The 98,768-nt window shown below is 69.5% G+C and carries 86 protein-coding genes and 1 riboswitch; of the genes, 38 read left to right on the top strand and 48 right to left on the bottom strand.

Annotated features, from left to right (window positions below; translation table 11 throughout):
* The 3 genes from CFP71_RS31490 to CFP71_RS31480 form a co-directional block, all read left to right on the top strand.
* Positions 1–471: sirohydrochlorin chelatase (locus CFP71_RS31490; protein ID WP_279629256.1), on the top strand; the 471-nt coding region annotated here is incomplete at its 5' end.
* Between the two features lie 194 nt (positions 472–665).
* Positions 666–1,289 carry a cyclase gene (locus tag CFP71_RS31485; protein ID WP_093937586.1) on the top strand — a complete coding sequence of 208 codons (624 nt, stop codon included), beginning with the start codon at positions 666–668 and terminating at the stop codon, positions 1,287–1,289.
* 75 nt (positions 1,290–1,364) lie between these two features.
* The gene (locus CFP71_RS31480) at positions 1,365–2,138 is read left to right on the top strand and encodes an enoyl-CoA hydratase-related protein (protein WP_093937585.1); all 774 of its coding nucleotides are present in this window, start codon (positions 1,365–1,367) and stop codon (positions 2,136–2,138) included.
* Here the strand turns inward: CFP71_RS31480 and CFP71_RS31475 are convergent.
* From CFP71_RS31475 to CFP71_RS31465, 3 genes are read right to left on the bottom strand one after another with little or no spacing between them, the layout of a single operon-like run.
* Positions 2,135–2,491 (bottom strand): barstar family protein, encoded by a 357-nt coding sequence (locus tag CFP71_RS31475; RefSeq protein ID WP_093937584.1) that lies wholly within the window; start codon positions 2,489–2,491, stop codon positions 2,135–2,137. The two genes, CFP71_RS31480 and CFP71_RS31475, sit on opposite strands and share 4 nt — an antisense overlap.
* Positions 2,488–2,958, bottom strand: coding sequence for a guanyl-specific ribonuclease (locus CFP71_RS31470; RefSeq protein WP_093937583.1), 471 nt, complete (start codon positions 2,956–2,958; stop codon positions 2,488–2,490). Before CFP71_RS31470 ends, CFP71_RS31475 begins: the two co-directional genes overlap by 4 nt.
* An 11-nt stretch (positions 2,959–2,969) precedes the next feature.
* Positions 2,970–3,173, bottom strand: coding sequence for a hypothetical protein (locus CFP71_RS31465; protein ID WP_093937582.1), 204 nt, complete (start codon positions 3,171–3,173; stop codon positions 2,970–2,972).
* Between the two features lie 61 nt (positions 3,174–3,234).
* On the opposite strand from CFP71_RS31465, the gene CFP71_RS31460 reads away from it, so the two are divergent.
* From CFP71_RS31460 to CFP71_RS31450, 3 genes are all read left to right on the top strand, one after another.
* Positions 3,235–4,200: a zinc-binding dehydrogenase gene (locus CFP71_RS31460; RefSeq protein ID WP_093937581.1), complete on the top strand. Its 966-nt coding sequence runs from the start codon at positions 3,235–3,237 to the stop codon at positions 4,198–4,200.
* 184 nt (positions 4,201–4,384) lie between these two features.
* A complete protein-coding gene (locus tag CFP71_RS31455; protein WP_093937580.1) occupies positions 4,385–5,428 on the top strand; it encodes an alpha/beta hydrolase in 1,044 nt (347 codons plus the stop codon).
* Between the two features lie 79 nt (positions 5,429–5,507).
* Positions 5,508–6,983: an amino acid permease gene (locus CFP71_RS31450; RefSeq protein ID WP_093937579.1), complete on the top strand. Its 1,476-nt coding sequence runs from the start codon at positions 5,508–5,510 to the stop codon at positions 6,981–6,983.
* Here the strand turns inward: CFP71_RS31450 and CFP71_RS31445 are convergent.
* Positions 6,958–8,007: an NAD(P)H-dependent flavin oxidoreductase gene (locus tag CFP71_RS31445; protein ID WP_093937578.1), complete on the bottom strand. Its 1,050-nt coding sequence runs from the start codon at positions 8,005–8,007 to the stop codon at positions 6,958–6,960. The genes CFP71_RS31450 and CFP71_RS31445 overlap by 26 nt on opposite strands.
* A gap of 152 nt (positions 8,008–8,159) precedes the next feature.
* Here CFP71_RS31445 and CFP71_RS31440 point away from each other — a divergent pair, with 152 nt between their 5' ends.
* A complete protein-coding gene (locus CFP71_RS31440) occupies positions 8,160–9,923 on the top strand; it encodes a family 20 glycosylhydrolase (protein WP_167406339.1) in 1,764 nt (587 codons plus the stop codon).
* 52 nt (positions 9,924–9,975) lie between these two features.
* On the top strand, positions 9,976–10,422 hold the full coding sequence (locus CFP71_RS31435) for a pyridoxamine 5'-phosphate oxidase family protein (RefSeq protein ID WP_093937577.1): 447 nt from the start codon (positions 9,976–9,978) through the stop codon (positions 10,420–10,422).
* A gap of 52 nt (positions 10,423–10,474) precedes the next feature.
* On the opposite strand, the gene lepA is transcribed toward CFP71_RS31435, so the two are convergent.
* The gene (gene lepA / locus CFP71_RS31430; RefSeq protein ID WP_093937576.1) at positions 10,475–12,316 is read right to left on the bottom strand and encodes a translation elongation factor 4; all 1,842 of its coding nucleotides are present in this window, start codon (positions 12,314–12,316) and stop codon (positions 10,475–10,477) included.
* 113 nt (positions 12,317–12,429) lie between these two features.
* On the opposite strand from lepA, the gene CFP71_RS31425 reads away from it, so the two are divergent.
* Positions 12,430–13,017, top strand: a complete 588-nt coding sequence (locus CFP71_RS31425; protein ID WP_093937575.1) for a class I SAM-dependent methyltransferase — start codon at positions 12,430–12,432, stop codon at positions 13,015–13,017.
* On the opposite strand, the gene CFP71_RS31420 is transcribed toward CFP71_RS31425, so the two are convergent.
* Together CFP71_RS31420 and CFP71_RS31415 are read right to left on the bottom strand one after the other, a co-directional pair.
* Positions 13,014–13,388 (bottom strand): VOC family protein, encoded by a 375-nt coding sequence (locus tag CFP71_RS31420; protein ID WP_093937574.1) that lies wholly within the window; start codon positions 13,386–13,388, stop codon positions 13,014–13,016. The genes CFP71_RS31425 and CFP71_RS31420 overlap by 4 nt on opposite strands.
* 22 nt (positions 13,389–13,410) lie before the next feature.
* Positions 13,411–14,316, bottom strand: a complete 906-nt coding sequence (locus CFP71_RS31415; protein ID WP_093937573.1) for an EamA family transporter — start codon at positions 14,314–14,316, stop codon at positions 13,411–13,413.
* 333 nt (positions 14,317–14,649) lie between these two features.
* On the opposite strand from CFP71_RS31415, the gene rpsT reads away from it, so the two are divergent.
* Entirely contained in the window at positions 14,650–14,910 is a 261-nt protein-coding gene (rpsT, locus tag CFP71_RS31410) for a 30S ribosomal protein S20 (RefSeq protein ID WP_007034798.1), read from the top strand.
* Positions 14,911–15,129: 219 nt separating this feature from the next.
* On the opposite strand, the gene holA is transcribed toward rpsT, so the two are convergent.
* Positions 15,130–16,113 carry a DNA polymerase III subunit delta gene (holA, locus tag CFP71_RS31405; protein ID WP_093937572.1) on the bottom strand — a complete coding sequence of 328 codons (984 nt, stop codon included), beginning with the start codon at positions 16,111–16,113 and terminating at the stop codon, positions 15,130–15,132.
* 135 nt (positions 16,114–16,248) lie between these two features.
* Positions 16,249–16,382, top strand: a riboswitch (SAM riboswitch).
* Positions 16,383–16,395: 13 nt separating this feature from the next.
* Between holA and thrC the strand changes: the two genes are divergently transcribed.
* Positions 16,396–17,661, top strand: coding sequence for a threonine synthase (thrC, locus tag CFP71_RS31400; RefSeq protein ID WP_093937571.1), 1,266 nt, complete (start codon positions 16,396–16,398; stop codon positions 17,659–17,661).
* A gap of 16 nt (positions 17,662–17,677) precedes the next feature.
* Here the strand turns inward: thrC and CFP71_RS31395 are convergent, their stop codons facing one another.
* The 7 genes from CFP71_RS31395 to nadD all read right to left on the bottom strand — a co-directional run bounded on the left by CFP71_RS31395 (position 17,678) and on the right by nadD (position 24,204).
* On the bottom strand, positions 17,678–20,083 hold the full coding sequence (locus CFP71_RS31395; protein WP_093937570.1) for a ComEC/Rec2 family competence protein: 2,406 nt from the start codon (positions 20,081–20,083) through the stop codon (positions 17,678–17,680).
* Positions 20,080–20,802, bottom strand: coding sequence for a ComEA family DNA-binding protein (locus CFP71_RS31390; protein WP_093937569.1), 723 nt, complete (start codon positions 20,800–20,802; stop codon positions 20,080–20,082). The genes CFP71_RS31395 and CFP71_RS31390 overlap by 4 nt, the downstream gene beginning before the upstream one ends.
* A 144-nt stretch (positions 20,803–20,946) precedes the next feature.
* On the bottom strand, positions 20,947–21,792 hold the full coding sequence (locus tag CFP71_RS31385; protein WP_093937568.1) for a DegV family protein: 846 nt from the start codon (positions 21,790–21,792) through the stop codon (positions 20,947–20,949).
* Between the two features lie 10 nt (positions 21,793–21,802).
* On the bottom strand, positions 21,803–22,531 hold the full coding sequence (gene octT / locus CFP71_RS31380) for a diglucosylglycerate octanoyltransferase (RefSeq protein ID WP_093937567.1): 729 nt from the start codon (positions 22,529–22,531) through the stop codon (positions 21,803–21,805).
* A gap of 3 nt (positions 22,532–22,534) precedes the next feature.
* Positions 22,535–23,149 (bottom strand): histidine phosphatase family protein, encoded by a 615-nt coding sequence (locus tag CFP71_RS31375; RefSeq protein WP_093937566.1) that lies wholly within the window; start codon positions 23,147–23,149, stop codon positions 22,535–22,537.
* Positions 23,146–23,550 (bottom strand): ribosome silencing factor, encoded by a 405-nt coding sequence (rsfS, locus tag CFP71_RS31370; protein ID WP_005158575.1) that lies wholly within the window; start codon positions 23,548–23,550, stop codon positions 23,146–23,148. Before rsfS ends, CFP71_RS31375 begins: the two co-directional genes overlap by 4 nt.
* A 54-nt stretch (positions 23,551–23,604) precedes the next feature.
* A complete protein-coding gene (nadD, locus tag CFP71_RS31365) occupies positions 23,605–24,204 on the bottom strand; it encodes a nicotinate-nucleotide adenylyltransferase (protein WP_093937565.1) in 600 nt (199 codons plus the stop codon).
* A 161-nt stretch (positions 24,205–24,365) separates the two neighbouring features.
* Here nadD and CFP71_RS31360 point away from each other — a divergent pair, with 161 nt between their 5' ends.
* The 3 genes from CFP71_RS31360 to argS all read left to right on the top strand — a co-directional run bounded on the left by CFP71_RS31360 (position 24,366) and on the right by argS (position 29,706).
* A complete protein-coding gene (locus CFP71_RS31360; protein WP_093937564.1) occupies positions 24,366–26,471 on the top strand; it encodes a RecQ family ATP-dependent DNA helicase in 2,106 nt (701 codons plus the stop codon).
* A 152-nt stretch (positions 26,472–26,623) separates the two neighbouring features.
* Positions 26,624–27,910, top strand: coding sequence for an MFS transporter (locus CFP71_RS31355; RefSeq protein WP_093937563.1), 1,287 nt, complete (start codon positions 26,624–26,626; stop codon positions 27,908–27,910).
* Positions 27,911–27,981: 71 nt separating this feature from the next.
* Positions 27,982–29,706 (top strand): arginine--tRNA ligase, encoded by a 1,725-nt coding sequence (gene argS, locus CFP71_RS31350; RefSeq protein ID WP_093937562.1) that lies wholly within the window; start codon positions 27,982–27,984, stop codon positions 29,704–29,706.
* Here argS and CFP71_RS31345 read toward each other — a convergent pair.
* Positions 29,701–30,975, bottom strand: coding sequence for an FAD-dependent oxidoreductase (locus CFP71_RS31345; protein ID WP_093937561.1), 1,275 nt, complete (start codon positions 30,973–30,975; stop codon positions 29,701–29,703). The genes argS and CFP71_RS31345 overlap by 6 nt on opposite strands.
* 88 nt (positions 30,976–31,063) lie before the next feature.
* On the opposite strand from CFP71_RS31345, the gene CFP71_RS31340 reads away from it, so the two are divergent.
* The 3 genes from CFP71_RS31340 to CFP71_RS31330 all read left to right on the top strand — a co-directional run bounded on the left by CFP71_RS31340 (position 31,064) and on the right by CFP71_RS31330 (position 33,004).
* On the top strand, positions 31,064–31,699 hold the full coding sequence (locus tag CFP71_RS31340; protein ID WP_093937560.1) for a TetR/AcrR family transcriptional regulator: 636 nt from the start codon (positions 31,064–31,066) through the stop codon (positions 31,697–31,699).
* 79 nt (positions 31,700–31,778) lie between these two features.
* Positions 31,779–32,270, top strand: coding sequence for a SigE family RNA polymerase sigma factor (locus tag CFP71_RS31335; protein ID WP_093937559.1), 492 nt, complete (start codon positions 31,779–31,781; stop codon positions 32,268–32,270).
* A gap of 2 nt (positions 32,271–32,272) precedes the next feature.
* Positions 32,273–33,004, top strand: coding sequence for a hypothetical protein (locus CFP71_RS31330; RefSeq protein ID WP_093937558.1), 732 nt, complete (start codon positions 32,273–32,275; stop codon positions 33,002–33,004).
* Here the strand turns inward: CFP71_RS31330 and proB are convergent.
* The 5 genes from proB to CFP71_RS31305 all read right to left on the bottom strand — a co-directional run bounded on the left by proB (position 33,001) and on the right by CFP71_RS31305 (position 39,570).
* Positions 33,001–34,110, bottom strand: coding sequence for a glutamate 5-kinase (gene proB / locus CFP71_RS31325; protein WP_093937557.1), 1,110 nt, complete (start codon positions 34,108–34,110; stop codon positions 33,001–33,003). The genes CFP71_RS31330 and proB overlap by 4 nt on opposite strands.
* Positions 34,107–35,564 (bottom strand): GTPase ObgE, encoded by a 1,458-nt coding sequence (gene obgE / locus CFP71_RS31320; RefSeq protein ID WP_093937556.1) that lies wholly within the window; start codon positions 35,562–35,564, stop codon positions 34,107–34,109. Before obgE ends, proB begins: the two co-directional genes overlap by 4 nt.
* Positions 35,565–35,673: 109 nt before the next feature.
* Complete coding sequence (gene rpmA, locus CFP71_RS31315; protein ID WP_003067129.1) at positions 35,674–35,931, bottom strand: 50S ribosomal protein L27; 258 nt, start codon at positions 35,929–35,931, stop codon at positions 35,674–35,676.
* 38 nt (positions 35,932–35,969) lie between these two features.
* Positions 35,970–36,284 (bottom strand): 50S ribosomal protein L21, encoded by a 315-nt coding sequence (gene rplU, locus CFP71_RS31310; RefSeq protein WP_005158538.1) that lies wholly within the window; start codon positions 36,282–36,284, stop codon positions 35,970–35,972.
* A 169-nt stretch (positions 36,285–36,453) separates the two neighbouring features.
* Entirely contained in the window at positions 36,454–39,570 is a 3,117-nt protein-coding gene (locus CFP71_RS31305; RefSeq protein ID WP_093937555.1) for a translation initiation factor IF-2 N-terminal domain-containing protein, read from the bottom strand.
* Positions 39,571–40,104: 534 nt separating this feature from the next.
* On the opposite strand from CFP71_RS31305, the gene CFP71_RS31300 reads away from it, so the two are divergent.
* On the top strand, positions 40,105–41,550 hold the full coding sequence (locus tag CFP71_RS31300) for a S8 family peptidase (RefSeq protein WP_093937554.1): 1,446 nt from the start codon (positions 40,105–40,107) through the stop codon (positions 41,548–41,550).
* 8 nt (positions 41,551–41,558) lie between these two features.
* Here the strand turns inward: CFP71_RS31300 and CFP71_RS31295 are convergent, their stop codons facing one another.
* From CFP71_RS31295 to CFP71_RS31285, 3 genes are read right to left on the bottom strand one after another with little or no spacing between them, the layout of a single operon-like run.
* Positions 41,559–42,386, bottom strand: coding sequence for an ABC transporter permease (locus CFP71_RS31295; RefSeq protein ID WP_093937553.1), 828 nt, complete (start codon positions 42,384–42,386; stop codon positions 41,559–41,561).
* A 1-nt stretch (position 42,387) separates the two neighbouring features.
* Positions 42,388–43,203, bottom strand: a complete 816-nt coding sequence (locus CFP71_RS31290; protein WP_093937552.1) for an ABC transporter permease — start codon at positions 43,201–43,203, stop codon at positions 42,388–42,390.
* A complete protein-coding gene (locus CFP71_RS31285; protein WP_093937551.1) occupies positions 43,203–44,117 on the bottom strand; it encodes an ABC transporter ATP-binding protein in 915 nt (304 codons plus the stop codon). Before CFP71_RS31285 ends, CFP71_RS31290 begins: the two co-directional genes overlap by 1 nt.
* A gap of 118 nt (positions 44,118–44,235) precedes the next feature.
* Here CFP71_RS31285 and CFP71_RS31280 point away from each other — a divergent pair, with 118 nt between their 5' ends.
* Positions 44,236–45,252, top strand: a complete 1,017-nt coding sequence (locus CFP71_RS31280) for a M14 family zinc carboxypeptidase (RefSeq protein ID WP_093937550.1) — start codon at positions 44,236–44,238, stop codon at positions 45,250–45,252.
* A 361-nt stretch (positions 45,253–45,613) separates the two neighbouring features.
* Here CFP71_RS31280 and CFP71_RS31275 read toward each other — a convergent pair whose 3' ends face one another.
* The 4 genes from CFP71_RS31275 to CFP71_RS31260 form a co-directional block, all read right to left on the bottom strand.
* The gene (locus CFP71_RS31275; RefSeq protein ID WP_093937549.1) at positions 45,614–48,958 is read right to left on the bottom strand and encodes a phosphodiester glycosidase family protein; all 3,345 of its coding nucleotides are present in this window, start codon (positions 48,956–48,958) and stop codon (positions 45,614–45,616) included.
* Between the two features lie 128 nt (positions 48,959–49,086).
* Positions 49,087–49,830, bottom strand: coding sequence for a maleylpyruvate isomerase family mycothiol-dependent enzyme (locus CFP71_RS31270; protein WP_093937548.1), 744 nt, complete (start codon positions 49,828–49,830; stop codon positions 49,087–49,089).
* A 56-nt stretch (positions 49,831–49,886) separates the two neighbouring features.
* A complete protein-coding gene (gene ndk, locus CFP71_RS31265; protein WP_005158515.1) occupies positions 49,887–50,297 on the bottom strand; it encodes a nucleoside-diphosphate kinase in 411 nt (136 codons plus the stop codon).
* A 64-nt stretch (positions 50,298–50,361) separates the two neighbouring features.
* Positions 50,362–50,709: a winged helix-turn-helix transcriptional regulator gene (locus CFP71_RS31260; protein WP_093937547.1), complete on the bottom strand. Its 348-nt coding sequence runs from the start codon at positions 50,707–50,709 to the stop codon at positions 50,362–50,364.
* A gap of 112 nt (positions 50,710–50,821) precedes the next feature.
* Between CFP71_RS31260 and CFP71_RS31255 the strand changes: the two genes are divergently transcribed.
* Positions 50,822–51,715 (top strand): NAD(P)-dependent oxidoreductase, encoded by an 894-nt coding sequence (locus CFP71_RS31255; RefSeq protein ID WP_093937546.1) that lies wholly within the window; start codon positions 50,822–50,824, stop codon positions 51,713–51,715.
* On the opposite strand, the gene CFP71_RS31250 is transcribed toward CFP71_RS31255, so the two are convergent.
* From CFP71_RS31250 to folC, 3 genes are all read right to left on the bottom strand, one after another.
* A complete protein-coding gene (locus CFP71_RS31250) occupies positions 51,669–53,249 on the bottom strand; it encodes an alkaline phosphatase D family protein (RefSeq protein WP_093937545.1) in 1,581 nt (526 codons plus the stop codon). The genes CFP71_RS31255 and CFP71_RS31250 overlap by 47 nt on opposite strands.
* A gap of 385 nt (positions 53,250–53,634) precedes the next feature.
* Positions 53,635–54,033: a DUF4233 domain-containing protein gene (locus tag CFP71_RS31245; protein ID WP_005158506.1), complete on the bottom strand. Its 399-nt coding sequence runs from the start codon at positions 54,031–54,033 to the stop codon at positions 53,635–53,637.
* The gene (gene folC, locus CFP71_RS31240; RefSeq protein WP_093937544.1) at positions 54,030–55,706 is read right to left on the bottom strand and encodes a bifunctional tetrahydrofolate synthase/dihydrofolate synthase; all 1,677 of its coding nucleotides are present in this window, start codon (positions 55,704–55,706) and stop codon (positions 54,030–54,032) included. Before folC ends, CFP71_RS31245 begins: the two co-directional genes overlap by 4 nt.
* Positions 55,707–55,776: 70 nt before the next feature.
* On the opposite strand from folC, the gene CFP71_RS31235 reads away from it, so the two are divergent.
* Entirely contained in the window at positions 55,777–56,406 is a 630-nt protein-coding gene (locus CFP71_RS31235) for a class I SAM-dependent methyltransferase (protein WP_093937543.1), read from the top strand.
* Between the two features lie 107 nt (positions 56,407–56,513).
* Positions 56,514–57,389: an SGNH/GDSL hydrolase family protein gene (locus tag CFP71_RS31230; protein WP_093937542.1), complete on the top strand. Its 876-nt coding sequence runs from the start codon at positions 56,514–56,516 to the stop codon at positions 57,387–57,389.
* A 72-nt stretch (positions 57,390–57,461) separates the two neighbouring features.
* Here CFP71_RS31230 and CFP71_RS31225 read toward each other — a convergent pair whose 3' ends face one another.
* Positions 57,462–60,095 carry a valine--tRNA ligase gene (locus tag CFP71_RS31225; RefSeq protein WP_093937541.1) on the bottom strand — a complete coding sequence of 878 codons (2,634 nt, stop codon included), beginning with the start codon at positions 60,093–60,095 and terminating at the stop codon, positions 57,462–57,464.
* A gap of 106 nt (positions 60,096–60,201) precedes the next feature.
* Between CFP71_RS31225 and CFP71_RS31220 the strand changes: the two genes are divergently transcribed.
* From CFP71_RS31220 to CFP71_RS31210, 3 genes are all read left to right on the top strand, one after another.
* Positions 60,202–61,167 (top strand): hypothetical protein, encoded by a 966-nt coding sequence (locus CFP71_RS31220; RefSeq protein ID WP_244199909.1) that lies wholly within the window; start codon positions 60,202–60,204, stop codon positions 61,165–61,167.
* 20 nt (positions 61,168–61,187) lie between these two features.
* Complete coding sequence (locus CFP71_RS31215) at positions 61,188–61,514, top strand: hypothetical protein (RefSeq protein ID WP_093937540.1); 327 nt, start codon at positions 61,188–61,190, stop codon at positions 61,512–61,514.
* A gap of 641 nt (positions 61,515–62,155) precedes the next feature.
* Positions 62,156–64,462: an FdhF/YdeP family oxidoreductase gene (locus tag CFP71_RS31210; protein WP_093937591.1), complete on the top strand. Its 2,307-nt coding sequence runs from the start codon at positions 62,156–62,158 to the stop codon at positions 64,460–64,462.
* 25 nt (positions 64,463–64,487) lie between these two features.
* Here the strand turns inward: CFP71_RS31210 and CFP71_RS31205 are convergent, their stop codons facing one another.
* Positions 64,488–65,657, bottom strand: coding sequence for a hypothetical protein (locus CFP71_RS31205; protein WP_143267218.1), 1,170 nt, complete (start codon positions 65,655–65,657; stop codon positions 64,488–64,490).
* A 217-nt stretch (positions 65,658–65,874) separates the two neighbouring features.
* Here CFP71_RS31205 and CFP71_RS31200 point away from each other — a divergent pair, with 217 nt between their 5' ends.
* The gene (locus CFP71_RS31200; RefSeq protein ID WP_093937538.1) at positions 65,875–66,762 is read left to right on the top strand and encodes a hypothetical protein; all 888 of its coding nucleotides are present in this window, start codon (positions 65,875–65,877) and stop codon (positions 66,760–66,762) included.
* A 6-nt stretch (positions 66,763–66,768) separates the two neighbouring features.
* Here CFP71_RS31200 and CFP71_RS31195 read toward each other — a convergent pair whose 3' ends face one another.
* Genes CFP71_RS31195 through CFP71_RS31185 form a run of 4 tightly spaced genes read right to left on the bottom strand, consistent with a single transcriptional unit; the run spans position 66,769 to position 70,480 of the window.
* A complete protein-coding gene (locus CFP71_RS31195) occupies positions 66,769–68,172 on the bottom strand; it encodes an LCP family protein (RefSeq protein ID WP_093937537.1) in 1,404 nt (467 codons plus the stop codon).
* Positions 68,173–68,220: 48 nt separating this feature from the next.
* Positions 68,221–68,979, bottom strand: coding sequence for an SDR family NAD(P)-dependent oxidoreductase (locus CFP71_RS31190; protein ID WP_208636078.1), 759 nt, complete (start codon positions 68,977–68,979; stop codon positions 68,221–68,223).
* 14 nt (positions 68,980–68,993) lie between these two features.
* Positions 68,994–69,122 (bottom strand): MFS transporter small subunit, encoded by a 129-nt coding sequence (locus CFP71_RS45450; protein WP_279629255.1) that lies wholly within the window; start codon positions 69,120–69,122, stop codon positions 68,994–68,996.
* A complete protein-coding gene (locus CFP71_RS31185; RefSeq protein WP_093937536.1) occupies positions 69,119–70,480 on the bottom strand; it encodes an L-lactate MFS transporter in 1,362 nt (453 codons plus the stop codon). The genes CFP71_RS45450 and CFP71_RS31185 overlap by 4 nt, the downstream gene beginning before the upstream one ends.
* A 101-nt stretch (positions 70,481–70,581) precedes the next feature.
* Between CFP71_RS31185 and fdhD the strand changes: the two genes are divergently transcribed.
* Complete coding sequence (gene fdhD / locus CFP71_RS31180) at positions 70,582–71,415, top strand: formate dehydrogenase accessory sulfurtransferase FdhD (RefSeq protein WP_093937535.1); 834 nt, start codon at positions 70,582–70,584, stop codon at positions 71,413–71,415.
* Between the two features lie 69 nt (positions 71,416–71,484).
* Here fdhD and CFP71_RS31175 read toward each other — a convergent pair whose 3' ends face one another.
* Positions 71,485–72,930, bottom strand: a complete 1,446-nt coding sequence (locus tag CFP71_RS31175; protein ID WP_093937534.1) for a carotenoid oxygenase family protein — start codon at positions 72,928–72,930, stop codon at positions 71,485–71,487.
* Positions 72,931–73,015: 85 nt separating this feature from the next.
* On the opposite strand from CFP71_RS31175, the gene CFP71_RS31170 reads away from it, so the two are divergent.
* Positions 73,016–73,714, top strand: a complete 699-nt coding sequence (locus CFP71_RS31170) for a TetR/AcrR family transcriptional regulator (protein ID WP_093937533.1) — start codon at positions 73,016–73,018, stop codon at positions 73,712–73,714.
* Between the two features lie 97 nt (positions 73,715–73,811).
* Positions 73,812–74,753 (top strand): alpha/beta hydrolase-fold protein, encoded by a 942-nt coding sequence (locus CFP71_RS31165; protein ID WP_093937532.1) that lies wholly within the window; start codon positions 73,812–73,814, stop codon positions 74,751–74,753.
* A 158-nt stretch (positions 74,754–74,911) separates the two neighbouring features.
* On the opposite strand, the gene CFP71_RS31160 is transcribed toward CFP71_RS31165, so the two are convergent.
* The 6 genes from CFP71_RS31160 to tig all read right to left on the bottom strand — a co-directional run bounded on the left by CFP71_RS31160 (position 74,912) and on the right by tig (position 80,777).
* On the bottom strand, positions 74,912–75,832 hold the full coding sequence (locus tag CFP71_RS31160; RefSeq protein ID WP_279629254.1) for an anti-sigma factor RsbA family regulatory protein: 921 nt from the start codon (positions 75,830–75,832) through the stop codon (positions 74,912–74,914).
* A 77-nt stretch (positions 75,833–75,909) separates the two neighbouring features.
* Positions 75,910–76,290, bottom strand: a complete 381-nt coding sequence (locus CFP71_RS31155) for a hypothetical protein (protein ID WP_093937530.1) — start codon at positions 76,288–76,290, stop codon at positions 75,910–75,912.
* 104 nt (positions 76,291–76,394) lie between these two features.
* Positions 76,395–77,690 carry an ATP-dependent Clp protease ATP-binding subunit ClpX gene (gene clpX, locus CFP71_RS31150; RefSeq protein WP_016332355.1) on the bottom strand — a complete coding sequence of 432 codons (1,296 nt, stop codon included), beginning with the start codon at positions 77,688–77,690 and terminating at the stop codon, positions 76,395–76,397.
* 230 nt (positions 77,691–77,920) lie between these two features.
* Positions 77,921–78,592, bottom strand: coding sequence for an ATP-dependent Clp protease proteolytic subunit (locus CFP71_RS31145; protein WP_016332354.1), 672 nt, complete (start codon positions 78,590–78,592; stop codon positions 77,921–77,923).
* A 27-nt stretch (positions 78,593–78,619) separates the two neighbouring features.
* Positions 78,620–79,222, bottom strand: coding sequence for a ClpP family protease (locus tag CFP71_RS31140; RefSeq protein WP_007034748.1), 603 nt, complete (start codon positions 79,220–79,222; stop codon positions 78,620–78,622).
* 184 nt (positions 79,223–79,406) lie between these two features.
* Complete coding sequence (gene tig / locus CFP71_RS31135; protein WP_093937529.1) at positions 79,407–80,777, bottom strand: trigger factor; 1,371 nt, start codon at positions 80,775–80,777, stop codon at positions 79,407–79,409.
* 452 nt (positions 80,778–81,229) lie between these two features.
* Here tig and CFP71_RS31130 point away from each other — a divergent pair, with 452 nt between their 5' ends.
* Positions 81,230–83,242 carry a fatty acid desaturase gene (locus tag CFP71_RS31130; RefSeq protein ID WP_093937589.1) on the top strand — a complete coding sequence of 671 codons (2,013 nt, stop codon included), beginning with the start codon at positions 81,230–81,232 and terminating at the stop codon, positions 83,240–83,242.
* A gap of 88 nt (positions 83,243–83,330) precedes the next feature.
* On the opposite strand, the gene CFP71_RS31125 is transcribed toward CFP71_RS31130, so the two are convergent.
* Positions 83,331–83,873 (bottom strand): hypothetical protein, encoded by a 543-nt coding sequence (locus CFP71_RS31125; protein ID WP_093937528.1) that lies wholly within the window; start codon positions 83,871–83,873, stop codon positions 83,331–83,333.
* Positions 83,874–84,033: 160 nt separating this feature from the next.
* On the opposite strand from CFP71_RS31125, the gene CFP71_RS31120 reads away from it, so the two are divergent.
* From CFP71_RS31120 to CFP71_RS31095, 5 genes are all read left to right on the top strand, one after another.
* Complete coding sequence (locus CFP71_RS31120) at positions 84,034–85,566, top strand: sensor histidine kinase (RefSeq protein WP_093937527.1); 1,533 nt, start codon at positions 84,034–84,036, stop codon at positions 85,564–85,566.
* 4 nt (positions 85,567–85,570) lie between these two features.
* Positions 85,571–87,454, top strand: a complete 1,884-nt coding sequence (locus CFP71_RS31115) for an ArnT family glycosyltransferase (RefSeq protein ID WP_208636077.1) — start codon at positions 85,571–85,573, stop codon at positions 87,452–87,454.
* 74 nt (positions 87,455–87,528) lie between these two features.
* Positions 87,529–88,782 carry a bifunctional glycosyltransferase family 2/GtrA family protein gene (locus CFP71_RS31110; RefSeq protein WP_167406338.1) on the top strand — a complete coding sequence of 418 codons (1,254 nt, stop codon included), beginning with the start codon at positions 87,529–87,531 and terminating at the stop codon, positions 88,780–88,782.
* A 4-nt stretch (positions 88,783–88,786) separates the two neighbouring features.
* Positions 88,787–90,643, top strand: coding sequence for a glycosyltransferase family 39 protein (locus tag CFP71_RS31105; RefSeq protein ID WP_093937526.1), 1,857 nt, complete (start codon positions 88,787–88,789; stop codon positions 90,641–90,643).
* A gap of 467 nt (positions 90,644–91,110) precedes the next feature.
* A complete protein-coding gene (locus tag CFP71_RS31095; RefSeq protein WP_093937524.1) occupies positions 91,111–91,809 on the top strand; it encodes a PP2C family protein-serine/threonine phosphatase in 699 nt (232 codons plus the stop codon).
* Between the two features lie 9 nt (positions 91,810–91,818).
* Here the strand turns inward: CFP71_RS31095 and CFP71_RS31090 are convergent, their stop codons facing one another.
* The 3 genes from CFP71_RS31090 to CFP71_RS31080 all read right to left on the bottom strand — a co-directional run bounded on the left by CFP71_RS31090 (position 91,819) and on the right by CFP71_RS31080 (position 94,343).
* Positions 91,819–92,283, bottom strand: coding sequence for a DUF2127 domain-containing protein (locus tag CFP71_RS31090; RefSeq protein WP_093937523.1), 465 nt, complete (start codon positions 92,281–92,283; stop codon positions 91,819–91,821).
* 58 nt (positions 92,284–92,341) lie between these two features.
* A complete protein-coding gene (locus CFP71_RS31085; RefSeq protein ID WP_093937522.1) occupies positions 92,342–93,799 on the bottom strand; it encodes an amidohydrolase in 1,458 nt (485 codons plus the stop codon).
* A 91-nt stretch (positions 93,800–93,890) separates the two neighbouring features.
* Positions 93,891–94,343 carry a MarR family winged helix-turn-helix transcriptional regulator gene (locus CFP71_RS31080; RefSeq protein WP_093937521.1) on the bottom strand — a complete coding sequence of 151 codons (453 nt, stop codon included), beginning with the start codon at positions 94,341–94,343 and terminating at the stop codon, positions 93,891–93,893.
* 142 nt (positions 94,344–94,485) lie between these two features.
* Here CFP71_RS31080 and CFP71_RS31075 point away from each other — a divergent pair, with 142 nt between their 5' ends.
* From CFP71_RS31075 to CFP71_RS31065, 3 genes are all read left to right on the top strand, one after another.
* Positions 94,486–95,667 (top strand): MFS transporter, encoded by a 1,182-nt coding sequence (locus tag CFP71_RS31075; protein WP_093937520.1) that lies wholly within the window; start codon positions 94,486–94,488, stop codon positions 95,665–95,667.
* A gap of 30 nt (positions 95,668–95,697) precedes the next feature.
* Entirely contained in the window at positions 95,698–96,531 is an 834-nt protein-coding gene (locus tag CFP71_RS31070) for an aldo/keto reductase (protein ID WP_093937519.1), read from the top strand.
* Between the two features lie 161 nt (positions 96,532–96,692).
* Positions 96,693–98,534 carry a M48 family metallopeptidase gene (locus CFP71_RS31065; RefSeq protein WP_244199908.1) on the top strand — a complete coding sequence of 614 codons (1,842 nt, stop codon included), beginning with the start codon at positions 96,693–96,695 and terminating at the stop codon, positions 98,532–98,534.
* Positions 98,535–98,768 lie beyond the last annotated feature (234 nt).

The following is a 98,768-nucleotide window of genomic DNA, read 5'->3' as shown; positions in this document are numbered from 1 at the left end:
GCGGCAGGCCCGCGCCTAGACGGGCGGGTGTCCGCGGTGCTGGGGATCGACCCGTTCGTGGGGACGGGCGCCTTGGACCGGGTCACCGAAGCGGGCGCGGACCTGAACGATCCCGGCGTGGGTGTCCGGCTGGCGGGCGTCGGCTCGTCGAACGTCGCGGCGAACGACGCCGTCGCCGGGAGCACCACCCGCTGGCACCTGCGTCGCTGGCTGCGCGCGACACCGGCGTTCGCCGGCGCCGCGCGGCCGGACTTGCCCGCCGCCATCGCGCGGCTGCGGCTCAACGGCGCCCAACGGCTCGCGGTCGCGGGATGGTTCCTCGCGCCGGGGCTGCTGCCGGACCGGATCGCGCGCCTGGCCCGCGAAGCCGACCCGTCGGTGATCGTCGCCGGACCGCTGGGACCGGATCCGCGGATCGCCGGGCTCGTCCTGGAACGCTACGACGTCGCCGCCGCCCGGCTCGCCGCCTGATCATTCATCGGCTCAGTAGCATGACCCGTCCCGTTCGGACACTTGATGCCGATCTTCGGAGGGTCTCGTTCCCAGTTCCGTGACGCCCCGCGTATGGGAACGGAGATTTCTTGACGAGTTACTTAACTTGCCGGTAACTCTCTAAACGCTGCGCAGCATCCTTTCTCCCCATCGAACCCCCTGGTAGGTGGAACATGAAGGCTGCCATCCGTGCCCTCGTCTGCGCCTCGGCCGTACTCGTCCCGCTGGTCGGTACAGCTGTCCCGGCTTCGGCGGCGACGACCGTCGTCTTCGACTGCGAGGCGAAGCCGCCGCTCGTCGGCAACAAGTACCTCAAGCTGAACCAGGACGCCGACGTCACCGCGCCGGCCACGGTCGCGCCCGGCGCCGCGCTCGACGTCGTCATCGACCCGGCGGCCAACACCGTCCCGGCCGAAGTCAGCGGCTACAAGGTCAAGAACATCAAGGACTTCGCCCTGAAGATCCCGATCCCGGCCAACTCGACCTGGGTCGGCGCCGACCTCGCGGGCGGCTCGGGCATCGGCTCGACCCCGCCGAAGATCACCGTCTCCGGCAACGTCGCGACGCTGAGCTTCCCCGGCCCGATCGCGGGCGGCTCGACGTTCGAACTGCCGACCGTGACCGCGCATCTCACCGCGGGCGCGTCCGGCACCATCGAGACGAAACTGGGCGGCTCCAGCTACGCCGACCCGGGCCTGACGTTCACCGCCGTGGTCAGCGCGGGCTTCGACGTCTCGGCGCCGACGGCCTGTTTCCCCAACCCGAGCCCGACCTTCACCACGACGACCATCGGCTGAGCGGCGCCTGCGCCACCACCGCCATGGTGGCGCAGGCCACTGCCCGGCCCGACTTCGCCCGTGCGAAGGTGGGGCATGGCTGACGAACTGGTGCACTACGACGTGGTGGGCGGCACCGCCACGATCACCTTGGACTCCCCGCACAACCGCAACGCGCTCTCCGCCCAGCTGCGGCGTGAGCTGAGCGAGTCGCTGGACAAGGCGCAGGCCGACGACGCGGTCCGGGTCATCGTGCTCACCCACACCGGGCCGGTGTTCTGCGCGGGCATGGACCTCAAGGAAGCCCGGGGCGCCGGGGCGGGCGACCAGGGCGTCAACGAGTTCCCGAAGATCCTCGAACAGCTGTGGACCAGCCCCAAGCCTGTTGTGGCGAAGCTGGCTGGACCCGCGCGGGCGGGCGGCATCGGCATGGTGGCCGCGACCGACATCGCCGTCGCCGTGCACGAAGCGACCTTCGCCTTCTCCGAGGTGCGGATCGGCGTCGTGCCCGCCGTCATCTCGCTCACCGTGCTGCCGCGGCTCAACGCCCGCGCCGCGCACGAACTGTTCCTGACCGGCGACACCTTCGACGCGAAGCGCGCGGTCGAGATCGGCCTGCTGAACTCGTCCGTCCCCGCGGATGAGCTCGACAGCGAAGTCGCCCGCTATGTGAAGGCGCTCGCCCTCGGCGGACCGAAAGCGCTCGCGGCGACGAAGGACCTGCTCAGCAAGCCCCGCCCGGCGACACCCGGCGAAGGCTTCGAGGCCATGAACAAGCTGTCCGCCGGGTTCTTCGCGAGCGAAGAGGGCCAGGAGGGCATCACGGCTTTCGCGCAGAAGCGCAAGCCGAACTGGGTTCCCGAAAGCTAGTCAGGCAGGACGACGGTGAGGCGCCGGGAGTCCGTCCGGTCCCCGGACGGACCCAGCGCCCGCTGCGCGTCCGAAAGCACGCTTCGGACAGCCAGGTACGCCTTCGGGTCGTGCTCCTTGAGCGCCGAGGAACCGGCCCAGATCAGCACGTGCTCCCCCGGCGGGAGCCAGGACAGGTCGGTGAGGCAGTCGTAGAGCGCGTCGAGGTTCTTCCCGAAGTAGTCGGGGAAGGACAGCGCCTCCGCGATCGCGTCGAGCGCCGAGGCCTTGTCGACCGTCCGCGCGCCGTCGATCAGGTGTGGATACGCGCCGCGGGCGAACGCCTTGTCCGCCGCGTCCTTGCCCGCGCTCATCGGCTGGGGTCCACTACGACGAAGGACTTGTAGTGGTCCTCGGTGTAGTACAGCTCCTTGCCGGTGCCGGTCACCAGCCGCCTGGCCCCGCGATCGGGGCTGCCCGGCGTCTTGACCGTGTACTCCCGGTAGTAGCCGGAATTCTTGGCGGGCAGGACCTTCTCCCGGTTCTGGAAGGTGACGTCGTCATTGCGCGGATACGGGTACGGCCCGCCCGCTTCGATGAGTTTCCAGGTGTCGGACGCCTGCGACGGCAATCCCGTGAGCGGCTTGACCGGGAGACCGGAATCCTCGCCCGCGACCTTGCCCTTGGCCGCACCCGACGGTTTGGCCTGAGCCGACGAACTCGCCGGAGTCGAAGAGCTCTTCGTGTCGTCGCCGCTGATGCCGTCCTTGACGAACCAGCCTGCGAGCACCAGCACGATCAGGCCGATCAGGGCGGCGGTGATCCGCCTACGGTTGAACATGGTTCGCCAGCTTAGGAGGACCGGTCGGGGTCGTTCGCATCGCGGGCCGAGCCGAAGGCCCGGGCGACCTTCCCGAAGAGCGTGTCGAGCAGCCAGGCCGCGACCAGGCACAGCGGCACCACGACCACCATGACCAGCACGAACTGCACGGGAAACGGGGCCTGCGCGAGCCACAGCTCGACGCCGTCCCACCAGTCTGCGAGCCCGTTGAACACCCTGTAAGCCTACGCTCGTGGGCCAGTGGTCCCGCTGGAAGGGCCGGGGTAGGTTGCTGACATGTTCGCCGTTTACGCTTCCGAACCCAACGCCGAAAAGCCGCTGGACTCGCTCGTGATCGGCGAGCGACCCGAGCCCGAGGTGCCCGAAGGCTGGGTGCGGGTCAACGTCAAGGCCGCCAGCCTCAACATGCACGACCTGTGGACGCTGCGCGGTGTCGGGATCAAACCCGAGCAGTTCCCGATGATCCTGGGCTGTGACGGCGCGGGCACCCTCGACGACGGCACCGAGGTCGTCGTCCACTCGGTGATCAACGCCCCGGGCTGGCAGGGCGACGACACGCTCGACCCGAAACGCACTCTCCTCACCGAGAAGCACCAGGGCACCTTCGCCGAGCAGGTCGTGGTCCCGGCGCGCAATGTCGTGCCGAAGCCCGCGAGCCTGAGCTTCGCCGAAGCCGCGACCATGGGCACGGCCTGGCTGACCGCGTACCGGATGCTGTTCGTGAAGTCCGGACTGCGGCCGGGACAGACGATGCTCGTCCAAGGTGCCTCCGGCGGCGTCTCGACCGCCCTCGTGCAGCTCGGGCGTGCGGCCGGATTCCGGGTTTGGGTGACTGGGCGTAGCGAAGAAAAGCGTGCGCTGGCAGAGAATCTGGGCGCACATCAGACCTTTGAGTCCGGCGCGCGACTGCCGGAGCGGGTCGACGCGGTCTTCGAAACCGTCGGGAAGGCGACCTGGTCCCACTCGGTGAAGTCGCTCAAACCGGGCGGGATCATCGTGGTCTCGGGCTCGACCAGCGGCCCGGACGCTCACGCGGAGTTGCAGCGCGTGTTCTTTCTGCAACTGCGTATCGCGGGTTCGACGATGGGGACCAGGGACGAGCTGACCGATCTCCTCGCCTACCTGGAGCTCACCGGGGTCCGTCCGCAGATCGGCGCCGAATTGCCGTTCTCGGAAGCCGAAACCGGGTTTAAGAACATGCTGGACGGGGAAACTTCAGGAAAGGTCGTCTTCGCGCATTGATCGGATGGGTGCGGATCTTGCCGCCGCCGCGATCGATCGCGCACACTTGCGCACGTCCGCGCGTTCCACGCAGGTCAAGCAGTCATTTCGCAGTCTTGTCAAGTGTCAAGAACGTTATGACTCAGCAAGATTCTCACGACCAAAGTTCGACCAAAATCCGACCTCTCGCGGTTAACCTGAAACCATGACCGCATCGCAGCGGCCCGAACCGGCGGACCCGGGGGGCCGGACCACCACCGACGCCGACCCGATCCGCGTCTCTTTCCGGCGCTATGCCGGAGTGCGCACCAGAGTGCTCGAGGTCGGGCCGCAGCCACCCGCTCCCGTGGACCGCACGCCTCGGCGGGTGCTCGGCAAGCGGGCCGCCACCCGCGGGCAGGCCAAGCCGACGGCGCCGAGGCTGGTGCTGCTGCACGGCTACTGCGACAGCGCGGACACCTGGCGCCCGGTTCTGGAGCTGCTCGCGGCCGCCGGTGTCCCGGCGGTCGCGGTCGATCTGCCTGGTTTCGGTGACGCTCAGCCACTCCGGCAGGGCCCGCTGCTCCCTCAACTGGACGCCTTCACCGCGGCGGTGATCAAGGAGCAGGCCGTACTCGGCACGGTGGTGCTCGCCGGTAACTCGCTCGGCGGCACGATGAGCCTGCGTGCCGCCGAGAATCACCGGCTGCCGGTCTCGGGCGTGGTGTCGATCGCCGCACCCGGTTTCGTGGACAGCTGGCTCATCCGCACCGTGGCCCGCTATCCGCTGCCGCTGCGGATGTACTCCGCCCTGCCGCTGCCGATCCCCGGCTTCCTCGTGCGCGCCGTCGCCGAGCAGGTCGTCCCCCGGCTGCTCTACGCCGACGCCACCGCCGCGGACGCCGAACAGGTGCGCCGGTTCACGGCACTGTTCCCGGACTACCGCTCCACCACCACCCGGCTCGAACAGGCGAGGCTGCTCGTCGAGGAGCTGGCGAACGCGTACCGGCTCGAAGAGGTCCGCATCCCGCTTCTGGTGGTCGTCTGCGGCAAGGACAAGCTGGTCAGCGCCGCCTCCGGACGGCAGCTGCACGCGCTGGTCCCGCACAGCAGGCTGATGGTGCGCGAAGACTGGGGTCACTGCCCGCAGCTGGACGACCCCGTCGAGATCTCGGAACTGCTGACCTACTTCTCCGCCGGCGCGTCCAGGCCGGCGAAGATCGCCGCTCGCGTGGCCGCCGAAGTGAGCGAGGACACCGTCGCCGGATAGGTGCGAAGTCCCGACTCCCGCTACCGTGCCCTTCGGACTGTGACCCAGTCGGAAAAGCACAACCTGTTGGGAGACGACGATGTCCGCACCGCGCAGCCTGGGCTCGGGATCCGGGGTATTCCGCCGCAAACCGATCGAGCAGATCGAAGAACTCAGTGGAGGCGGCGGGCTTCAACGCACGCTGGGCCTGCGCCAGCTGACCGCGATCGGCGTCGGCGGTATCATCGGCGCGGGGATCTTCTCCCTGGCCGGCGCGGTCGCGAACAAGACGGCGGGCCCCGCCGTGCTGATCTCATTCCTCATCGCGGGTATCGCCAGCGCGGCCGCCGCGTTCTCCTACGCCGAGTTCGCCGGATTGATCCCCCGCGCCGGATCGGCCTACACCTACGGCTACACCGTGCTGGGCGAGATCGTCGGCTGGTTCATCGGCTGGGACCTGCTGCTGGAGTACACGGCGATCGTGGCGGTGGTCGCGATCGGCATCTCCGGCTACTTCAACGAGCTGCTGGGCTACCTGAACATCGACCTCCCGACCTGGATGCTGGGCGCTCCGGGCACGGAGAAGGCCGGTGTCGAACCGGGGTCCTACAAGATCAACCTGTTCGCCGTCCTGCTCTGCCTGCTGATCGCCTTCATCCTCAACCAAGGCATGAAGAACGCGGCCCGCTTCGAGACGCTGCTGGTCTACCTCAAGGTCGGCCTGGTCCTGCTGGTGATCGTCGTCGGCGTCTTCCACATCAACACCGACAACTACTCGAACTTCTTCCCGTTCGGTCTCAGCGGCGCGTTCACCGGAGCCGCGACGGTGTTCTTCGCCGTTTTCGGTTACGACGCCATGTCCACCGCGGCCGAGGAATCGACCGACTCCCAGAAGCACATGCCGAAGGCGATCATCTACTCGCTCGCCATCTCGATGGTGCTCTACGTGCTGGCCTGCCTGGTCCTGACCGGGATGGTCAACTACAAGGACATCGACAGCGAAGCCGCCTTCTCCAGCGCCTTCGCCGGTCTCGGCATGAAGTGGCTCGGCCTGATCATCGCGGTCGGCGCGATCATCGGCATCACCACTGTGCTGTTCACCTTCCTCATGGGCGCGAGCCGTGTCGGCTACTCGATGAGCCGCGACGGCCTGCTGCCCAAGTGGTTCGGCAAGACCCACCCGGTGCGCAAGGTGCCGAACCGGATGACCTGGGTGCTCGGTGGCGCGTCGGCGATCATCGCCGGGCTGCTGCCCATCGGTGAGGCCGCCGAACTGACGAACATCGGCATCCTGCTCGCGTTCGTCGTCGTCTGCGTCGCGGTGATCGTGCTGCGCTACAAGCAGCCGGACCTGCCCCGGTCGTTCAAGACGCCGGGGATGCCGATCGTGCCGATCATCGGGATCGTCTTCTCGATCTGGCTGATCACGTTCCTGAACCCGGAGACCTGGCTGCGGTTCGCGGCCTGGTTCGTCATCGGCCTGATCATCTACTTCGCCTACAGCCGCCGTCACTCCGCGTTGAACGCGAACAACGGCGACCCGAAGCAGGTCAGCGGAGACGACTCAACCGCGTAGCAGCTTCGCGGGCTTCGGCCTGGAGGCGTTCGACGATCGACGCCGCCGGGCCGGAGCCCGCGAGTTCGTAGGTCTGTCCCGCGTAGAGGGACATGACTTCAGGGTCGCCCGCCTTCCCCGCCGCCGCGCGGATCGGTTTGGTCAGGTTGTTGACCTGCGGATACGCCGACGGTGCGGTGGCCGAGAAGTCCGCGACCGCGCGGTTGACCAGGGAGCGGGCGGGACGTCCGCTGAACGCCCTGGTGAACGCCGTCGGCCTCCCGCCGTCCGCGAGCGCCTGCCGGTGCGCGGGCTGCGTCCCTGCCTCGTCCGCCCGCAGGAACGCTGTCCCCAGCTGGGCCGCGACGGCACCCGCCGCCAGCACCGCCGCGATGTCGGCGCCGTGCACGAGCCCACCGGTGGCGACCAGCGGCAAATCCGTCCGCGCCGAAACCAGGCGAAGCAGGCTGAGCGCGCCGTACTGCGCTCCCCCGCCGTCGGCTCCGGCCTCGTCGGCGAAGAGCCCCCGATGCGCCCCGGCCTCGAATCCCTGTACTACGAGAGCGTCCGCGCCGACCGCCACGGCCTGATCGGCCTCCGCCGGGCTGGTGACGGTGACGGCCACCTTGCTTCCGTTGGCGTGCAGGCGTTCTACGTCCTCGGGTGAGGGCGTGCCGAAGGTGAAGGAAACGACCGGGACCTTCCGCTCCAGCACGACCTCGAGCTTCGCGGCATAGCCGTCGTCATCCCAGTCCGGCTCGCCGGGCTCGACGCCGTAGCGCTCGGCCTCCGCGCGCCAGCGCTCGATGTGACCGCCGAGGTCCGCCTTTCCCGCGCCACCCGGGACGAAGAGGTTCACACCGAAGGGCTCGCCGGTGAGTTCGGCCGTCTTCGCGATCCGGTCCTGGAGGGCATCGGCGCTCAGATAGCCGCCCGCCAGGAAGCCGAACCCGCCTGCCGCTGTCACCGCGGCCACCAGCTCGGGAGTGGTCGGCCCGCCCGCCATCGGAGCCGCTATCACCGGGAAACGCAGGTTCTCGAACACGTTTCCGACGATAGACCTCTCCCGGCGACACGGAATGTGACCTTCGAGTCACGCCAAGGTTCCCTCTTAGTGGTCTAGACCTTTAGGTCCGGAAGTGCGACGATCTGACCAGTCGTGACGTGGGTCACGTCCCCGCCCTTTTGGAGGCCCCGGTGAAGACCTTGAGAGCGCGGCTGGGCCGCGCCTTCGTCGGGGTGGCGCTGCTCGCCGGCGCCACCACCGCAGCCGCCCCTGTCGCCGACGCGGCCACTCCACCGTTGCAGGCGATCGTCCCGGTACCGGTGTCGGTCCAAGCGGTGACCGGCTCCGACTTCGCCCTGACCGAGAACACCAAGATCTACACCCAAGCCGGCTCGGCCCAGGCCAAGGCCGTCGGCGACTATCTCACCGAGGTCTTCCGCACGTCGACCGGCTTCGCCTTGCCCGTCTCCGACGCCCCCGCGGGCACGCCCGCCGACGGCATCTCGCTCCTGCTGTCCGGCGCCGACGCGCGCGTCGGCGACCAGGGCTACCAGCTGAACTCGACGTCCGCTTCGGTCGTCCTGCGCGCGACGACAGCGCAAGGCCTCTTCGGCGGAGTCCAGACGCTGCGGCAGTTGCTGCCTGGCAAGATCGAAAGCCCCACGGTCCAGCAGGGGCCTTGGACCATCCCGGGCGCCACCATCCTGGACTACCCGCGCTTCGGCTACCGCGGCGCGATGCTCGACGTCGCCCGGCACTTCCACCCCGTCGCCACGGTGAAGCGGTACATCGACCAGCTCGCGCAGTACAAGATCAACAACCTGCACCTGCATCTGGCCGACGACCAGGGCTGGCGCATCCAGATCGACAGCTGGCCACGGCTGGCCACCTACGGCGGCAGCACCCAGGTCGGCGGCGGCGCCGGCGGCTACTACACCAAGGCGCAGTACTCGGAGATCGTGAACTACGCCGCCTCGCGGTTCATCACGGTCATCCCGGAGATCGACATGCCCGGGCACACCAACGCCGCCCAGGCCTCGTACGCCGAGCTGAACTGCAACAACACCGCTCCCCCGCTGCGCACCGACACCGCGGTCGGCTACAGCTCGCTCTGCATCTCGAAGGAGAACACCTACACCTTCGTCAACGACGTCATCCGGGAGATCGCCGCGCTGACCCCCGGGCCGTACTTCCACCTCGGCGGTGACGAGGCCCAGGCCACCAGCGACGCGGACTACCGCACCTTCATGAACCGGGTGCTGCCGATGGTGGCCGCCGCGGGCAAGCAGGTCGTCGGCTGGCACGAGATCGGCAAGGCCACCCTGCCCGCCACGGCGACCCCGCAGTTCTGGGGCACGACGACGTCCAGCACGGAGGTCACGAACGCCGTCGCCCGCGGCAGCAAGGTGATCATGTCGCCTGCGAACAAGGCGTACCTGGACATGAAGTACAACTCCAGCACGCCGATCGGGCTCTCGTGGGCGGGCTACATCGAGGTCCAGGACGCCTACAACTGGAACCCGGGCGCCTATCTCTCCGGCGTGCCCGAATCCGCCGTGCGCGGTGTCGAATCCCCGCTGTGGACCGAAACCGTGGTGACCCCGGCCAACATCGACTACCTCGCCTTCCCGCGGCTCCCGGCCCACGCCGAGCTCGGCTGGTCGCCGTGGTCGACCCACGACTGGAACACCTTCCGGGTGCGCCTCGGCGCACAGGCCCCGCGCTGGCAGGCACAGGGCCTCGGCTACTACAAGTCGAGCCAGGTGCCCTGGGAGACCGGGTCCGGCAACCCGGGCACCTGCTCACTCCCGGCGTGGGATCGCGCCTCGGCCTACACCGGTGGCACGAGCGTGTCCCACAACGGGCACAAGTGGTACGCGAAGTGGTGGACGCGCGGCGAGGAGCCCGGCACCACCGGCGAATGGGGTGTCTGGCGCGACGACGGCACCTGCTGATCCGCCCGCCCGCTCGGCCCCCTTCACCGGCCGGGCGGGCTACGGTGGATCCATGGCCGCTGACCTCGAACTCGTCCGCACTCTTTCCTTGCGCGAAAACGGACTCGCGACCGTCTCGACGGTTCGCACGGACGGCACCGTCCATTCCTCGGTGGTCAACGCCGGGGTGTTCGAAGACCCGGTCACCAAGGCACCGGGAGTCGCCTTCGTCGCGATGGGCGGGGTGAAGAAGCTCGACCTGTTCCGCCGGGCGGGCCACGCCACGATCACCTTCCGGCGCGGCTGGGAATGGGCAGCGGTCCAGGGAAGCACCCACCTCGTCGGCCCGGACGACCCGGACCAGGACTTCGACCCTGCCGGGCTCCCCCGCCTGCTGCGCGACGTCTTCATCGCCGCGACCGGGACCCACGACGACTGGGACGAGTACGACCGCGTGATGGCCGCCGAACGCCGCGTCGCCGTCTTCGTCACGGCGAACCGCGTCAGCGGTAACCGCTGATACGAAAAAGGCCGCCCGGATCGGATCCGGGCGGCCTTTTCGTGAGTACCGGCTACTTCTTCTTGCTACCGGGGTCCTCAGTGGACAGTGCGGCGACGAAGGCCTCCTGCGGCACCTCGACCCGGCCGACGGTCTTCATCCGCTTCTTGCCTTCCTTCTGCTTTTCCAGCAGCTTGCGCTTACGCGAGATGTCACCGCCGTAGCACTTCGCGAGCACGTCCTTGCGGATCGCGCGGATGGTCTCGCGGGCGATGATCCGCGACCCGACGGCCGCCTGGATCGGCACCTCGAACTGCTGGCGCGGGATCAGCTCACGCAGCCGGGTCGCCATCCGGTTGCCGTAGCCGTAGGCGGCGTCCTTGTGCACGATCGCCGAGAACGCGTCGACGGTTTCACCCTGCAAGAGGATGTCGACCTTGACCAGATCGGCGATCTGGTCGCCGCCCTCTTCGTAGTCGAGGGACGCGTAGCCGCGCGTGCGCGACTTCAGCGTGTCGAAGAAGTCGAAGATGATCTCCGCGAGCGGGATGTTGTAGCGAAGTTCGACGCGGTCCTCGGAGAGGTAGTCCATCCCCAGCAGCGTGCCGCGCTTGGCCTGGCACAGTTCCATGATCGTGCCGACGAACTCCGAAGGCGCCAGGATGCTCACCTTGGAGACCGGCTCGTGGACCTCGGAGATCTTCATCCCGGTCGGCCAGTCCGACGGGTTCGTCACCACGATCTCGCTCTTGTCCTCGAGCACGACGTTGTAGATGACGTTCGGCGCGGTGGAGATCAGGTCGAGGCCGAATTCGCGTTCGAGCCGGTCCCGCGTGATCTCCAGGTGCAGCAGGCCGAGGAAGCCGCAGCGGAACCCGAATCCGAGCGCCACGGAGGTTTCCGGCTCGTAGGCGAGCGCGGCGTCGTTGAGCTGGAGCTTGTCCAGCGCCTCGCGCAGCTCCGGGTAGTCCGAACCGTCGACGGGGTACAGGCCCGAGTAGACCATCGGCTTCGGCTCGCGGTAGCCGGCGAGCGGCTCCTCGGCGCCCTTGCGCTCGGAGGTGACGGTGTCACCGACCTTCGACTGACGGACGTCCTTCACCCCGGTGATGAGGTAACCCACCTCACCGACCCCGAGCCCCTTGCTGGCCTTGGGCTCCGGCGAGATGATCCCGACCTCGAGCAGTTCGTGGGTGGCGCCGGTGGACATCATCTTGATCCGCTCGCGCGGCGTGATCTTGCCGTCGACGACCCTGATGTAGGTCACGACGCCCCGGTAGGTGTCGTAGACCGAGTCGAAGATCATCGCGCGGGCGGGCGCGTCCGCGTCGCCGACCGGCGGCGGGACCTGCTTCACGCACTCGTCCAGCAGCTCGGTCACCCCCACACCGGTCTTCGCCGACACGCGAAGCACGTCCGAAGGCTCACAACCGATGATGTGCGCCAGCTCGGCCGCGTACTTGTCCGGGTCGGCCGACGGCAGGTCGATCTTGTTCAGCACCGGGATGATGTGCAGGTTCTTCTCGAGCGCGAGGTAGAGGTTCGCCAGCGTCTGCGCCTCGATCCCCTGCGCGGCGTCGACCAGCAGGATCGCCCCTTCGCAGGCCTCCAGGGCCCGGGAGACCTCGTAGGTGAAGTCCACGTGGCCCGGGGTGTCGATCAGGTGCAGGACGTGGTCCTGATCGTCGACCTTCCAGGGCAGGCGCACGTTCTGCGCCTTGATGGTGATCCCGCGTTCCCGTTCGATGTCCATGCGGTCGAGGTACTGAGCGCGCATGGCCCGCTCCTCGACCACGCCGGTGAGCTGCAGCATCCGGTCGGCCAGGGTCGACTTGCCGTGGTCGATGTGCGCGATGATGCAGAAGTTCCGGATGAGCTCCGGGGGCGTGAAGGTCGTGTCGGCGAACGTCGTCAACGGGTTTCCTCGCGAAGGTCGGGGTGTGCCACGTCTATGCTCCCATGCCGCTCCGGGTGCGAGTGGGGGTCATCCCCGATGCGGCCCGTGGTGAGCTGTGGTGCCCTCGAAGTATGAGTACTTCACTGTCCCAAATGCTCGATCGCACGTTCGGCCATCCCAGGGGACTGCTCGGCCGGTTCGGTGGCCTGGCGATGGCGCACGGCAACGCTGCCACCGAACTTCGCGTCGTCGAACTGGCGTCGCTCGAGTCCGGCGAAACCGTCCTGGTCGTGGGTCCCGGCCCGGGCGTCGGCCTGCGGGCCGCGGCCGAGACCGCGGGTCGCGCGATCGGCGTCGACCCGTCCCCGGAGATGCTCTCCCGCGCTCGTCGGCGGTGCGGCGACGAAGTGGACCTGAGACAAGGCACCGCGGACTCCACGGGCGAGCCGGACGAGAGCGTCGACGTGGTACTGACCGTCAACAACGTACAGCTGTGGGAGGACCGGCCGGCCGGGTTCACCGAACTGTTCCGCGTGCTGCGACCCGGCGGCAGGCTGCTGCTGTCGTCGTACGAGAAGTGGCTGCCGGTGTCCCGGCACGAGCTGGCCGACGAAGCGGCGGCCGCCGGCTTCACCGACCTTCAGACCTGGACCTGGGATCCGCCGGGCTTCGGCGCTTCCCTCGCCGCTCAGCTGCGCGCGATCAAGCCCCGGACCTAGCGCGGGTCGGTGCGCAACGGATGCTCACGCGGCACTTCGACCAGCACGATCCTGGTGCCGTCCGGGTCGGCGATCCACGCTTCGTCCAGGCCCCAGGGCTCACGGCGTGCGCCACGGACCGGGTCCAAGCCCTTCGCGGCGAGCTCTTCGAGCGCCGCGGGCAGGTCCCGGACCTGGAGCCACAACGCGACGTCGGAAGTCGGACCGGTCTTCCCGGTGCCGACGATCTCGATCGACCCGTTCCCGGCGAAGAACACCGTCCCGCCGGGGAACTCCTTGTCGATCGCGAGGCCCAGGGTGTCCCGATAGAACGCCGTCGACACGTCGAGGTCCTTCGGGTGGATCAGCACCCTGCTGCTCAGCACGTCCATGGCTCATCCCTACCGGATGGGTTCAGGCCATCGCAATCGCGGTGATCCCCGCCAGCACGACCGCCGACCCGACCAGCCGGCGGGCGGCGTTCGACTCTCCCAGGACCAGCCAGGCGGCCACGCCGCCCAGGACGATGCTCAGCTCCCGCGCGGGTGCGACGAGGCTCACCGGGGCGATCTGGAGGGCGTAGAGGACCAGCAGGTAGGCGAAGGGGGAGAACAAGCCGACGATGAGGATTTCGCGCTTGTGCTCACGCCAGAGCCACGAAACCTCTTCTCGGTCCTTCAGCGCGTACGGCGCCATGAGCAGGCTCTGCACGATCGCGCCGGTTCCGAAGTAGATGATCGGCGGGACACCGAGACCGGTGACCGAATGCGCGTCCCACAGTGTGTAGGCGGCGATCGTGAGCCCGGTCAGCAGGCCGTACAGGACTCCTTTGCGGCGAGCGATGCGAGCAGCCTCGTCGACATGGGCCTGCCCTCGCCCGCTGCCGATGACCAGCACCCCGGCGACCACCAGGAACGCGCCCACCAGGCCCAGTACCCCCGGCCGCTCGCCGAGCAGCACGACGGCCGCGAGCACCGAGATCAGTGGCCCGGTCCCGCGGGCGACGGGATACACGACGGACAGGTCACCGACGGCGTACCCCCGCTGGAGGACGACCCCATAGGTGACGTGGAACACCGCGGTGACCGCGGCGGCGAGCAGCCAGGTCCACTGTGGACGTTGCGGCTCGACGACCAGCGAGACCGCCATGACGGGGATGAGCAGGACCGCGGAGAAGCTGTAGTAGGCCCAGACGAACCGGGCCCCGCCGCGGCGGATCCGCTTGGCGGCCAGGTTCCAGCCCGCGTGGATGACGGCGGCGACGATGACGAAGGACAGGGCGGTGACGTTCACGACGGACCTTTCACGTTTTCCGCGCATGCGGAAAACACCGGTCCTCCAGGCTTTTGTCCCGTCAGATGAACGGCGGCGCTTCCGGCCCCGCCGATGGTGCCGCTTGGACCTGTCCCACCTGCCCTGATTGTGTGTTTCACGGAACGGGCAGGCGGCGGAACCCTAGGCACTACGATCTTCACCGTACCTCAACCACCCCTCCGGAGGCGGCCGCGATCCGTCCCGGGGCGGCTGTTAAGCTTGCCCTTCACCGTTGTGTGGCATTCCGTCATGGAGGAAACCCGCGCCGCTTTCACGAGCGCGCAGGGCCGGTCACAGCGCGGCGGTGAAACCACCGAGAGATACAAGAGGAGCGCCCCCGTGGCCAACATCAAGTCGCAGATCAAGCGCATCACCACCAACGAAAAGGCGCGTCAGCGCAACCAGGCGATCCGGTCCTCGGTGAAGACCGCGATCCGCAAGTTCCGCGAGGCCGCCGACGCCGGCGACAAGGCCAAGGCCCTGGAGCTGCAGAAGGACGCGGCCAAGAAGCTGGACAAGGCCGTGACCAAGGGCGTTCTCCACGCCAACCAGGCCGCGAACAAGAAGTCCGCGCTCGCGAAGCGCGCCAATTCTCTTTAATCGCGCGCTGACGTAAACGCGCCGAAGGGGCGTCGATCCGCTTCCCACTCACGGTGGGCGGGGAGGCGCCCCTTCATCGCGTTTACGTGGGCCTTCGGCCCGAAAGAGGGCGCGCGACCGGTGAAGTCTCGCCGTCGCGCTGGCGCGCTTCCGGCGAGACGAGTCCGCCGGTCCCGGTTCGTGGGCGCGTTGATCGTCGGGCTCGGTTGGGATGGCGTGTCAGCGGCTGGTGCCGTGGGCGTCGACGACCTCCAGGACGGCGCGTTCCAGCGCGTACTCCGGATTGGCCGCGACCCCCTTGACCTCGGCGTTGAGCCTCGCGACGACCCGCATCGCGGTGGCGAGGCCGTCCTGCCCCCAGCCGCGGGCCTGCCCCTGCGCCTTGCGGACCTTCCACGGCGGCATCCCCAGCTCGCCTGCCATCTGATTCGGGTTCCCGCGACCGGCACCCGACACCCGCGCGATCGTCCGGACGGCGTCGGCGAGGGCGTCCGCGACCAGCACGTGGGGAACACCCAGCTGCATCGCCCAGCGCAACGACTCCAGCGCCGCCGTCCTGTCCCCGGCGACGGCCTTCTCGGCGACGGCGAACCCGTTCACGTCCGCACGGCCCCTGTGATAGCGCCGGACCGCCTGCTCGTCGACGGTGCCACCGGCGTCCGCGACGAGCTGGGTCGCGGCCGACGACAACTCGCGCAGATCCGAGCCGACGGCGTCGATCAGCGCGAGCACGGCCGCGCCGTCGATCTTCCCGCCGACCCGGCGGACCTCGTTGCGGACAAAGGATTCCCGCTCGGCGGCCTTGGTCAGTTTCGGGCACTCGACGACCTCAGCCCCGGCCTTCTTCAAGGCAGCGGGAAGCGCCTTCGCGGCCTTGCTGCGGCCACCTCCGCTGTGCACGACGACGAGCACGATGCCGTCGGCGGGCGCCTTGACGTAGGCCATCACCCCGTCGGAAAGCTCCTGCGAGATGTCGTGCGCGGATTCGAGGACGATCACCCTGCCCTCGGCGAACAGCGAGGGGCTGACCATCTCCGCGAGGGCGGGAACTGTGAGGTCCGACACCCGGATCCGGGTGAGATCCGCCGTCGGATCGGCCGCTTTGGCCGCGTCCGAAGCGGCGCGGACCGCGCGTTCGATCAGCAGCTCTTCCTCACCGAGAACCAGGACCAGCGGCGATGGGGCGGAAGCTTGCGTCGTCACGATGACGATCCTGCCACTCGTCCTCTCGTGTGCTTTGTCCGGTGATGTGTTCCGGGCACTGTGGCCCCACCTGAGCCTCATGTCGTACGGTGTTGGCGAGGCGACGCGATCATTCGCGTGCCGACAATCGAATACCGCTCATCCAGAGGGGCAGAGGGAACGGCCCGATGAAGCCCCGGCAACCGGCGTCAGCCTGTCATCCCGCGATCGCGGGGTAGCTGACGAACACGGTGCCAATTCCGGCCCGCCACCGGCGGGGCAGATGAGGAAAGGAACCTCGCGATGACCGCAACCCTCGGCACGACCTCCACCACCAAGACCCCGGATCTCGGACCGGCCGTCGAACTGGTGTCGAAGGAAGAGGGACACCGGCAGCCGCTCGCCCCCGAATTCGTTTCCGCCGAAGACTTCTCGCCGCTCGAGGTCGCCTACGACTTCGGCCGTGTGCGCCGCGAGGACATCGAAGCCGGGCCGAAGAACATCTGGCGCTACAAGAAGCTCCTGCCCGTCCCCTCGAACGTCGAAGAAATCCCCAACACCGAACCCGGCGCCACCCGGCTCATCCAGGCCGACAGGCTCGCGAAAGCCTTGGGCGTCAAGAAGGTCTGGGTCAAGGACGACACCGGCAACCCCACTCACTCGTTCAAGGACCGCGTGGTCGCCGTCGCCCTGGCCGCCGCCCGCGAGTTCGGGTTCGACGTACTCGCCTGTCCGTCGACCGGCAACCTGGCCAACGCGGTCGCCGCCGCGGCGGCCCGCGCGGGCTGGCGGTCGGTCGTGCTGATCCCGAAGACCCTCGAGCGCGCCAAGATCCTCACCACCGCCGTGTACGACGGCGACCTGATCGCGGTCGACGGCAACTACGACGACGTGAACCGGCTCGCCACCCAGCTCGCCGCCGAGCAGGAGAGCTGGGCGTTCGTCAACGTGAACGTCCGGCCCTACTACTCCGAAGGTTCCAAGACTCTGGCCTTCGAGGTCGCCGAGCAGCTCGGCTGGCGGCTTCCCTCGCAGATCGTGGTGCCGATCGCCTCTGGTTCCCAGCTCACCAAGGTGGACAAGGGATTCCGCGAGTTCGGGCAGCTCGGCCTCGTGGACGAAACGCCGTACAAGGTGTTCGGCGCGCAGGCCACCGGCTGCTCCCCTGTCTCGACGGCCTTCCGCGCGGGCCACGACGTCGTCCAGCCGGTCAAGCCGGACACGATCGCCCGGTCGCTGGCGATCGGCAACCCGGCCGACGGTCCCTACGTCCTCGACGTGGTCAACCGCACCGGTGGCGCGATCGAAGACGTCACCGACGAAGAGGTCGTCGAGGGCATCCGGCTGCTCGCCCGTACCGAAGGCATCTTCACCGAGACCGCCGGCGGGGTCACCGTCGCGACGGCGAAGAAGCTCATCGAGACCGGCAAGCTCAACCCGGACGAGGAGATCGTGCTCCTGATCACCGGCGACGGCCTCAAGACCCTCGACGCCGTCGAGGACAAGATCGGGCCGAAGGCCACCGTCAGCGCCTCGGCCGACGCGGTCCGCGAGGCCCTCGGCATCTGAGTCCCCGCGGCCCGCCTCAAGAACGAGGCGGGCCGCGGGGCTCACCCCGGCGCACCAAGGCGAGGCCGCGCGCGTCGGTGACGACAGCGGTGTCGCCGTCCGTGTCCGTCCTGGCGACGGAGGCACCGACTGCCGTCAAATTGTCCAAAGTGGACTTGTTGGGATGCCCGTAGGTGTTTCCGGCACCGACACTCACCAACGCCACCCGTGGCGCGACGGCGTTGAGGAAATCCGGTGCCGTGTAACGGCTGCCGTGGTGCGGGACCTTCAAGATCTCGGCGCGCAGGTCGGCGCCCTCGGCCATCAGGTCGGCTTGTGCGGCCAGTTCGACGTCGCCGGTCAGCAGCAACCGGCCCGCCGGGGTCCCGGCGCGCAGGACGACGGAACCGTTGTTGATCACCGTGCCGTCCTGTTCTCGCACCGAGCGCCGGGTGACATAGCGAGGCCCCAGTACGTCCAGTGACAGCCCCGGCCAGTCCAGCCGTTGCCCGATCCCCAGTTCCAGCAAGGGAATCCCGCGGCGCGCGGTCTCGTCCGCGACCCGCTGCCAAGCCCATGCCGGGGCCCGGCCCGGACCGACGGCGACCGCGCCGACCGACCGGCCCTCGAAGACGGATTCGAGACCACCGATGTGGTCGGCGTGCAGATGGCTCAGCACGATCAGCGGAACGCGGTCCACGCCCAGCCTGCTCAGGCAGTCGTCGACCGGTCCCGGTTCCGGACCGGTGTCGACCAGGACCGCCCTCCCGGGCTCGCCCGTGGCCAGGACGGCGGCATCGCCTTGGCCGACGTCGCAAGCTACGGCACTCCAGGACGCCGGTGGCCATGCTGGGGCCAGCACGCGAACGGGCACGAAGACGAGGAGCCCGCCCGCCAACGCGACCGCCAGCAGGACCCTGGCGTGACGCAGCCGGATGGCGACGAGCAGCACGACGAGCAGCCCGGCCGCCAGAAGCCCGCCCCACCAGCCATCCGGCCAGTCCACCACCGCTCCCGGCGCGCGGGCGCCGTGGCGGGCCACGGTGATGAGCCAGCTCGCCTCGGGTTCGGTCAGCCGGACCAGCAGCCTGCCCGCCGACGGCCACCACGGTCCGACGGCGGTGGCGAGCACGCCGAACACGGTGGCCGGGGCGACGACCGGCGCGGCGAGCAGGTTGGTCACCACCGAGACGAGGCTGACCGATCCCGCCATGCCCGCGATGATCGGTGCCGTCATCACGAACGCGGCCAGCGGGATGGCCAGCCCCTCGGCGTAGCCGGCCGGAACACCGCGTCCGACCAGCCACTCGGCCCATTTCGGCGCGAGCAGGACGAGCCCGGCCGTGGCCAGCACCGAAAGGGCGAACCCGAAGTCGGCGGCCATCGCGGGATCGGCCACGACGAGCCCCGACACCGCGAAGGCCAGCGCGGGCAGCGCCGAACCCCGGCGTCCCAGGGCCAGCGCCAGCAACCCGACCGCCCCCATGACCCCGGCACGGAGCACGCTGGGCGCGGGTCCGGCGAGGACCACGAACCCGGCGAGCCCCGCGGCGGCCGCGGCGGCGGACGTCCGCGGCCCGACCCGGAGCACCCTCAGCAGGAGAAGGATCGAGCCGCAGACGATCGCCACGTTCCCACCGCTCACGGCCATCAGGTGGGACATGCCGGAGTCCGTGAACTCGCGTTCGACCCTCGGGGACAGCGTGCTCGTGTCCCCCACGACCAGTCCGGGCACGAGACCGGCCTGCTCCTCCGGGAGGACGGAGCACAGACTCCGGAGCCCGGTGCGCAGCGATTCCGCGGCTCGCTGCCACCAGGGCGCCGGCGAAAGGGCCGACGGCGGGCCTCGCACCGAGAGGACCGCGACCGTCAGTTCGGCCCCCTTCGCCGGTGCGAGCCGCCCGGAGGCGGTGACCTGCTGCCCGGGCAGCAGGTCCGCCCACCCCTCCGCGGGAGCGAGCAGCAGGATCCGGCCGGCCGAATCCACCACTCGCTCCGCCGCCACTACGGCGTCCACCGTCGCGGCGATGACCACCAGGCGGGTGCCTGCCTGGCGATCGGCGTATCCGGCACCGCGGACCGGACGTGGCCGCTCGGTGACCACCACCCTCGTGGTGGCGTCGCTCCCCCGTGCGGCGGCGGCACGGAGGTCGTCGTGCTCGGCGGCCCGGATCCGCAGCGCCACCGGACCGGCGGTGAGCGCGCCGAGGACCGCGAGCGCGCCCAAGCCCAGCACCCACCGGGACGCCGTCCGGCGGGCACGGACACCGGCGATGATCGCGAGCACCACGGCGGCCGCGCCGCAGAGCATCGTGATCCACCAGCCGCCGAGCAGCCCGAGAAGGGTGCCGAGCCAGGCCGTCGCCGCGGCCGGTATCAGCCGCAGATCTTGACCTCGCCACGACGCGGTGTCCACTTCGGACGGATCGGCGGACGGGTTCATCCGACGGACACCAATTCCCGGAGCTTGCCGTACTTACTTTCGCCGATCCCTTCTACGTCACGGAGTTGCTCGACCGTGGTGAACCCGCCGTGCCCGGACCGCCAGTCGACGATGCGTTTCGCCATCACGGCGCCGACCCCGGGCAGGGTGTCGAGTTGTTCGGCCGTGGCCGTGTTCAGGTCGAGCTTCCCCACCGGTGCCTCCGGTCCGGCCGCGGCCGGACCGGGGACACCGACGGCCACCTGCTCGCCGTCGGCGAGCCGCCTGGCCAGGTTCAACCCGGTCAGATCCGTTCCGGGCTGTGCCCCACCGGCCGCCGTGAGGGCATCGGCGACCCGTGCGCCCGGAGGGATCGTGACCAGGCCGGGTTTCAGCACCCTGCCGACGACGCTGATCACCAGAGGCGCCTTGGCCGCCGCGGCGGGGGCGTCTCCGGCGGCCTTCGCCGACGGCAGGGGCGGCGGAGTCTCCGCCCCTGGCCGGTGTCCGAACAAAGCGATCGCGCCGATCACGATCACGGCCACCGCGATCAGCGCGGTCACCACGGCGAACCACCGCCGGTTCACCGGAATCCCGTCCGCCGTGAACCGGGCGGGCACCCAGCGGCGTACGAGCCTGCCCGCGGGCGGGCTCTGGGCGGGCGGCGACAGCTGCGCGGTCAGCCATGCCAGCCTGGCGTTGACGGAGGGACCCGGTGAACGGGCGGTTTGGTCGAACACGTGAACGACGCTACGGAGCGGGGGTGGCGGGCGGGAGTGGTGAATTCCGAACCTGTGGACAAGTGGGGTGTTGTGGACAACCCGGCCCCCGCCGAGATCGGATCGCCGGTTTCCGTCGGGGTCGTGTGGGACGCTGACCGGTTTCTAACCCGCCCGCTGGATCACGACGCCGAGTACCCCGGGACCGGTGTGGGCCCCGATGACGGCGCCGATCTCCGAGACCACGCACCCCTCCGGGCAGCTGATGGACTCTTCCAGCCGGTTGGCCAGTTCGACGGCGCGCTCCGGTGAGGCCAGGTGATGGACTGCGATGTCGGCGCGGCCGCCTTCGGCCGCCTTCACCGCGAGTTCCACCAGCCTCGCCACCGCGCGATTCATCGTCCGCACCTTCTCCAGCGGCTGGATCCGGCCTTCGGACATGTGCAGTACCGGTTTCACCGCGAGCGCCGTGCCGAGCAAGGCGGCCGCCGGGCCGATCCGCCCGCCGCGGCGCAGGTATTCGAGGGTCTCGACGGCGAACAGGGTCTCCGAACGGCTCACCGCGTCGACCGCCGCGGCCTCCACCTCGGCCGGATCGGCCCCGTCCGCGGCGGCACTCGCCGCTCGCAGGGCGGCGAAGCCCAGTCCCATGGCGGTGCTTCTCGAATCGACCACGCGCACCTTGTCCGGCCCGACCTCCTGGGCCGCGAGTACCGCCGCCTCCCAGGTTCCGGACAGCTCACGGGACAAATGGACCGACACGACGGCGTCCGCGCCCTCGGCCAGCGCCGCCCGGAACTCCTTGACGAACTCCGCGGGCGTCGGCCGGGAGGTCGTCACCAGGCTGCGTTTGCCGAGCGCTTCGGCCAGGGCCGCGGGGCCCATTTCGACGCCGTCGAGGAAGACGACGCCGTCCACGAGGACGTGCAACGGGACCACCCGGATCCCGTTCCGTTCGGCGAAGCCTTCCGGCAGGTGGGCGGTGGAATCCGTGACTACGGCGACCGACACGGCAGCCAGCCTACGTTGCCGCGGGGCGCAGCACCGGGGCCATCAGTCGGGCCATTTCCACGCCGACGGAGGCGTGGCCTTCCCAACCCCAGTGCATCCCGTCCGGATTGCCCCGGCCGCTCAGCACGTGATCGCCGACGACGGCTCCGAGATCCAGCAACGGGACATCGGCGCGCCGCCCCCAGGCGGCGATCGCGGCGGCGGCACCGGCCCGGGCGGTGTGCACCCGGCCGTAGGCGTCGGAGCGGTGGACGGACGGCAGGATGCCGAAGATCGGCAGTTCCGGCCGCAGCACGCGCAGGGCCCCGACAGCGGTGTCGAGGTAGTGGACGGTCAGTTTCGACGGCAGGACCGCCGGACGGCCCCGAAGGGCGATCGCGAGCCGTGGCTGGGCGGCGAGATACGTCTTACGCACCACCCGTCGCAACGGATCCGGTCGCAGGTAGCGAAGACCGGTGCGCAAGTAGGTGGGCAACGGCGAAGGCAGCGTGTCCATGCTCCCGACGGCCAGGACGACGGCGTCGACGTGGTGGAGATCGGCCCAGACGCGCGGGTCACCGATCAAGGACCACCAGGCGTCACGGGCGGTCCAGCCGAACCCGGCGACGAGGTCCATCCCGCCACCACCGAGCGCTTCGGCCGCGATGTTGGGCCACAGGCGCGCGTCGTCGGCGGCGAGCGGACCGTCCGGGCCGTGGAAACTGAGGGAATCGCCGAACACCAGCAGGCGCGGGGCCATGGATCAGCCGGTGATTCCCGCGTTGTAGGCGGCCAGACGCCAATTCCCGTCACGCCGGGTCAGCTCGACCCAGTGGCAGTTCGCGATCCCGCCCAGCGTCGGCCAGGACGTGACCGGAAGGCCGAGCAGTTTCGCCGTCAGCGCGATGATCAGGCCGCCGTGCGTCGCCAGCAGCACGGCGTCGCCGGCGTCGGAATTGGGCTGGTCCAGGTCCTCGACGACCTCCAGGGCGCGTTCGGCGACGTCCACCCGGGACTCACCGCCGGGCGGCGCCCAGGTCGCGTCGACGCGCCAGCGCGCGCGTTCACCGGGGTAAGCCTCGTCGACCTGCTGACCGGTGAAGCCCTGCCATTCACCCAGATGGGTTTCCCGGAGACGCTTGTCGATCCGCAGCGGGACACCGATGGCCTCCGTGAGCACGGTGGCCGTGTCGGTCGCGCGGCGCAGATCCGAGGCGATCACCAGATCCGGGGAGAACCGGGCGAGCGCGGGTACGGCGAACCTGGCCTGGTTCCAGCCGACCGGCGTCAACGCGGAGTCCAGATGCCCCTGCATCCGGCCGGCCGCGTTGTAGTCGGTCTCGCCGTGGCGCCAGAGCACCAGCCGCCGCGGACTCACGAGGCGCCTTGCGCGTCGGCGGGGTCCTCCTCGGCGGGTGTCTCCAAACCTTCGACCTCGATCCGCGGGCAGTCCTTCCAGAGCCGCTCGAGACCGTAGAAGGAGCGCTCCTCCTGGTGCTGGACGTGGATGACGACGTCGACGTAGTCCAGCAGGACCCAGCGGCCCTCGCGGGCGCCTTCACGGCGGACGGGCTTGTGCCCGCCGAGCCGCAGCTGCTCCTCGACGTTGTCGACGATGGCGCCGACCTGGCGCTCGTTCGGCGCGGACGCGATGACGAAGGCGTCGGTGATGACAAGCTGGTCGGACACGTCCAGCACGACCACGTCGCTCGCCTTCTTGTCCGCCGCCGCATGGGCGGCCGCTACGGCCAGCTCTCGTGCCTCGGACGTGGCTGTCACAGTTCTCCTCAAAAAATGGCTTAACTCGCGGGTGCGCCCGACGAGGGTACCCGGTCAGGCACCCCGGTCTTTGCGATAGAGGTCCTTTTTGGCGATGTAGCGCACCACACCGTCGGGGACGAGGTACCAGACGGGTTCCCCGCCTTCGACCCGCTCACGGCAGGCGGTGGACGAGATCGCCATGGCGGTCACCTCGACCAGGCTCACCTTCCCACTGGGCAGATGCTGGGAATTGAGGCGGTAGCCCGGCCTGGTGACGCCGATGAAATGCGCCAGGTCGAACAGCTCGTCGGCGTTGCGCCAGGTGAGGATCTGTTCGAGCGCGTCCGCGCCGGTGATGAAGAACAGCTGGTCGTCCGGGTACTCGGTGCGCAGGTCGCGCAGGGTGTCGACGGTGTAGGTCTGCCCGACGCGGTCGATGTCGACGCGACTGACCGAGAACACGGGGTTGGACGCCGTCGCGATCACCGTCATCAGGTAACGGTCCTCTGCGCGGGTGACCACCCTGTCGGACTTCTGCCACGGCTGGCCGGTGGGCACGAAGATGACCTCGTCGAGCGCGAACCGGGACTGGACCTCACTGGCCGCGACGAGGTGCCCGTGGTGAATGGGGTCGAACGTGCCGCCCATGACCCCGATCCTGCGTGGTGACATGGGTCGTGAGCCTATACAGCGCAGGCGGCTTCACGCTCGGGTCGCCGGACCCACCGACAGGTGGTGATCTGGATCACATTACGCTCCGTTCCATGGATGAACGGTCCGTTCACGACATGCCGATCGCGACTTCGTCGGTGGCATGGGGTAGAGGTGGGGACGTGGACACTTCGACTCTCCGGGACCGCGCCGAGACCCTCCTCCAATCGCTGGCGGGAGAAGGCGCCCGGCTGCGCGACGACCAGTGGACGGCCATCGAGGCGCTGGTCGCGCACCGTCGTCGCGCGCTCGTCGTGCAGCGCACCGGCTGGGGGAAGTCCGCGGTGTACTTCCTGGCCACCGCACTGCTGCGGGAACGCGGCGAAGGCCCGACAGTGATCATCTCGCCGCTGCTCGCGCTGATGCGCAACCAGATCTCCGCGGCGGCGAGGGCGGGGATCCACGCGGCGACGATGAACTCCGCGAACCCGCAGGAGTGGGATCAGGTCCAGGCCGCGATCGCGGCGGGCGAGGTCGACGTCCTCCTGGTCAGCCCGGAGCGGCTGAACAACCCGGACTTCCGCGACACCGTCCTGCCGAAACTGACCGCGAGCGCCGGCCTGCTCGTGGTCGACGAGGCGCACTGCATCTCGGACTGGGGTCACGACTTCCGGCCGGACTACCGGCGGCTGCGGACCCTGCTGAAGGATCTGCCCGAGGGCGTTCCCGTGCTCGCCACCACGGCGACCGCGAACGACCGGGTGGCCACGGACGTCGCCGAACAACTCGGCATCGGCAACGGCGGCGACACCCTCGTCCTGCGCGGCACACTGGACCGCGAAAGCCTCTACCTGTCGGTGGCGAAACTGCCGACGTCGCAGGCCAGGCTCGCGTGGCTGGCCGAGCACCTGGAGGAACTCCCGGGATCCGGGATCATCTACACGCTCACCGTCGCGGCCGCGCACGACGTGGCGGGCCTGCTGACCGAGCGCGGCTATCCGGTCGCCGCCTACACCGGGAAGACCGATCCCGCCGACAGGCAGGCGGCCGAAGACGATCTGCTGAACAACAACGTCAAGGCGCTGGTGGCCACTTCGGCGCTGGGGATGGGATTCGACAAGCCGGATCTGGGCTTCGTCGTCCACCTCGGCGCCCCGTCCTCTCCGATCGCGTACTACCAGCAGGTCGGCCGTGCCGGACGTGGTGTCGATCGCGCCGAGGTGATCTTGCTTCCCGGTCACGAGGACAAGGACATCTGGGCGTACTTCGGCTCGCTGGCGTTTCCGGACGAACTGCGGGTGACCCAGGTGCTCAACGCGCTGGCGTACGCGGACCGTCCACTGTCGACACCCGCGCTGGAGCCGTTCGTCGAGCTGTCCCGGTCTCGGCTGGAGATGGTCCTCAAGGTGCTGGACGTCGACGGCGCCGTCCGCCGCGTGAAGGGCGGTTGGGAAGGCACCGGCGAGGAGTGGCAGTACGACAGGGAACGCTATGCGCGAGTGAGCGCGGCGCGGACCAACGAGCAGAACGCCATGCTCGCCTACCTCGAAACCACCGGCTGCCGGATGGAGTACCTGCGAAAGCAGCTGGACGATCCCGAGGCGACCCCCTGCGGACGGTGCGACAACTGCACCGGAAAGCACTGGGACACCACGATTTCCGATGACGTCGTCGATGCCACCCGGCAGCGGCTGCGCCGCCCGGGGGTGGAGGTCGCGCCGCGGAAGATGTGGCCGACCGGAATGGCCGGGCTGGAAGTCCCGCTGTCCGGACGGCTGCCGGCGGGCGAGCAGGCCGAAACCGGCCAGGTCGTCGGCAGGGTGACCGATGTCGGCTGGGGTACGCGGCTGCGTGAACTCGTCGGCCCGTCCGCGGCGGACACCGACCTCCCCGATCCGGTCTTCCAAGCCTGCATCGAGGTCCTCAAGGGCTGGCAGTGGACCGAGCGTCCGGTCGCGGTGGTGGAGGTGCCCTCCGCCACCCGGCCTCAGCTGGTCCATGGTCTGGCGACGAAACTGGCCTCGATCGGACGGCTGGAGTATCTGGGCGCCATCGCCTCGGCGGGGCCGCCGCCGCGTCAGGCGAACAGCGCGCAACGGCTGGCCGACCTGTGGAAACGCCTCAGCCTTCCCGAAGACCTCGCCGCCAGGGTCGCCGCTGTCGAAGGCCCGATCCTGCTGGTCGACGACCTGATCGACACCGGGTGGACGATGACACTGTCCGCGCGCCTGCTGCGCCAGGCCGGTGCCCGCGCGGTGCTGCCGTTCGCTCTCGCCAGCACTTCATGAGCCAGGAGCCGTGCACCGGGGTGCGCGAGACCAGCGTGTAGGCGGTCGAACACCCTCCGGTCACCACGGACTGATCTCGGCATCCGGCAGGTTCTTTCCCGCATCGGGACTTTCTGGCAAGGTTCCGCCCACGCGCGAGTACGGAGGTGCCGATGGCGGACTCAACGACGGAGCGGCTCGGACATCGGCTCCCGGTGAAGAAACTGTTCGCGGCCAGTGTCGGGAACGCGCTGGAGTGGTTCGACTGGACCATCTACGCCACCTTCAGCATCTACTTCGCCAGCGAGTTCTTCCCGAAGGGCAACGAAGCCCTGGCGTTGATCAACACCTTCGCCACGTACGCCCTGGCGTTCTTCTTCCGGCCGCTCGGCGGGATGTTGCTCGGCCGCTTCGCCGACATCAGGGGCCGGAAGCCCGCGATGATCCTGACCATCGTGCTGATGGCGGGCGGTTCGGTGGCCATCGGCCTCCTGCCGACGTTCGACCAGGTCGGCTGGCTGGCCCCGATCCTGTTGCTGCTGGCGAGGGTGGCACAAGGGCTGTCGCTCGGCGGCGAGGTCTCCAACGCGTCGGCGTATCTGGGTGAGATCGCGCCGCCCACCCGGCGCGGGCGGTACTCCGCCTTCTTCTACATCTCGACCGGTTCCGCCGTCCTGCTCGCCTCGATCCTCGGATTCGTGCTCGCGCGGACGATGTCCAAAGCGGACCTGACGGCCTACGGCTGGCGGATCCCGTTCCTGCTCGGCGGGGTTCTCGGCATCATCGGCCTGTGGCTCCGGCGCAGCCTCGCCGAGACCGAGATCTTCGAGGAGAAGAAGTCGACCGCGAAACGGGTCGAGCGGCCGCTGCGCACCACTCTTCGCGAGCACCCGCGCGCCGTCGTCCAGCTCGTGGGCTTCTCGATGCTGTCGACCCTTTGCTACTACACGTTCTTCAGCGCCCTGACCTCGTTCGCGGTCAAGACCCGCAAGGCCGACGACGTCGACGTGTTCCTCGCGCTGTCGATCGCGACGGCGTTGTTCGTCGCGCTGCAATACCCGATGGGTGCCCTTTCGGACCGCTTCGGCCGCAAGCCGCAGCTGCTCGTCTGGTCGGCGGCGACCGCGATCCTCATCGTCCCGCTGTCCACTTTGGTCCGGCCTGGACTCCCGGGGTTGCTGGTCGTGTTCTGCGTCGGCCTCTGCCTGTACACGGCGATGACGTCGATCGCGCCGGCGATCATGAGCGAGCTGTTCCCCACCGAACTGCGCGGCCTGGGCATCGGTGCCTGGTACAACCTGACCGTCGCGCTGTTCGGCGGCACCGCTCCCCTGGTGCTCACGGCGCTGTCCGACGCCGGGCTGTCCACGCTGTTCTTCTGGTACGTGGCCGCCGGAGCGGCGATCGCGTTCTTCGTCATCCGGACCCTGCCGGAGACGAAGGGCAGCGACCTGCGCTGAAACTCCGTCGCCGACGGCACGGCGAGGTGGCTACCCTCGCGCTCCTACGACGAGCGCGAAGGAGGGACACCGTGTTGTTCGGCGATGTGAGCGAGGAATTGGCGCGGCGCGTGATGGAAGCCCTTCGTCACGTCACCGACATCGAGCCGCCGACCGCCTTGGTGCGGGTCTCCTCCCAGAGCGGAGTCGACTACCAGTGCGATCTCGCGATGAGCTTGGGCAAACGCCTCGGCGAGCCGCCGAGGGAGATCGCCGCCGCCATCGCGTCGCACCTCGACGTCGCCGATCTCGCCGAACCACCGGTGGTCGCCGGGCCGGGCTTCCTCAACTTCACGCTGAGCTCGTCCTGGCTGGAAGACCGGACGAGCGCGCTCGGCGATGACCCTCGGCTGGGCGCCGGGGTGACACCGCGGCCGCGGCGGATCGCCATCGACTACAGCAGTCCGAACGTGGCGAAAGAAATGCATGCCGGGCACCTTCGGTCCACCGTCATCGGTGACGCGATCACGCGGCTGCTGCGGTTCGCCGGGCACGACGTCATCCCGCACAACCATCTCGGTGATTGGGGTACGCCGTTCGGCATGCTGATCGAGCATCTGCTCGACGAGCGCCCGTCGGGCCCATACACGATCGGAGATCTCAACGGCTTCTACCGCGCCGCCCGGTCGAAGTTCGACGCCGATGAAGACTTCGCGACCCGGTCACGGGAGCGTGTGGTGCTCTTGCAAAGCGGTGACGAAGAGACCTTGTCGTCGTGGCGGCATCTGGTCGACGAATCGACACGGCATTTCGCGCAGGTGTACGAACTCCTCGGGATCGGCCTGTCGAGCGAGGACGTCTACGGCGAAAGTTTCTACAACCCGTTTCTCGCCACGGTCGTGGACGAGCTGGCCGCGTCCGGGCTGACCGAGATCAGCGACGGCGCGGTCTGCGTCTTTCCTGACGGTTTCCGCAACCGGGAAGGCGAGCCGCTGCCGCTCATCGTCCGCAAGCGGGACGGCGGGTACGGCTACGCGGTCACCGATCTCGCGACCCTGCGCTACTGGACGGGGCAGCGCGGGGTCACCGATCTGCTCTACGTCGTCGGAGCGCCGCAAGCGCAGCATTTCGCGATGGTGTTCGCCGTCTGCCGGGCCGCCGGCTGGCTCCGCGAGGAGCATCGGGCCGAGCACATCGGGTTCGGCACCGTGCTCGGCGAAGACGGCCGCGCCATGAAGACCCGGGCCGGCGAGTCGGTCCGGCTTTCCGATCTGCTCACCGAGGCGATCGCCCACGCCGCCGGCGTGATCGACGGCCGGGACGACCTCTCCCCCGAGATCAGGGAAGAGGTCGCCAGGGCGATCGGGATCGGCGCGATCAAATACGCCGACCTTTCCGGCGATCGCGAACGCGACTACGTCTTCTCCTGGGAGCGGATGCTCTCCAAGAACGGGAACACGTCGGTCTACCTGCAGTACGCCAACGCGCGGATCCGTTCCGTGCTGGCGAAGGCGGATCAGGACCTCGCCGATGCGCGGGTGCTGCTCGGCCATCCCACCGAACGGGCACTGGCGCTCGCGTTGGTCCGCTTCCCCGAGGCTGTCGGCGCGGCGACCGCCGGACATCTCCCCCACAAGCTGTGCACGTACCTCTACGAAACCGCGGCCGTGTTCTCGCGGTTCTACGAACAATGCCCGGTACTGGACGCGAAGGGGCCCGGCGTCCGTGACTCCCGCCTGTTGCTGGCCGAACTCACGTCGAAGACGCTGACGCTGGGGCTGTCCCTGCTGGGCATCTCCACTCCGGCTCGGCTATGAGTCGCCGTGATCGCTGAAGACCTTGCGCTTCAACGGAGGAACGGCCTGGAAGGCGCGGAACATCCCGCGCGCCATCGTCCGGCCCACGCGGTTCTCGGACACGAACTGGCGGGCGCTGCGTTCCGAATCACGCACCGCCGCGAAGCCGTAGTCCCGCATCCGGTGCTCGTAATCGGCGACCGCGGCGCGCACCGCGCCGGTCTTCCGTGCCTCGACGAGGTTGCGGCACAGCAGTCGCGCGTCCCGGAGCGCGGTGTTCGCGCCGATGCCGCGGAACGGGGTCATGCTGTGGATCGCGTCGCCGAGCAGGGTGATGTTGCTCGTCGGCCAGGGCTCGACGGGTTTCGACGTGAAGATCGGCAGCCGGGACACCGATCCCGCGGGCGAGCAGGCGACCAGCTCCTTGAACGCGGGATCCCAGCCGTCGATCAGGTCGAGCACCAGCGCCCGCAGGGCTTCACCGTCCAATGAGGACACGTCGTCCGGGTAGCGCCGGTTGTCCGCCGCGAACGCCCACATGATGTAGCTCGACGTGTTGTCGAACAGGACAGGGTCGTGGTCGGCGGTCTCGTCGTTGACCGAGGAAGCACCGTTCAGTTCGTGCGGCGCGGTGAACAGGCCCGTGCCGGCCCGCGGCATCACCATGCTCGGGCCGTCGGTGAGCCTGGCGGGCAAGAGCTCGCGGGTCTCTTCGGTCAGCGGATGCTTGCCCGCGATCGCGATGATCCCGGTGTCGACCCTGTCGGCGTCGGGAAGGAACTGTTTGCGCACGCGGGAATTGGCGCCGTCGGCACCGATGACCAGATCGGCCTCGACGGTGCTGCCGTCGGCGAACTCGCAGACGACCACCTCCCCCTCACGGCGGTAGCCGACGAACTCCTTGTCATGGCGCAGAACTCCGTCGAGCCCGTCCGACAGCACCTGATGCAGGCTGATCCGGCTGACCGAGTGGTGGTTCGACGCGGGATCGGGGCCCGACGTGAGCTCGCTGTCGATCACCATCAGGTCCCGCAACCGCTCGGTCACGAACGTGAACGGACCGCTCGTGGTGCCGGTGGTGGCCAGGAACCGTTGCCAGAGCCCGGGCGGCAGGCACTCGTGCAGCGCGGCCGCACCGTGCGGGTTGATGTGCACGCGATAGCCCTGCAGACGTTCGGTCCGGGTGCGGCTGCGCTCGTGGACGGACACGTCGATCCCCGCCTTGCGCAGACCTTGCGCCAAGCAGAGCCCGCCCGTTCCGCCGCCGATGATCGCGATTCTCATGGTCATGAGGTCTCCTCTCTCCGTCGCCACTATCAACCAAATGGATAATAAAGTCAACCAAACGTTTGAAAGAGTCAGCGACTAAGGTGATCTCATGTCCGAAGCCGCCCCGCGCAGCCCTCGCCGCGCTCCCGTCGAACGCCAACGCGATCCCGAGCGCACCAAGGCGCAACTCCTGGAGGCGGCGAAGGCCGAGTTCGGCGCGAAGGGTTACGCGGCGGCACGCGTCAGCGAGATCGCCGCCAAGGCGGGCGTGAACAAGCAGCTGATCTCGTACTACTTCGGCGGCAAGGAAGGGCTGTACAACGCGCTGACCGCGACGATGTACGACGACTACGTCGCCGCTACCGACCACGACAAGCCGTTCGCGGAAGTGGTCAAGTACTTCGTCCGGTCGGGGATCCGGGACCACGATCTCGCCAAGCTGTTCCTTTGGGAGAACCTGACCGACGGCGCCCCCGACGCGATCGGCGTCGAAGGCCAGCGCGGTTTCCTCCAGCGGCAGGTGGACTACATCCGCGCCCGTCAGGCCGCGGGCGACTTCCCCGCCGACCTCGATCCGGCGTTCCTGCTGGTGATCTTCATGGCCGCGTCCAGCGCCGCGCTCGCGCTCCCCCGCGTCGTCCGGGCCGTCTCGGGCCAGGAGCCGAACTCGGCCGAGTTCGCGGAGGCCTACGGGGACCAGCTGGCACGCCTCGTCGGTCACCTCGCCGAACCCGGGAAGCGATAGCAAAGGTCCCCCGCTGTCGCTTGAGCCTTTCGGGCCCCCTCCGGACTAGAGAGGGCGAGACGAAGAGGGGGAGTGGCCGGTGAGACAAGCGAGAGAGACCGACTTCAACGAATATTTCGCGGCCCGCGTCCAGCGGTTCCGGCGACTGGCGTTCGGCATGTGCGGCGACTGGCACGGCGCCGAGGACCTGGTGCAGGCCACGTTCATCCAGCTGTACCGGCATTGGCGGCGGATCAGACCGGACACCGTCGACGCCTACGCGCGCCGGATCCTGCTCAACCTCTTCCTGTCCAGGAGACGGAAACACCACCGGGAGCTGGTGACCTCGGCCCCGCCCGACCGGGCCGCCCCGCCAGGTTACGACAGCGATGCCCGGATCGACCTCGAACGCGTGCTCAGTGGCCTGACACCGCGCCAGCGCGCGATGGTCGTCCTCCGCTTCCTTGAAGACCTTTCGGTCGCCGAAGTGGCCTCGTTGCTCGGGGTCGCCGAAGGGACCGTCAAAAGCCAGACCGCCCGCGGGGTCGAGGCGTTGCGCGCCGTCCTGCCCTCCCCGACGAGCAAGGAGTAGTCATGGAAGACCAGGATGTCCGCTCCGCACTGAAGGAGTACGTGACCGAAGCCGAGCCGCCGATCGGCCTCACCGGGGACGGCGTACTCGCCGCGGGCCGCCGTTCGCGGCGTCGCCGGGTGACGACGGTGATCGCGGCGGTCGCGCTGGCCGCGGCGGCATTCCCGGTGGGGGCCGCGCTCATCGCGCCACCGGACCGGAGCGAGCCTGCCGCGACCTCTCCCTGCGGCGAGAAGACGCCCGGAGAGACCTTCCAGGCTGCGACGGCCCGCTTGAACTGCCTGCTCGACAGGGCGATCCGCACCTACGCCACACCTGCGGACCCCCTCAAACTGGAGGCCTATCCGCAGCCAGGCAAGACGCTCTACCTCATGTCGGGCGAACTGGGCGACCGGACGGGTTCGGTCTTCGTGGAACTGATGACCAACGACGGCACGATGCTTTCGACGGGGGTCGCCTGCGAGAGCCAGGACCCGACTCCGACCACGTGCTCGGCGCGTCTGGTCCGCGGCGGAACCCTTGTGGAGACGACGATCAAGAAGCCCGGCAACCCGGGTTTCGTCGCCTACCAGGCCGGTTATCGGACCGCCGAGGCCATCGTCATCATCACGGCCACCAACAGCACCAGGCCGGGAACGGACGAGAAGCCGGACCCGCCGGCACAGCGCGAACTGCCTCTCCTGACCGAGGCTCAGCTCCGCGAAATCGCCCTGACCCCGGGGCTGGTGCCCTAACGGCGAAGCGGGACGAGGTCGTCCGCGTGGACGACCTCGCGACGCTGTTCCGCGGGGAGGTCGTGGCTGGAGCGGCCGATGAGGTCGGGCAGTTCGCCCGAGTCGAAGGCCACGACCCCTCGCGCCACGGTCCGCTGCCGGAGGTCGACCAGGTCGACGACGTCGCCCGCCTGGAAGTCACCGTCGACGCCGGTGATCCCGGCGGCGAGCAGGGAACGGCGGCGACGGACCACGGCCGCGACCGCGCCGTCGTCGAGATGCAGTTTCCCGGACGCGCCTGCCGCGTAGCCCAGCCAGAACCGGCGGGCCGACAGACGGGAGTCCGCCGGGGCGAACGCGGTGCCGACTTCGGCGGTGGTGAGCGCGCGTGCGGCTTCGGAAGCGGCGGCGAGGAGGACCGGGATCCCGGCGCCCGCGGCGGTGCGTGCCGCGGCGAGCTTCGAGACCATGCCGCCGGTGCCGAGCCCGGAGCTCGACATGCCGACGGTGATGCCGTCCACATCGGACTCCCCGGCGACCTCGGCGATCTTGCGGGTCGCGCCGTCACGGGGATCCCCGTCGTACAGACCGTCCACATCGGACAGCAAGACGAGCGCGTCGGCGCCGATCAGGTGGGCCACCAAGGCGGCCAGCCGGTCGTTGTCGCCGAAGCGGATCTCTTCGGTGGCCACGGTGTCGTTCTCGTTGACCACGGGAACCGCGCCGAGGGCCAGCAGCCGGGTGAACGTGTTCTGCGCGTTGCGGTAGTGCGCGCGGCGCACGACATCGTCCGACGTCAGCAGAACCTGGCCCACGGTCAGGGAAAACCGGCCGAACGACTCGGCGTACGCGTGCGCCAGCGCCAGCTGCCCGACGCTGGCCGCGGCCTGCTGGGTGGCGAGGTCACGCGGCCGCTTGCCGAGCGAGAGCGGCGCGAGTCCTGCGCCGATCGCGCCCGAGGACACCAGCACGATCTGCGTGCCGCGAGAGACCCGATCGGCGATCGCGTCCACCAGCGCGTCCAGCCTGGCCACGTCGAGACCGTCGCCGGCGGTGGTCAGTGCGGAGGAACCGACCTTGACGACCACGCGCTTCGCGTCGGCGATCGCCATCCGGGTCGAGCTCACTCGTCCTCCGTCTCGTCTTCGACACCGTCCGGGCCGTCACGGCGGATCCGGCGGGCTTCCTTGCGCTCGGCGGCACCGATCCGGCTGTTGTTCTCCAGCCGCACGTCCGTGCCCCGGCCCGACATGTGCACCGCGACCCCGGCCGGGGTCGACGGCTCCCATTCGAACTGGACGTCGCCGATGGTGACCGGGCTCCCCGGTACGGCTCCCTTGCGGGCCAGCGCTTCTTCGACGCCGAGCCGCTGCAGCCGGTCCGCGAGGTAGCCGACGGCCTCGTCGTTGCCGAAGCTCGTCTGGCGGATCCACCGCTCGGGACGGACACCTCGGACGATGAAGGCGCCTTCCTCCTCCGGGTCGATCTCGACGGTGAAGCCCGCGTCGTTGACGGCCATCGGCCGCAGCACGACCTTCTCCGGCTCCGGTTCCGGCTGCTCGGCGCGGTACTTCTCGACCACGGCCGCGAGCGCGTAGGTCAGCTCCTTCAGCCCCTTGCGGGACGCCGTGGAGATCTCGAACACACTGAGCCCGCGGGCTTCCAGTTCCGGGCGGACGAACTCGGCGAGTTCCGCGGCGTCCGGGACGTCGATCTTGTTGAGCACCACCACTCGCGGCCGGTCGGCGAGGTCGCCGCCGAGGCTCGGGGTGTAGCGGGCCAGTTCCTCTTCGAGAGCGTCCATATCGGACAGTGGGTCGCGTCCGGGCTCGAAGGTGGCGCAGTCGATGACGTGCACCAGCACCGCGCACCGTTCGATGTGGCGCAGGAAGTCGAGGCCGAGGCCCTTGCCCTCGCTGGCGCCGGGGATCAGGCCCGGCACGTCGGCCATGGTGAAGACGGTCGACCCGGCGGTGATCACACCGAGGTTCGGCACCAGGGTGGTGAACGGGTAGTCGGCGATCTTCGGCTTGGCCGCGGACAGCACGGAGATCAGCGAAGACTTGCCCGCGGATGGGAAGCCGAGGAGGCCGACGTCGGCGACCGAACGCAGCTCCAGAACGAGGTTCCGGCTCTCCCCCGGCTCACCCAGCAGCGCGAATCCGGGCGCCTTGCGCGTGTTGGAGGCCAGCGACGCGTTGCCGAGGCCACCCCGGCCGCCTTGTGCGGCGATGAAGGTGGCACCGGTGCCGACCAGGTCGGCCAGGATCTCGCCGTCCTCCGTCATCACCACGGTGCCGGACGGGACGCGCATCTCCAGCGTGTCGCCCGCCGCTCCGGCGCGGTTGCCGCCCTGGCCCATCTTGCCGTTGCCGGCGCGGGCGTGGGGGCGGAAGTGGAAGTCGAGCAGCGTGTGCACGTTGGGGTCGACGATCAGCAGGACGTCGCCGCCGTTGCCGCCGTTGCCGCCGTCCGGGCCGCCGAGCGGCTTGAACTTCTCTCGGTGCACCGAGGCGCAGCCGTTCCCACCGTCACCGGCGGTCAGGTGGATCACCGCACGGTCCACGAAACGGGACGCCATGACTTGCCTCTATTCACTCGCGAGAAGGGATACAAACAAAACAAACGAGGGGTGGGCCCGGATATTCCGGCCCCACCCCTCGTCAGAGGTTCTAACTCGAAGCCGAAATTCAGGCTTCGGACGGCACGATGTTGACCGTCTTGCGGCCACGCTTCTCGCCGAACTGGACCGCACCGGCGGCCAGCGCGAACAGCGTGTCGTCGCCGCCACGGCCGACGTTCACGCCGGGGTGGAACTTGGTGCCACGCTGGCGGATCAGGATCTCGCCCGCGTTGACTTCCTGGCCGCCGTAACGCTTGACGCCCAGTCGCTGCGCGTTCGAATCGCGACCGTTGCGGGAGCTGGACGCGCCCTTCTTGTGAGCCATGGCTCAATCCTCTTTCTGACGAAGATCCGGAGAAAGTCCTACTTGGAGATGCCGGTGACCTCGACGCGGGTCAGCTTCTGCCGGTGACCCTGGCGCTTGTGGTAGCCGGTCTTGTTCTTGAACTTGTGGATCCGGATCTTCGGACCCTTGGTCTGCTCGACGACCTTGCCGGTGACCGAGACCTTCGCCAGCGCGTCGGCGTCCGTGGTGACGTCGCCACCATCCACAAAAAGGACCGCGGGGAAGGTGTGCTCGGTACCCGGCTCGCCTTCGAGCTTCTCGACCTCGACGACGTCGCCGACGGCCACCTTGTACTGCTTGCCGCCAGTCTTGACGATCGCGTACGCCGACACGGAAGTCTCCTGCTTACTCGACAACGGGTGGGGGCTTGCGTGACCGGCCCACCGGGAAGTCTCGGTGGTCCAGGTTCTGCGCAAGGTGCCCGCCGCTAGGTGGCGGGCCGTTCTATAGGTTACGTGGGGCTCCCCGATGCGATCACACCGGGGTGCCCCACGGCGTTCACTAACTCTTTTCCGACGCCTCGACCGGCGGACCGGCCGGCCGCGAGGCCGCCCGTCGCGGACGACGGCGGGTGGTGGACCGCACGGCCGGAGCCGGGACGTCCACCTCGGGCTCGTTCTCTTCCTGAGCCGCCGGGACCTCGGGTTCGGAAACCTCTTCCGTCACAACGGCCTCAGGAGTCACCGGAACCTCGGGAGCTTCCGGCTCCGGGCCCGTTTCCCCGACGACGGCGATCTCTTCTTCGCGCGCGGCCGGAGCCTCGTCGTCCGAAGTCGTCACCGGTTCACCGGCGATCTCGGTCGCGGGCGCCTCGGCGACCTGCTCCGAAACCGGCTCAGCGGCCGCCTCGGCGGCCTGTTCGACGGTCGCCTCGGCGACGGTCTGCGGAGCGTCCTTCACCGGCTCAGCGGGCTGCTGGGCGTGCCCGTTGAGCGCGGCGCCCTCGACGTTCTCGGTGACCTCGTGCGAGTGCTCGCCCTTGGCCGCCTTCGTGGCGTTGGCCACGGCCTGGACCGCCGAAACCACCGACTCACGCTGACCGGACGCCTGCGGCACCTCGGCCTTGGCCGCCGCGGGCTCGTTCTGGCTCTGCTCCTCGCCCTTGCCACGGCCGCGGGACCGGCGGGAGCCCTGCTGCTGCTCCTTGCCGCCGTTGCCACCACCGCCGTGGTTGTGGCCGTTGCCGCCGCCACCGGTGCGCTGCGGCTCGGTCGAGACGACCACGCCGCGGCCCTTGCAGTGCTCACACGGCGTCGAGAACGCCTCGAGCAGCCCGGTGCCGATCTTCTTGCGGGTCATCTGCACCAGGCCGAGCGAGGTGACCTCGGCGACCTGGTGGCGGGTGCGGTCACGGCCGAGACATTCGGTCAGCCGCCGCAACACCAGCTCACGGTTGGATTCGAGCACCATGTCGATGAAGTCGATGACGATGATGCCGCCGATGTCCCGGAGCCGGAGCTGGCGGACGATCTCCTCCGCCGACTCCAGGTTGTTCCTGGTCACCGTCTCTTCGAGGTTGCCACCCGATCCGGTGAACTTGCCGGTGTTGACGTCGATGACCGTCATCGCTTCGGTGCGGTCGATGACCAGGTAGCCACCCGAGGGCAGCCAGACCTTGCGGTCCAGCGCCTTGGTGATCTGCTCGTCGATCCGGTGGTCGGCGAAGGCCGAACCGGTGCCCGTGTACCGCTTGACCCGGTCCGCCAGGTCCGGCGCCACGTGCTGCACGTAGTTGTAGATGGTGTCCCAGGCCTTGTCGCCCTGGATCTCCAGCTTGGCGAAGTCCTCGGTGAACAGGTCGCGCACGACCTTGACCAGCAGGTCCGGCTCTTCGTAGAGCATGACCGGGGCGCTGTTCTTCTTGCCGCCGTTGCCGGCTTCGGCCTTCTCCTTGATGACGTCCCACTGCGCCTTGAGGCGGCGGACGTCCCGGTCCAGCTCCTCTTCGCTGATGCCTTCGGACGCGGTGCGGATGATCACACCGGCGTCCTCGGGGACGATGCGCTTGAGGATGTCCTTCAGGCGGCGGCGCTCGTTCTCCGGGAGCTTCCGGGAGATACCGGTGGCGCCACCCGCGGGCACGTAGACCAGGAAGCGGCCCGGCAGCGAGATCTGCGTGGTCAGCCGGGCGCCCTTGTGCCCGACCGGGTCCTTGGTGACCTGGACCAGCACGGAGTCGCCGGTGGAGAGCGCCTGCTCGATCTTGCGGGCCTTGCCCTCGAGACCGGCGGCGTCCCAGTCGACCTCACCGGCGTAGAGCACGGCGTTGCGGCCGCGGCCGATGTCGATGAAGGCGGCCTCCATCGACGGCAGCACGTTCTGCACGCGGCCGAGGTACACGTTGCCGACGATCGAACCGGTGCCCGACGAGGTCACGAAGTGCTCGCACAGGACGCCGTCCTCGAGCACGCCGATCTGCGTCGACTCGCCCTTTTCGGCGACGACCATGGTGCGCTCGACCGACTCGCGGCGGGCGAGGAACTCGGCCTCGGACAGGATCGGCGCGCGGCGGCGGCCCGCCTCGCGGCCGTCACGGCGGCGCTGGCGCTTGGCTTCGAGCCTGGTCGAGCCGCGCACGCTGCGGACCTCGTCCCGCGCGGGACGCTCGGTCTCGGCGGCCTTGGCCTGCCGCACGTGGGTGACCGTGTTGGGCGGGTCGTCGCTGGTGGACTCGGCGCTGTCGTCGTCCCCGCCCTTGCGGCGGCGACGGCGTCGGCGGCGCTTGCTGCCGTTGTCCGAATCAGCATCATTGTCCGAATCGGACTCCGCTGAGTCAGACGCGGCGGACGCCTCTTCGGTGGACTCGGTCTCGGCCTCTTCGGCGTCCTTGTCCTTCGCGCGCTGCTGACGGCCGCGCGGGGCTCGCGGCTCTTCGGGCTGCTCGTCTTCGTTCTCGGACTCGGCCGAGTTCTCGTCGCCGCCCTTGCCCCGGCCGCGACCACGGCGTCCGCGACGACGGCGGCGACGGCCGTTGGCGTCGTCACCGTCGTCGTCGGTGCCGTGGCCCTCGCCCTGCTCGGTCTGCGTCTCGTCCTCTTCCGAGGCGGTCTCTTCGGTCGGGGTGAAGGCCGGCTCCGGCTTGCGGACCGGCTTCGCCGCGACGGGCTCCGGCGGCAGGAACACCGGCGACGGCGCGGCGAACACCGGGACGTGCACGGCGGCCTTCGCGGGCCTGGTCGTCGCCTGCGGCGGCTCCGGGGTCACCGGGGCGGCCAGCGCGGGCGGGACACGCCGCGAAGGCGCTTCCACCTGCGGAGCGGGCTCCGGCTCGGGCTGAGGTTTCGGCTCGGCCTCGACCTCGGGCTCGGCGGCCTTCGGGGTCTCGACGACAGGCGCTTCGGCCGCCGGGGCCGCTTCAGCGGTCTCGACGGCTTCGGGCTCGTCTCCGCTGGTGAGGGCTTCGGCGAGCTTGAGGGCCACATCCCGGGTGACGCTGGACTGCGCGCTGCGGACGGTCTCGCCGAGCTCACCGAGCTTGGCCATCAGTTCACGGCTGTTGGATCCCAGGAGCTTCGCCAGCGCGTGCACCCGGATCCGGGGCGGCAGTTCGGCCAGCTGGCCTGCGATGGGTGTGGCGGTATTCCCGCCGGTGACGGCGGGTGTGTCCGCGTTCGACATATATCTCCTCCGCCCCCGGGCGCGTCGGCTGGCTCACACCGGCTCGACGCGGCCGCGCAGGGGCCCCTTTCTGTTCGTTCCGCCGTGGTGGTCACCAGCAGCGGGAATCCTTGCCCGGCACCGCGACGGCGCCGGGATTGTCCGGGCGCCGCGTACGGCAAAAGGTCTGCTCGGCGGAGCGCTGGCCACGTTCGCGACATCGGGCCGCCCGCCACGTCGTCGAGCCGCATGCAGCGGCGACGCGTGTGGAGGATGTGCAGCACACCACCGGGCCACAAGACCGCGAGCGCCACCTCTCACGTGTGCCCGTCGGCCAGCGGCCACCGCGAGTATCCCACACCCCGGCCCCACTACGGTGTACTCGGTGCCACAGACCTGGCTCCCGGGCGCGCCGCGGTCACCGGCCGAGGGAACTTCGCGGGAGAGCTTGTCGACCCGGCCGAGGGTGGCTAGCGTGCCGCTCGAGGGTGCCGGAATCCAGCCCAGCCCAGGCCGCGACACCCTCGTTGCCCCTGTCGTCCGGTGGGAGGTCCGGTGTCCCTGCTGGGACGGTCCCTGCGAGCGGCCGTATGCGCCTTCATGGTGCTCTGCGGCTCGGTCGCCGCTGTCGCGACGGCCGACGCGGACCCATCGTGCCATCCCGAGGGCCGGGCGCTGCGCTACGTCGTCGCCTTCGACCGGGGTACTTCCGAGGCCGAGGCCAGGGCGGCCGTCACCGGTGGTTGCGGCAGCACGACGATCTACTACCCGCAGATCGCGGTGGCCGTCGCGACCTCGGCCGACCGGGATTTCGCCGAACTGGTCCGGCCCGCCGCCGCGTTCAGCGCGCAGGCCGAACGGCTCGCGGTGCAGCGGGCCAACGGCGCGCGATCCACCAGGACCCAGCCGACCAAGGCCGCGCCCGCGCGCGCCGGACTCGAATCGACGGATCCGGCGAAGGTGCCCTCCGCCGACCGCACCGACGAACAGTGGGACATGCGCGCGATCGGCGCCGACCGGGCGCACAAGATCGAACCGGGGAGCCCGGACGTCGTCGTCGGCGTTCTCGACTCGGGTGTCGACGCCACCCACCCCGACCTGACGTCCGCCCTCGACCCCGGCAAATCCGCGGGCTGCCTGACCGGCGCGCCCGACCGGAACTGGGCCGCGACGACGTCGGCGCACGGCACCCATGTCGCGGGGATCATCGCCGCGGCCGACGACGGCAAAGGGGTCACCGGGGTGGCGCCCGGTGTGCGGATCGCGTCGGTGAAGGTGATCGACGACCGCGGGTACGCCGACCCCGAGGCCGCCGTCTGCGGGCTGATGTGGGCCGTTTCACAACGGATGGCCGTGACGAACAGCAGCTACTACGTCGAGCCGTGGTCGCTCTCGTGCTCCCATGCCGACGAACGGGGCGTGGTGAACGAGGTCATGGCCCGTGCCGTCGAGTACGCGACCTCGGCGGGCACGCTCAACATCGCGGCGGCGACCAACGAAGCCGTCGGGCTCGTACCGTCGGCGCACTCCGGCGCCAAGACCCAGGCCGAAGGCTGCCAGGCCTTGCCCGCCGGCTTGCGGGACGTCGTCGCGGTGTCTTCCGTGAGCGCGGAGCGGGTGAAGGCCGGTTACAGCTCGTACGGGCTGGGCGTGATCGACGTGACCGCTCCCGGCGGCGAGACCGGTGAGTGCGTGCTGTCGACCGTTCCCGGCGGGTACGCGCCGCTGTGCGGGACGTCGATGGCGGCGCCGCACGTCGCCGGTGTCGTGGCGTTGCTCGCCTCGAAACACCCCGGCTACGGCGCTCGCCAGCTGAGGCGTTCGCTGGACGCCCAGGCGACCCCGATGGCGTGTCCCGCCGACTACGACCTGACCGGCGACGGCACTCAGGACGCCTACTGCGCCGGGTACGCCGGGTTCAACGGCTTCTACGGGCACGGGATGGTCGACGCGCTGGCCGCGGTGGCGCCCCGGCGGACGGGCCCGAACCCGGCCCGGTGAGCCGGGGGTCAGCGCAGCAGGAGTTTGCCGAAGCGCTTCGACGACGCGTAGATCCCGACAGCCGCCAGTGCCAGCAGGTACGCCACGTTCCCGACCATGCTCCACGACAGGACCCCGATCGAGAGCCCGCGCATCAGCTCGATGCCGTGGTACAGCGGGAAGATCTGCACGATCCACTGGATCGCCGCGGGGTAGACCGAAAGCGGGTAGAACGTCGTGGAGAACAGGAACAGCGGCATCAGCACGAGGTTGATGTAGTCGAACTGCGAGACCGACCGCAGGAAGGTCACCAGCACGATCCCGATGGCCGAGAACGCCATCGCGACCAGCAACGCCGCCGGGATCATCAGCACGGCCCACCAGGATCCGGGCAGTCCCATCGCGGTCATCACGCCTAGGAAGGTCACCGAGTAGACCCCGCCGCGCAGCACCGACCAGCCGACCTCGCCGAGCGCGATGTCCAGCGGCCCGATCGGGGTGGCGAGCATGGCGTCGTACAGCTTGGCGTACTTCAGTTTGAAGAACAGGTTGTACGTCGAGTCGAGGATCGCGCCGTTCATCGCCGACGCCGCGAGCAAGCCGGGCGCGACGAAGGCGACGTAGCTCATCACCTGGCCGCCGGGACCGACGACCTCGCCGACGAGTTTGCCGAAGCCCAGCTGGAACGCCATCAGGTAGAACAGCGGCTCGAACGCTCCGGATACGAACAGCATCCAGACGTGCGAGTACGTCAGGAAAGTGCGTTCCAGCACCGCCTTCGACCGGCCGCTGTACAGCGCGGACGGCAGGACGCGCAGCAGCACCCCACGCCGCGGGACTTCGGTGAGGACCGCCATTTCAGACCACCAGCCGTCGGTAGAAGTACTTGTGCGCCAGCGCCCAGCCCGCCCCGGCCAGTACGACCAGGAAGGCGAGGTGCCCCAGCGTGGCGAGTGGCCCGACGGTGCCGAGGCTGACCGCCCTCGCGGCCTCGTTTCCGTGCCACAGCGGGGAAAGCCAGGCGATCCACATCAGCGGCGCCGGCAGTTCGGTGATCGGGAAGAACGTGCCGGAGAACAACGTCATCGGGATCAGGACGAAGCGGAACACCAGGCCGAACCGGGAGCCTTCGTCGTAGGTGGTCGCGGCGAGCGCCATCACCGGGGTGCCGCAGGCGATGCCGGTGAGCGTGCCGATCAGGATGACCACGAGCACGCCGAAACTCGTCCAGGATCCGAAGAGCGCCGCGATGACGGCGTAGATCGTGCCGGCGAGGGTCAGCCGGAGGCTCACCCACATGATCTGGCTGCCGAGCACCTGCCCCGGTGTGATCGGGGTGGCGGTGACGGCGAGATAGTCCTGCTGCCATTTGAAACCCGACAGCACCGGATAGCTCGATTCGCCCACCGCCAGCTGCGCCGCGCCGGCGACGAGCAGCGCGGGGGCGACGTACTCCAGATACGAGAACCCGCCTGTCGCCGCGCCCGCCTGGACCTGCGAACCGAATCCGAGCCCCATCGCGGCCAGGAACAGCACCGGCTGGAGGCCCGTCGAGTACAGGGTGGACACCCAGTACCGGCGGTACCACATCCAATGGCCTTCGACCCGCAGCCAGGCTCCCGCCCAGCGCGAGACCACGCGGCCCGTCGACGGCTTCGTCTGCGCTGTGGTCATCAGTCGACCAGCGTCCGGCCGGTGAGGCGGAGGAAGACGTCCTCCAGCGAGCTTCGGCGGACCAGGCTCGACAGCGGACGCAGCCCGCGCGCGTGGGCCTGTTCGAGGGTGGCCTCGCCGGTCATCGTGTAGAGCAGGACACGGTCCGGCAGCACCTCGACGCGTTCGGCGAGGCCCTCGATCTGCTTCGCGGCCGACTCCTGCTCGCCGTTCGGGAAGCGCAGCTCGACGACCTCGCGGGTGGAATACCGGCTGATCAGGTCGGCGGGCGAGCCTTCGGCGGCGATGCGGCCGTTGTCCATCACGACCAGCCTGTCGCAGAGCTGCTCGGCTTCGTCCATGTAGTGCGTGGTGATGATCAGCGTCGTCCCGCCTGCCTTGAGCCGGAACAGCCTGTCCCACAGCAGGTGGCGGGCCTGCGGGTCCAGCCCCGTGGTCGGCTCGTCGAGCAGGAGCAGTTCCGGGTCGTTGACCAGGGACCGCGCGATGGTCAGCCGCCGTTTCATGCCGCCGGAGAGCGAATCGACCTCGGCGTTCGCGCGATCGGTGAGCTGGGCGAACTCCATCAGCTCCTCGGCCTTGCTCCGCACGTGAGCGCGGGAGAGCCCGAAGTAGCGACCGTAGATCTGGAGGTTCTGCCGGACGGTCAGCTCGGTGTCCAGGTTGTCCTGCTGCGGCACCACGCCGAGCCGGGCGCGGATCCTCGGCCCCTCGACGTCCGGATCCATCCCGAGGACCCGCAGGTCGCCGTCGGTGCGCGGGGACACGCTCGCGATCATCCGCATGGTGGAGGATTTGCCCGCGCCGTTGGGCCCGAGGAAGCCGAACGCCTCCCCCGGGCGGACCTCGACGTCGATCCCTCGCACGGCCTCGAAGTCGCCGAAACGCTTGACCAACGCCTTCGCCTGGACCATCGCCGATTCGTGCTCTGAGTCACCCACGGTAGGCACCCTAGAACCTGCCACCGACAAAATTCGACCGGTTTATCCGGCCCCTTGTCGGTCGCTCCCCGCTCGTCGATACTCACCGTCCATGAGTCACAAGTCCAGAATCGCCCTGTTGTCCGTTTTTGTCAGCGCCGGGCTGCTGGTGGCCCCGGCCGCGCAGGCGGCCGAGACCACTGTGGACGGTCGGACCGTCGACCCGCGGCCCTCCACCGCCAAGCTGGCCTTCGAACTGCACAAGCTGGCCGTGCTCAGCCACGGCAAGATCCAGGTGGACAAGATCGGCCGCAGCAACGAAGGCCGCCCGGTGTGGGCGGCCAGGGTCGGCCACGGCAAGACCCGGATCCAGTACGTCACCCAGCAGCACGGCGACGAGCCGCTCGGCACCCCCGCCGCGCTCGAGTTCCTGCGCGAGGTCGGCGTGGAGCACAGCGCGTGGGCCCGGAAACTGCTGTCGAAGGTGACCGTCGACATCGTCGTGCGCGCCAACCCCGACGGCCACGAACGCGACTGGCGCTACAACTACGACCCGGCCGCCACTCCCGAGTACGGCGAGAAGGGCAAGGGTTACGACATCAACCGCTACCACGATCCGGCCGTGGCGCCGAAGGACAACCCGGCGACCGAGGCGGGCCTGATCCAGCGGCGGAACGCGTCGTTCAAGCCGGACATCATGGTCGACTACCACATGCAGGGCCGGTATCGGGACGCGGAAGGCAAGGAGATCACCGCTTCCACGCTGTGGCCGACGAACGCGGGCGTCGAACCGTCCGATGTGGACTTCGCGAAGCAGATCGCGGTCGTGGTGCAACGGTCGATCGACGGCAACGGCGGCTACGTCTCGCAGTACCCCGGCGGTGACTACCAGGGCATCGCGCGCAACGGGTACGGGCTGCTCGGCAACGGCAGCGTTCTGATCGAACTCAGCCTCATCCCGGAGCGGGAGCAGCAGCAGATCCAGGACGCACTGGCCTCGATGCTCGCGATCGCGCGGAGCGCGGCCGACGGTTCGGTGCGGAAGGTCGACCCGGCCGCCGCGGACGCGATCCCGCCGCGGGGTCCGGCGCTGCCCGGGTCGGTGGAAGAGGCGCACGAGGCCGCCTGACGCTCGTGGGCTGGGGCCCTTCGGTACAGGGGGCGGCGAAGTCCGTGAAGGCCTCCTTCCCTACTTTCAGGGTAGGGAAGGAGGCCTTCACGGCCTGGGGTAGGTCATTACCTTCCGCAGGGTGTGGCCCCGGCTGGAGTGCGTTGCGAAAGCCTCTTTCGCAACCTTCACCGTTGTGAAAGTGGCTTTCGCAACGCTGGGCGCCGGACAGTACTGGGGCGCACGGAGGCCGTTCGCGAGCCGCCGGTCGACTTCCCCGTTCCCAATGTCGCATTCGAGACGCTGAGCGTCTCGGATGCGACATTGGGAACACCGCCGCCGAGACCACGCCACCTTCGCCGTTCCCCAATAGCGCGTGGGTTCAGCGGACGGTGACGGACAAGCTCTTCGTCACGCCGTTGACGGTGACCGAAAGATTCGCCACCCCCGGCCGCAGCGCGGTCAGCACCCCGGTCGCCGGGTCGAAGGACGCGACGTCCCACGGCATAGCGGGCAGGAAACCGTCGGTGACGTGCGTGCCCCAGCCACCCTTCCAGTCCGCGCTGACCGGGTACGAGACCGGCACCTGACGTGCGCCCTGCGTCGCCACGGCCCGGATGTCCGCCTTCTTCCCGCGCGCCAGCGACGAGGGACCGGACAGCGTCAGCGAGTCGACGTTCGGCCGCGTCTCGAACCGCACCGGCTGGGCCCGGTCCCCCGGCTCGAACCGGACCATCGTCCAGCCGACGAACCCGCCGTCACCGGGCGCCGCCGCGGGCGACTTCCCGGAGTTGCCGTTCACCAGGTACGGCACGCCATCGACGCGCGACAGGTCGAACACGCCCGCGTGCGAGGCGAGCGCGGCCGCCTGCTTGCCGGATTCGCGTTCGAAGGCGGTCAGCCAGCCGGTCAGCATGGCGGCCTCCTTGCGGTCGGCCAGCTGCGAATTCCCGGTCGGGCTGGGGTCCTTGACCGGATGGTGCATCGCGACGACCACCCCGCGGATCCGCCTGTCCGCCTTCGCTCCGTCCAGCGCGTCGCGCAGCATCCGGATCTGGTCGAATCCGCCCGCGCGCAGCGAACCGCGCGAGGAATCCATCAGCACCAGCCTGATCCCGGCGACGTCGACGACGCGGTGGGTCTGCCCGAACGCCGCCTGGAACTCCGAGATCCCGTGTCCGCCGTCGGCCTCGTGATTGCCCGGAACGTAGTACCAGGGCACCTTGCCGACCAGTTCCTGATCGATGACCGCACGAGCCAGCGCGAAATCGGCGGCCGTACCGCGATCGACGAAGTCGCCGTTGATCAGCACGAGATCCGGTTTCGCCGCGACAGCCTCGCGCAGCGCGCGACGGGCCTGGGCGACCAGCGGGCCGTCCGGCTGATCGGCGGTGAACTGCGCGTCGCTGACCACGGCGATCCGCAGGCCGCCGGTCGCGACGCCGTCGGTGATCAGCGCGGGATCACGCGGCGCCGGATCGGCCGGGACGGCGGCCGCGGGCGCGACCTCGAAGGTGAGGTCGTCGAAGACCAGCCGTCCTTCGTACTGCTGGTCCGGGACGTTCTCGACGGCGTAGAACTTCGTCAGCCGCTGCCCGTCGGGGAGCCCGGCCGGGATCGCCGCGCGGACGTAGCGCCAGCCCGTCCAGTCGACGCTCAGCGACAAGTCCACAATGGACGGAACGTTGGCGGCGTCGCGGAGTTCCGCCCTCAACCAGGCGCCCTTCGCGTCGCCGTTGACCCACAGGCCGACGCGCTGGGTGCCGGGCGGCAGCGCGATCGGCGCCGCCGAGTTGACGTAGGCCGCGCGCGTGGCGTTGGTCCCGTTCAGCCGGTAGTCCAGCGCGAGCCCGCGTCCGCCGTCACGGCCGGTCGCCTCGGAAAGCGCGGCGCCGACGACGGCCGGGAAGACGCTGGCGGACCAGCCCGCCGGGCCGTCCAACGACGCCGCCACGCGGGATTCCGTGCCGACGGACGCCGCCAGATGCGTCACCTTCCCGCCGGCGGTGGCGGTGATCGCCGAAGCGCCCGAGGCCTTCAGCGCGGTGACCGCGAACCCGTCGCCGGACGGCTCGATCCGCACCACGGCGGGGTCGTAGTCGAGTTTGACGTCGTCCGGCTCGATCCACGTGCCGTAACCGTCGGCGTCGTAGCCGAACACCTTGAAGGTGCTCTTCGCGCCTTCGCCGGACAGCGCGACCTGTTCGGTGCTGGTGCCCAGCCGGACCGGCGAGCCGAGGACGTTCAGCGTCGTCTTGCCCAGGACACCACCGCGCCTCGCCAGGACCTCGACGTCCGCGGGCGCGTCCGGCCGGAACCGGTCGGCGTGCGCGGTGAAGACACCGTTCGTCACGGTGCCGCGGAAGGGATTCGTGCTGATCCATTGGGCCTTGCCGTCGACGGCGGCGCCGGTCTCGTCGTGGCCCCCGGCGACGAGTTTCCGCGTCAGCCCGGACAGCACGCGCGTCGCGTCGGTGGTGTCCTGCGCGGGGCGGGGCGAGAACCCGGTCAAGCGGCCACTGCCGGGCACGGTGGCGACGCCGAGTCCGTTGGGCACCAGGCGTTCCCCGCCGTCCGACGGCGAGTTGCGCACCAGCGGCGACTTCTCGCCCTCCTCACGGGCGAGCATGGTCGAGGAGCCGCCGCCGTCGAGGTTGATGGCGTCGTCCGCGCCGAGCGACTTCATGTGCCGGGCGAGTTCGAGTTCGGTCATGCCGCGGCTGTCCGCCTGGCGGCCGTCGACCGTGGCCAGCCACATCTTCGTGCCGTCGGCGGAGAACCCGACCGCGGTCCGCGGGTGCATGGCGACGTTGTCGACCGGCTGGATCGCGCCGTCGCGCAGCAGGACGATGTTCCCGCCGACGGAGACGGACAGCTTCCCGGCGTCGCTCTTCGGCGCGTACGCGACACCCACCCGATCGCCGGTCTTCAAGGCGGACAACGCGTCCACGCCGCCGTCACGGGCGAGCAGGACCGTGCTTCCGGCGGCGATCGGGCCGTCCACGGGCTGCGGCCGCACCTGTGTGACGACCCCGTCCCGGAGTTCGATCTCGACGACGCGCTGCGCGCCCGCGACCGAGGTCCGCCGCGAAGCCGCGCCCCACAGCGGGGTGTAGACGCCGATCGCGCCTCCGCTCAGCACGGGGCTGTTGAAGTTCGACGCGGGCACGACCTTGCCGTCGGGCAACGTGATCGACGCGTCGAGGAAGACCTCCGCGAGGCGCGCCTTGCCTTCTTCGGTGATCGACGCGGTCAGGTTGTGGCCGCGGGCGGGCGCCGTCTGGAGTTTCCCGGCGTCGACGCCGACGCCGATCGGCGCGCCGCTGGCGTTGATGTCGAAGAAGTCCCCGTTGACCCCGGCGACCGCGCCCGCCCTGGCGACCTGCTGCGAAAGCGGTGTCCGCGCGGAAACCGTGCCGGGACTGAGGTACGTCGGCTTCAGCGTCTTGCTGGTCAGGTCGACGGCGAGGGTGTCGCCGCGGATCCAGCCCGCCGGGTCGTACCGGTCGAACTCGGTCAGGCTCAGGCCCGGTGCCACGCGCGAAGTCGCGCTGGTGGTGACGAGACCGTCGTCGGGCGCGGCCACGGCGTACGCGGACGGGCCTTCCTTCGCCGAAGATGCCGCGGGGGCGGCTTCGACGGGCGCCGGACCGAGCGGAGCGGTCAGCGGGTCGGCGTGCACCGGTGCGGCGACGAGCGATCCGGGCAGCAGGGCAGCGAGCAACAACAGGCGTGATCTTCTCACGAAAAACCCCACGATCGAGTGACAGACGGCTCAGCTCAGCACAGCGGACGCGAACCGCCAGGAGAAGACCCCGAGGTGAACGTGAACCGAACGGCGTAGGGCGCCGAAGCTCAAGGAGTGAAGGGTCCAGCGAGGAAGGTTTCCGCGGCGGCGACGTCACCGGTGATCTTCAAACCCGACTCGTCGAGGCCGACCCGTTGCCACAGCAGCAAGTCCAGCCCCTCCGCCGAGCCTTCGACGACGGCGCCGGCCGCTTCGGCGGGGTCTGCCTGCCTTGAGCCGGGAATGCCGTTTTCGCCCGGCGGTGTGATCAACCAGGCGTGTCCGGTGTCGGATGTCTTCAGCAGCAACGGAACGGTGACCACGGGCGGGGTGTGCCAGCGCTTCACCTTCGGCAGCATGCCGATGAGGACCTCGTCCGCGCCGTCGGCGGCGACGAACGGGTCGAGGGTGTATTCGGTGCCCGCCGCGCGATGCGCGTCGAGCAGGTGCACCGCGGTCTCGTGGACCTGGCGGCGGAACCAGAAAGCCTTGGTCTTGGGGGCGGCGGTGAAGTTCCAGGCGCCGTCCTCCGGGGAGGCCGCGCGCATCGTCTCGACGAGGCCGTCCGCGCATTCGGCGTACCAGGCGGCGAGATCCGCGCCCGGTTCGACGGCGAAATCCTGCGGGGCGGGCTCGCCGGTGCGGACGATCTCCGTCGCCCAGCGGTGGACGTTGCCGAGGTGGACGACCAGGTCACGCAGGAGCCAGTCCCCGCAGCACGGGACGGGCGCGGCGTGATCACCGGTGCGCGCCACCTGCGCGAAACCGGTGGTGAGTTCCCGCAGTCGTTCCAGGTGCTCGTCCGGTGTCATCGACAACCCCCCAGGTCCGTGGATGGCGCGGTTTTCCCGCGCCACCCACGAGTGTGTCAGACCTCGGGGAACCAGAGCTTGAGCTCGCGCTCGGCCGACTCCGGGGAGTCCGAACCGTGCACCAGGTTGTACTGGGTCTCCAGCGCGAAGTCGCCGCGCAGGGTGCCCGGGGTGGCCTTCTCGACCGGGTCGGTGCCGCCGGCGAGCTGACGGAAGGCGGCGATGGCGCGCGGGCCCTCGACGGCGATCGCGACCAGCGGGCCCGAGGTGATGAACTCGAGGAGGTCGCCGAAGAACGGGCGCTCCTTGTGCTCGGCGTAGTGCTCCTCGGCGACCGAGCGTTCGACGGTGCGCAGTTCGAGGGCGGCGAGCTTCAGGCCCTTGCGCTCGATGCGAGCGATGACCTCGCCGACGAGGCCGCGCGCGACGCCATCGGGCTTGACGAGGACCAGCGTGCGTTCAGTCACGGCGGTATTTCTCCTTGGGTGGGTTTCGTGCTATTCGCCCGGAGCCTACTGGGTGCTTCGGCGCTCACTTCACGTCGGACCAGGGAATGGCCTCGATCCGCTCCATGTGCTCCTCGCCCCACGCCCCGAGCGCGGCCATCGCGGTGTTCAGCGAATCCCCGAACCCGGTCAGCGAGTACTCCACTTTCGGCGGGACCTGGTGATACACCTCGCGATGCAGCAGTCCGGTGGCTTCCATCTCGCGCAATTGCAGGATCAGCACCCGTTCGCTGATGCCGGGCACCGCGCGCCGCAGCTCCCCGAAACGCACCGGCCCGTCCTGGAGCGCGAACAGGATGAGCCCTTTCCATTTGCCGCCCATGACGGCGATCGCGGCGTCGAGTCCGCAGGTGAACGTCCGGTTCTTGGTCATCGCCACACTTACCTCTTTGTCAGTACCCGGCAAAATAGTAGGTACTTGATCAAAGGTACGCGACGTCCCAGCATGGAGTCATCCCGAAGATTTCCTTTGACTGGAGCGAAAAATGCCGAAAACACCGGTGACCGTCCTCGGCCTCGGTTCGATGGGTTCGGCCTTGGCGGGCGCTTTCCTCGCGGCCGGGCATCCGGCCACGGTGTGGAACAGGACGGCTTCGAAGGCCGATCCCCTTGTCGCCCGCGGAGCACACCGAGCCGGGACGATCGAGGACGCCGTGCGCGAGAGCCCGTTGATCGTCGCCTGCCTGACCACCTATGAGGACACCCGCGCGGTACTGGAACCGGCTTCACTCGCGGGCCGTGCCCTGGTCGCCTTGAACAGCGGTTCCCCGGCGGGAGCGCGCCGGATGGCCGATTGGGCGGCGGAGCGCGGCGCGCGGTTCCTCGACGGCGCGGTCAAGAACATCCCGTCGGCGGTCGGCGCGCCGGACACCCTGCTGTACTACGGCGGCGACAAGGCGGTCTTCGACGAACACGTGGACACACTGCGGGTACTGGGCGGCGACACCGTCCACCTCGGCGAGGAGGCCGATCTCGCCGCGCTGTACGAAACGGCCGTCGGCGGCACCCTGTTGCCCGCGCTGGTCGGGTTCTTCCAGGGTGCCGCCGCGCTGCGGTCGCGCGGACTCGAAGCCGAAACGCTCCTGCCGTACGCGACCAAGTGGTTCGAGATGATCATCTCGGTGCTTCCGATGTACGCCAAGGAAATCGACACCGGCGACTACTCGGATCCGGCGGCCTCGGTGGGGATCTTCCACGCCGGCGCCGCCGCCGACCTCGAACTGGCCGAGGAAGGCGTCGACGTCGACTGGCAACGTCCGCTGCACGATCTCGTACGGCGGGCGGCCGAGGCGGGGCACGGCGACCGCAGCATCGCGGTCCTGACCGAGTTGCTCAGCGTTGGGGCTGAAGGGTCTTCGACCACAGCGAAGCGCCGGTAGCGTCCCTCAGGTCGACCGTGAGCGCGCCGCTCCGGCCGTCGATGTTCACCTCGCCGAAGTGCTGGAAGCCGTCGGCGGGCGAAGTGTTCGCGGCGGGCGGGGCGTGCACGAACACCGCTTCCGGCCCGAAGGTCGGGTCGAGGATGTTCGGGCCGAACGCGCCGGCGTTGAGCGGACCGGAGACGAACTCCCAGAACGGGTCGAAGTCGGTGAAGGAAGCGCGATCCGGCGAGTAGTGGTGCGCCGCGGTGTAGTGCACGTCGGCGGTCAGCCAGACGACGTTGCGCACCCGGCGCCGCGCGATCTCCCGCAGCACCCAGGCGAGTTCGGTCTCACGACCGCCGGGCGCGCCGGGCAGGCCGTTGGCGACACCCTCGATGCCCTTGCCGTCCGGGACGGTGAGACCGATCGGGAGGTCGGCCTGGACGATCTTCCACGTGGCGGTGCTGCGGTCGAGGGCGTCGACGAGCCAGCGTGCCTGACGGTCGCCGAGGATGCGGCCCGGCTTGGTCTGGTCCGCGGTGTTGGCGTCCTTGTAGGTCCGCATGTCCAGCACGAAGACCTCGGCGCGGGAACCGTGCCGGAAGTTGCGGTACACGCGGCCGTCGACGGCCTGGCGGCGGTCGATCGGGTGCCATTCGTGGAAAGCCTGGAACGCGCGGGCGGCGAGCACGTCGACGCGCTTCTCGGTGTATTCGGGACGGTCGTTGAGGATCTCACCCGGGTACCAGTTATTGACGACTTCGTGATCGTCCCACTGGACGTAGGCGGGCACGTTCGCGGTGAAGCGCTTGAGGTTGTCGTCGAGCAGGTTGTAGGCGAACTGGCCGCGGTACTCGTCGAGCGTCTCGGCGACCTTCGACTTCTCCGGGGTGACGATGTTGCGCCACACGCGGCCGCCGGGCAGCGCGACGGTCTCGGTGAGCGGCGCGTCGGCGTACACCGTGTCTCCACAATGGAGGAACAGGTCCGGACGGCGGTCGGCCATCGCGCGGTAGATCGTCATGCCGCCGCGTTCGGGGTTGATGCCCCAGTTCTGCCCGGCGACGTCACCGGACCACAGCAGCCGGACGTCCGAGCGGCCGATCGGCGCGGTGGCGAACCGGCCGGTGACGGCCTCGCTGCACGTGCGGCCGTCGAGGGACTCGGCGGTCACGCGGTAGTGGACCTCGGTCCCGGGCAGCAGGCCGGCGACGCGGACCTTGCCGGTGCCGCCGGTCTCCGGGCTCATCACCGGCCCGCGCACGCGGCGAGCGCGCCGGAACGAGGGATCCCGCGAGACCTCCACGATCAGCCGGGAGGGCCGGTCGGCGCGCGACCAGACGATGCCGGAACCGGTGGTGACGTCGCCGGACTGGACACCGTGGGTGAGCACGGGGCGGTCGCGGCGGAGCAGCGGGACGGGGTCCGCGGTCGCGGTTCCGGTCGTGGTCGCGGTCGCGGTTCCGGGGAGGAGCAGGCCGCCCGCGACGGCTCCGGCGCCGGTGAGACCGGCCTTGAGCAGCGTGCGGCGATTGTGGTGGGAAGCGGTCATGGCGCGGTTCTATCCCGCGGCCACGGCCGGTGGGCCAACGGCGGTTGACCTGGTGATGAACGAACACGGCGTCCGCTCACCACCACTCAGTGTGGGGTGCCGAGTCCGTGAAGGGATCCTTTCCCACGGTGCATGCGGGGAAAGACCCCTTCCCCTCGCGGCTGCTGGTTTACGGGCGCCGCGGGTGAGGTGTCGGTCGGGTGGTCGTGAGTGGTAAGTGGGGTTAGAACGCGACTTGCCACTCACGACCACCCCGACCCAGCGCGGCCTGGCGGGTCGGAGTGTTGCGAAAGTGGCTTTCACGACATCCGAAGCCGGAACGCCGGTGAGCGAGCAGGGCACCTCTGCCTTGCCCTCGGCCAACCGTCCCAGCCACTCACGAGGCCTACTGAGGTTGCTGCTGCTGGCTCGGCAGGGTCCCGGCCGCCATCCGCCGCGCCACATCGCGCCGCAACCACAGCAGCCACAGCCAGATCCCGAGGAAGATCACCCCGAGGATCGCCACGGCGGGCAGCGCGACGAAGAACGCGATCAGCGCGACCTGCAAGGCGAGCACCGCGGGCACCGCCCACGGCTTCTTCAGGAAACCGCACAGCACGATCAGCGCGACCGCGATCACGATCACCGACCAGCCGGTGAGCGAGCCGACCCCGCCGCCGAGTTTCGCCACCACCGGCAGCGCGAGCGCGACGGTGATGCCCTCCATGATCAGGGAACCGGCCATCACGCCGCGGAAGGACTTCATCGGGTCCTTGGCGGGCGGCTTCGGGGTCTCGTCGGTCACGCAGGCTCCTTACCGAACAGGGTCCTGGCCTCGCCCGCGGTGACGACCGAGCCGGTGACCAGCACGCCTCCGCCCGCGAGGGGCTCCTCGGGGTCGTCGCTCTGCTCGACGAGGCCGATGGCGGTCTCGATCGCGGCGTCCAGGCTGGGCTCGGCCACGACGCGGTCTTCGCCGAAGATCGAGATGGCGATGTCGTTGAGTTCGTCGAGCGGCATCGCGCGCGGGGACGAGTTCTTGGTGACGACGATCTCGGTGACGACGGGTTCGAGGGCGTCCAGGATGCCCCGCGCGTCCTTCTCGGCCATCACGCCGACCACGGCGGCGAGGCGCCGGAAGGCGAACTCCTCGGCGACGGTGGTGGCGAGCGCCTTCGCGCCGTGCGGGTTGTGGGCCGCGTCGAGCAGCACTGTCGGTGCGGCGCGGACGCGCTCCAGCCTGCCCGGGGTCTCCACCTCGGCGAAGGCCTCGCGGACGGCTTCGACGACCAGCTGCTTGTCCTTGCCCGCGCCGAAGAAGGCTTCGACGGCGGCCAGCGCGAGCGCGGCGTTGGCCGCCTGGTGCGCGCCGTGCAGGGGCAGGAAGATCTCGTCGTAGACCCCGCCGAGGCCTTGCAGCTTCAGCATCTGCCCGCCGACGGCGACCTCGCGTTCCAGGACGCCGAACTCGCTGCCCGCGCGGGCGACGCTCGCGTCGACCTCGACGGCGCGTTCCAGCAGGATCTTCTGCACCTCGGGGCTCTGCTCGGCGATGACCGCGACGCTGCCGGGCTTGATGATCCCGGCCTTCTCCACCGCGGCCTTGGCCGGATCGCCGCCGAAGTACTCGACGTGGTCGACGCCGATCGGCGTGATGACGGCGACGTCACCGTCCACGACGTTGGTGGCGTCCCAGGAGCCTCCGAGACCGGTTTCGACGACGGCGGCCTCGACGGGCGCGTCGGCGAAGGCGGCGAAAGCCATCCCGGTGAGCACCTCGAACTTGCTCATCGGCACCGCGTCGGGCCCGCCCGCGTTGTCGACCATGGTCACGTACGGCGCGACGTCGCGGTACAGGTCGACGTACGCGGCGGCGGAGACGGGGACGCCGTCCAACGCGATCCGCTCGGTGACCAGCTGGAGGTGGGGGCTCGTGTACCGGCCGACGCGCAGGCCCATGCGGGTCAGCAGCGCGTCGATCATCCGGGTGGTCGAGCCCTTGCCGTTGGTCCCGGCGACGTGCAGCACCGGGTAGCCGCGGTGCGGTTCACCCATGAGGTTGACCAGGGCCGCGATCCGGGCGAGGGACGGCTCGATCTTGGTCTCGGGCCAGCGCTGGTTCAGCTCGGCCTCGACGGCGAGCAGTTCGCGGCGTGCCTGCTGCCCGTTCGGGTCACTCGGGGCGAGCTCGTCGCCCTGATCGTCCAGTTCGTGCAGTTCCACGTCCTCCGGGGCGACGAGGTCCGGTACGGGCCCGAGCGCGAGGTTGTCCCCCAGCTGCCCGATCCCGCCGATCCCGCCGCCGGCGCCCCCGCCCACCTGGTACGCGGCGTCGGGTGCGTCCAGATCCGGGTCGGTGTCGTCGGACGGATCGTGGGCGCGTGCCCCCAATTCGTCGACGCCGGCGAAACTGTCCAGATCTGCCAGGTCCGGGGATTCCGCGAAATCTTCGGAATCCCGGCCGTCACCACGCGGCACGAACTCTCCTCTTAGCCTTGCTCCCTGTCGGACCGAGTCTACGTGCGGCTTTTGCTGGCACTCTCGACGCATGGGGTTCAACCACAACGACCACTACCACCCGCTGCTGCTCGACCAGCTGCCTCCCGGCCCGGGGGTGGCGCTGGACGTGGGCTGCGGCAGTGGACGGTTCGCCCGGCGGCTCGCGGCGACCGGGATGCACGTCGAGGCGATCGACCGGTCCGGTCCGATGATCGACCTGGCCGGTGCCGCCGGTTCGCCGGGCCCCGGCACGATCTCGTACCGGCGGGCCGACGTCGCCACCGAGAAGCTGCCGGAGGGGGCGTACGACTTCATCTCCTGCCTCGCGTCGCTCCATCACGTGCCGTTCGACACGGTCACGAGGCTGCGGGACGCGCTCGTGCCCGGCGGGGTGCTGGCCGTGCTCGGTCTCGGCAGGCCCAGCACTCCCGCCGACTACGTCCGCGCGCTCGTGGCCTCCCCGGTCAACGCGCTGGCCAGGGTGGTCGTCCACGCGGGCGACCGGCTCAACGGCGGGGTCGATCCGCTGCCCGCGGCGCCCGTCGTCGAGACCTTCCCGCCGATGAACCGGATCCGGCGCGACGCGGCCCGGCTGCTGCCGGGGAGCAAGCTCCGGAACCTGCTCTTCTACCGCTATCTCCTCGTCTACCGCAGACCGGAGGACGACCACTCGATGTGACACCCCAAGCGGGTGAAACCAGTGCTCGACCACCCGATCGGCGGCGCCGACCGGTGCGGATGCGGTTCATTTTTGAGAGGCCATGCAGTCCGGAGATCGGGGTCCCAATGCGCTTCAGACGCGTCCTGTTCGCGGCCGTATCGACCGTCGTCCTGCTGATCGCCTCCACCACGGCGGCCACCGCCGCGACGCGGTCCTACCGGAACTACGTCGCGCTGGGTGATTCCTACACGTCCGGGCCACTCATCCCGCTCCCCCGGCTCGTCCCGCTCTTCTGCGGCAAGTCCACGCAGAACTACCCGTCGATGCTCGCCGCGGCGCTGCGGGTCCGTTCCTTCACCGACATCAGCTGCGGCGGCGCCGACACCGGCGACATGACGGAGCGGCAGAGCGTGACCCTCGGCAGCAACCCGCCTCAGTTCAGCGCCCTGCGCGCGAACACCGACCTGGTGACGGTCGGTATCGGCGGCAACGACTACGGCGTCTTCGGCACGCTCGTCGGCACCTGCCCGTCCCTGCGCGCGAGCGATCCCACCGGGAACCCGTGCCAGGACAGGTTCACCGTCGGCGGCGTCGACACCATCAAGGCCAAGATCGCCGAAACCGGCAAGCGCGTCGAGCGGGTGCTGGCCGGGATCCACGCCCGCTCGCCGCGCGCCGACGTGCTCGTCATCGGCTACCCGCGGATCGCGCCGGAGTCCGGCTACTGCCCGAAGATCCTGCCGTTCGCCGAAGGTGACTACGCCTGGCTGAACGACGTCGAGAGGGCGTTGAACTCGGCGATCGAGAAGGCCGTCGCCGCCGACGGGAACTCGTCCTTCGTGGACACGTTCGGCCCCTCCGCCGGCCACGACGCCTGCGCGCCGAACGGGGCCGCGTGGATCAACGGGCAGCACACGAAGCTGCTCGCCGCGGCGGCTTACCACCCGTATCGCACGGGGATGGCCGGTGTGACCGGAGTGGTCCTCCGTCACCTTCGCTGAGTGTCCCCGGGCGTGCAATGAAGGAGCCTTTCATAGCAAATTTTGCTATGAAAGGCCCCTTCATTGCAGTCGTCAGGAGGCGGGAAGCGTCGCCAACCGGGCGTTGATGCGCTCGATGTCCGCGACCGCGGTCTCCTTGCGGGCCCGGATCTTGCCGATCACCGGCTCCGGCGCCTTGTCGATGAAGGCCTGGTTGCCGAGTTTGGCCTCGGCCTGCGCCAGTTCCTTCTCCGCCGCGCCGAGATCCTTCTGCAAACGCTTGCGCTCCGCGGCGACGTCGATCGTGCCGGACAGGTCCAGCTCGACGGTGACGACACCGGCCGACAGCCCGACCTCGAGCGACGCGCTCGGCGCGAAGCCGTCCTCGGGCTGCGTGAGCCGGACCAGCGAGCGGATCGGCTCGTCGTGCCCGGTGATCTCGGCGAACCCGTCGCCGGACAGCCGCGCGGCCACCTTCTGGCTGGGCTTGAGGCCCTGATCGGCCCGGAACCGGCGGACCTCGGTGACCAGCTTCTGCACGTCCGCGATCCGCTTGTCGGCGACTCCGTCGGCGTAGGAGCCGTCCGCCACCGGCCACGGGGCGATCACCAGCGACTCGCGGCCGGTCAGCGCCGTCCACAGCTTCTCGGTGATGAACGGGATGAACGGGTGCAGCAGCTTCAGCACGGTGTCGAACACGTGCCCCAGCACCGCGCGCGTCGCCGTCACGCGGGCCTCGTCGCCCTGGAAGACCTGGACCTTCGACAGCTCCAGGTACCAGTCGCACAGCTCGGTCCAGGTGAACTGGTAGAGCGTGTCCGTGGCCTTGGCGAACTGGTAGTCCGCCAGGTAGCCGGTGACCTCGGTGACGACGCCGTCGAGCCTGCCGAGGATCCAGCGGTCGGCCTCGGTGAGCTCGGCCGCGGCGGGCAGCGGGGCGTTCGCGTCCGCGCCGTTCATCATGGCGAACTTGGTGGCGTTCCAGAGCTTCGTGGTGAAGTTCCGGGAACCCGCGACCCACTCCTCGCCGATCGGCACGTCGGTGCCCGGGTTGGCGCCACGCGTGAGGGTGAACCGCAGCGCGTCGGTGCCGTAGCGGTCCATCCACTCGATGGGGTCGACGCCGTTGCCCGCGGTCTTCGACATCTTCTTGCCGAACTGGTCGCGGACCATGCCGTGCAGCGCGATGGTCTTGAACGGCGCCTCGCCGGTGGCGTAGAGGCCGAACATCATCATCCGCACGACCCAGAAGAACAGGATGTCGTAGCCGGTGACCAGCACCGACGTCGGATAGAACTTGTTCAGGTCCGGCGTCTTCTCCGGCCAGCCGAGGGTGGAGAACGGCCACAGGCCCGAGGAGAACCAGGTGTCGAGGACGTCCGGGTCCTGGGTCCAGCCCTCGCCCGAGGGCGGTTCCTCGTCCGGTCCGACGCAGACGACCTCGTCGTTCGGGCCGTACCAGACCGGGATGCGGTGGCCCCACCACAGCTGACGCGAGATGCACCAGTCGTGCAGGTTGTCGACCCAGTCGAAGTAGCGCTTCTCCATCTCCGGCGGGTGGACGTCCACCCGTCCGTCGCGCACCGCGTCGCCGGCGGCCTTCGCGAGCGGGCCGACCTTGACGAACCACTGCAGCGACAGGCGCGGCTCGATCGGCTCCTTCGAGCGCTCGGAGTGTCCGACGCTGTGCAGGTACGGACGCTTTTCCGCGACGATGCGACCTTGTTCGCGCAGCTTCTCCCGCACCGCGACCCGGGCCTCGAAGCGGTCCATGCCGTCGAACTCGGTGCCGGTGCCGTCGATCCGGCCCTGCTCGTCCATGATCGTGATCATCGGCAGGTCGTGCCGCTGGCCGATCTCGAAGTCGTTCGGGTCGTGCGCGGGGGTCACCTTGACCGCGCCGGTGCCGAACTCCGGGTCGACGTGCTTGTCCGCGACGATCGGGATCTTGCGCCCGGTCAGCGGCAGCTCGACCTCGGTGCCGATGAGGTGCGTGTAGCGCTCGTCGTCCGGGTGGACCGCGACGGCGGTGTCGCCGAGCATCGTCTCCATCCGGGTGGTGGCCACGACGATCGCGTTCTCGCCGTCGCCGTAGCGCATCGAGACGAGTTCGCCCTCGACCTCTTCGTGCTTCACCTCGGCGTCGGACAGCACCGACCGCAGCTCCGGCGACCAGTTGACCAGCCGCTCGGCGCGGTAGATCAGGCCGTCGTCGAACAGCTTCTTGAAGATCGTGTTGACGGCCTTGGACAGGCCGTCGTCCATGGTGAACCGCTCGCGGGTCCAGTCGACGCCTTCGCCGAGGCGCTTCATCTGGGCGAGGATCTTGCCGCCGTGCTCGTTCTTCCACTGCCAGACGCGCTCGACGAAGGCCTCGCGGCCCAGTTCGCGGCGGCTGGTGCCCTCGGCGCGGAGCTGCTTCTCGACCAGGGCGTGGACCGCGATGCTCGCGTGGTCCATGCCCGGCAGGTACAGCGTCTCGTCGCCGAGCATGCGGTGGTAGCGGGTGATGGCGTCGATCAGGGTGTGCTCGAACGCGTGCCCGATGTGCAGCGAACCGGTCACGTTCGGGGGCGGGATGACTACCGTGAACGGCGGCTTGTCCGACGTGGGGTCGGCCGTGAAGTAGCCAGCGTCTACCCAACGCTGGTAGAGCGAGGCTTCTTCGTCGGCCGGGTTCCAGGTACCCGGAAGGTCGGTCTGCTGCGGCTGGGCGTTCTCGGTCACATTGTCAAGTCTACGAACCCCCTCCACCGCTTTGCTCACCGGCCGTAACGCTCGCCGTTCCCCGTCGATGATCGTTGTCGTAACACACTGGGGAGGGCGGGAATCCGTGGAAGACCGGCGGCTGGAAACACATCCGGATCTGATGAATCCGAATTGGCGCGAGCACGCCGAACGCGACACCTGGCTCGGCGCGGAAAACGACCTCAAGAAGCGACGGCGCCGCGGTTTCCGGGTGGCAGGCGGTCCCGTCCTGGTCCTGGCGCTGATCGCGCTCGTGACCACGGCGGTCGTCGTGCACCGGGTGCAAGGGCGCGGCGTCAACGACGTCACCGACTTCGGCCAGCCTCCGAAGGCCGCTCCGTTATCCGGCGGGATCGACCTCAACCGGCCTTTCGACGGCACTCCCGCCGCGACGTGGGCAGACGGGGTCGTCGGGATCGCCGCAGCGCCGCCGCAGGCCGTCGGCGACTTCACCGCGCAAGAGGTCGACGTGGCGTATCGGACGGTGCGGGAGGCCATCGCGGCAGCGCGGCTCGGCTCCCGGGCCCTGCAGGACCACGACGGCTCGGAACTGCTCGCCATGCTGACTCCGAACGAACGCGTCCGGCTCGAACCGACGCTCAAGAGTGCGCTCACCGTCGAAAAGGGCAAGTACCTGACCCTCATCGGCCCGAACCGTCTGCTGCAGGTCCGTCCGCGGATGACCGGCTCCCTCACCGCGAAGCCCGGCGACAAGGGTGAGCTGATCGTCCACGCGAGTTACGCGACCGCCTACGCCTTCGACGCACTTCCGAGTGAGGCTCGGTCACCGGCCGACATCGTCCCGTTCCTCCGCGACGAGCAGGACTACGTGATCCGCAAGGCACCGCCGTTCGCAAACGCCGACGCAGGGCTCAGCTTCGGCGAAGGCGCGGGCTACCACTCGAACATGGCGTGCGACGCGATCAAGACCGGCATCCTCGCGCCCCAGTACGCTGACAAGAGCAAACCCGTCGACGGCGCGATCGTGGTCGACGAAGTCGACACCTACGACCCGACGAAACCCCTGCCGTCGACGGGCAACTGCGGGTAACCCTGGGGAAGAGGACCGAGATGGACGAAGAGGACCGGCGGATCGAGACCCATCCGGATCTGATGAATCCGGACTGGCAGCAGCACGCCGAACGCGACGCCTGGCTGGGTGCCAAGAAGGAACTCAAGAAGAAGCGGCGCAAGCAGCAGAAGGCGGCCACGGCGTCGGGTGGCGGCTATCGCTCGCCCGGGTCGAGCCGGTGGCCCGGGGTCGCCGCGATCGTCGGCCTGGTCGTGCTGGTCGTCGCCGCGGTGACGGTGAACGCGGTGCAGGAACGCGGCGTCAACGAGACGCCCTGGTTCCCGCTGGACGAATCGCAGATCACCCGCCTGGACATGGGCGCCTGAGGGCACGCGGGCCGGGCATCGCTAACCCGGCTGCGAGATCGGCCGACGCGAGTAGGTGCCCCCGGCGGCTCGGGCGCTGGCGCCGGTCCGTGAAGGGCTCCTTCCTACCTTGCGGGTCAGGTCTCGGCGAAGGCGCCTCTCCGCTGGTCAAGGAGGTTGTGAAAGCCACTTTCGCAACGGTGAAGGTTGCGAAAGTGGCTTTCACAACACCCCCCACGCGCAGGTCGGTCCAGGTGTTCGTGAGTGGCGTTTCGGGTTAGAGCGGACCGGTGTTCACCTACCTGCGCCTGGCTGGGTGTGAGTGGTGGTTCCGTGGCTGCCAGGGCGCGACGATGAAGGAATTGGGACGTTCAACGTCCCAATTCCTTCATCGTCGCCGAGGACGCCCGAAATCCTCCCCCGTCGACCACACCGGCCCCCAGCACCGGCATCACTCGACCGCCAATCACACCAGTGGGTAGGCAAATACGAGTCCGCCAGAAGCCGAAACGCCACTCACGACCCGCTTACGCGACTTCGCCGGAACCCTGACTCGCAAGGTAGGGAAGGAGGCCTTCACAACCCAGCGCGAGCAGGTGCCCAACGGCGTGGCCGGCCACCCCTCGGTCGCGCGCGCGAGCGGCAAGGCGCACGATGGGGTCATGACCCGCGAAGCACCCGCGAACGACGTTGACGAGACCGAGCTCGAGGTCGGGAAACCGAAGAGCTGGGCGGCCGGGATCCCCGGGGTCGCTGTCTCCCTGATGCGCGGCATGGAGCAGATGGGCGCCGCGCGCACGGTGAAGACGCTGCGCCTGCTGAACCAGCGCGACGGCTTCGACTGTCCCGGCTGCGCCTGGCCGGAGCCGCGCGAGGTCGACGGCGAGCACCGCAAGCTGGCCGAGTTCTGCGAGAACGGCGCGAAGGCCGTCGCCGAGGAGGCCACGAAACGCCGGGTCGGCCGCGAGTTCTTCGCCGAGCACTCCATCCAGGAGCTGGCGGACAAGACGGACTATTGGCTCGGCCAGCAGGGCCGGATCACCGAGCCGTTCGTGCTGCGCGAGGGCGCGTCGCACTACGAGCCGATCTCCTGGGACGACGCGTTCACCCTGGTCGCGGACGAACTGCGGGCACTGAGCGATCCGAACGAGGCGATCTTCTACACCTCCGGCCGCACCAGCAACGAGGCCGCGTTCCTCTACCAGCTCCTCGTGCGCTCCTACGGCACCAACAACCTCCCGGACTGCTCCAACATGTGCCACGAGTCCTCCGGGGCGGCGCTCGCGGCGACGACCGGGATCGGCAAGGGCTCGGTGACGCTCGCCGACATCCACAAGGCGGACCTGATCGTGGTGGTCGGCCAGAATCCCGGCACCAATCACCCGCGCATGCTGTCCGCGCTGGAAGAGGCCAAGGGCAACGGCGCGAAGATCATGGCGGTCAACCCGCTGCCCGAAGCCGGTCTGATGCGGTTCAAGAACCCGCAGAACGTCCGGGGCGTGGTCGGCAAGGGCACCCCGCTGGCCGACGAGTTCGCGCAGATCCGCCTCGGCGGCGACCTCGCGCTGTTCCAGGCGATCGGGCATCTCCTGTTGCGGTGGGAGCAGGAGACGCCCGGCACGATCGTCGACCGCGCGTTCGTCGAGTCGTCTTCCGAGGGGTTCGAGGACTACGCGAAGCATCTGCGGGAGATCGACTGGACCGAGGTCGCCGCGGCGACCGGGCTGCCGCGTGAGCAGATCGAGCGGCTGGCGCGGATGATCGCGACGTCGAAGCGGACCATCTACTGCTGGGCGATGGGCCTGACCCAGCACAAGCACGCGGTGCAGACGATCTCCGAGGTCGCGAACCTGGCGCTGATGCGCGGCATGATCGGCGAGCCGGGCGCGGGCCTGTGCCCGGTGCGCGGGCATTCCAACGTCCAGGGCGACCGGACGATGGGCATCTGGGAGAAGATGCCGGAGTCCTTCATGGACAGTCTCGACGACGAGTTCGGCATCAAGGTGCCGCGAGACCACGGTTATGACACCGTCGCCGCGATCCGCGCGATGCGGGACGGGAAGGGCAAGGTCTTCTTCGCCGTCGGCGGCAACTTCGCTTCCGCCACCCCGGACACGGAACTGACCGAGAAGGCGCTCAAGTCCTGCTCGCTGACGGCGCACGTGTCGACGAAGCTCAACCGCTCGCACGTCGTCCCCGGCAAGACCGCGCTGATCCTGCCCACCCTCGGCCGCACCGAACGCGACACCCAGGCCGCCGGCGAGCAGTTCGTCACCGTCGAGGACTCGATGTCGCAGGTGCACACCTCGCGCGGCAGGCTGGCCCCGGCCAGTGAGCACCTGCTGTCCGAGGTCGCGATCATCTGTCATCTCGCGGAAGCGCTGCTCGGCGCCGGGCATCCCGTGCCGTGGCGGGACTTCCACGGTGACTACGACCTCGTCCGCGACCGGATCGCGCGCGTCGTCCCCGGCTGCCACGACTACAACGCCCGGGTCCGCGAACCGGACGGATTCGTCCTCCCGAACGCGCCGCGTGATTCCCGGCAGTTCAACGGAACCGCGAACGGCAAGGCGAACTTCACCGTCTCCGAACTCGAATACCCGCAGGTGCCCGAAGGCAGGCTGCTGTTGCAGACGATGCGCAGCCACGACCAGTACAACACCACGATCTACGGGCTTTCCGACCGTTACCGCGGTATCGAGGACGCCCGGCGTGTGGTGCTGGTCAACCCCGACGACCTGGTCTCGCTCGGACTGGCCGACGGCGCGATGGTCGACCTGGTCTCGGAATGGCGGGACGGCGACCGCCGGGCCCCGAGCTTCCGCGTCGTCTCGTATCCGACGGCGCGAGGGTGTGCGGCGGCGTACTTCCCCGAGGCGAACGCCTTGGTGCCGCTGGATTCGGTGGCGGACAAGTCGAACACGCCGGTGTCGAAGGCGATCGTGGTCCGGCTGGAGCCGCTGGGCTGAGCGGCCCCGGCCGGACCACCATCGGCTAGCCCTCGGCGCGCAGGATCACCGGCGTGGACGAATTGGTCTGGACATACGCCCAGATCACCCCGCCGGACCGGCTCGTGGCGACCACGCCGCCGTTGCCGGCGAGCGACTGGTCGGCCACCGGGACGTCGGTCCAGCCGGTCCCGTTCCAGACCCCGAACAGCGGCCTGCTGACCCCGGCACCGGAGTCGTACTTCGCGCTGGTGACCCACGCCTTGCCGTTGTCGTCGGCGCTGAGCGAGCCGTACCTCGCTGTCGGCATCCGCAGGTCCACGGGCAGCTCCGGACCGCGTTCGAAGGCGGAACCGGTCCACCGCTGGATCAGCTGGTCGACGTCGGCCTGCCCGGCCAGCCACACCTCACCGGGCGCGCCGACGGCGATCCGGTTGGCGAAGCGCAGGAAGTCCTCGGGCGCGCCGGGTTCGGGCGCCGTGGGCACGATCGTCCACTGTGTACCGTCGAAACGCTCCACGAGCGCGCGATACCGTTCCTGGCCGTCGTCGAGGCGGACGTAGGCGTAGCCCGACACCCACACCTCCTGGCCGCGCACCGCGACGGAGGACAGCGCCGAGTACCGGGTGCCGGCGGGCACCGGTACCGCGACCTCCTGCCAGGCGGAACCGTTCCAGCGCACCACGAACGGCCGGGAATCGGGGTTGGGCTGCTGGGAGCCGTCGACGCCGGCCGAACCCACCGCCCAGACGTTGTCCGCGCCCGACGCGGCCACGTCGTTCAGCCGGGCGATCTTCTCCGGGACCTCCGGGATCGCCGTCTGGGTCCAGGTCGTGCCGTCGCCGTGGAGTGCCACCGGCCTGCCGCCGCTGCCCGCGTCGTAGTTCGTCCCCACGGCCCAGACGTTCGTGTCGCCCACCGCGACCGCGCCGGAGAAACCACCGCTGAACTGGGGTGTCTGCTCCTCCTGCCACGCCGCGCCGTCCCAGCGCGCGATCCCCGCGGACCACCAGCCGGAGCCGACGGCCCACGCCTTCCCGGTTTCCGTCGTCGCGAAAGCGCTTACCGACCGAAGAGAGGTCAGCGCGCCTGTCGGGGTGGTGACGAACTCCTGGCCGGGTACCGCCTGCGCGGCCGGAGCCGTCGCGAGTACCACCCCGGCCACCAACGCGGCGCTCAGGACCGTTCTTCGGGCATGACGAATCGATGCGGACATCGGCAACTCCCCAGTCACTCAAGTCGATCAAACTCGGTCCGCCCAACCTAGCCTCCGCCGAGCCCGCTCCGGTAGACCCGAAAGGGTCCGGCCGACGCCAGGTTGATCACAGGGACATCTTTGCCTCGCCGCACCTTTGGCTGCCCCCTTGGCGGTGCCGGGCGAGGCCGGACCGGGTCCACCGTGAAACGCGACCCGCTCACGGAAAGGCCTCGCCATGTCACGAAGATCGACCCTGCGCGGTTTCGCCGCCTCGGCCTCGCTCATGCTCGTCGCCGTCCTGCCCGGCGCGGCCACGGCCGCTCCGGCCGTACCACCGCCACTCCCCTTCGTCTCCCAGCTCGACCTGTCCTGCTATCGGACCGAGGGCTACAAACCGCCACCGACGGCTGTCACCTTGCAGCACCTGAATCCCGTGCTCGCCGAGCTGCCGCCGGAGACGGTCGAACTGGGGGCGCGCGAGCAACTCTGCGTGCCGGTCGCGAAGAACGGCGCCATCCCGCCGCCCGGGATCCTCGACTACGCCCGCTGGGTGGACTTGGCCTGCTACCGGATCGAAGGCGGCGCCAGGAACTTCCCGCTGACGCTCAGCCAGCTGAACCCGGTCGTGCAAAGGCTCGGGATCCAGGACGCCCCCGTGACCATGCTGTCGCCGGAACAACTGTGTGTCCCGGTCGCGAAGAACGGCGAGCTGCCGCCGCCGGAGATCCTGTCGTTCGTCCGGCACATCGACCTCGAGTGCTACGCCCTGCGTGTCCTCGGGATCCCCGGCCGTCCCTTCCCGTTGACGCTGGGACATCTCAACCCGGTGCTGGCCGACCGGCCGAAGACGGAGGTGAGGGTCGGCGACGCACGGCAGTTGTGCGTCCCGGTGGCCAAACGCGGTGACGAGATCCCCCGGGAGGTGCTCGGCACGGTGCGGTGGCTGGATCTGGCGAAGTACGACGTCGCCACCGGGCCGAGTGTCATCGGGCCGGTCGCGCTGAAACTGACCCACCTCGACCCGGTGCTGGCGCACCTTCCCGGCGAGGAGGTCATCCTCACCGAACCGGCCCAGCTCGGCCTTCCGGTCGCCAAGAACGGCAGGATCCCGCCGAGGGATTGACCTCGCTCAGTCGATGCAGCCGGTGTCGTCGGAAGTGATCGGCTGGTCGGTCCGGGCCCCGGCCGACCCGCCCCCCGCGGACACGCCCGGTCCCTTGTAGACCTGTCCGAGGACGACCTGCACGTGGCCCGCCGCGACGGAATCGGCCTTCTGGGTTTCCAGCCCGCCGAGCAGCTTCGCGATCTCCGCGGCGGGCCCGGACGCGTCGCTGAACCGGACGACGGAGGTCCGCCGTCCGGTGTCGGCCGTCGTGTCGCCCTTGCCGAATCCCTTCTCCACCAGGAGATCCGAGACGCGGGCGGCGAGGCCGTCCTTGCCGCTCGCGTTGACGACGTCGACCTTGGGGCCGGCGGGGGTCTGCGGTGTCGAGGGCTGGGCACCGATCAGGGACGCGGCGAAAGCCCTCACCTGTGCGGGGTCCACCTGCACGGCGGTCCAGGTCGGCTGCTTGGGGTTGTAGCGGTAGTCGGGGTTGACCACCGGGATCGTTTCGAAGGCGATACCGCCGCCGGAGACACCCTGCATCTGCTTCACGAAGTCGAGCAGGTCCCATGAGCCGTCGAGGACGACCGACCGTTTCACCGCGTCGATCAGGTCGGAGACCTTGGCCGGGTTGGCGAGTGTCCCCGCGGAGAGCACCTGTTTCGCCAGGCCGGCGAGGAACACCTGCTGGCGGCGTACGCGGTCGAGGTCGCTGCGAGGCAGATCCTCACGCTGGCGGACGAAGGCCAGCGCGTCGGCACCCTGGATCGTCTGCTTCCCCGCCTTGAAGTTCGCGCCGGATTTGACGTCCTTGGTGTCCCGTTTCAGGCACACCTCGACCCCGCCGACGGCGTTGCTGATGTCGTAGAAGCTCTGCAGGTTGACCTCGGCGAAGTGATCGATCTTGACGCCGGTGAGGTCCTCGACCGCCTTCAGGGTCGCCTTCCGGGCGGCCGTGATCGCCACCTTCTCGATCTCCGCCTTGTCGGTCTTGCCCGCCTTGCGCTGCTCGCTCGCCGAGGCGAACTTGGCGTGGCCGAAGATCCCGTTGATCTTGGTCTTGTCCTTCGTCCCCGGCTCCGCGACAAAGGAGTCACGCGGGATCGAGAAGGCTTTGACCGCCTTCTGGCCGTTGGGGATGCGGAGCACGATGAGCGTGTCGGTCAGGTCGTCGCCGTTCGCCCCCACCCGCAGCTCGCGCAGCATCGCCGGGTCCAGCGGCTCGCCCTGCTGGTTGGTCCGCGAATCGCGCCCGACCAGCAGGATGTCCAGCGACCCGTCGGCGGGCCGCTCCCCCGGCTCCGGTGCCTCGATCACGTCTTCGCGGGTGATGCCGTCGAGCGACTCCAGCGTCGTGTATCCGTACGCGGTCCCGCCGAACACCGCCACCGCCAGCCCGGCGACCAGGACCTTCCCCAGCTTGTGCACTTCCTTAGGACGCGCGGGACGCCGTCACTGCTGCATAGGTGATCCACTTCACATCCGCAGATGCGACGCGCCGTTCAGGTCGAGGATCGCGCCGGACGCCCAAGCCGCCTCACCGGAAGCCAGGTAGAGCACCGCGGCGGCGACCTCCTCCGGCGTGCCGACCCGGCCGAACGGGCTCTGCCCGCGCAGGACCTCGCCGCTCGCGCCTTCGAGCTTCGTCGCGACCCTGTCGGTGGCCGTGAAACCGGGCGCGACCGAGGTCACCGCGATGCCGTGCGGGGCGAGGGCCACGGCGAGCGACTGCCCGAGCGAGTGCAGCGCGGCCTTGCTCGCGCCGTATGCGGGGAACTCGGGCTCGCCCTTGAAGGCGCCCCGCGAGCCGATGTTGACCACGCGGCCGGGCACGCCACGCTCGATCATGTGCCGCGCCACGCAGTAGGTCACGTTCGCCGTGCCGAGCACGTTGACGTCGACCATGCGCCGCCAGATCCGCTGCCAGTCCGCATAGGACACTTCCGCGACAGGATGCGCCGACGCGGCGGACGGCGCGAACGCGGCGTTGTTCACCAGGACGTCGACGCCGTCCACGGCCGACTCGGCTTCGTCGGCGACCCGTTGCGCCACCTCGGGATCCGAGAGATCGCCCTGGACCAGCCCGTGCCCGGAACCGGGCAGCCCGGCGAGTGTCCGCTCGGCGTCCTCCCGCTTCGAGGCGTAGTGGACGGCGACCCGGTCGCCCTTTTCCGCGAAGGCCCGCGCGATCGCCCGGCCGATGCCGCGCGACGCCCCGGTCACCAGAACTCCCATGGCTCCGACCTTAGTCAGCCGCCGAAGAGCTGGACCACCTTGCGGAACAGTTCGTAGACGCCGTAGGCGAACGGGAGCGCGACCCACAGCCACGCGAACACCATCAGCCCGGTGCGGCGGGGCTCGGGAGCCTGTTCGGTCATCGGGCCTCACTCCTCGCGGCCTCGCCGGACGACGCCGGCTCGTGGAACTTCGGGTTGACCGGCCGCACCAGTTCGTTGGCGACGAAGCCGACGACCAGCAGGCCGATCATGATGAACAGCGACGTCGTGTAGAGGTCGGGGCCGACCTTGCCCGCCGACTTCTGGCTGTCGGCGATGGCGTTGACGATCAGCGGCCCGAGCACCCCCGCCATCGACCACGCGGTCAGGAGCCTGCCGTGGATCGCGCCGACCTGGTAGGTGCCGAAAAGGTCCTTCAGGTACGCCGGGACGGTCGCGAAACCGCCGCCGTAGAAGGACAGGATCAGCATCGCGCACAGGACGAACACGAGCTTCGAGGCGTTGGTGGTCAACGCGATCACGAGGTACAGCAGGGCGCCCGCGCCGAGGTAGAGCCGGTAGATGTTCTTGCGGCCCACCAGGTCCGAAGTGGACGACCAGACGAACCGGCCGAGCATGTTGGTCAGCGACAGCAACGCGACGAACCCGGCCGCGGCGGCGGTGCCGACCGGCGCCGAGGTCTCGCGGAAGAAGTCCGCGATCATCGGCGCCGCCTTCTCCAGGATGCCGATGCCCGCCGTCACGTTGAAGCACAGCACCACCCAGAGGAGCCAGAACTGCGGCGTCTTGATGGCGTTGCGCGCCGAAACGTTCGCGGTGGTGATCATCGCGTTGCCGTTCGCGGCCTTCGGTTCCCAGCTCTTCGGCTTCCAGTCGTCGGCGGGCACCCGGATCAGCAGGATGCCGAGGCTCATGAAGACCGCGTAGACCAGGCCGTGCACGAGGAACGCCGTCGCGACCGTCCCGATCGTCCACGGCGCCGCGCCCAGCATCTGCGACGACCACGGGGAGGCGATCAGCGCGCCGCCGCCGAAGCCCATGATCGCGATGCCGGTGGCCATTCCCGGCCGGTCCGGGAACCATTTGATCAGCGTCGACACCGGCGAGATGTAGCCGATGCCGAGCCCGATGCCGCCGATCCCGCCCCAGCCGAGGACGACGAGCCAGTACTGCGACGTCGCCACCCCGAGCGCGGCGAGCAGGAAGCCCGAGCTGAAGCAGACCATCGAGACGAACATCGCCCAGCGCGGCCCGTTGCGCTCGACCAGCGTCCCGCCGAACGCCGCCGAAAGCCCGAGCATCACGATGCCGAGCTGGAACGGCAGAGCGCTCTCCGTGCCGCTGAGTCCGAGCGTCTTTTCCAGCGGCGGTTTGAAGACGCTCCACGCGTACGCCTGCCCGATCGACAGATGGACGGCCAGCGCGGCGGGCGGCACCAGCCAGCGGCTCCAGCCCGGTGATGCGACGATGCGGGAACGGTCCAGGAAGCCGACAGCCATCCGGCGCCTCCGTACTCTGAGGATGTGCACTGGGAATGTATTACTTAATTCCCGGCGTTGCAGTACACGACTGTCGAATGACCGGCCAGAAAGGTGGACAAGTGGGCAGGGTGACGGTGCGCCGTCCGGTGCGGAAGATCTCCGCGACCAGGGACGTGCGACGGCCCGACGCGCTCGCGGCCGAAGAACCGCTGGAGATCCGCGTCGGCGGCAAGGCACTCGCGGTCACCATGCGGACACCCGGCAACGACGTCGAGCTCACGCACGGCTTCCTGCTGTCCGAGGGCGTGCTCACCTCGCGCGAGGACGTCGCGGTCGCCCGGTACTGCGACGGCGTCGACGACCAGGGCCGCAACACCTACAACGTCCTGGACATCGCCCTGGCCGAAGGGGTCGCGCCGCCGGAGACGGGCGTCGAGCGGAACTTCTACACCACGTCCTCGTGCGGCGTCTGCGGCAAGGCCGCGCTCGACGCGGTGAAGCTGCGAAGCCGCTTCTCACCGGAGAAGTCCGAGTTCGCGGTCAGCACCGACGTGCTGGCGAAGCTCCCGGACACGCTGCGCGCGCACCAGAAGGTCTTCTCCAGCACCGGCGGGCTGCACGCGGCCGCCCTGTTCGACGGCGACGGGAACCTCGCCGTCGTCCGGGAGGACGTCGGCAGGCACAACGCCGTCGACAAGGTCCTCGGCTGGGCACTGCAAGAGGGCCGGATCCCCGCCGCGGACACCGGTCTGCTGGTGTCCGGGCGAGCCTCGTTCGAACTGGTGCAGAAGGCCGCCATGGCCGGGATCGGTCTGCTGGCGGCGGTTTCCGCGCCGTCGTCGCTGGCCGCGGAACTGGCCGAGGAGAACGGCATGACCCTCATCGGTTTCCTGCGGGGCGACAGCATGAATCTCTACAGCGGCGAACAGCGGGTGCTGGGTCTCGGGGGCTGAAGGACGCTTTCCCGGCGTCTCATGAAGGGAAAGCGTCCTTCGCCGCGTGGCATGCGGGGAAAGTCCCCTTCAGCCCTCGGTACCGACCCAGTTCCCGTGGAAGCCGTTCGGCACGCGGTCCGGCAGGTGCACGGCTCCGACGGTCTCCAGCGTCCCCGCGTCCAAAATGGTCAGGTCGCTCTTCTGCGTCGCGGGATCGTAGACGAATCCCATCAGCACGCCCTCGTCTTCGCCCGCGTCCACTGAGGACGGAACGAACACGAACTCCCCCACGTGCGCGCCCTCGCCGAATTGCCTCGACGAGACCGAACGCTTCCACAGGTCGTGCTTGAGCAGAGCACCCGACGACGCCGATCCATCCTTTGTGGACACCGAGTAGCCGAAGCGGTGCGGCCGCCCGACCAGTCGCTCGTCGACACGCGGGAACTCCTGGCCCTGGTCGTCGAGGCGTTCCTCGACGACCTTGCCCGCGGCCAGGTCGACGGTCCAGCGGTCCAGGGTCGGCGGCCCCTCGGCAGGCCCCAGCAGCTCGGTGTCGAACATCTTCGGGTGCCGCACGACGTCCAGCACGATGGAGTCGCCGTCGTCGTAGGCGTTCATCGGGTGGAAGACGTAGCAAGGCTCGACCTCGAACCAGCGGATGTCGCCGTCGCCGCCCTCCCGCGGCATGACCCCGATCCGCGCCGGGTACTTCGGGTTCCAGCGGTACGGCAGGCCCGCGTTGCCCGAGATCCGCGAACGCAGCTTCGCGCTGAGCGGGTCCGGCACCTTCACCTTGCCCACCAGCGCGGACACCACGAGCCGCGCGGGCGTGCGCAGGAACGACGGGACCGACGTGGACACGGCCTGCTCGCTCTCGAACGTGACCGGGAGGTCGTAGAAGACGACGTGCTTCTCGGTCAGGGAGAAGTCGTGCATCATCGGCGAACCGGTGACCTCGACGTCGACCGTGCGCTTGGCGCGGCCCTGCGCGTCGATCACCGAGTACTGCACCTTGTTGCCCCAGCCGAAGAAGTACGACACGGCGTGCAGTTCGCCGGTCTCCGGATCGCGCTTCGGGTGGGCGGTGTAGCCGCCGGGGAGCGTGCCGTCGAAGTCGCAGGCGCCGACGGTGTCGAGCTCGTCGGTCAGCTCGAAGCTCGTGGCGCCGCCCTCGATCAACGCGAGGGTCTTGCCGGCGTGGCCGATCACGTTCGTGTTGGCCCCCATGGAGGCGAGGCCGGGAACGGACCCGCCTTCCCAGCGCTCGCCGAGTTCCCGCGAGAGCCGGGGATTGCGCACCCACCGGTTGCGGTACCACTCGGCGCGGCCGTCGCGCAGCCGGACGCCGTGCACCATGCCGTCGCCCATGAACCAGTGGTAGGTCGCCGGGTCCACTTCGGACAGCGGGTTCGGCCCGTTCCGCAGATAGCGCCCGTCCAGGTATTCCGGGATGTGCCCGGTGACCCGTAGTTCGGTGATCGTGTGCTCGCGGTTGACGGGGGCGAAGTTGCCCTCGAGGAACTTGTTGCCCATCACAGGCCCCCTGATCGATGGCTGAAGCAGCGATATAACGTGGTTATGGCTACATTTATAACAGGGTTATGAGACACTGGCAACCATGTCACCGAAACCCGCCGCCGCCGAGGTCAAGGCCAAACTGATCGAGGCGGCGATCCGGCTGCTCTCCGACGGCGGCCCGGAGGCGCTCCAGGCCCGCAAGCTGGCGGCTGAGATCGGCGCGTCGACCATGGCCGTGTACACCCACTTCGGCGGGATGGGCCCCTTGGTGGACGAAGTCGCGCGTGAGGGATTCCGACGGCTGTCGGCGAATCTCGGCGAGATCGAGGAAACCGACGACCCGGCCGCCGACATCCTCACCTTGGCGCTCGCCTACCGGCGGACCGTGGTGGAGAACCCGCAGCTCTACGCGGTGACGTTCGGCCAGAGCCAGCCCGACGGGCAGAAGGCGGCGCTGGGCGACATGACCAGTGAGGAGAGCCGCCAGAACGCCAGCGAAGAGGGCATCGAGGCCTTCGGCTACCTCGTCCGCGCCGCGAAACGGCTGATCGAGGCGGGCCGGTTCCGTCCCGCCCCGGAGTTCGCCGTCGCCGCGCAGCTCTGGAGTGCCGTGCACGGCTACATCACGCTGGAGGTCGCAGGCCACTTCGGCGACGGCCGGAATGGCGTGGACCACATCCTGATTCCCCTGGCCACCGCGCTCGGCGTGGGCCTCGGCGACACTTACGAGGCCGCGACCAGGTCCGCGCAGATCTCGATCGAGTCCTGGCGCGCGAAAGAGGGAAACATCGGCACCTGATCCGGCGATACCCCGGTCACAGGTCGGTGAATCGTGCAACCTTCCAGCGAGAACGCACGTCTGACCTGGTAGAAGATCAACGGGGGAACGGGGACGGGTGAACGAGGACGACCAGGGGCACGCGACGCTGCCGGGGGTGCATGGCGCCCGCCGCTGGCTGAGCCGTCGTTCCGTGCTGATCGCCGGGGCGTCCGGCCTCGGCGTCGCGGGGCTCGCCGCCGGAACGGCGACCGGGGCCCTGCCGTTCAGCGAAGCGCTTCAGCGGGCGCTCGGCGTCGCGTCGCCGACCCCCGCCACTCAACTCGGCAGCCCCCGCGTCGAACGCGTCTACTCCGAAGCCCGCGGGCGCGAGGTCGACCTCGTCCTGATGCTGCCGACCAAGGCCCCGCCCAAGGGCCTGCCGATGTCGCTGATGCTGCACGGTCTCCACGGCACCGCGCGGCACGCCGCCCCGACGGGGCTGCTCAAGCAGCTCGGCAGCGACGTCGCCCGCAAGGCGGTCCCCCCGTTCGGGTTCGTCGCGGTCGACGGTGGCGACCACTACTGGCACGAGAACCAGCCCGGCGACAACCCGATGGCGATGTTGCTCGAAGAGGTCCCCCGCTGGCTCGCCGCCCGCGGCCTCGGCGGCCGGGACGGGCTGCCGTTCGCCGCCACCGGGCTCTCGATGGGCGGCTTCGGCGCGCTGCTCTACACCCGGCGCCGCCTGGAACGCCGTCGCCCGCCCGCCGCGGTCGCGGCCCTCGCGCCCGCCCTGATCACCTCGTGGCCGGAGATGAGCAAGCGGCGCGCGTTCCGCGACGCCGCCGACTGGGGCTCGCTGGACCCGTTGCGCCACATCGATGTCACCAAGAGTGTGCCGACCGGGATCTGGTGCGGCACCGAGGATCCGTTCATCGGCGGAGTGCGGAAGTTCATCTCCGAAGCGCGGCCCACGGTCGCGCACACCGCGCGCGGCAAACACGGCGACGCGTTCAACCGCACCGTCGTGCCGAGCCTGGTCGCGTTCCTCGGCAAGCACGTGCCGAAGAACGCTTAGGCGCTGTCCTGTAAGTCCGTTCGATGGGCTTCGTGATCCAGGTGGTCTCTGGCGGTGCGGGCGATTCAGTCTCGTACCGGGTTGTACTCGGCTGGATCGCCCGTGCCGTCAGAGGCCGCCTGGGCGCGAAGACCGCGGACGGACTTACAGGACAGCGCCTAGGGGCGGAAGTAGATCCGGGTCACGGTCGAGCCCGGTCTGAGGTACTGCCGGACCAGGTCGGCGACCTGGTTCACCAGCACCAGACCGCGTCCGCCGATCTGCCCCGGCGGAGCCGGCCGCCGTCCGGCCAGCGGATCGCTCAGCGTGCCTTCGTCGACGACCTCGCAGAGCACGTGGTCCTCGTCGCGCCAGACGCGGACCACACCGTGCCCCGAACCGTGCAGCACGCTGTTGGCGGACAGTTCCGCCACGGCCAGGACGAGGTCCTCCACCCGGTCCGGGGCGAGCCCGCTCTCCTCCGCTCTCTCCCGCGCGAAATTGCGCACGGCGGAAAGCCTGGCGATGTCGAAGCGGAACGCCTCCGCCGCCTTCGGTTCGGGCAGCGGCAGGTTGTACTTCTCGACGACAGCATCGGGGGCGTACTCCCCGCTCGGACGATCGCCGTCGGCGCCGGAGAGAGTCGGGTGGGTCCGCCCGACGTCGGCGAGGACGTCGCCCTTCAGGCGGGTCCGGTCGTACGGGCACAGCATGCGGAGTTCGCGGTCGCCGAAAGCGAAGTTGATCAATGCCTCGTGCTGCGCGCACGCCGGGTACTCGACGGCCGAGCGCCCGGCCCAGACCGGCTCGCCGACGATCCGGACCGGACCCGGCCGGTTGTCCGCGAACGCGAGCAGGACGCCGGGGAGGATACGGCCCGGGTTTCGGCCCGCTTCGGTCATGTCGATGAGTTCGACGTCGGCGGCGGAATCACCCAAGGCCGCTTCGATCAAGGTCAGATTCCGGCCGGGGACGGCCACCGCGACGGGCTCGGCGAGCTTCAGGCCTTCGAGGATGTACGGAACCGTACCGTTCAGGTACTCGGTGTCACCGGAGTAGAGCAGACCCACGTGAGAGAAGGGGCCCGCGGTGACTGTCACGGACTCGTCTTACCTCGTGGAAGCCATTCTGAAACCCTGCTAACGGAGGGAAATGCGAAAACCTTCGGCGAGGCTGTTCAGCCGAGCCAGCGTCCCGCCATCGAGATCAGCCAGAATCCGGCGAGCGTCGCACCGGTGAACAGTCCGGTCCAGACGACGAGCGACTGGTTCGATCCCGCGGCGCGCGCGGCCTTGATCCGGACGAGCGCGTACGCGGAGCCGGCGAACAGCGGCAGCGGGATCAGCGGCAAGGGCGACAACCGGACGACACCGGCCACCAGGCAGGTCACCACCAGCACGCCCAGCGCGATCGTCAGCGCGCGCGGGATCCACGGGTGCTGACGATAGGCCCCGATGACGATGCGTTCGGTGAGTTCGACGAGTCCTCTGACCTCGCGTGGACTCGCGGCTGCCAGCTCGGGAGCCTCGTTCTCGTCCTTCGTGGAAGTCAGCGGCACCCTCGCATCCTATCCCGGTCCGGTCACCGGCCGGACCGGGCCGGAGAAACAGATGCCCCGGCCGGGTCGGACCCGGCCGGGGCATCGATGACGAAGATCGCCGCTCAGGCGGACTTCTCGCCGCGCTCGCTGCTGCGACGGCGTGACGGCTGACGCGCCACGATCGTCGGGTTCACGTTCTCGCGGACCGTCTGCTCGGTGATGACGACCTTCGCGACGTCGTCGCGGCTGGGGATGTCGTACATGACCGGCTGCAGGACCTCTTCCATGATCGCGCGCAGGCCACGGGCGCCGGTGCCGCGGAGCACGGCCTGGTCGGCGATGGCTTCGAGCGCGGTCTTGGTGAACTCCAGCTCGACGTTGTCCATCTCGAAGAGCTTCTTGTACTGCTTCACCAGCGCGTTGCGCGGCGTGGTCAGGATGCTGACCAGTGAGTCCTTGTCCAGGTGGGTCACCGTCGCCACGACCGGGAGGCGGCCGATGAACTCCGGGATGAGCCCGAACTTGATCAGGTCCTCCGGCATGGTGTCGGAGAAGATGTCGCTCTCGTCGATCTCGGCCTTGGTGCGGATCTCCGCGCCGAAACCGAGGCCGCGCTTGCCGACCCGCTCGTTGATGATCTTCTCCAGTCCGGCGAACGCGCCGGCCACGATGAACAGCACGTTCGTCGTGTCGATCTGGATGAACTCCTGGTGCGGGTGCTTGCGGCCGCCCTGCGGCGGCACCGAGGCCGTGGTGCCCTCGAGGATCTTCAGCAGCGCCTGCTGCACGCCCTCGCCGGACACGTCGCGGGTGATCGACGGGTTCTCCGACTTCCGGGCGATCTTGTCGACCTCGTCGATGTAGATGATGCCCGTCTCGGCCCGCTTGACGTCGTAATCCGCCGCCTGGATCAGCTTGAGCAGGATGTTCTCGACGTCCTCGCCCACGTACCCGGCTTCGGTGAGCGCCGTCGCGTCCGCGATCGCGAACGGGACGTTCAGCATCTTCGCCAGGGTCTGGGCCAGATAGGTCTTGCCGCAGCCCGTCGGCCCGAGCATCAGGATGTTGGACTTCGCCAGTTCGACGGTCTCGTCCTTGGAATCCTTCGGCCCGGCCTTGTCGTCGGACTGCACACGCTTGTAGTGGTTGTACACCGCCACGGCCAGCGAACGCTTCGCGTCGTCCTGGCCGATGATGTACTGCTCGAGGAACTCGTGGATCTCGGCGGGCTTGGGCAGCTCGTCGAGCTTGACCTCACCGGCCTCGGCCAGTTCCTCTTCGATGATCTCGTTGCAGAGATCGATGCACTCATCGCAGATGTAGACCCCGGGGCCGGCAATGAGCTTCTTCACCTGCTTTTGGCTCTTGCCGCAGAAAGAACATTTCAGCAGGTCGCCGCCGTCACCGATCCGTGCCATGGCCGTTGACCTCGTCCCCTCCGGCGCTTCCATCGCGCCTGCACTGTCGTGCCTGACTGTCGTACCCCGGTCACGGATGACCTCTCGGAGCCTCACACATTGCCACTGACGGTACCCGTCCGATGCCGTCGGCGGGAGAACCAACGTCACATCTGAGCACGCCAGAAGCTGACCTTAGACCAGGGATCCGGTGCGTGTCGTCTCCCGACACGCACCGGGTCCCGGCACGATCAGCTGCTCGAGGCCTTGCGGTACTCGAGCACCTCGTCGACGATCCCGTAGGCCTTGGCTTCGTCGGCCGTCAGGATCTTGTCGCGCTCGATGTCCTTCTTGACCTCGTCGGCGTCCTTGTTCGTGTGCTTCGCCAGGATGACCTCCATCTGGCGCCGCACCCGCTGGATCTCGTTGGCCTGGATCTCCAGGTCCGACACCTGGCCATAGGTGCCCTCGGTGGCGGGCTGGTGGATCAGCACGCGCGAGTTCGGCAGCGTGAACCGCTTGCCGGGGGTACCGGCCGCCAGGAGCACCGCGGCGGCCGAAGCGGCCTGGCCGATGCACATGGTGACGATGTCGGGGCGGACGTACTGCATCGTGTCGTAGATCGCCATCAGCGCGGTGAACGAGCCACCGGGCGAGTTGATCAGGATCATGATGTCGCGGTCCGGGTCCTCGTGCTCGAGGTGCAGCAGCTGGACCATCACGTCGTTGGCCGACGCGTCGTCGATCTGCACGCCGAGCATGATCTGACGCTCTTCGTACAGCTTGTTGTACGGGTTCGATTCCTTGATGCCGTAGCTCGTGCGCTCGACGTACGAGGGCAGGACGTACCGCGACTGCGGCAGCTGGAGCCGCGACTGCATCCCCGGCGCCTGCGACCCGATCGGAAGCTGGAAGTTGCTCATTGAAATTCTCCTGTGTGCCGGCGCGGATCAGCTGTTGGGAAGCGGGTTCTCGCGCGTGAGGACCTGGTCCACGAAGCCGTAGTCCTTCGCCTCCTGCGCGGTGAACCAGCGGTCGCGGTCACCGTCCTTGACGATCTGCTCGACCGTCTGACCGGTCTGCTCGGCGGTGATCCGGGCCAGCTCCTGCTTCCACTTGCCGAACACCTCGGCCTGGATGGCGATGTCGGAGGCCGTGCCGCCGACGCCCGCCGAGGGCTGGTGCATGAGGATGCGCGCGTGCTGCAGCGCGTACCGCTTGCCGGGCGTGCCGGACGAGAGCAGGAACTGCCCCATCGACGCGGCCAGGCCCATCGCGTAGGTCGCGACGTCCGGGCGGATCAGCTGCATGGTGTCGTAGATCGCGAAACCCGCGGTGACCGAGCCACCGGGCGAGTTGATGTAGAAGCGGATGTCCGACTCGGAGTCGTCTGCGTCGAGCAGCAACAACTGGGCGGTGATCCGGTTCGCGACCTCGTCGTTGACCTCGGAGCCGAGGACGACGATGCGCTCCTGGAGCAACCGCTCGAAGACCGAGTCGGTGAGGTTGAGCCCCGCGGTTCCGGTCCGCGCCTCGGGCATGTGCTGCGTCACGTCTGCCTGCCTTTTCGCCGACGGCGGCCAGCCGTGCCTCGGCCGCCGCTGTATGTCCAGATGCTGTGTCCAGGTGCTGAGGATCTTGCAACCGACCCTAACGAACTTGGGCGGTGCAGAATGCCTGACACCGCCCAAGTTCGCTTACAGCTTTACGGTCCGTTTCGACCGGACCGGATATTCCCTACTCGGCCGCAGTCTTCGCGGTCTCCTCGGTGACCTGCGTCTCCTCGGCTGCGGGGCCGAAGAGCTCTTCGAGGTCGACCTCGGCGCCGGAGGCGTCGGTCACGGTGGTCTTGCGGACCACCGAGGCCAGCGCCTTGCCGCGCCGGACGTCGGCGTAGATCGCGGTCAGCTGACCGGACTGCTGCGCCCGCTGGACGTACTCGTCCGGGCTGACGCCGAAGCGCTGCGCCTGGTAGATGATCCGCTCGGTGAGCTCACCGTCGTTGACCGACGTCTTCTCGGCGTCGGCGATGCTGTCCAGCAGCAGCTGCGTGCGGACCGCCTTCTCCGACTCCTCGCGCACCTCGGTGTCGAACTCTTCGAGGGTGCGGCCTTCGGCCTCGAGGGCCTTGGCGAACTGCGCCTCGTCGTGGTCGAACGGGTGGATCGCGTCGTGCTTGCGGTTCTCGATCTCGGCCTCGAGGACCTTCTCCGGGATCGCGATCTCGGTGCGCTCGAGCAGCTCCTCGAGGACCTTGTCGCGGGCCTGGACGCCCTGCTGCATCTTCTTGACGCGGCCGAGGCGCTCGCGAAGGTCGCCCTTCAGCTCGTCGATCGAGTCGAACTCGCTCGCCATCTGGGCGAACTCGTCGTCCGCCTCGGGCAGCTCGCGCTGCTTGATGGTCTGCACGGTGACGGTGACGTCGGCGTCCTTGCCGGTGTGCTCGCCGGCGACCAGCTTCGTGGTGAAGGTCTTGGTCTCGCCCGCGTTCGCGCCGATGATCGCCTCGTCGATGCCGTCGACGAGCTGGCCGGAGCCGATCTCGTAGGACAGGCCGGTGGTCGAGGCCTCCTCGACCTCCTGTCCGTCGACGGTGGCCGCGAGGTCGATCGAGACGAAGTCGCCGTTCTCGGCCGCGCGCTCGACACCGGTCAGGGTGCCGAAACGGGCGCGCAGCTCGTCGAGCTGCTCGTCGACCTCGGCGTCGGTCAGTTCGACGTCGTCGACGCTGACCGCGAAGCCTTCGAGGTCGGGCAGCGAGATCTCCGGGCGGATGTCGACTTCGGCGGTGAACTCGAGAACCTCACGGTCCTCCAGCTTGGTCACCTCGAACTCGGGCTGGCCCAGCGTGCGGACCTCGCCCGCGCGCACGGCTTCCATGTACTTGGCCGGAATGACCTCGTTGACGACCTCGTCGAGCACCGGGGCTCGCCCGATCCGGCTTTCCAGCACGCGAGCCGGCGCCTTGCCCGGACGGAAGCCGGGGATGCGCACCTGCTGGGCGATCTTGCGGTAGGCGCGGTCGAAGTTCGGCTTGAGCTCGTCGAACGGCACCTCGACATTGATCTTGACTCGCGTCGGGCTGAGCTGCTCGACGGTGCTCTTCAACGTATTCTCCTCGAGCGGTAAACGATGTGTTTGAGCATCCGCGTGCGTTCGGCAGCGGATGCGCCCTGGCCAGCCTGCAGACCGGGCCGTCCGAGTCTAGGCCGTGTGCTTCATCGCTCCGGGCGCGGGGCCACCGGGCAGCTTCCCCGGGCCGGTCACGGCTTTCGAGAACTGTCCGAGTAACCGGCCCCCGACCACCCGATCGGACCAGTTTTCGGTTCTTCTCTGTTACGAAGCGGCCCTTTCCTGGACACGGATGCGCGCCGCGTCGCACCATCGGGCGCCGTGACGAGGCGTTTCGCCAGTCCGATGAAGTTTACAAACCAGTACTAGTTGTCTACGGTTTGACAGCTTGTCCCGGTAGCATCGACCGAGGGGAACGATCGATGGCCGTCGCCGTAACCCGGTCCGAGGACACGGACGGAATTCCCGCGCAGAAGCTGAGACGCGGGCTGCCCAACCCGCGGATCCCGCTGCCGGTGGTCTCGGTGCCGACGGTCCTGCTGTTCACCGGCGGCCTCATGGTCTGGATCGGGGCCACCTGGCTGGTGGTCAACGACGCCGCGCCGCTCTGGGTGACCATTCCCCTGCACGCGCTCGTCACCTTCACGATGTTCACGGTGCTGCACGAGGCGACGCATCACGCGGCCGGGCAGCTCACCTGGGTCAACGAACTCCTCGGCAGGCTGGCGATGCCGTTCGTCGCCGGTTACGGCTCCTTCCCGCTGGTGCGCTACATCCATCTGGAGCACCACCGCAACACCAACGAGGACGCCCACACCGATCCCGACGCCTGGACCGCGCACGGCCCGTGGTGGCAGTTGCCCCTGCGCTGGCTGACCATCGACTTCTGGTACGCCCGCTTCTACGTGGCGCGGCAGCGCTCCCGGCCGCGGTCGGAGCGGATCGAGACCGCGGCCGTCGTCGCGCTGAGCTTCGCCGCGTTCGCCTGGCTGACCGTGAGCGGCCACGGCTGGGAACTGCTGGTGGCGTACCTCGTCCCGCAGCGCGTCGGGCTGGCCGTGCTGGCCTGGTGGTTCGACTGGCTCCCGCATCACGACCTCGGTGAGCAGCGGCAGAACCGGTTCGGCGCCACCCGCGTCCGCGTCGGACTGGAATGGCTGATGACGCCGATCATGCTGTGCCAGAACTACCACCTGGTGCACCATCTCCACCCGGCGATCCCGTTCTACCGGTACCTGCGCGCGTGGCGGGACAACCGCGACGCCTATCTCGCCAGGGACGTCCCGATCGCGACCGCGTGGGGCCGCGAACTGACGTCGTCGGAGTACCGCGAGTGGCGTCAGCTCACCGGCTCGTTCGACGAGGAGCCGCCCGCTCCGCAGCCCCGGCCACCGGGCCGGTTCCATTCGCTGCGGGTCTCCGAGGTCCGGCCGCTGTGCGAAGGCGCCGTCACGGTGACGTTCGACGTGCCGGAGCGGCTGCGGGAGACCTTCCGGTTCACCCCCGGCCAGCACCTCGTCATCCGCGCGGAGGTGGACGGGTTGGAGATGCGGCGCGCCTACTCGATCTGCTCGACGCCGGAGTCCGGCATGCTGCGGATCGCGATCAAGCATCAGCTCGGCGGCGCGTTCTCGACGTTCGCCACCACGGAGCTCGAAGCGGGCGACGTGCTGGAAGTGCTGCCTCCCGACGGGGTGTTCACGCTGACCCCCGCGCGGAACCGCTCCGGCCGTTATGTCGCGCTCGCCGCGGGAAGCGGGATCACGCCGATCCTGTCGATCCTGACCTCGACGTTGCGGAACGAGCCCAACAGCAAGGCGACCTTGCTGTACATCAACACCTCCGGCGCCAGCACGATGTTCGCCGCCGAACTCGGCGCCCTCGCCACCCAGCTGGGCGGGCGGCTGCACGTCGTGCACTACCGCACCGACGAACGCGACCCGGACCTGCGGACACAGCGGCTGGAAAAGCCGTTCGACATCGTCGGCGAGGCGCTGGCGATCTCGCACGAGCGCTACCAGCGCGGCCGTCTCGACAGCACCCGGCTCCGGGCGCTGCTGCAAGCGCGGCTGCACCCGGCGAAGGTGGACGAGTGGTTCCTGTGCGGCCCGCGCGACCTCGTCGACATGGCGCGCCGGACCCTGTCCGACCGGGACGTCCCCGAGGAGAACGTCCACTTCGAGCTGTTCCAAGGCGCGCTGCCCGTCCGGCCTTCGCGGCGGCCCGGCCCCGCGCTGACGGTGACAGCGGGCGGGAAAACCGCCGAAATCCCCGCCACGGTGGGCGAAACCGTCCTCGGCGCCGCGCTGCGGCACGGCGTCGACGCGCCGTACGCGTGCATGGGCGGGGCTTGCGGAACGTGCCGGGCGACCGTGGTGCGGGGCAGCGCGCGGATGGACGTGCGCTACGCGCTCGGGGACGAGGACGTCGCGGCGGGGCGGATCCTTACTTGCCGGGCGGTGGCGACCTCGCCCGAGCTGGACGTGGACTACGACCGCTGAGCGCCTCGTGACGGCAGGCGTGCGATGAAGGGGCCTTTCATAGCAAATTTTGCTATGAAAGGCCCCTTCATTGCAGGCTGCGGGCGGGTCACTGGCCCGGCGGCGTCCCGCCATCGCCGCCGGAGGGCGGCCCCTGGCCCTCCCCTGCCGACTCCCGCACCGACTGCGCGGTCGCGGTCGTGCCGGAAGTCGTGGCGACGACGGTGACCGTGTCACCGGTCGCGACGCCGTTCACCACCGACGAGTCGATCGTGTAGACCTTGCTGTAGCCGTCGTCGCTCACCGCTGTCAGCGACGTCGCGCTCAGTTCGGTCACCTTCCCGGTCTGCGTGAGCTGCGTGGTGTAGCCGCCGTTGCCGTCCGACACGACGTACTCGCCGTGAAGGGCACGGGAACCGCCGGGGCCACCCATGCCCGCCCCGCCGCCCGGGGCACCACCCGGAGCCGCGGACGCGGTGTCGGCCGACGAACCGGCGGCCCAGATCGCCGCACCGCCACCGACGGCGAGCACCGCGGCGGCCGCGCCCGCGACGACTGCTTTGCGTTTCCCGCCTCGCGAAGAAGAAGCACCCCAGTCCGAAGTGGACGGAGAGGCAGGGGTGGCGGGTGTGGCGGAAGTGGTTTCGTTCATGGTCTTCGACTCCTGTGGTCTCGGCGTTGCCCCCACCGTCCGCACCGCGGCTGTGCCGGACCTGTGCCCGCCGTCAGACCTTTCTGTGACACGCACGCGCACAGCGGGCTCACAGGCGGGACACAAGGCGTACATACGACCCCGGCGCACGCTCGGGGGCATGGCAACCGGTTCGGTCCCGACCACCGGCCCGCGCCGGTGGTCCCGGCCCGGGCGGCTTTCCCTGCGCGCCAAGCTGACCGGTTCGATGGTGCTGTTGCTCACCTTCGTCTGCCTGGTGATCGGCGTCGCCAGCGAGATCGCCCTGCGGTCGTTCCTCACCGGCCAGATCGACGGCCAGCTCTCGGCCGCGTCGGCCCGGGCCCACGACTTCGCGAACCGTCCGCCGGAGGACGGCCTCGGGCCCGACCCGCTCAACGCGCCGGGCCAGGCCTCCGGGACGCTCAGCGTCCGCTACTCGGGCGACAGGGTGCTTTACGCGGGAGTCCTCACCGTGCAAGGACTTCCGCAGGGACTGTCGGCCGAGCAGGAGAGCGGCCTGTTCGCGATCCCGGCGGACCGGCCGCCGATGACGATGACGCTCGGCGGTCTCGGCGACTACCGCGTGCAGGCCGCCTCGATCCCCGGCGGCGTGGTCGTCACCGGGCTCCCGCTCGGGCCGATGCAGGACACGTTGTCCACCGTCGGGTGGATCCTGTTCGGGGTCGCGGCCGCAGGTGTCGCCGGTGCCGGGTTCCTCGGCGCGTTCGCGGTCCGGCGCACGCTGCGGCCGCTCGACCGGGTCGCGGCGACCGCCGGCCGGGTGTCGGCGATGCGGCTGGACCGCGGCCAGGTCGCGCTTTCCGTGCGGGTGCCCGAGATCGACACCGATCCGCGCACCGAGGTCGGCCAGGTCGGTTCGGCGCTGAACCTCATGCTCGGACACATCGCGCAGGCGCTGGAAGCCCGCCACGCCAGCGAGACCCGCGTCCGCCGGTTCGTCGCGGACGCTAGCCACGAACTCCGCACCCCGCTCGCGGCGATCCGCGGGTACGCCGAACTCGCCGGCCGTGGCAGCGCGCTGGTCCCACCGGAGGTCGCGCGTTCGCTGTCGCGGATCCAGTCCGAGGCCGCCCGGATGACGACGCTCGTCGAGGACCTCCTCCTGCTGGCGAGACTCGACGCCGGACGACCGCTCGAAGCGGGCCAGGTCGATCTCGTCCGGCTGGCCGCGGACGCCGTCGGCGACGCGCACGTCGCCGGTCCGGAACACCGCTGGGAACTCCGTCTGCCCCGGGTACCCGTGCTCGTCCGCGGCGACGTCCAGCGTCTGCACCAGGCGCTGGCGAACCTGCTGTCCAACGCGCGCACGCACACCCCGCCGGGCACCGTGGTGGTCACCGAGCTGAGCCGTTCCCGCACCGGCGCGGCGGTGCTGACCGTCACCGACGACGGACCCGGTATCGCGCCCGAACTCCTGCCCAGTGTGTTCGAACGCTTCGCCCGCGGCGACACCTCGCGTTCGCGCGCGGCGGGCAGCACCGGGCTCGGGATGGCGATCACGTCGGCCATCGTCGTGGCCCATCACGGCACGATCGAGGTGCACAGCCGTCCGGGGCACACCGAGTTCGCCGTCCATCTGCCGGTGATCGCGCCCTCACAGCGGGTGCACAGCTTCGGCACAACCCCGCCCCAGGTCGAGATCCGACGCTGAGGCCATGACCCTCCTCGCCTCCCGCGACGAAGCCGATCAAGCCGCTCCCCCCGCCCGAGGCAGGCCCGACGGCCCGCGCCGGGTCCGGGCCTCACTGGCCGCGCTTCTGCTCGCGACCGCCGTCCTCTATCTGTGGAACCTCGGGGAATCCGGCTGGGCCAACGCCTTCTACTCGGCGGCCGCCCAGGCGGGATCGCTGAGCTGGAAAGCGCTGTTCTTCGGCTCCAGCGACGCCGCGAACGCGATCACGGTCGACAAGACACCGGCCGCGTTGTGGGTGATGAGCCTTTCCGCGCGCCTGTTCGGCGTCAACGCCTGGAGCATCCTGGTGCCGCAGGCACTGATGGGAATCGGCTCGGTGGCGCTGCTGTTCGCCGCGGTGCGCCGGACGTCCGGCCCGGCCGCGGGGCTGCTGGCGGGCGCCGTCCTGGCCCTCACCCCCGCCGCCGCGCTGATGTTCCGGTTCAACAACCCCGACGCGCTGCTCGTGCTGCTCCTGGTCGCGGGCGCCTACTGCGTCGTCCGCGCGCTGGAGAACGCTAGCCCGCGCTGGCTGGCGCTGGCCGGGGTCGCCGTCGGGTTCGGCTTCCTCGCCAAGATGCTGCAAGCGTTCCTGGTGCTGCCCGCGTTCGCGCTCGCCTACCTGATCGCCGCGCCGGCCTCGCCGGGCAAACGTCTGCTGCACTTGCTCGGGGCTTTGGGCGCGACCATCGTCTCCGCCGGCTGGTATCTCGCCGTCGTCGCGCTGTGGCCCGCCGCCGACCGCCCGTACATCGGCGGCTCGCAGGAGAACAGCCTGTGGGAACTGGTCTTCGGCTACAACGGTTTCGGCCGCATCACCGGCGACGAGGTCGGCAGTGTCGGCGGAAGCCCCGGCGGCGGCTGGGGCGGTACCGGCTGGGCCCGGTTGTTCGGCAGCGAAATGGCGGGTGGGATCGCCTGGCTGCTCCCCGCCGCCGTGCTCGCGCTGGCCGCCGGGCTGTGGTTCACCCGCCGGGCCCCTCGCACCGACCGCGGCCGCGCGGCGCTGATCGTGTGGGGCGGCTGGTTCCTGGTGACCGCCGTGGTGTTCAGCTACATGGGCGGCATCATCCACGCCTACTACATGATCGCGCTCGGCCCCGCGATCGCCGGTCTCGTCGGCATCGCGGGCACGCAGCTGTGGCGCGCCCGGGGGAATCCGGCCGCCGCGGGCGCCTTGAGCGCCGGGATCGGCTTGACCGCGCTGACGACGTACCTCTTGCTGTCACGGCAATCCGACTGGCTTCCCGCACTGGGGATCGCCATTCTCGTGGCGGGTCTCCTCTGCGCGTTCCTGGTGTTCTTCGCCGCACGATTGCCTGACGTGGCAAGGCGTTTGGTCGCCGTCGGCGCACTGGTCACCGTTCTCGCCGGAACCGGCGCGTACACGGTCGCGACAGCGGCGACCCCGCATTCCGGCGCGTTGCCCTCGGCGGGTCCGGCGATCGGCCGCGGCATGGGGCCGGGTGGCGGTGGGATCGTCATCGGCGGGCAAGGCGGGCCTGGCGGGGGTTTGCTCGGGACGAGCCTGCCCGGCGACGAACTGGTCGCGCTGCTCCGGAAAGACAGTGAAAAGTACACCTGGGCGGCGGCGACCGTGGGCTCCAACAACGCGGCGGGCTACCAGCTCGGCGGCGGGTCCCCGGTGATGGCAGTGGGCGGGTTCAACGGCACGGATCCGGCTCCCACCCTGGAACAGTTCCAGGAGTACGTCCGAAATGGACGGATCCACTACTTCCTGGGCGAGGGCATGATGATGCGCGGCGAGACCGGCAGCGACGCCGCCGAGCGGATCGCCGAATGGGTCGCGCAGACCTACGAACCGACCACTGTGGACGGTGTCACCGTCTACGACCTGAGCCGGTGAATCCCGTGGCGGAACACAGCGCCGGCACAGCTTCGGCACAAGCCGGCCTCAGCGCGATGGCCGAGATTGACGATATGACAGCCGCGATCCTCTCCGGCGCCGAAACCGGCCGCCGCCCCGCCATCGCCCCCACCGGCTCCGCCGTTCTCGACGTCGTCATCCCGGTCTACAACGAGGAGACCGACCTCGAACCGTGCATCCGGCGGCTGCACGCGCATCTCGCGGAGCAGTTCCCGTACCCGTTCCGGATCACCGTCGCGGACAACGCCAGCACGGACGGCACCCTGCGCGTCGCCGAACGACTGAGCCGCGAGTTCGAGGACGTCGAAGTCCGCCGTCTCGAGGAGAAAGGTCGCGGCCGGGCGCTGCGCGCGGTTTGGTCCACTTCGGACGCTCCGGTGCTGGCCTACATGGACGTCGACCTCTCGACCGATCTGGCCGCGCTCGGCCCCCTCGTGGCGCCGCTGCTGTCCGGGCACTCCGACCTCGCCATCGGCAGCAGGCTCGCCCGCGGCGCGCGCGTGGTGCGTGGCCCGAAGCGGGAGTTCATTTCCCGCTGCTACAACCTGATCCTGCGCGGCACGCTGGCCGCGAGGTTCAGCGACGCGCAGTGCGGGTTCAAGGCGATCCGCGCCGACGTCGCCGAGCGGCTGCTCCCCCACATCCACGACACCGGCTGGTTCTTCGACACCGAATTGCTGGTGCTGGCCCAGAAAGCCGGGCTGCGGATCCACGAGGTCCCGGTGGACTGGGTCGACGACCCGGATTCGTCGGTGAACATCGTCGCCACCGCGACCGCCGACCTCAAAGGCATCGCGCGGCTGACCAAGGCGACGATGACCGGCCGGATCCCGATCGGTGATCTGCGTGAGCAGCTCGGCCGCGCGCCGATCCAGGTCCAGGCGCCCGGGGTGGCGCCGAGCCTGGTGCGGCAACTGGTGCGGTTCGCCGCCGTCGGCGTCGCCAGCACCATCGCCTATCTCGTGCTGTTCCTGCTGCTGCGGACCTTCACCGGCGCCCAGGTGGCGAACTTCGCCGCGCTGCTGGTGACCGCGGTCGGCAACACCGCGCTCAACCGGCGCCTGACCTTCGGCATCCGCGGCCGGGAAGGCGCCGGAATGCACCAATTCCAGGGCCTCGTCGTGTTCGGCCTCGGGCTCGCGCTCACCAGCGGCGCGCTGGCGCTGCTGCACACGATGACGGCACCGGGACTGCCGCTCGAGATCACCGTCCTCGTGCTCGCGAACCTCGCGGCCACCGTCCTGCGCTTCCTGTTGCTGCGCGGCTGGGTCTTCCGCCGCCGGCCCGCCACCGAGATGGAGAGCTGACCCCATGACCACCGCACTCGCTTCCCGGGTCGAACCCCGCCCTGTCGAGGAAGACGTCGCGAAGCCGCCGGGCCGCTGGGTCCGTCCCGCGGTCTTCGGCCTGCTCGCCGCCACCGCGCTGCTGTACTTCTGGAACCTGACAGCCTCCGGCTACGGCAACTCGTTCTACGCGGCGGCGGTGCAGTCCGGCACGCAGGACTGGAAGGCGTGGCTGTTCGGCTCCCTCGACGCCGGCAACGTGCTGACCGTCGACAAACCCCCGGCCGCGCTCTGGGTCACGACGGCGTTCGCCCGGCTCTTCGGCTTCTCCAGCTTCACGGTCCTGGCCCCGCAGGCGCTGATGGGGGTCGCTTCGGTCGGCCTGCTGTACCTGACGGTGAAGCGGACCTCCGGGCCGGTCGCCGGCCTGTTCGCCGGGGCGGCGTTCGCGCTCACGCCGGTCGCCGCGCTGATGTTCAAGTTCAACAACCCGGACGCGCTGCTGACGCTGCTGCTGATCGCCGGCGCGTACTGCACGATCCGCGCGATCGAGAAGGCGAGCCCGCGTTGGCTGATGTTCGCCGGTGTGGCGATCGGATTCGGCTTCCTGACCAAGATGATGCAGGCGTTCCTGGTGCTGCCCGCGCTCGGCCTCGCCTACCTGATCGCCGCGCCGGCCTCGCTGGGCAAACGCCTGCTGCATTTGGCCGGAGCAGTGGTGTCGGTGGTCGTCTCGGCGGGCTGGTTCATCGCGCTGGTCGATCTGTGGCCGACGGCGTCGCGTCCGTACATCGGTGGTTCGGCCGACGACAGCCTGCTCGAACTGGCGCTGGGCTACAACGGTCTCGGCCGGATCTTCGGCGGGAGCGGCGGTGGCGGGGGCGTCATGGTCGGCGGCCCGGGCGGCGGGATGAGCGGCGGGAACGTCGGCTTCGGCGGCGAGAGCGGCCTGACCCGGATGTTCGGCGCCAGCTTCGGCGGTGAGGTGTCGTGGCTGCTGCCCGCCGCGCTGATCGGGCTGGTCGCGGGGCTGTGGTTCACCAGGCGGGCCGCCGGGACCGACCGGACCAGGGCCGCGCTGGTCGTCTGGGGTGGCTGGATGCTCGTCACCGCGCTGGTGTTCAGCTACATGAGCGGCATCGTGCACCCGTACTACGCCGTCGCGCTGGCGCCGTCGATCGCCGCCGTGGTGGCGATCTCCGGGACCTCGCTCTGGCGCGGCCGGGCGCATCTCGCGCCGCGGGTGTTCCTGTCGCTGATGATCGCGGCCAGCGCCGTCTGGGCGTACATCCTGCTCGACCGCGACGCCGACTGGCTGCCCGTACTGCGCTGGGTCATCGTCGGCCTCGGCCTGGTGACCGCGACCGTCGTGCTGGTGGGTGTCCCGCCGCTGCGCGAACTCGTCGCCGTCGTCGCGACGGCCGCCGTGCTGACCGTCGGCCTCGGCACCGCCGCGTACGCCGTCGAGACCGCTTCGCAGGCGCATTCCGGCTCGATCCCGATCTCCGGTCCGGCCACGGGTGGTGAGCGTGGCATGGGCGGTCCCGGGATGGAGGAGAGCGCGTCTACGGAACTCGGCACCGTACTCGCCGCGACCACGACGAAATGGGCGGCGGCGACGTCGAGTTCGCAGTCGGCGGCGAACCTGGAACTCGCGAGCGGGAAGTCGGTGATCGGCATCGGCGGCTGGAGCGGTTCGGATCCTGCGCCGACGCTGGCGGAGTTCCAGCAGTACGTGGCCGACGGCGAGATCACCTACTACGTCGAGGGCGGCCGAGGCGGTGGCCCCGGCGGCGGCTCGAACGAGATCTCCGAATGGGTGGCGGCGAACTTCACCGCCACCACCGTCGGCGAGCAGACGGTGTATCGCCTGCTCTCCTGAAATGCTTCGGCAAGTGTTGGGGCGCACGGGAATCCTGGACGGCGCGAATCGGCCGTACCGCTGGGACCTCGCGCGCCCCGACCAGCTCGGGACGCTGGTCGAACGCGCCGGTGACGCGGACCTGCTGCGCGACTGGATCTCGCTCGGCTGGCCGGTCTGGCACTACTTCGGTGACGTGCAGGCGAAACTCACCGCCGGAACTCGCGTGATCAGACCCGGATCTCGCGTGCTTGGAGGCGGATCATGCGTGCTTGAAGGCGGAACTCGCGTGATCAGAGGCCGCACTCCTGAGTTCCGCCTCCAAACACGCGAGTCACGTCTTCAAGCACGCGAGTCACGTTTCCAAGCACGGCTGCGTGACCCCGGCGAACGTGACCGACAGCTGTCTTTCACCCTGCCCTCAGCCCCCGCACAGGATCCGGGCGCACTCTGGAGGCAGGCGATCACCCCGGGGTGAGGAGAAGACCATGAGGGAACTTCCACACTGGCACACGGCGAGCGCGCGGGGGCCGCGCGAGCACAACGCGGACGCCGTCGGGGCGTACGCGGCGGCGGGCGGGGCGGGAATCGTGTTCGCACTGGCCGATGGAGTCGGAGATCACCCGAACGCGGCACAAGCGGCGCGGACGGCTGCTTCGGCGGCGGCCCGGAACCCGGTCGGGCAAGGTGCGGTCGCGGCCGTTTTGGCTGCTCAGCGCGCCGTGCTCGCCCTCGGCGGGACCGGTGACTGCGTCCTCGTCGTGGCCGTCCGGACCGACGAGGGGTATGGCATCGCATGGCTCGGGGACGCGCGGGCGTACGCTTGGGACGGTTACACCGTGCGGCAGGTGACGAAGGACCATACGCTCGCGCAGTACTTCCGCGACCACGACCAGCCCGTGACACCGCGGATGGAACACGTCGTCACCACCAGCGTCCGCACGGCCGGTACTCACGAGATCGGCACGGCCACCGTCACGACCGGAGGGCTTCTGCTCACCAGCGACGGCGTGCACAAGACGCTCAGCGGGCCGGCCATGCTCGGCATCCTCGGGATGCCGGACGGGGCGGCGGCGGAGCTGGTACGGACGGCGATCTCGCTCGGTGGCTCCGACAACGCCACCGCGATCGTGGTGGATCCGCCCGGTGCGGATCTCGCCACGGAAAAGTTTCGCGTCGCGGCCTGAACCGGGCGGTCAGGCCGCGACGCGATCCCTCTTGAGTTGCCGATACTCGCGCAGCACCAGCACGACGATCACGACGTCGAGGGCGGCGAAGAACGGCAGCGCGAGCGAGTGCGTGTGGATCGCACGGAAGATCTCGTAGACCACGAAAGCCGAAAGCACCACCGCGGCGACGGGGTAGGCGCGCGTCACCTTGCGCGCCAGCGCCCAGACCAGGCCGAGCTTGATGAGCCCGTGCGCGACGAGGTACACCACGGCGAACGTCCGGCCCTCGACGAAATGACCGGCCGCGAGTTCGAGGTGCCGGGCCAGCGTCCCCTCGGGGTCGCCGAGCAGGTCACGGGTGACCACCGCGTGCGCGAAACCGGTGACGGCCGACGCCGGGACGATCATCAGGACGAGCCCGCCCACCAGCTGTAAAGCGCCGTCGAGCCCCTTCAGGGTGATGGCGATCCGGAACAGCTTCTCGGTGCTCATGGGCGCTCCCTCCGCGTTCACCTCACCTTGGGGGCACTCGGCCGTTCCCGCCCGGGACTTACGCCGTGTAGGTGATCCGGCCGTTCATCACGGTGGCGGTGACCGGGATGTCGCGTAGTCCCTCCGGGGACAGCCTCGACGGATCCACCGCGGTGACGACCAGATCCGCGACGTCCCCGACGGCCACCCCGGTCCGGCCGCCGGACGACGCCGCGAGCGCGGCCTCCAGTGGCATGACCTGCTCGGGATGCCACGGCGGGCGGTGGTCGTCGGTGCGGCTGATCGCCGACGCGATCGCGTCCCACGGGTCCAGCGGCGCGACGGGCGCGTCCGAGCCGAACTCCAGCGTCACCCCGGAGCGATGCAAAGCGCCGTAAGGGAAGGCCCGATCGGTCCAGCCGTGCCAGTGCCGGTCGGCGACGTCGCGGTCGTCCGGCTGATGGGCGGGCTGCACGCTCGCCACGACACCCAGTTCGGCGAAGCGGGCGACGTCCTCGGCGAGCAGCAGCTGCGCGTGCTCGATGCGGCCCGGGCAGCCGACGTTCGCGAAGGCGTCGAGCGCGATCTTGTTGGCGTGGTCGCCGATCGCGTGCACCGCCGGAATGAGCCCGTTCTCGGAAGCCTTGCGCATCAACGATTCCAGCTCCCCGGGCGGCAGTTCGAGCAGCCCGTGGGACTCGGTTCCGGCGTAGTGCCCCACGCAGTACGCGGTGCGGGTGTTGAGCGAACCGTCGACGAACAGCTTGAACGGGCCGACCGTGAGCAGCCCTCCGGTGTCTTCGAGAACGTCTCCGGTGCGATGGCCGCGTTCGACGGCGGTCTCGAGCAGGTGCTTCGCGATCACGCAGGAGACACGGACCGGCAAGGGTTTCCGGGCCAGCCGTCGGCACCAGTCGGTGACGGTGTCGGTGTACTCGTAGTCGACGATCTTGGTGACGCCGCGGGCGGCCGCCGCGGCGAGCGCGTCGGCGACCCAGCCGTCGATGACGTCGTCGGGCGCGACGGGGAGTTCGGCCGTCGCGCTCATGCAGTCGTTCTCCAGCAGCACGCCGGTCGGGTGCTCGCGGCCGATGAGCTTCAGCGCGGCGGGGCTGAGCCACAGCGTGTGGAGGTCGGCGCTGAACAGGGCGACGGGGTGCCCGGGAAGTGCCCTCTGCAACAGGTCCTTGTGCGGGGCGTCGGGCCAGAGGCCGTCGCGGAACCCGGCGCCGAGCACGAGTTCGCCCGGAGGTACGGGACGCGCCAGCAGGTGGGCGAGCACGAGCTCGACCGTGTGCGCGGCGGACGTCGCCTCCCCCAGCGGGATCCGGCGGCGCGCGGCCGACCACTGCGCGGTGTGCACGTGCGCGTCGACGAGACCGGGCAGCAGCGTGCCGCCGTGCCCGTCCAGGCTCTCCGACGCCGCACCCGCTTGCCCCGGGCCCGCGATGGCCGCGATCCGGCCGCCCTTGATCAGTACGTCCGACAGGGAACCCGCCAAGCCGACCCGGACCCGGCGCACCAGAAGATCGTCCACGCTCTCACCTTGCCAGGCCGGCCGCGTTTCGTCCTCTGAATGCGGTCCTTGCACACGCAACTACCGCATTCAGAGGACGAAATGCGGGAAGTCAGGAGCGGGCGAAGGTGAGCTTTCCGAGCGCGGCGACCAAAGGCGCGAGCTCGGGGAGCTCTTCGGCGGCGGCCAGCGCCTCGGTGAGGACGGTGTCGTGCGTCGGCCGCGCGGCCGCGAGCAGTTCCTGCCCCGACGGCGTGACCTCCGTGTAGATCCCCCGCCGGTCGTCCGGGCACAGGTACCGCTGGAGCAGCCCCCTGCTCTCCAGCCGCGTCACCAGCCGCGTCGTCGCCGACTGGCTGAGCACGACGGCGTTCGACAGCTGGTTCATCCGCAGGTGGAATCCGTCCTGACGGGCGAGCACGTCCAGCACGGTGTACTCGGTGACGGACAGTTCGTGCTTCTGCGCCAGCGCGCGTTCGAGCGCGTCCTCGATCCGCGCGTGCAGTGCGGCGAGGGTCCGCCAGCCCTGCGCGCGTGCCTCCACGGCGTCATCGGCCAGTGACACGGTTCACCTCTTCCCCGGTTGCCCGAACTTCGTTGCGTCATGCATCATCAAGCGTGTGCAATATACGGCGCGTGCAACTATTTCGGACGCTTGTAGTTGCCAACGCCAGTTAACACCACTCTACGGGAAGAAGTGAGCTCCCATGCCTGCCGCTCTGCTCGCACTGGCGATCAGCGCCTTCGGTATCGGCACCACCGAGTTCGTGATCATGGGCCTGCTGCCCGAGGTCGCGGGCGACTTCGGCGTCTCGATCCCGTCCGCCGGGCTGCTGATCTCCGGATACGCGCTCGGCGTCGTGGTCGGCGCCCCGCTGCTGACCGCGCTCGCGTCGCGGGTGCCGCGCAAGACGGTCCTGGTCGGCCTGATGGTCCTGTTCATCGCCGGGAACGTCGTCTCGGCGCTGGCCCCCACTTACGGCCTGCTGATGACCGGCCGCGTGGTCGCCGCGCTCTCGCACGGCGCGTTCTTCGGTGTCGGCGCCGTCGTCGCCGCCTCACTGGTCGCGCCCGCCAGACAAGCCAGCGCCATCGCGATGATGTTCACCGGGCTGACCGTCGCCAACGTCCTCGGCGTCCCCGCCGGGACCGCGCTCGGCCAGGCGCTCGGCTGGCGCTCGACGTTCTGGGCGGTCAGCGTCCTCGGCGTGCTCGGCCTGATCGGGATCCTCGCGCTGGTCCCCGCCCAGGCGACGACACAGAGCGCGGGACTGCGCAGCGAACTCGCCGTGTTCCGGCGTCCGCAGGTGTGGCTCGCGCTGGCGATGACCGCGCTCGGCTTCGCCGGGGTGTTCGCGTCGTTCACCTACATCGCCCCGATGATGACCGAGGTCGCGGGCTTCTCCTCCGGCGCGGTGACCTGGCTGCTGGTGCTGTTCGGCGCCGGGCTGTTCGTCGGGAACCTGCTCGGCGGCAAGGCGGCCGACCGGTCGCTGATGCCCAGTCTGTACGTCATCCTCGCAGCGCTCGCGGCCGTGCTGGTCGTGTTCGTCTTCACCGCGCACGCCCAGCTCCCCGCCGCGATCACCATCGCCGTCTTCGGCGCCGCCGGTTTCGCGACCGTCGCGCCGTTGCAGGCCCGCGTCATGGACAAGGCCGAAGGCGCTCCCGCGCTGGCGTCGGCCGCCAACATCGCCGCGTTCAACCTCGGCAACGCCGGGGGCGCGTGGCTCGGCGGCAAGGCCATCGACGCCGGTCTCGGCTACACCGCGCCCAACTGGATCGGCGCCGCGCTCGCGCTCGCCGGGCTGCTGGTCGCGGTCGTGTCAGGCATGCTCGATCACGGGCGGCGAAAGGCTCGTCGCGCCGAACTGGCCCCCGCCGCCTGACCCACGGAAACACCCACGAAAGGAAAGCAAGTGACCGACATTCCCACCGTCAAGCTCACCAACGGGGTGGAGATGCCGCAGCTCGGGTTCGGCGTCTTCCAGGTACCGGACGAGGAGACGACCGCCGCGGTCAAGGCCGCGCTGGACGCGGGCTACCGCAGCATCGACACCGCCGCCGTCTACGGCAACGAAGCGGGCGTCGGCCGGGCCCTCGCCGAGTCCGGGATCGCCCGCGACGAGCTGTTCATCACCACCAAGCTGTGGAACAGCGAACAGGGCTACGACGCCACGCTGAAGGCGTTCGACGCCAGCCTGGCCAAGCTGGGCCTGGAGCAGCTGGACCTCTACCTGATCCACTGGCCCACCCCCGAGCGCGACCTCTACCGCGACACGTGGAAGGCCTTCGAGAAGCTCTACGCCGACGGCCGGGTGCGCGCGATCGGCGTGTCCAACTTCCAGCCCGCCCACCTCGAGCGGCTGCTCGACGCCGGTTCGGTGACCCCGGCGGTCAACCAGGTCGAGGTGCACCCGTACCTGCAGCAGGCCGAGGTGCGCGAGTTCGACGCGAAGCACGGCATCGCGACCGAGGCGTGGAGCCCGCTGGCCAAGGGCGGCGACCTCCTCGGCGAAGACGCGATCAAGGCGCTGGCCTCGAAGCACGGCCGCACTCCGGCGCAGATCGTCCTGCGGTGGCACCTGCAGCTGGGCAACGTCGTGATCCCGAAGTCCGTGACGCCGTCGCGGATCAAGGAGAACCTCGACGTCTTCGGATTCACGCTGTCGGACGAGGACATCGCCTCGCTGTCCGTGCTGGACCGGGGCGAGCGGACCGGGCCGGATCCCGACACCTTCAACGTCGCCTAGCACCAGCCTCGTGAGCGGTAAGGACGGTTGGAACCGTCCTTACCGCTCACGAGGTCTTGGACAGCCGGTTACTATTCGGCCGCACTGACGGCAGTTGTGCGAAAAGAGGTAACCGGACGATGCAGGCCCGAGGACGCGCCGTCCTCGCGACACTTCTGCTCGTGGCGTTCCCACTGGCGGTCGTCGCGGTGGGTGTCGCCAGCGTGCTGGCGGGCCTGCGGATCCCGGGCAAAACGGGCACCTACGTCATGCTCGGCGGGCTGGCGATCATGATCGCGCTCGGCTTCGGGCTGGTGAGCGCGTTGCGGGCCCGGCGTCCCCCGATCGAAGGGCCGCGGCTGGAGCGTGACGCCCATCCCGCGCTGTGGGAGATGATCGACGACCTCGCCGCCCAGGTGAAGACGCGGCCGCCGGACGAGATCGTGCTGATCGGCGAGATCAACGCGGCGGTCAGCGAGGACGCCCGGTTCCTCGGCCTGCGGCCCGGCCGACGCACGATGCTGATCGGGCTGCCGCTACTGGCCGCGATGAGCGTGAGCGAACTACGCTCCGTGCTCGCGCACGAACTCGGTCACTACAGCGGCGGCCACACCCGCCTGCTCGCGCTGACCTACCGCGGCACGCAAACGCTCGCCTTCACCGTCGACAGGCTGGACGGCGGCCCCGCCAGGGCCCTGCTTTCCGCCTACTCGAAGCTGTACCTGCTGGTCGCCCGGTCGGCGAACCGGCGGCAGGAACTCCAGGCCGACGAGGCGTCCGTGCTCGCCGCCGGAAGCCGGACGGCGGCCGCGGCGCTGCGGAAGGCCGCGACGCTGAGCCCGCTCTGGAAGGACTACGCCGAGCGCTACCTCTCGCTCGGCGCGACGGCGCGGCGCACGCCCGCGGTGCTGCTGGGGTTCCGTTCGTACCTCAATCACCCGGTCCAGCGGGACTGGGTGGCCGAGTACGCCGAAGACGTCCTCGACGGCGAAGAGCTGTCGAAGTACGACAGCCATCCGCCCACGAAGCGCCGCATCGCCGCGCTCGCCGGCGTGCCGGACAACCCGGTGAAGCCGGACGCGCGGCCGGGCTGGGCACTGCTGGGCGCGCCGAAGGTCGACGTGCCCGAAGCGGAACTGGACGTGCTGATCCGCGACGTCGGGCCGCGGGCGGACTGGGACGAGGTCATCAAACGCGCGGGGCGCGCTTCGGTCGCGGAGGGCGCGAAGCTGCTGACCTCCGCCGGGATCGAGAGCAGGCTGGCGCCACGCGGCACGATCGGCGAGGTCGTGCGGGTCCTGCGCGACGGTGACGCCGACGCGCTCGCCAAACCCCTGCGGGCCCCGTCCCGAGAAGAGGGCCGCGAACTGCTGGCCGAGTTGTTCGCCGACACCGTCACCGCCGCGATGATCGACAACGGGGTCGCCGCGCACCGCCTGAATTGGGGCGGCGGCTGGGAACTGTGCCTGGGCGACGGCGAGCCGTTCGACGTCGTCGAACTGGTCGCCCCGGCGGTGCGGAGCCCCCGCGCGGTCGACGAACTGGTCCACAACCTGCAACTGCTGAACGTGCCAGCCGGATACTTCTGCAAGCAAGAACCCCAGCGGGAGCCGGATCCGGCCGAGGCCCGGATGCTCGGCGTGTTCACCGCGCTGAAGGCCAAGCGGAGCCTCTACGACCTGATCGTCTGCGACTCGGAAGTGGTTCTCCTGCCGATGTCGCGAGCGGTGCTCCTCCGCCGTGGCCTCGCCGGGCTGATCGGGGCGCGCGGCGTTTCGGATCGCAAGCGGATCCGGAAGCTGCGGGAGCGCGGCCTCGACGATCTGCGTGCCGAACCGGGCGCGCGGCGGATCCCGTTCACGGACATCGTCGCGGGCGGTTTCTCCCGCCGGAAGCTGACCGAGTACCTGACGCTGGAACTGTCCGACGGCGAGACGCTGGAACTCGCGATGACCGGCAACACCGAGGACTTCGGGACCGCTCATGACGAACTGGCGGCGTTCTTCAAGTCACTGAAGGCTTGACGCGGGTTTGTCGTGAGTGGCGATTCGGGTTTTGTTGGGCGGTAAGGCAAAGGTCGCGAGTTCGTGGTCTCGGCGGGGGGTCCCAATGTCGCATTCGTGTCGCTGAGCGTCTCGAATGCGACATTGGGAACAAGTACCGGGAACCGCCACCGCCCGGCCTCGTGCCTTGGCTCGGCGCGATCTGGCGGGTCGGGAGGTGTTGCGAAAGCCACGTTCGCAACGTTCAAGGTTGCG

The sequence above is a fragment of the Amycolatopsis thailandensis genome, from assembly GCF_002234405.1.
In the GTDB taxonomy this organism is placed as follows: Bacteria; Actinomycetota; Actinomycetes; order Mycobacteriales; family Pseudonocardiaceae; genus Amycolatopsis; species Amycolatopsis thailandensis.
Note: the sequence above shows the minus strand (reverse complement) of the source record. Positions and strands in the feature narration are given on the sequence as shown.

Bases quoted from the DNA above. Each gene is read 5' to 3' on its own strand.
- CFP71_RS31485 (WP_093937586.1), top strand. From the start codon at position 666: ATGAAGGCTGCCATCCGTGCCCTCGTCTGCGCCTCGGCCGTACTCGTC.
- CFP71_RS31480 (WP_093937585.1), top strand. From the start codon at position 1,365: ATGGCTGACGAACTGGTGCACTACGACGTGGTGGGCGGCACCGCCACG.
- CFP71_RS31475 (WP_093937584.1), bottom strand. From the start codon at position 2,491: ATGAGCGCGGGCAAGGACGCGGCGGACAAGGCGTTCGCCCGCGGCGCG.
- CFP71_RS31470 (WP_093937583.1), bottom strand. From the start codon at position 2,958: ATGTTCAACCGTAGGCGGATCACCGCCGCCCTGATCGGCCTGATCGTG.
- CFP71_RS31460 (WP_093937581.1), top strand. From the start codon at position 3,235: ATGTTCGCCGTTTACGCTTCCGAACCCAACGCCGAAAAGCCGCTGGAC.
- CFP71_RS31455 (WP_093937580.1), top strand. From the start codon at position 4,385: ATGACCGCATCGCAGCGGCCCGAACCGGCGGACCCGGGGGGCCGGACC.
- CFP71_RS31450 (WP_093937579.1), top strand. From the start codon at position 5,508: ATGTCCGCACCGCGCAGCCTGGGCTCGGGATCCGGGGTATTCCGCCGC.
- CFP71_RS31435 (WP_093937577.1), top strand. From the start codon at position 9,976: ATGGCCGCTGACCTCGAACTCGTCCGCACTCTTTCCTTGCGCGAAAAC.
- CFP71_RS31425 (WP_093937575.1), top strand. From the start codon at position 12,430: ATGAGTACTTCACTGTCCCAAATGCTCGATCGCACGTTCGGCCATCCC.
- CFP71_RS31420 (WP_093937574.1), bottom strand. From the start codon at position 13,388: ATGGACGTGCTGAGCAGCAGGGTGCTGATCCACCCGAAGGACCTCGAC.
- CFP71_RS31415 (WP_093937573.1), bottom strand. From the start codon at position 14,316: ATGCGCGGAAAACGTGAAAGGTCCGTCGTGAACGTCACCGCCCTGTCC.
- thrC (WP_093937571.1), top strand. From the start codon at position 16,396: ATGACCGCAACCCTCGGCACGACCTCCACCACCAAGACCCCGGATCTC.
- CFP71_RS31395 (WP_093937570.1), bottom strand. From the start codon at position 20,083: ATGAACCCGTCCGCCGATCCGTCCGAAGTGGACACCGCGTCGTGGCGA.
- octT (WP_093937567.1), bottom strand. From the start codon at position 22,531: ATGGCCCCGCGCCTGCTGGTGTTCGGCGATTCCCTCAGTTTCCACGGC.
- nadD (WP_093937565.1), bottom strand. From the start codon at position 24,204: ATGTCACCACGCAGGATCGGGGTCATGGGCGGCACGTTCGACCCCATT.
- CFP71_RS31355 (WP_093937563.1), top strand. From the start codon at position 26,624: ATGGCGGACTCAACGACGGAGCGGCTCGGACATCGGCTCCCGGTGAAG.
- CFP71_RS31345 (WP_093937561.1), bottom strand. From the start codon at position 30,975: ATGACCATGAGAATCGCGATCATCGGCGGCGGAACGGGCGGGCTCTGC.
- CFP71_RS31340 (WP_093937560.1), top strand. From the start codon at position 31,064: ATGTCCGAAGCCGCCCCGCGCAGCCCTCGCCGCGCTCCCGTCGAACGC.
- CFP71_RS31330 (WP_093937558.1), top strand. From the start codon at position 32,273: ATGGAAGACCAGGATGTCCGCTCCGCACTGAAGGAGTACGTGACCGAA.
- obgE (WP_093937556.1), bottom strand. From the start codon at position 35,564: ATGGCGTCCCGTTTCGTGGACCGTGCGGTGATCCACCTGACCGCCGGT.
- rpmA (WP_003067129.1), bottom strand. From the start codon at position 35,931: ATGGCTCACAAGAAGGGCGCGTCCAGCTCCCGCAACGGTCGCGATTCG.
- CFP71_RS31305 (WP_093937555.1), bottom strand. From the start codon at position 39,570: ATGTCGAACGCGGACACACCCGCCGTCACCGGCGGGAATACCGCCACA.
- CFP71_RS31295 (WP_093937553.1), bottom strand. From the start codon at position 42,386: ATGGCGGTCCTCACCGAAGTCCCGCGGCGTGGGGTGCTGCTGCGCGTC.
- CFP71_RS31290 (WP_093937552.1), bottom strand. From the start codon at position 43,203: ATGACCACAGCGCAGACGAAGCCGTCGACGGGCCGCGTGGTCTCGCGC.
- CFP71_RS31285 (WP_093937551.1), bottom strand. From the start codon at position 44,117: ATGGTCCAGGCGAAGGCGTTGGTCAAGCGTTTCGGCGACTTCGAGGCC.
- CFP71_RS31280 (WP_093937550.1), top strand. From the start codon at position 44,236: ATGAGTCACAAGTCCAGAATCGCCCTGTTGTCCGTTTTTGTCAGCGCC.
- CFP71_RS31270 (WP_093937548.1), bottom strand. From the start codon at position 49,830: ATGACACCGGACGAGCACCTGGAACGACTGCGGGAACTCACCACCGGT.
- CFP71_RS31260 (WP_093937547.1), bottom strand. From the start codon at position 50,709: ATGACCAAGAACCGGACGTTCACCTGCGGACTCGACGCCGCGATCGCC.
- CFP71_RS31255 (WP_093937546.1), top strand. From the start codon at position 50,822: ATGCCGAAAACACCGGTGACCGTCCTCGGCCTCGGTTCGATGGGTTCG.
- CFP71_RS31250 (WP_093937545.1), bottom strand. From the start codon at position 53,249: ATGACCGCTTCCCACCACAATCGCCGCACGCTGCTCAAGGCCGGTCTC.
- CFP71_RS31235 (WP_093937543.1), top strand. From the start codon at position 55,777: ATGGGGTTCAACCACAACGACCACTACCACCCGCTGCTGCTCGACCAG.
- CFP71_RS31230 (WP_093937542.1), top strand. From the start codon at position 56,514: ATGCGCTTCAGACGCGTCCTGTTCGCGGCCGTATCGACCGTCGTCCTG.
- CFP71_RS31215 (WP_093937540.1), top strand. From the start codon at position 61,188: ATGGACGAAGAGGACCGGCGGATCGAGACCCATCCGGATCTGATGAAT.
- CFP71_RS31210 (WP_093937591.1), top strand. From the start codon at position 62,156: ATGACCCGCGAAGCACCCGCGAACGACGTTGACGAGACCGAGCTCGAG.
- CFP71_RS31205 (WP_143267218.1), bottom strand. From the start codon at position 65,657: ATGTCCGCATCGATTCGTCATGCCCGAAGAACGGTCCTGAGCGCCGCG.
- CFP71_RS31200 (WP_093937538.1), top strand. From the start codon at position 65,875: ATGTCACGAAGATCGACCCTGCGCGGTTTCGCCGCCTCGGCCTCGCTC.
- CFP71_RS31190 (WP_208636078.1), bottom strand. From the start codon at position 68,979: ATGGGAGTTCTGGTGACCGGGGCGTCGCGCGGCATCGGCCGGGCGATC.
- CFP71_RS45450 (WP_279629255.1), bottom strand. From the start codon at position 69,122: ATGACCGAACAGGCTCCCGAGCCCCGCCGCACCGGGCTGATGGTGTTC.
- CFP71_RS31185 (WP_093937536.1), bottom strand. From the start codon at position 70,480: ATGGCTGTCGGCTTCCTGGACCGTTCCCGCATCGTCGCATCACCGGGC.
- CFP71_RS31175 (WP_093937534.1), bottom strand. From the start codon at position 72,930: ATGGGCAACAAGTTCCTCGAGGGCAACTTCGCCCCCGTCAACCGCGAG.
- CFP71_RS31170 (WP_093937533.1), top strand. From the start codon at position 73,016: ATGTCACCGAAACCCGCCGCCGCCGAGGTCAAGGCCAAACTGATCGAG.
- clpX (WP_016332355.1), bottom strand. From the start codon at position 77,690: ATGGCACGGATCGGTGACGGCGGCGACCTGCTGAAATGTTCTTTCTGC.
- CFP71_RS31145 (WP_016332354.1), bottom strand. From the start codon at position 78,592: ATGAGCAACTTCCAGCTTCCGATCGGGTCGCAGGCGCCGGGGATGCAG.
- CFP71_RS31125 (WP_093937528.1), bottom strand. From the start codon at position 83,873: ATGAACGAAACCACTTCCGCCACACCCGCCACCCCTGCCTCTCCGTCC.
- CFP71_RS31120 (WP_093937527.1), top strand. From the start codon at position 84,034: ATGGCAACCGGTTCGGTCCCGACCACCGGCCCGCGCCGGTGGTCCCGG.
- CFP71_RS31115 (WP_208636077.1), top strand. From the start codon at position 85,571: ATGACCCTCCTCGCCTCCCGCGACGAAGCCGATCAAGCCGCTCCCCCC.
- CFP71_RS31110 (WP_167406338.1), top strand. From the start codon at position 87,529: ATGACAGCCGCGATCCTCTCCGGCGCCGAAACCGGCCGCCGCCCCGCC.
- CFP71_RS31105 (WP_093937526.1), top strand. From the start codon at position 88,787: ATGACCACCGCACTCGCTTCCCGGGTCGAACCCCGCCCTGTCGAGGAA.
- CFP71_RS31095 (WP_093937524.1), top strand. From the start codon at position 91,111: ATGAGGGAACTTCCACACTGGCACACGGCGAGCGCGCGGGGGCCGCGC.
- CFP71_RS31090 (WP_093937523.1), bottom strand. From the start codon at position 92,283: ATGAGCACCGAGAAGCTGTTCCGGATCGCCATCACCCTGAAGGGGCTC.
- CFP71_RS31075 (WP_093937520.1), top strand. From the start codon at position 94,486: ATGCCTGCCGCTCTGCTCGCACTGGCGATCAGCGCCTTCGGTATCGGC.